Origin of the sequence: Caulobacter sp. CCNWLW153 (genome assembly GCF_036889365.1) — a bacterium.
In the GTDB taxonomy this organism is placed as follows: Bacteria; Pseudomonadota; Alphaproteobacteria; order Caulobacterales; family Caulobacteraceae; genus Caulobacter; species Caulobacter radicis.
The window spans coordinates 1-115,343 of the sequence record NZ_JBAKFV010000007.1; the positions used below are offsets into that span (position 1 = coordinate 1).

Here is a 115,343-nt window from a genome sequence, read left to right on the forward strand (position 1 = left end):
ACCATCGCCCCCGGCATGGCCGCAGACCTCGTCCTCCTCGATGACCAGCGCAACGTCGTCAGGACCTGGATCGACGGCGTCTGAATCGTCGTTCCGCGCTCCGCCTCAGGAAGCCGGCGCGGGACGCGGCGCTCGCGTGTCGCTGTTTGCGCTGTTGATCAGGAAGATCGCCAGCACGGTCGCGGCCTGGGCCAGGTCGGCCGGCGCCAGCCTCTCCAGCGTATCGAGACTCGTGTGGTGCGCCCGGCTGTCGTAGTCGAGCGGATCCTGCAGGAACGAAATCCCCGGCAGGCCGATCTCGGTGAAGGTCGACTGGTCGGCGGGCCAGTGCGGCCCGTCATAGACCGCCAGCACGCCCAGATCCTTCAGCGGCGCGGTCCAGGCGCGATAGAGTTCGGCAAGGGCCGGATTGCCGCCGGTGAACACGCCCCGGATGCGCCCCGAACCGCCGTCCAGATTGAAGGCGACGCTGAACGCCTCGTACTCCGGCCCCTTGCGCAGTGGACCGACCCTGGCCCGCCGTCCCTCGACCGGCAGGGCCATCTGCTCGGGCCCGGTGGAGCGCGGGATCCATCCCAGGCGCTGCCGGGCATAGGCTTCGGACCCGTAGAGGCCCTGCTCCTCGCCGCCGTAGAAGACGACGCGGATGGTGCGGCACGGCCTGGCTCCGACCGCGCGCAGGATGCGGATCGCCTCCAGGGTCGCGGCCACGCCTGCACCGTTGTCGGCCGCGCCGACGCCTGCCGCCCAGCTGTCGAGATGCGCGCCCGCCAGGATCACCTGGGCCTTCAGGGCCGGATCCAGTCCCGGCAGTTCGGCCACGACATTATAGCCGGGCTCGGCGGGATCGCCTTCTTCGGTGGCGATCTCCAGCTCCAGGCGCGGCGCCGCGCCAGCCTTCGCCAGGCGCCAGCAACGGGCATAGGCCGGGCCATCGACATAGAGCGCGGGAAAAGACGGCCGCTCGGCCGACAGCCAGGGACGACCGCCGAGTTCGGAGCCGTCGACAATCATGGCGCCCGGCTCGGCGCCGCCGCCGTCGATCAGCACGGCCAGCACGCCCTCGGCCGCCAGGAAGGCGTTGCGGCGGGCCTTGAACAGCCCTTCCCGCCCCTGGCGCGCGCGTCGCTCGGCGACTGTGCGGTAATAGGCGCCGACGGCCTCCGCGGCCTCGCCCTTCAGGACCTGCTCGTCGCTGTAGCGGACAACCGCTGGTTCGTCGGCCCGCAAGGCCTTGGGCGGCCCCAGCAGCACGATCCGGCCGGCGAGCGTTCCCTTCGCGCGTCCGAGGTCTTCGTCGCTGTCCAGGCGCACGGCGACCGCCTGGCCGGCGACCGCGCCCTTGGTCGCCACGGACCAGGGGCTGGCCACGGCGGCGAACTGGACGGCGTCGGGCGCGGTCATGCGCGCCCAGGCCAGGGCCTGCCGCCAGGAAAGACCGAACGGGCCGATCGGCTCTAGCCGTGGATCGCTGAGGCCCAGCGCCTGCAGTCGCGCCAGCGCCCAGTCATAGGCCCGGCGCATGTTGGGCGATCCCATCAGCCGGGCGCCGACCTCGTCGACCAGGCTCGTGGCGAAGGTCATGGCCTGGCCGCGCGTCAGGCCCTCGTCGCGGATCGCCTGGTAGAGGGCCAGATCGGGAACCGGCGCCTCTCGGGCCAGCGCCTTCGGGGCCATGGCCAGCGCGCCCAGACCGGCCAGGGCCTGCCGCCGCGCCAGCCTCATCTCAGCGCTCCGCCGGCACGCGGATCACGCCGACATCGCCCTCGATGTCGATGCGCGTGCCGAACTGCACGGAGGCGGCCTGGATGCGCTTGAGGATCCGCTGGGCGTCCTCGCGCGACGGCGACTTGGGCGTCCCTTGCAAGCGGTCGTCCTCGAGGTTCTGGATAAAGGGATGGATGCGGATCACGGCCACGCGGCCGTTGCTATACTCGCTGACCGCCACGGCGCCGTCGTACCACTCGGCCGGCAGGGTGAAGCCGCGGAACTGGCGGTTCTTGTCGCCGACCTGGAACATCAGGCTGCCCATGCCGTAGAAGATCGGCCGGCCCTTGTAGATCTCGACGCCCAGCAGGGCGTGGGGACCGTGGCGCACCACCGCGTCGGCGCCGGCGTCGATCAGTTCGTGGAACAGCGGCTGCATGTAGTCGGCCGGCCGGGTGTCCTCGGGGTCGGACGAGGCGGTCTCGTGGGCGTGGATCGAGAACAGCACCAAATCCGCCTTGCCCCGCGCCTCCTTGACACTGGCCAGGGCGGCGGCCCGGTCGCCCGCGTCTAGGTCGTAGCTGAGGCCCGGACGCTCATCGACGCGGAAGGTGGTGCGGCCGATGGTCAGCTCGTCGCCGGTCTTGGCGGCGCTGAAAACCTCCGGGTTCTTGGTCGCGTCGGGCGTCGTCGAGCGGGCGGCGATCTCGCGCAGGGTCTTCATCTGCTCGGGCGTGACGCGCTGCAGCTCGCGCGAGCGCAGCGGCGCCAGGCCCGGACGAGCGCGGAAGCCGCGGGCTGGATTGGCGTCGGCGGCCAGGGAGATGTCGGTGTAGCTGCCGGCGAACGAGACCAGGGCGACCGTGCCGCGAGCGGTCTTGGCGTAGGCGGGCTTGCGGGCCGCGCTCAGGCTGCCTCCCGTGCCGGCATGGACGACGCCGGCCGCGTCGAGCGCGCGCTGGGTCAGCGCCATGCCCTCCACGCCGAAATCGGTGGCGTGGTTGTTGGCCATAGACATGAGTTTGAAGCCCATGGCCTTCAGGTCGAAGGCGACGGCCGCGTCGTTGACCGGCGTGCCGCCGCCGTTCTGCGCCGCCGGCCAGCCGGGGAACTTGTCGAAGTCGAAGATCGCGCCTTCCTGGTTGCCGAAGGCCGCATCGGCGCCGGAGAGCAAGCGCTGGATCCGCAGCGTGCCGGGATCGTCAAGGCCGGTGATCGGATGCTCGGGTCCGATCAGGTCGCCGGTCACGGCCAGCGAGAAGCCGTCCTTGACGGTGGCGGGCGCTTGAGCCGCCGCCGCGCCGGCGACGGAGGCGGCCAGAAGCGCGGTGATCAGTAGACGCATTTCATCCCCTCGGTCCAGGGCTTGCGGGTCCATTGATAAACCTCGACCGTCTCGCCGCGCGGCAGGTAGGTCAGCGGGAAGGTCCTGCCGTCGCGCGTGACCTTCAAGGTCAGGGTCGCGGCCGGATCGCCCTGCACCCCGTCGAGCGCCACCGCGTAGGTGACGACGTCGCCGTCCTTCAGCCCGGCCTTCGCGGCTTCCGAACCAGGGATCAGGCCGCGGATGGTCTTGATCGTGCCGACCAGCGATTTCGGCTCGAAGCCCAGCTCGAACCGGCGGGCCTTGGCCGTCGTGCGGGTGAAGCAGGGTCCGAAGTCGTCGGCCTGCGGCAGCATCAGGCCGCCGGCCAGCATGGCCTCGTGCAGCTTGCGGCCGTCCTCGCCCAGCTCGCCGGTCAGCAGCGCGACCCAGGCCGCGTCATCGGCCTTTTCGCCTGCGGCGAAGCGGCGGTTCATCTCCAGCACCAGGTCGTCGACCGAGCGCTTGCCGCCGCTCGCACGGCGGATCTTGCCGTCCAACACCGCGAAATAGAGGCCGCCTCGGTCGTAGGGCAGCACGCGGATGCGGCTGTCCTCCCAGAAGCGCGGCATGATCTCGTGGTCGGGCGTGCCGTTCAGCGGGTTGGCATAGTAGCGCCGGGCGGTATCGTTGAGGTCTTCGAGGAATTCGTCGGCCGACAGCAGGCCGGCGCGGAACGGCAGCAGGCCCTGGTAGTGGACGGCGATCCCCTCGCCATACCACTGGCCGGCGTCGGAGTCGGTCCAGGTATGGACCATCTCGTGCGACAGCGTGCCCTTGAGGCTGTCGCCCTTGGTGTCCGCGCCGTAGGTGGTCAGGAACGAGCGGGTCAGGGCCGTGCCGCCGCCAGCGTTGATCGGGTTGTAGCGCAGGAAGACCCGGTAAGGCGGGACGGTCTTGTCGTGGAAAAAGCCGCTCATCCAGCCGTGCAGTTGGTTGGTCCAGGCCATCAACGGCGCGGGATCGAACGGCGGCGTCCCCATCCAGGCGGCCGAGAATCCAGTTTCTGAAACCGCCGCCGGCTCGCGCTTCATCGGCCCGGCCATGAACACCGTCGAGGCCAGTTGGCCGGCCGGTCCGTCCGGCAGGGCGACGTCGCCCTCGCCAAAGCTGGAGGTCGCTGTCGAGCCCTTGGGCAGAACGCCCAGGTCCCAGCGGAGGCGGATGCGGCGCGCGACCTGGTCTTCGGGCAGCAAAATGAAGGTGTTGCCGACGCCCGACACGCCGCCGCCTTCGGTCCGGAGAGCATAAGGCGGCCCCGAGCCGCGCGTGGGCGGGGTGTTGTCGACGGGAGCGAGGTAGCGGACCACGACGGGACCGCGGGTGGCGCGGCCGGCCAGCCAGTGGCGAGACCAGACCATGCCCTTGGGCGGATCATCCCGTACCCTCAGCGGAATGTCGCCGTCGGCGTCTGTCGCAGTTAGTCCGGTCAAGGTGTCAGCGACAGTGGCCGTGTTGGCGATCACCAGCGGCAAGGTCAGCAGCGACGCCCCGGCCTGGACCGAAAGGCCGGAGAACCGCAGTTCCACCGCCAGGCTGCCAGCGCCCTTGGCCTCGTCCATGCGGCTGGGCGTCAGGCGCACGTCCAGGGACGGCGCGGGCTGGGCCAGGCTCGCGCCGGCGGGCGCCAGGATGAAGGCGGCCGCCAGCCCGGCCAGCAGACGGGTTCTCAAGGTCATCGCACCTGCTCGTAGAGATAGGCCGTCGCCGCCAGGTCCTGCACGGCGTGGCCGATCGACTTGTACACGGTAATGTCCGAAGGCGACCGCCGCGCCGCCGCCGGATCGGCGAAGACCTCGCCGATCTCGGCCTGGATGCAGTCCTCGGAGACGAGGCCGGCAGCTATGGCGCGCAGGAACTCCCCTGCCCCGTTTCGCGCTGACTCGCGGCTCTCGACGAAGTAGCGCCCGACCGACACCACGGCGGCCTCGGCCTCTGCGGCCGAGGCGACGCTGGCGCCGACCAGGTTCACGTGGGTTCCCGGCGTCAGCCAGTCGGCCATCAGCACCGGCTCGACCGCGCCGGTGACGGTGCAGACGATCTGGGCGTCGGCGACGGCCTCGCGGGCGTCCTCGACGGCGATCACCGACAGGCCAGTGCTTTCCGCCATCTGCGCGCAGAAGGCCTGGGCGCGCTCGAGCGATCGCCCCCAGACCCGAACTTCCCTAAGAGGCCGCACCCGGGCCAAGGCCTCGATATGGGCGCTGGCCTGGTGGCCGTGCCCCATCAGGGTCAGCCGCTCGGCGTAGGGCAGCGCGAGGGCGTCGGTAGCCGCCGCGGTGCCTGCCGCGGTGCGGATCTGGGTGATGGCGCCGGCGTCGGCGACGCAGACCGCTTGGCCGCTCTGCGCGTCGAACAGGACCACCACGCCCTGGTGGGCGCTACGCCCCGGCCGGTCGGGCTCGGCGAACACGCTGATCAGCTTGGCGCCGAAATAGCCGCCGTTGAGCAGCGCGCCCGGCATCTGGCCAAACAGCCGCCCCGCGCCGATCGGAATGATCGAGCGGGGCAGTTGCCGGGTCTGCCCCGCCGACAGGGCCACCATCGCCTCGCGCACCGCCGTCCGGCAGCCATCGAGATCGAGGCTTTGCAGGACGGCGGCTTCGTCGAAGAACCGCATGCCTAGAAGCTGCGGCTCAGCGAGACGCCCGCGGTGCGCGGCTGCAGGAAGATGGCCTGCGGCGCGCTGGTGCCGCCACGGGTCGTCGCCTCGACGACGCCGCGCTCGTCGCCCAGGTTCTTGATGTAGGCGGTGAACCGCCAGTCGGCGTTGTAGATACCCCCGCGCACATCGAACGTGGTGTAGGACGGCAGCTTGATACGCGCACCGTAGGCGGTGTTGCCCGTCGTCGTCGGCAGGATGTTGGCGAAATCGCCGTAGCGCTCGCCGACATAGGCCACGCTGGCGCCGACCGTGGCCGAGAAGCCGTGGCCGATCGACCAGTCGTAGTCGCTCGACAGGCTGGCCGAGACCTTGGCCGAACCCGGCAGGCGGTCGCCCTTGTCGCCGTAGATCGGCGAGGCGCCGGCTGGCGACTTCAGGTCGTCCGACAGCTTGGCGTCCAGCAGGGTCAGCGCCCCGTCGAACGACAGGCCGCCGATCGGCGCCCAGCGGCCCGACAGTTCCAGACCCTGGCTGCGAGCGGTGGAGCCGTTGGTATAGTAGGTGAACTGCGAGGCCACGTCGGTGGTGAGGAGCTGGATGTCGTCCCAATCCACCCGGAACAGCGCGGCCTCGTAGGTGAAGCGCGCCGCCCGGATCACGCCTTTCAGGCCGGCTTCGTAGCTGACCACGCTGTCGGACTGGAACGACAGCGGAATGCCCGAGACGCCCGAGCTGTTGGGTCCGCCCGGGCGATAGCCGGTGGCGATGCGCAGATAGGCCATGGCGTCGGGCGAGATCTTGTAGCGCGGCGTCAGCAGCCAGGTGACCGCGTCGTCCGACGACTTGGCCTGCGGCACCGACGAGGTCGGGCCGAAGAAGCGCACGGCCTGCGGGGCGATGGTCGTGGTCGAGGCGCTGTCCTGGTCGTTGGACGAGTAGCGCACGCCGGCCTGCACGTCGAAGGCCGGGGTGAAGTGGTAGGTGACGTCGGCGAACGCCGCCTTCTCCTCGAACTTCGCCGGGCCGACCGACGCGTAGGCCGTCGAATCCGAGCCCGTGGTCGGACGCACGACCAGCGTCTGGTCCACGGCGATCTTCTCGTGGGTGTAGAAGCCGCCGACCAGCCATTCGAGCGGGCCGTCCGACTTCGAGGCCAGGCGGATCTCCTGGCTGAATTTCTTGGTCTGGTCGGCGTTGATCAGCGAGACGCTGGAGCCGGTCGGCGCCGAGAAGGCCGACAGCAGGAAGCCGAAGGTGTTGGTCTGGTCGAGGTCGGAGGCCGACTTGATGCGGTTGTAGGCGCTGACCGAGGTCAGGTCGGCGAAGCCCAGGTCGAGGCTGGCGCGGCCCTGGTACAGGGTCACGTCGACGTCGCGCTTGGTCGGCGCGATGTTCAGCGTCATGTCGCCGTAATAGGGCGTGAAGTCGACGCCGCCGGTGAAGGCGCCCGTTCCGCAGGACGGGCAGATGCGGATCTGCGGGCTGCCGACGAACTTGGCTTCCTGGCGCAGCACCGACAGGTCGATGGTCAGGGCGTCGGTCGGCTTGAACAGCAGCGCGGCGCGACCGCCTTCGACGCGGTTGTCGTTGACGTCCTCGCCCGCGGCCTTGGCGTTGATGTTGTCGAGGTACGGCGGATCGTGGCGGGTGAAGCCGCTGACCCGCAGCGCCAGCTTGTCGCTGACGATCGGCAGGTTGACTGCGCCGCGCAGCGACCAGCCCTCGCCGCCGCCGGAGACGGTGTTGGCGCCGGCCTCGATGCGGCCGCTGAACCGCTCGGTGTCGGGGCTGACCGTCACATACTTCACCAGGCCGCCCAGGCTGGAAGCGCCGTAGAGCGTGCCCTGCGGGCCGCGCAGGATCTCGACGCGCTGCAGGTCGGACGGATCGATGTCGATCAGCGGCGACTGGGCCGAGGCCGCGCCCGAGGTCAGCGGCACGTCGTCCAGGGCGAAGGCCACGGTGGCCGCCGTGCCGCCGCCGGTGGTGACGCCGCGGATGGCCACGCCGTTGGCGCGTTGCTCGGTGCCGCCGCCGCTCAGCGAGACGCCGGGCACGCGGTTGTAGAAGTCGCGCACCTGCACGAGGTTCTGCCGCGAGAGGTTGTCACCGGTGACCGCCGCCACCGACACCGGCACGTCCAGCAGGCGCTCGGACTTCTTCTGCGCCGTCACCACGATCTCGCCGATCGTCGTGTCGTCGGCCGCGTCCTGGGCGTGGGCCAGGGAACCGGCCAGGAGGCACGCGCCGCCCGAACCCGCCAGCAGAAAAGCCTTCAAACCGTTGCGCATCGCAGTCCCCAATTCGCCGGGCGCGGCGTCCCCCGCCGACCCAAGACCCATGTTCGCCAACAGCTTTGCAACAGAACGAAGACGGCTTCAACATTTTGTTGAAAACATCGACTACGTGTTGATGCGTGCGAAATTTCGCATGAATTCCAGGCCATTGCTGATCAAACGGCGGGCGCCGGGTTGTGTATCGAAGCCGACCGGCGATCGTGTTGCGCACAGGACAAGGCCGGAATATCAACGCTCTGTTGAATGACGCCGCTTCGTTCCCGGCTCGCCGCCACGCATGAAAGACCAGACCTCCGTGCAAGACGAAAAGGCCCTGCTGGGCGTTCTCCAAGGCGTAGCCAAGGCGCTGGAATGCGCCGTGAACCAGCACACCGAGGTGGTGGTCCATAACCTGCGCCAGCCGGAGTCCTCGATCATCGAGATCGTCAACGGCCACGTCAGCGGCCGCAGCGTGGGTTCGGCGATCATCTCCGGCCCCGCCGAAGACAAGGCCTTCGACACCCTGGTCGCCAGCAAGGCCGCCGCTCATCCCAACGAGGTGCGCGTGGTCTCAAACTACACCTCCCGGACCGGCGACGGACGCGCCCTGCGCTCGTCCTCGGTGGTGCTGTTCGACGAGGAGGGCGTTCCGGCGGCCGCCCTGTGCCTGAACGTCGACATGGGCGCGATCGAGCGCATCCAGCGCGAGGTGCAGGCCGCCCTTATTCCCAGCGTCCTGCCGCCCCTGCCCGCCCCGAGGTCGGAAGGCAATATCGAGGACCTGATCGAGGAGATCATCGTCTCGGCGCTCGAAGCCGCCGGCGCGCCGGTCGAGCGGATGTCGAAAACCGAGAAGAAGGCCGCCGTCGCGATCATGCACGAGCGCGGCCTGTTCGTGATCCGCGGCTCGGTCGAACGGGTCGCCGCGCGCCTGGGGGTCACCAAGTTCACGATCTACAACTATCTCGACGAGATCGGCGCCAAGCGCTCCTGAACGGGGCCGCCGCCCGGCCGACTGTGAAGTATTCATAAAATTCCGGCGCGCCTGCCGATCGGCCGCGTCCCTTGAGCTTGGGAGCATCTCTGCTCCGGTTCAGGGCCTGCGGTCGATGAAAACGCTATCGTTCAAAACCAAGCTTCTCGCGTCCTCGATGGCGCTCTTCTCGTTGCTGGGCGCGGGTCAGGCCTTCGCGGAAGACGCGCCCGCCTCCACCACGGACTCCGCCGAGGTCGCCGCCGTGACCGTGGTCGCCACCCGCAACGACGCCATGCGCACCCAGATGGCCAGCGACAACGCCGTCAGCGTGATGTCGGCCGACGACCTTGAGCACACCGCCGTCCACAACGTCGCCGAAGCCCTGGCCCTGCTGCCCGGCATCAGCGTGCAGAACACCGGCAACTCGTTCTTCGGCGGCGTCGACGGGGCCTCGCGCGGCGAAGGCATGTTCGTCGGGGTGCGCGGCATGAACTCTGAGTTCACCCTGGCGCTGATCAACGGCGTCAACGTCGCCCAGGGCATGCCCTACTCACGCCAGGTGCAGCTGTCGCTGCTGCCGCCGTCGGGCCTGAAGACCATCGTGGTCAACAAGAACTCGACCGCCGACATGGACGGCGACGCCATCGGCGGCACCATCGACTTTATCACGCCCTCGGCCTTCAGCTTCCGCGACGGCTACGCCTCGCTGTCGGTCGCCGGCCGTGTCGAGAGCCGCGCGCGAACCTATGACGAGGACGGCCTGGGCGGCGGCGTCAGCGGCGAGATCGCCCGCCGTTTCGGCCAGAACCAACAGTTCGGCGTCTATGTCAGCGCCTTCTACGACAAGCGCACCTTCGCCAACTCGATGGTAGCGGCCCTGATGAACGCCCAGAACGATGGCGGCTGGGCCTATCTGCACTCGGCGACGGACTCTGGCGAAGGCGTCAATCCGGCCGGCATGGACAAGGAAGCCAACCTGGCCCTGACCGGCCTTAACGTCGGCGTCTCCACCGGCCACACCAAGCGCTACGGCGGCAACTTCTCGCTGGACTGGCGCCCGGACGACAGCCTGGACCTCTATCTGCGCGGCTCCTACGCCTTCGCCGAGACCGAGCAGAACTCGACCCTGAACCAGTTCGTCCAGAACCGCGCCCGCGTCTTCAACGCCGCGACCGGTCTCTACGACCTGCACCTGACCAACTCGTCGGTTCGCATGTGGTACACGACCAATCCCGAGGATGCGGACCTGAGCACCGTGACCCTGGGCGGCGTCAAGCGTCAGGGCGCCTGGACCCTGTCGCCGTCGGTCTTCTATTCGGAAGGCGGCAACGACCGCCCCAACCATATCGAGGCCTCGGTCCGCAACAACCAGTCCGACCGCTTCAACACCGGCTTCCTGACGCCCTACAGCGGCCTGTTCATCGGCTACAACAAGGACGGCTATCCGATGCCGCTCCTGACCCAGGCGCAGCGCGACCTGATCAACAACTCGGGGACCGCGCTGCTGGCGCGCCGGGCGGGCCAGCTGACCGAGCAGTTCTCGAACCAGCAGAAGTTCGGCGGCCGCTTCGACGCCCAGCGCGACTTCGACGGCGGGGCGCTGTCCTACATCAAGACCGGCGTGAAGTACGTGCAGAGCCACCGCCGCGTCACCAGCCACGACTGGACCAACGATCACTTCGCCAACCTGCTGGGCAAGCCGGGCGTGACGTGGAACGAGCTGGGCCTGATCTCCGGCTATTTCGACTCCGTCTATCCGGGCCTGTACGACATCCGCGCGCCGAAGGTGAACCACGACCGCCTGGTCTCGCTGTTCCGCCAGTATTTCGACGCCAACGCCGCCGCGGCCGACCTCTGCTACCTGAACTGCAACACGCTCAAGGGCGATGAGAACGTCGCGGCCGCCTACGTCACCGGCAAGTGGGACATGGGCGCGCTCGAGGTCATTCCCGGCCTGCGCTACGAGCACACCAGCATCGAGAACACCTACTGGAACAACGATAGTAAGGCCCGAGGCTTCGAGACCAACTCGACCAAGTACAACGAGTGGCTGCCCAGCCTGTTCGCCAACTACCGACCGACCGACGACGCGGTCTATCGCGCCTCGATCACCCGCGCCTACATGCGGCCGGCCCTGGTGCAGTTGGGCGGGTCGGAGACGACCACGCGCGGCGACAACTCGATCACCGTCACCCGCGGCAACCCGGACCTGAAGACGCTGAAGTCCTGGAACTTCGACGCCTCCGGTGAATGGCGCAACAGCGCCGGCGGCTATGCCATGGTGGGCGTCTACTACAAGCGCCTGTCGGACTACATGTACGACAACGGCTCCACCACCGTGAACGGCGGCCAGTCGTCGGGCGGCACGCAGTACAACGGCGAGACCTTCGACCGCGTGACCATCGTTTCGCCGACCAACGGCGGCGAGGGCTACGTCAAGGGCGTCGAGATCCAGCTCTATCAGAAGTTCGACATGCTGCCGGGCTGGCTGTCGGGCTTCGGCGCCGGCGCCAACTACACCCGCCAGTGGACGCAGGTCGACATCGGCGGCGGCGAGAAGAAGCGGATGCAGAACGCGCCGGACGAGCTGGCAAACCTGAAGCTCAACTACGTGCTGGGGAACCTGACGGTCGACCTGAACTGGAACTACGCGGGCGAGACGGTCATGGCCTACAACCGCGTGGCCGGCCTCGACTACTGGACCCGCCCGACCCGCCGCACCGACCTGCACGCCGGCTATGACTTCGGCAACGGCGTGGTGCTCGACCTGTCGGTCTCCAACCTGTTCAAGAACTACAGCTACTGGGCCCATGTCGGCGAGAACAGCCTGGCCATCTCCGACGTGGTCAATTCCGGCCGCACCACCCTGCTGACGCTGAAGTACGACTTCTAAGCGTCGGCCAAGGCCCGGTTCGCCCTCCCCTTTGCGAACCGGGCCTTTCGCTTTTCCAGACCGCCCGACGAGATCCCGATGATCGGCTTGCTGACCGCCCTGCTTCTCGCCGCGCCGGGCGAGGCTTCGCCCCCGGCTTCGCGCACCACAGCTGCTCTCGAGCAACTGCGCGCCGCGGCGGGCGGCCTGACCGAGGAACACCTGCGAAACGAGACCGTGGCGGCGCTTCAGCCGCATCCTTGCGTGCGCCACCGCATGGGCCTGACGCAGGCCGGCGAGACACGGGTCCTCCAGCAGCTCCGCGCCGAGGGCCTGCTGCCCCCGCCCGTCGACGCCTCGCAGGCCGAACAGCAGCGCCGCACAGTCTTCCCGCCCCTGGGCGATGGCGAGGCCTGTCCCACCCTGCCGCAGCCGATTTCAGTCGCGCCGGGCGGCAACGCCGGCTCGCACCACGACTGGCCAGGCGGCCTGGTCGCCCACGAGGCCTTCAACCTTCGCGCCGGCATGGCGCTCGCCGACCTCTACGAGGCCGAGAGCGGCGTTCCCGTCGATCGGGACGTCCTGACCAGCGCCGTCCTGTGGCACGACTGGGCCAAGGCCCTGGTCTTCACCTGGCGCGAAGACGGAACCCTGGGTCCCGAAGGGGCGATCGCGGGCGCTGGAGCCCATCACGTTCTGGGCCTGGCCGAGGCGATGGCGCGCGGCCTGCCGCCGGCGACAATCCTGGCCCAGGCCTGCGCCCACGCCGCCCCTGTCGACGGCGACCAGCGGAAGGTCACGGGCTGGCTGCACGCGGCGGCGATCATCGCCCGCGTCGAATGGACGTATCCGGTGCGCCCGACGCGCGAATGCCTGGTCAGCAACGCCGCCGACGACAACTGGATTCACGCCGAGGCGGCCGTCCACGCCGCCGATGCGGGTCTGGCCCGCCTCGCGCCGCGCTTCGGCCATCCCGTCGCGGAGGGCGCGGCCTACCGCACCCGCCTGCGCAACCCGGCGCTGGAGCGGCTGGGCGCGGATCGGATCAAAGCGCTGCTTGACGCCGAAGGCGACGCCGGACTGGAGCGCGCGCTCCGCTCGGCCGGTTTCTAGAACGCCTGGCGCAGGCTGACGACGACCCGCCGCCCGGAATCCACCACGTCGGAAAGCGCGCTGGTGTCGCGTCCCACATGGGCCCAGTAGCTGTAGGCGCCGGTCAGGTTGGTCGCGATCACGTCCAGCCGCGTGCGCTCGTCGAACCGCCAGCGGACCCGCGCGTCCAGACGGGTGACCGGACGAACCCACTGGTTGTCCCAGTCGCCCTGAGCGCCAAGGATGTCATAGGCCGACAGATAGGCGCCCGTGTAGTTCAGGCTCAAGTAGAGCGACGCCCGGCCCCGGCTGTAGGCCAGTTCGGCGTTGCCCAGCCATTCGGGCGCGCTCAACATCGGCTGGGCGCGACCCAGGCTCGGGCCGAGATCGACGCGGGTCCACTGGCGGCTGGCGTTCATGTCCAGGCTGGCCCGACCGCCCAGCCCAAGCGGATCGCCCAGGGGCTGGTACCATTCGACCTCCAGACCCCGCGTGCGGCCGCGCCCGCCGTTGCGCGGCATGACCACGCGAACGGCGCCGTCCTCTGGCGTCGCGCCCAGATCCAGGCTCGAACCGCTCTCGAACAGGTAGTGGTCGATGAGCTTGGCGTAGGCCGACACGCCCAGCACCCCGCCGCCCGGCAGCCAGCGCTGGTGCGACAGGTCGAGGCTCCAGGCGTCGGCGCTCTTCAGGTCGGGATTGCCGCGGGTCACGGTGGTCACCCCATCGACGGTCGCCGTCCGCTCGCCGCCGGCCAGCTGCATGAAGGCGGGGCGGCTGTAGGCGCGCCAGGCCGACGCCCGCCAGACGCTGCGGTCGTCCGGTCGATAGGACAGGTTCACGCTGGGCAGCAGCTTGTCGTAGCGGCTGCGGCTGCGCCCCCAGTCCCCCGCCGTCTCGCCGCCGCTGGTGTCGGGCATCACCCAGAAGCGGTTGCGGATCAGGGCATGCTCGTGACGCAGGCCGAACTGGGCCTCCCAGGCGCCCGACGCGTAGGTCGCCATGGCGTAGAGCGCGCCCACCGTCTCACTGCCCGACTGGCTGTTGCAGTTGAGGTTGTTGACGTAGAGCGCGCCGCAGCTGTCGAAGCTTTCGGCCGTGCGGTTGGCCTGGAAATAGGCCGCGAGCCGGTCGTGATCGATCCGCGGGATCGACCAGTCGTAGAGCCCGGGGAAGACCTGGGCGTAGATCCCGTCGGCGATGCCCAGCGCCTCCCAGGTCAGCCCGGCCTTCCGGTAGATGTCGGCGAAGAAGGCGTTGGTCCAGTTGCGGTCGGTGAGGCTTCGATCGCTGCGGCTGATCTTGGCCCCCGCCCGAAAGCTGCGCCAGGAGCCGATCGATGGGGTGAAGGTCAGGCCAAGGCCGCCGCCGTACCGCGTCTGGTCGCTGAACTGCTCGGTGCGCTGGCCGGCGCGGCGGGCCAGGAGCACCCGCCCGGCGCCGTTGAGATCGTCGACCACGCTCTGGGGCCACTGCGGAACCGGCAGGCCATTCCGATAGGTCACCGTCACCCCGCCGAAAGCGCGCGGCGACTGGCCGGTGTTGTAGCCGTCGTTCTGGTTGATCCAGGCCGAGGCTTCCAAGTGGTCCGGTCGCGCGCTCTCGCCGTGGCTGGCGAAAAGGTAGGGCGACAGACGCCAGCGACCGGAGACGAGGTCGGCGGCCAGGCTCGCCGTCGATAGTGAAACGCTGTCGGGATTGGTCTCGTACCAGACGCGCGTCGACAGGTCCTGGACCGACAACCGGAAGACCCCGGTCCCGTCGTCGACCCAGGCCTGGGCGCCGCTGACCACCTGGCTGAAGGTCGAGTTCTGCTCGGTGTCGGCGCGAGCGTGGGTGGCGTTCAGCCGAACATCCAGCCCCGGCCGGACGCTCCAGTCCAGCGCCAGCGCGTAGTTCTGCAAGCGGCTGCCGCCGTTGGACACCCCGACATTGAGGCTGGTCTGGACAAGGTTGTCCTGCGGCCGGCTCGGATCGACCGGGCCGCCCGCGGCCGAGCCGGAAACACCGTAAGCCCAGCCTCGGTCGTTCTGCGCCGCCATCACCCCGGCCAGTTCGGAGTTCAGGAAGCCGCGGTCCTCGTAGGCGGCGGCGACATAGAGCCCCACCTGCCCTTCGGCGCCGAAACGGCGGCTGTGCTCGACCTGCAAATGCCCGCCCAGGCCGGAAGCGCCATAGTCGCGAGCCCGCGTCTCGACCCGCCCGCCCAGGGTGACGACCGTCCGCGGCGTCCGCGAACGGTCTCCCGGGCCCGGGGTCTGGAAGTCGAGCGCCGCGCCGATGAAGTCGCCGTCCAGGTCGGCCCGGCCCGTCTTGTGCGCCACCACCGCCTGGAAGGCGTCCGGCGGCAGCAGGTTCAGTTGCACGCCGCGCGAGTACGGCAGGCCCTGGGCCACGGAGACGCCGTTGATCATTGTGAGATTGTATTCGGCGTTCAGGCCACGATAGCCCGCGTACAGGCCCTCTCCCCGCGAGGCCGAGTCGATGCCGCCGATGAAGGATCGCCCGGTGTTGATCACTGTCATGCCCGGCAGGTCGCCGAGAGCCTCGGAGAGGTTCTGCGCCGCCCCGCGCTCCATGTCGTCCCGGGTCAGGCGACGCAGCGGGGTGGCCTCGGCCAGGTCCGCCGCCAGGCGACGCGCGACAGCATCGGCGGCCGAGCGCGCGCCGAGCACAAGGAGCGGCTCGAGCTCCGTGGCCGAGACCTGAGGCGCCAGCGCCTGGGCCATGCGGGGCGGCGGGGCCTGGGCGGCGATGACGAAGGTGCGGGCGTCGATGCGGCGCGCTTCGAAACCAGCGTCCGCCAGGGCCATGTCGAACGCGCGCCAGACCTCGATGCGCCCGACGACGGCGCGGCTGCGCCGGCCTTCCATGTCCCTGGCCGAAAACAGGACCTGCACCCTGCCCTGGCGCGCCAGTTCGCGCAGCGCCGACGACAGGGGTTGGGCAGTGACGTCGAAACTCGGGATCCGATCGCCCGCCCAGGCCGCGGTCGGCGCGATCGCGACGAACAACGCCACGCCTCCCATGGACCGAAGAAAAGCGTGACGACCGCCACCGCCCATGTGGGACGATCCGTGAATGAACCCCGCGACAGGGCGGCTTCTATGGGCGCCCTGCAATGGAATGATGACATCCGCTCATCGTATTTGGCGGCCTGTCGACAGCGCTGCGTTTCTTGAAGTAGAGGCGTGACCGAGTGCGAATGTTTGACGGCGTCGATCCACCGATGAGAGCCCCCGAGCCGGCCGCACCGACCACCGCGATCATGGTCGACCTCGTGCAGCGGTTCGACGCGCGGCTGCGCCGATACCTCGGCCGCTTTCTCGTGTCCGCCGATATCGAGGACGCGCTGCAGGACATCTACCTGCGGCTGACGCGGCTGGCGGCGGGCATTCCGCCGCCCGAGTTCAACGCCACCTACGTGTTCAAGACCGCCGACAGCGTGGCGCGCGACCTGCGCCGGCGACGGCTGGGTCGCGGCGGCGACCGGCATGTCGAGCTGCCAGAGGACCTGGCGCACGAGGGTCCCTCGCCGTTCGACGAGGTGCGCTGGCAGCAGAACGCCGACCTGCTGCGCCGCGCCATCGCCGCCCTGCCCCGCGAACAGCGCCTAGTGCTGATGATGCACCGCGTCGAGGGGCTGACCCTGGTTGAAATCGCCGCCCGCACGCGCACGCCGCTGCGGACGACCCAGCGCCTGATGTCCGACGCGCTCGCCCGCTGCCGGCACAGGCTGAAGGATTGTGGATGGTTCGAGCAGTAATCCCGTTTAACCGCCCGCGGCGCGACGACGAGGCCGACGCCTTCGTCGCCGATCGCCTGCGCGAGGAGCAGGGCCAACCCATTTCACCGCGCGCCGGGCAAGACCAGGTCGGCGAGGTCTGGGATGCGCTGGGCCAACTCGACGCCGCCGACTTCGGCCTGGACGATCGCAAGACCAACAGCAGCCTGGTGAGCCGTCGCGGCCTGATCGCCGGCGGCGCGCTCGCCGCGGGCTTCGTCGTCGGCGGCGTCCTGCTCTGGAACCGGCGCCCCGTCGCCTACGAGACCGCCGTCGGCGAACGGCGGACGATCGCCCTGCCCGACGGCTCGCGGATCACGCTGAACACCGCCACGCGCCTGGTGACGCGGTTCGAGGGTGATCGGCGGGAAGTCGTCCTCAAGGCGGGAGAAGCCCTGTTCGCCGTAGCTCACCGGGACGGGGTCCCGTTCGACGTGCTGAGCCAGGGCGGACGCATCCGCGTCACCGGCACCCGCTTCAACGTCTATCGCCAGGCCGGCTTCACCCAGGTCGATCTGCTGGAGGGCGGCGTGACGGTCGGGCCGGCCGAAGGCGGTTCCGAGGCTTCGGTGCGACTAGCCCCCGGCCAGGGCGTACGCCTGTCGCCGTCGGGCCGGCCAGGTCCGATCCTGGTCGCCCAGGCCGCGCGGATCGACGACTGGAACCATGGCCGGATCAGCTTCGTCGGCGCCTCGCTGGCCGACGCCGTCGCCGAAATGAACCGCTACAGCCAAAAGCCGCTGCACATCGCGACGCCTTCGCTGGGCCGCCTGCAAGTCGACGGCGTGTTCGAGGCCGGCGACACGGCCGCCTTCGCAAGGGCGGTCGGTCGCCTGCACAACGTGTCCGTCAGGACCGACGGGCGGAGCTGGACGCTGTCCTAGTTGGCCGCGTCCGGCTTCCAGCCCCAAGCGTCCATCATGATCTGGAACAGGTGGGTGTTGGGGAAGTAGCCGCGCACGCGCTCGGCGCCCGCGCCGGTCGCCAGGGCGACGACCTCTTCGCCGGTGTGGCTGCGGTTGACCATGACGTTCTTCAGACGGACGACGTCTTCGTCCTTCCCGGCCGCCTTCCAGGCGTCATAGCCTTCCAGCACCGGCTCGCCGCGACGACCGCCGTCCACCTGCAGGCCGAACGAGTGGTCGGCGGTGAACAGCAGCAGCGTGTCCTTGAGGTCGACCCGGCCCTCGATCTCGGCGATCAGCTTGTCCAGGTCGACGATGTTCTGCAAGCCCTTGCGAGGATCGTCGGTGTGGGCGTCCCACTCGATCACCAGCAGGTAGCCCTTGGGCGAGGATTGCAACAGGTCGAGCGCGCGCAGGGCGGCCGCGCGAACGTCGATCTGGTCGGCGACGACCACCGGTCGGCTATTGGCGGGCGACGCATCCTCGAGCCGGGCGTAGATGGGCCGGCCGTGCGCCTTGGCCAGCTGCTCGAAGCCGCTTCCTCGGGCGACCAGTTGTTCGCCGATCTTGCGGCGGCCTGCGCCGAACATCACGTCAACGCCGTCGCCGAAACGCGGCGAGAAGGCCTGCGGGAAGATCTCTCCCCACTTCTCGCGGTCGTTCGAGTGCGCGTAGGTCGCGGCCGGCGTGGCGTCGGTGATCGGTTCGGAGGTCACGACGCCGGTCCGCAGGCCCCGCTCCTCGGCATATTCCAGCAGGGTCTTGGTCGGCGCGCCGTCGACCTTGCCGCGCACCGCGGCCGGCGACTGGCTGATCACGCCGTTGCGGGTCTTCACCCCCGTCATGATCGAGGACATGCCGTTGGCCGAGTCCGAGACGAACTGGTCGACCGGGGACGTCTCGCTGAGGCCCAGGTTCGGCCATGTCTGGATATGCAGCTTCAGGGGTTCGCCATAGCCCAGCAGGCTCGCGGCGTTGACTGACGGCACCCCGCCCGCGTCGGCGAGGAAGACGATGACGTTCCTGGCCTTCTGCGGAGCCTGAGCCTTCGGAGCGGCGGGCGGGCGCGATCCGCCCTGCGCCAGGACCGGAGACGACATCGCTAGCGAGATCGAGGCGGCGGCCAGAAGGTGTTTGAACATGTGCATCCCCAAGCGAACATCGCCGTGACGGGTGCGGCTTCTAGCGGCTGCGCGCCGAGATTCGTGTGAAATGACTGTTACAGCGATCCGAGCGCCGCCCGCCGGACGCGAAGGCTGAAGCCGCGCTAGGCGTCGCCTGAACCGTTCCGCTCCAGGACGTTCAGACCGCGACGTTACCCATCCCGACGCCTCGGGCACGTTGACCAGTGTTATCTTGCAAGATTTTGCATCATAGTAATGCCTAGGTTGAGGGCGATGTCGCGCTCGCAGGCCGGAGGGTTGGGGGCTTGAAAGCTTTGTTCCGTATGCGGCGCGCCCTTGTCGGCGCGGGCGCAGCCATGTGCGTTGGCGCGCCTCTGCTGGCTGCTGTCCCCGCGTTCGCCCAGGTCGCCCTGCCCTCGCGCCAGGAACTCGACCCCGCCAACGCCGCCCCCATCGCCGCCGCGCCGCGCGGCGACCTGTTCAAGGGCGTGGAAGCCGGTCCGTGCGCGTTCCGCGACAGCCCCATCAAGGTCACGCTGAAGGCCGTGGACTTCCAGGGCGGAACCTCCGGCGCCCTGGCCGTCCCGGAGCAGGCGCTGGCCTCGACCTATGCCGAGTTCCTGGGTCGTGAAGCGCCGATCAGCGCGGTCTGCGACATCCGCGACCGGGTCGCGGCGCTGTATCTGCGGCGCGGCGTGCTGGCCAACGTGGTCATTCCCGAACAGCGCATCGCCGACGGCCGCCTGACCCTGACGGTGGTCGAGGCCCGCATCGGTTCCGTCAACTATCACGGCGACGCCGGCCCGGCCCAGAAGCAGGTCGTGCGGTTCCTCAACCAGCTGCGCGGCATGGCGCCGTTCGACCTCGACGTCGCCCAGCGCTACCTGCTGCTGGCCTCCGACGTGCCGGGCGTGCGCATCCAGTCGGCGCTCAAGCCCTCGCCGCTCGGCCAGGGGGCGCTGGACCTCGAGATCGCCATATCCCGCGACGCCGTCGACGGCTCGGTGGTCGCCCAGAACTACGGCTCCAAGACCGTCGGCCGCGACTTGACCCTGGCGCGCCTGGACCTCAACGGCTTCACGCCGCTCGGCGAGCGCACCTCGATCCTCGGCTACGGCACGCTGTCCAGCGACGAGCAACGGGTCATCCAGGTGGCCGAGCGGTTCTATATCGGCGCCGACGGCCTGACCGCCGACCTGTCGGGCGCCTGGGGCTGGACCAAGCCGGGCGATGTTCTCAAGCCGCTGGACCTGGAAGGCGACTCCTTCGCCGGCAGCGTGCGCCTGACCTATCCGCTGGTGCGCCATCGCAACCGCAACCTCAACATCGGCGTCGGCCTCGACTGGATCGACCAGAAGGTCGAGTTCGGCGGCGGCCTGGCCACGCTGACCGAGGATCACCTGCGGGTGTTCTTCCTGCGGCTGGACGGCCACTACGCGCCGGCCAGCCTGGCGTCGCATTCGGTCGCCCTGACCGGCGTGTTCGAGATGCGCCAAGGCAGCAACGGCCTGGGCGCCAGTCGCTATGGCGACCTCTCGGCCTCCCGCTTCCTGGGCAAGCCCAAGGCCACCGTTCTGCGGACCGAGGGCGAGATCGGCGGCCGCCTGGCCGGGCCGGTGATCGGCAAGCTAAACGTCGTCTGGCAGCACACCGACGACCCGCTGCTGTCCTACGAGGAATACGGCGTCGGCAACCTGACGATCGGGCGCGGATACGACCCGTCGTCCGCGTCGGGCGATCGCGCCCTGGCGGCCTCGCTGGAGTTCAGCACCGTTCCCCTGCCCTTCAACGGCGGCCGGGCCGCCTGGCGTCCCTACGCCTTCTACGATCTCGCAGAACTGACCAACCTGGGCGTCGGCGCCGGCAAGCTGGACCTGACCTCGGCCGGGGTCGGCGTGCGCGCGCAGCTGACCTCCCGGGTGGCGCTCGACCTGACCTGGGCCAAGCCGTTCGACAGCCCGTTCGGCGTCGGCGACGCACCGTCCTCGCGCGTGCTCGTCTCGCTGTCCGCCGCCCTGTTCTAGTTCGCTGAAGTCTCCGGAGCGCTCTCCATGACCCAGTCCCCTATCCTTTCCCGCACCGGTTCGCGTTCGCCGCGCCGGACCAGCCTGCTGGCCGCTTCGGCCCTGTGCGGCGTGGCCGCCATGCTGGCCCAGCCGGCTCTGGCGGGAACCCTTCCGGGCATCCCGGGGGCCGGCAACATCACTGTCTCCTCCGGCGGCTCGCAACCGCTGATAACCTTTCCCGACGCGATCACCCTGCAGATCGACCTGAACGCGCCGCGGACGGTGATCAACTGGTCCAGCCTGCACCTCAGCAGCGGCGACGCGATGAACTTCCTGTTCGACTCCGCCAGCGACATCGTGCTGAACAAGACCACCAGCCAGATCGCCATCGACAACGGCGCCGTGGTCACCGGCAAGGTCGGCGCGGCCACCGGCGGCAACATCTGGTTCTATTCGCCCCAGGGCGTGATCGTCTCGCCGGGCGCGACCATGACCGCCGGGGGCTTCGTGTTCGCCGGCGGCACCGGCTTGATCGACGCCAACTTCGTCAGCGCCGCCGATCCGACGGCCGTGCTGCGGGCGGCGTCGAACGCCATGATCCGGATGACCACGGTGAGCTCGGCGACCAGCGCCTCGATCGACGCGGCGGGCAACGTTCAGCTCAGCGCGTCCAGCGGCGCTCTCAGCGCCCAGACGGTGTACGGCGCGACGGCGCAGATGAGCACCACCAGCGGCTCGATCACCGCCTCCGAGGTCACCGCCACCAGCGGCGCGGCCTCGGTCACGGCCGGCGGCCCTGGCGCGACCGTGACGCAGATCAGCGGAGCCACCGGCGTCACGGTCTCCTCGAGCGTCAACAGTTCGGTGGGCTCGGCCACCACGACCACCTCAGGCGACATCCTGATCACCAGCAACGGCTCGGCGTCGCTGACCCTGGGCAATTCGGCGCGCGACCTCACGCTGAGCGCGCCGCAGGTGTTCATGAGCACCGTCGACGCGGTGCGCAGCGTCTACGTCACCGGCACGACCCAGGCCTATGTGACCAACCGGATCTTCGCCGGCGACGACGTCGAGATCACCGCCGACGGCAATGTCACGGCAGGCGGGGCCTATATCAGGACCTTGGGCACGGGGACCGACGACAGCCACATCCTGATCCGCTCGACCAGCGGCTCGGCTTCGGGCGGCACGCTGCTGACGCAGGGGACCGGTTCCAAGGCCGGCGACATCACCGTCAGCGGCGCCACGTCGGCGACCCTGACCACCGGCGTTTCCAGCCGCGACCTGACGATGAGCGGCGAGAGCGTCAGCGTCATCAACGCGACCGCCGCGCGCGACATCTCTCTGACAGCCTCCAACGGCTCGGCCACGATCACCACCTCGGCCACGGCCGGCGACGATGTGGAAGTCGTCGCCACCGGCGGCGACCTCCTGGCCAGCGGCGCGACCCTGAAGTCGACCGGCGTGGGCGCCACCGACGACGGCCATGTCACGGCTCGCTCCACGACCGGCGCGGTCAATGTCGGCTCGGCCATCACCGAAGGCAGCGGCGTAGCGGCGGGCGACGTCTGGATCTCGGGGAACACCGGCTCGACCCTGGGGTCGGCTTCCTCGACCAGGCACCTGATCTGGACCGGCGGCGACAGCCTGGCCCTGACCGGAAACTACAGCGCCGCTGGGCAAGTCACCCTGGTGTCGAGCGGCGGCGCGCTGAGCCAGACGGCCGGCGTGGTCACCGCCAACTCTCTCTCCGCGTCGGGCGCCACCGGCGTGGACCTGAGCGGCGCGAACCAGATCGACCGGGCGATCAGCGTGCAGGCCACGGCCAACGACGTGGTGCTGAACAACGCCAAGGCGCTGGTGATCACCGGCAATGTCGGCGGGCGCGACGTCATCGTCACCACGACGGCCGGCGACCTGACGGCGAACTCGGCGACCCAGATCGTCGCGACGCGCAACCTGGCCCTGACCGGCGCGACGGGCGTCTCCGCCAACACCGGGATCGGCGGCCTGTTCTCGGGCGCGACCAGCCTCACGGTGACCGCCACCACGGGCGACGCCTCGGTGGCCACGGCCTCGTCCAACGGCACGATCCTGGTGCAGGCCCTGGACGGCTCGGCGGCCCTGCGCAAGGCCACGATCACGGGCACGGGCTCCCTGTCGGTCGTCGCCACGGGCGCGGCCACACTCGGCGCCGACAGCCTGGCGGGGATCGGATCGGGCAACACCGTCAGCCGCACGGGCGGCGCCGGCGCCACAGACGTCACCTCCACCGGCGGCGACGCCCGTGTCTTCCTCAACAGCCTGAACACCGGCCTGACCTCGGTCACCGCCGACAACGCCGCCGGCACGGCCTCGATCGGCGTCGACGGCGGCTTCGACGTCGGCACGGTCAGCGGCTACAGCGTCTGGCTCGATGCGTCGAACGGCACGGTCAACGCCACCAACGTCACGGTGAACGGGGGCGACTACACCGCCAAGGCCCGGGACTGGGGCGGCGCGGCGCTGAACCCCGGCGGCGCGATCCGCAACCTGTCGATCACCGACACCGACGGCGGCCTGGTGCTGAGCAACGCCCTGGCCGCGACGGGCGACCTGACGCTGGAATCCTTCGACGTACTGACCAGCGCCTACGACCTGACCGCCGACGGCGACGTCAAGGTCACGGCGGCAGGCGACATCGACCTGCTGTCAGCCACGGCCGGCGACGACATCACCGTCAACTCCACCGGCGGCCAGGCCATACTGCGCAAAGCCGACCTGACCGGCGTAGGCGCGGGCCGCGACCTCAGCGTCGCGGCCGCCAACAACGCCGTGCTGGGCGATCCCGACTACACCGCGATCACCGCCAGCAACGTGTTCGCTCGCTCTGGCGGAGGCACGGGCACGGCCGAGGTCAAGTCGGCCGGCGGCTCGGCCATGGTCCACCTCGACAGCAGCGCTGCGCTCGACACCGTCAGGGGCGCAGACGTCGACATCACGATCGTCAGCGGTCCGGGAACCTTCGGCACGATCACGGCCACGGCCGGCGACGTCTATGCCGAGGTGCTGGACGGTGCGATGACCGTCGGAACCGTCACGGCCAACAATGGTGACGTCAGCCTGTACGACGCCGGCGGCGGTCTGACGATCACCGGTTCCATACATGGCGCGGGCCTGGTTCACGTCGAGACCAATGGCCTGCTGGACGGCAGCCTGGCCAGCCTGATCTCCAGCGACGGGAATCTGGAACTCATCGGCGGCGGCGTCAACCTTGGCCATGTCACGGCCGGCGGGATGATCGAGGCGTCGGCCATCGACACCGACGTGACGGTGCAACTGGCCGAGGCCGGCCAGACCGTCGTGGTGGCTTCGCTCTATGGGAATGCGACCCTGCGCGGCGCCTCCGCGCCGGACGGCGTGGCCGTGCTCGCCGCCAACACCGCGACCTTCGGCGCCGACGACAAGGCTTCGATCACCGCGGCCAACTACGTCGACACCAACGCCGCCAGCGGCGGCCTGGGCGGATTGCAGGTGATGTCCTTCAACGGCGACGCCGTGGTGAACATCGACTCGGCTACCAACGGCGTCGCCCTGGTCGGCGCGTCGATCGGCGGCAGCGCGACCGTCGTGCAGAAGACCGGCGACCTGAAGATCGACGAGATCGCCGCCTACAACATCACGATCGAGGCCATGGGCGGTTCGCTGGAGACCGGCGCGACGGTCACCAGCGGCGGCGACTACACGATCACCGCCCAGGATTTCCTCGGCGACGCCCTGACCCCCACCCTGTTCAATGGCGTGATCCGCGACGTCACGATCACCGACACGCTCGGCGACCTCGACCTGGGCGCCGCGGCCATCCACGCCGATCGCAAGCTGACCATCACCGCCCAGAACGGGGCGGTGTTGGGCCTGGCCCAGCTCAGCGCCGGCGCGGGCCTGGGCGACGGCGACATCGGCGTGACCGGCCAAGCCATCGCTCTCGACACGGTCGCCGGCGACGGCTCGGTGACCCTGGACGCCGGGACAGGCCTCGTGAACGTGGCGACCAGCATCACGGTCGGCGGCGACTACATTCTCACCGGCGGCGACTTCTCGGCCGCGGCCCTGACGCCGCTGGGCGCCAAGGCCGGCGCCTGGACGATCGACGACAAGGTCGGCGATTTCGACTTCACCGGCACGCCCCTGCTCTACGGCGGCGGCATCACCATAACGGCCGTGGGCGGCGCCTTCGGCGGCGACATCACCAGCGCCAGCGGCGACATTCGCGTCACCGCCACGAGCGGCCAGTTGGGCGCCCTGAGCGCCGCTGCCGGACAGGTCAGGGCGAACGCCAGCGCCGGCGGCATGGGGCTCGCCTCGGCCACGGCCGCGGACCTGATCGAGGTCACCGCCACGACCGGCGCCGCCAGGCTGGGATCGGGAGTTCTGACGGGGACCGGAAGCAACAGCCTGCGGGTTCGATCCTCCGGCGGCGACGCTACCCTTGGCGCGGCGACGCCGGGCGCGATCACCGCCGCCAATATCGTCACCTCGGCGGGCGCCAGCACCGTCGTCGAGGCTTCCAGCACGACCGGCGGCGTCGACGTGTATCTCGACCGCACCAACACCACGCTCACGACCCTTTCGGCGCAGGACGCGATCAAGGTGGCCGTCGTCAACGGCCCTCTGACGATCGGCCAGCTGACGGCCGGCGCCACATCCGAGGTCAAGGGCGGCGGCGAGACCCGGCTGGTCTCTGCCGATGTCGATGGCGACCTTTCGGTGAGCTCGACCGCCGGGGCCTTGCGCTTCGGCGACGCCACGCCCGGGCGGGTGATCGAGGTCAGCGGCGCGCTCTCCCTGAACGCCGCCGCCGACATCACCCAGCAAGCCGTGCTGCGAAGCAATTCGCTGGGCGTCGTCTCGGGAACCGGCGTCGTGCTGCTGGGCGCCAACCAGGTGGTCCATCTGGACACGGTCAGCGTCGCCGCCGGCGGCTTCGCGTTCAACGCCACGAACGCCTTCGACCTGCGCGGTCCCGTCACCGCCGCCGGTCAGACGGTGGACCTCCGCTCAGGCGGGGCCATCACCCAGAACGCGGGCGGCGCCATCACCGCCCAGCGGCTGACGGGCTCGTCGGTCGGCGGGGCCGACTTCGGCGCGGCCAACCAGGTGGTCCAGCTCGGCGACTTCACCAACACCGGCGGCCTTTTCCGGCTGATCGACAACCGTTCCCTGACCATCGACGGAACGGTCCATAGCACCGGCGGCGTCTCGCTGGCCTCGCACGGCGGCCTGGCTTTCACGGCCAACGGCAGGGTCGTGGCCGACGGCGCGGGCGACGCGGTGATCCTCGCCTCCGACGGCGTGTTCACCAACGGGCGCGGCGCCGACGCGGTGACCGCGACCAACGCCGCCGGCCGTTGGCTGATCTATACCCAGGCTTTCGGCGACCCGGCGGGATCCACGGCCGGCAACAGCTTCAACGGCCTGGCCGGCAAGTCCTTCTACGGCTCGGCCTACGACTTCGGGGCCGAGACCTTCGCGCTGACGCCCAACGCCGGCAATCGCTTCGTCTACGCCTACCAGCCGATCCTGGCGGTGACACCCGTCAGCCAGGTGGTGACCTACAACGGGGCCATCCCGTCGGTCTCGGCCGTGGTCACCGGCCTGGTGAACGGCGACGCGGCCGCCGACGCCTGGTCGGGTACGCCTGTCGTCTCGGGCGCGACCAGCAAGAACGCGGGGACCTATGTCCTGACCGCCAGCGGCAGCCTGACCTCGGACCTGAACTACCGCTTCAGCTACGGCGTGGGCTCCCTGCGGATCGATCCCAAGGCCATCGGCGGCCTGCTGACCGCCGACGACAAGACCTATGACCGCAGCACCACCGCCACCGGTGCGATCACCTTGAGCGGCGTGATGATGGGCGACGACGTCTCCGCCGCCGGAACCTACGCCTTCGCCGACTGGAACGCCGGCGCGGGCAAGGCGGTCACGGCTTCGGGCGTCGTCCTGTCGGGGACCGACGCCGGCAACTACGTGCTGTCGCCGCTCGCCTCGGCCCAGGCCGACATCTTCAGGAAGGTTCTGACCGGCGCCCTGTTCGCCGACGACAAGACCTATGACGGCTCGACGGGCGCCACCGGTTCGGTCGACCTGACCGGCGTGATTTCGGGCGACACCGTTTCGGCCGGCGGGACCTACGCCTTCACCGACAGGAACGCCGCCGACGGCAAGACGGTGACGGCTTCAGGCGTGATCCTGTCCGGCGCCGACGCCGGCAACTACAGTCTCGCCGGGGTGTCCTCCGACGTCGCCGACATCTTCAAGAAGGCCCTCACCGGCGCCCTGTTCGCCGACGACAAGACCTATGACGGCACGACCACCGCCACAGGGTCGGTCGGCCTGAGCGGCGTGATCTCGGGCGACGTCGTCTCGGCCGGCGGGACCTACGCCTTCGCCGACAAGAACGCCGCCGCAGGCAAGACGGTGACGGCTTCGGGCGTGACCCTGTCGGGCGCCGATGCGGGCAACTACAGCCTCGCAGGAGTTTCCTCCGATGTCGCCGACATCCTGAGGAGGGCCCTGACCGGCGCCCTGATCGCCAACGACAAGACCTATGACGGGACGACCACCGCCACGGGTTCGATCGTCCTGACCGGCGTGCTCGCCGGTGAAACGGTCTCGGCCTCGGGAACCTATGCCTTCGGCGACAGGAACGCCGGCGTGGGCAGGACCGTGACCGTGTCAGGCGCAGCCCTGGCCGGCGCCGACGCCGCCAACTACGACCTCGGCGCGGTGAGCAGCGATCTGGCCGACATCCTGCGCCGGCAGGTGACGGTGTCGGCCGACAACCTGTCCAAGCCCTTCGGCCAGGGCGACCCTGTTCTTAGCTATCGCATCACCTCGGGCTCGCTGGCGACCGGCGACGCTTTCAGCGGCCTGCTCGGACGAGGCGCGGGCGAAGCACCAGGCGACTATGTCGTTTCGCGTGGAAGCCTCGGCCTGTCGTCGAACTACGACCTGACCTTCACCGGCGCGGTCTTCACGATCCAGCGGTTCCCGGCGAACGAGCAGGAGGGCTCCATCCTGCTCAAGCATGTGACCCAGTCCCCCGACTTCACCCTCGATTGGGACCCGGAACCGAACCTCCAGACCGAGGGCCCTGCCTGCCAGGGCGAAGGCTGCCCGCGACAAGCCGCCACGGCCGACGGCGGCAAGATCGTCGCGGCCCTGCCGTAGAAACGCGACAAGGCGGGCGCCGCAGTACGGCGCCCGCCTTGCCTCGAGGCGTCCAGTCGATGCGACCTATCGGGCGGCCGTGCCGAGCGTCTCCACCCGCGTGCCCCCCTTGGCGTTCTTGGTCAGGCGGAAGGCGTCCAATTGGCGGCCCGTCGCGGTGAAGGCGCGATAGGTCACCGCCTCGGACGACACGTCCAGGGTCTGGAAGGTCTGGGTGCGCGAGGCCGAATGGGTAGCCCAACTGAGCGGAGCGACCGGGTACATCTTGGGCCCGGCCACCGAGACGACATAGGTCGACCCCTTGTCGGACGGGTGGCCCGGCCCGGCGTTGGTCATGGCCCCGGCGCCGATGGCGCCGCGCGCATAGCCGTGGTCGTGGGCCTGAAGGACCAGGTCGACACCGTATTTGTCGATCAGCGGCTTGAGCGCGTCGCGCACCCGGGCGTTGTCGCGATCGGGATCAATCGAGAACAGCGGGAAGTGCAGGAACAGCGCCGTCCAGCGGTTGGGATTGTTGGCCAACAGGCCGTCCAGCCAGCGCACCATCTCCCCCCGCATCGCCTCGTCGCCGTGGAACAGCGGCGCATCGACCGAGATCAGGCGAAGACCCTGGTAGTCGACGGTCCAGGCCGTCTCCTTCAGCTTCTCGACGCCCGCAGGCCCGGTTTCCGGCAGGGTATACTGGCGTCGCCACTGCGGGTTCAGCACCGGGCCGCGACCGTACTCGTGGTTGCCCGGCGTCGGCATCTGCGGCGTCTGGGCGTAGAGGAAGCCGCCGGCCGCGAACCATTCGCCCCACTCGTTGTCGCTGTCATGGCGATTGATCAGGTCACCGGCGTGGATGACGAAGGCCGCGTCTCCGGCCTTGCGGAACGCCATCCTCATTGTGCGCGAGGCCTCGCTGAGGATGTTGTTCTGCATGTCCCCCATGTAGAGGAACGTGAAAGGCTTGGCGGTCGTGGCGGCCGTGCGGAATTGAAACCATTCGGACCACCGCTCGCCGTCGCCGACGCGATAGGCGTAGACCGTCTCGGGCTTCAGCCCCTTGAGCACCACCGAGTGATAGGCCGCCTTGAAGGCCGGATCCTCGCGCACCGCGATGGTCGCATCGTCGGTGAGGGCCGGAACGCGCACGGCCTTCTGGATGAAGTCGGGGCCGTCCTCGGCCTGCGCGTACTCGACATGGCCGGCCAGGCCTGGCGCGGTGCGCCAGGTCACGGCCATCTCGTGCGCGGTGTCGGCGGTGAGGTTCAGGACGATCCGTTCGGGCTGGACCGTCGCCGGAACCGCCGGCAGATCCGAAGACTGCACCGGCGCGGGCTCGGGACGCAGCGGGCGCTCGACCTTCTGGGCATGAGCCTGGCCGCCCAGGGCCGCGAGCGCGGCCCCGAGCATCAGGGTTTGGATGGTTTTCATACTCGCCCCGATCAGAAGACGTAGTTCAGGCCGAACGAGATCGAGCGCCCGTTCTTGATGTAGGCGCGGCTCGAGCTGGTGCTGTCGCCTGCCGTGTACCAGTAGGTGTGGTTGTCGAAGAGATTCTGGACCTGCATCGAGGCCGTCGCGCCCTTCCACAGCTTGCGCCGGACGTTCAGGTCCACGAACTCGTAGTCCTGTTCATACGGGTTGTTGCCGAAGTCCTGGATGCCCTCGAGGAACTCCGACTGGTAGCTGTAGGCGGCATAGGCTTCCCAGCCCTTGTATTCCCAGAACAGCTGCACGTTGGCGACGCGCTCGGGCGTCTCCATCAGCGGCAGGGTGTAGCCGGCCGGGTGCCAGGAGATACCGGTCTCGGCCTCCGACTTCTGCAGCGTCAGGTTCACGCTGGCGCCGAGCTTCGACAGCGGGCCGGGCAGCCAGTGGAACACCTGCTGGGCGCTCAGCTCCATGCCGTAGACCCGCGCCCACTTGCCGTTGTTGGGCATCGAGACGGTCACGCCGTCCGGGCCGATGTTGGTCCCGGCCGTCCCGTCGCGAATGTTCGACGACGAGGAGCGGTACAGGAAGTTCTTGATGTCCTTGTAGAAGAGACCCAGCGAATAGGCCCCGGTGTCGCCATTGTAGCGCTCGATCGACAGGTCGTAGTTGACCGCCTTCATCGGCTTGAGGTCCGGATTGCCCTGCTCGATCGAGACCAGGACCCAGTCGCTGGTCGGGTTCTCATCGCCGTCGCCATCGGGGTCGACGTCGTAGCCGTACTCCCGCGCCGAGGACATGCGGGCGATGTCGGGACGCGCGAAGCTGGTCCAGATCGCGGCGCGAACCTTGGTGCGGTCGTCCAGGCTGTAGTTCAGGTGGATCGACGGCAGGATGTTGGTGAAGTCGCTCTTGTCGGTGGAGTAGTGGCCGCCCTGGACCTCGTCGAGGATGTAGGCGTCGATCGTGTTGTTGGTGCTCTCGACGCGGACCCCGCCGATGACCTGGGCCTTGCCGAGCCGCGCGGTCGCCATCAGGTAGCCGGCGAAGATGTCCTCCTTGAAGGTGAAGCTGTCCTCGCCGCTCAGTTCGGCGTTGCCCGGATCGGTGGCGAAGCCTTCGAAGAAGGTGCTGTTCCCCGCCATGGCGCGCTGCAGCTCAGCCAGCATGGCCTTGTTGTCGATGACCGTGCCCAGCCGGTAGAGGCCGGAATACTCGCCATCGAACAGGCTCGTGACCTCCTTGCCGTAGAAGCGCGAGAAGTCCGCCAGCGTGCCGTCGGCGTCCAGGTCCATGAACTCGCCGCTATAGGTCGAGCGCTTGGAACTGTAGACCTTGCCGCCGGTCTTGACCGCTTCCAACCAGTCCGAGGCCGGACGCCATTCGAGATTGACCTGGCCCTGCCACAGCCGCTCCTGCGCCCCGCCGATCTCGCCCGACAGGCCGGCGAAATCGTACTGGCCGTTGTCGTGGATCGCCGCCATGCCGGCGTCGTTCAGCACCCACTTGGGAAAGCGGCTGTCGCCGAAATTGGTGACCTTGACGCCCTTGTTGCCCAGCCAGCCGTACTTGTCGCTGCGGAACTCCATCTCGTAGCTGTCGTCGATATTGTCTTCCGACTTGGCGTAGGACAGGTCGTAGTCGGCCTTGAAGTCGCCCCAGCGGCTGACGCCGCCGAAGTTCAGCGACATCAGCGAACCGGTCTCGCGCGAGCCTTCCCAGAAGCGGCGCAGGCGGAAGCCCTGCGGATCCCAGGTCCCCGAGGCCCCGTCCAGCGTGTAGTACGAGCGGGTCGAGCGGTCGGCGTCGGTGATGCGGCCGTCGCGGTCGCGGTCGACGATCTGGGCCGTGGTGTAGCTGTAGATCCGGCCCAGCTTGGAGTCGGAGCCGATGATCGAGGCCTCGGGCGAAGCCAGGCCCGTCATCGTCTTGTCGACCTGGGTCAGACGGGTCGAGTTCTTGCCGGTGTCGTTTCGAAAGTTCAGCCGGTTGCTGAACTCGTCCTTGGCGTACTCGTTGAACTGCCCGCGCAGGTGGAAGTCGTGCTTGTCGCCGCGGTAGTCGAGGCTGGTGTTCACGCCCCGCCGCTCGACCTCGGTCTCGCCGAGCGCCAGGTCCATGCCGCGCATGACGAAGGTCTCGGGGTCCCAGCCCAGAGTCTCGCTGTCGGCGTACCAGACCGAAGGCTGGTTATCACCGTCCACGCCGTTCTGCTCGAACTGCGACTTGCGGCGCGACCAGCTGCCGGTGACGAAGACGCCCCAGTTGTCGTTGAACTGGCGCCCGAACGAGCCGGCGACCTCGCCCGACTTCTTGTTGTCGAACTTGTCCAGCATCCCCGCCGAGGCCGACAGCACGCCGTAGGTCTTGCCGTGATCGAAGGCCGTGGGCGTGCGGATGTCGATCGAGCCGCCCAGGGCGTCGCCGTCCCGATCCGGCGTCAGGCTCTTGATGACGGTGATCGAGTCGATGCCTTCCGGCGGCAGGAAGCTGAGGCGGACGCCGCGATAGAAGTTGTCGTCGCGCGACCCCGTGCCGCCCATGCGCACGCCGTTCATGGTGTAGTTGTTCAGCTCGGTCGACAGGCCGCGGATGGTGATGCGGTCGCCTTCGCCCGTCGTGTGGTTGCGCACGGCGTTCACGCCCGGCAGGCGCGACAGCGACTCGGCCACGTTGTTGGCCGGCAGGTCGCCCATGTCGTCAGCGCTGATGACGTCGGAGATGAAGTCGGCCTTGCGCTTGGAGTCCAGCGACCGGCGCAGGCCCGCCGCATAACCAACGACGACGCCGTCGACCTCGACGGATTCGGGCGCAACGGCTTCGGCCTGCGCCGACTGGCGCTCCAGGGTCAGCACGCCGCGCACCTCGCGGGCTTCGATGCCCGAGCCGGCGATCATCTTGCGCAGCGCCTCGCGCGGGGTCATCGCGCCCGAAACCGCGTTGGACGTCCGCCCGCGGGTCAGGCCTGGATCAAAGACGATCGACAGGCCCGTGTCGCGCGACAGCGTCCGCAGCGCCTGGCCCAGGTCCTGGGCCGGAATGGCGATGGCGACCCGCGCCTCGACGTTCCGGGTCGCCTGCCAGGCGTGGGCGGGCGCGGCGATGGAGCCCAGCACGGCGACGGCCGCCGCCGTGAGCAGGCCGCTTTTATGGATACGCATTCGAACAATCCCCTCCGATCGAACTGATCGTCACGGGGTTAGACGGCCGCCGCCGAGGTCCTGACAGCTGTCATAAAAACTTGTTCCAGCCGGTGCTAACCGCCTGAAATCACATATTTATCCGCCCCCTGACGAGTGAGCTTGAAGCCATGCAGCCTCGCCATCGCGGCCAGGGCGTTTTCGGGATCGTCATAGGCGAAGCGGCCGCTGACCAGCACCCGTCCCACCGTGGGATCGGCCAACCTGACCTCCACGCCGGTCGCCCGTTCAAGGTCGTCGACGACGCTGGCCAGGGTCGCCTCGTTGAACTCCAGCCAGCCCTTGGCCCAGGGCGGCACGTCGGTTTCAAGCTCAGGTCGGGCCAGCGCGATGCGCTGGACGACGCCGCCCGAGACGCGGGCCTGCTCGCCGGCGTGAATGTGGACTGGAGCCCCCTTCCCCGCGACCTTCACGATCCCTTCGAAGACCTCGACTTCCACGACCGTCCCGGCGGCCGTCTGGCGCTGGTCGACATTGAAGCGGGTGCCGACGGCGGTGACCCGCACGCCATCGACCTCGACCGAGAACGGCCGGCTCTTGTCGGGGGCCACCTCGAAGAAGCCCTCCCCCTTCAGCCGCAAGCGGCGCTCGTGCTCGCCCAGATCGACCCGCACCTGACTCTGGCCGTTCAGCCGGACCTGCGAGCCGTCAGCCAGCGCGATCGGCTTCGGCACGCCTCGGCTTCCCTCGATCAGCTCTCCACGGGGCGCGAGACCGCCGCCAAGCACGACGAGCGCCCCCGCCACCACCGCGAAACCCGCGCCGGCCAGCGCGCCGAGCGTCCAGGCCTGCCGCCGCGGCCCGGGCCGCGCATGGGCAAGCCGCCGGGCGGCCCAGATCACGGCGGCGTCGTCGAGCAAGGCCTCGTGGCGGCGCAGCAGGTCCTGGCGATCAGGACGCCCCTCCAGCCATTGTTCGAGCAGCGCCTGGCGGTCCGGCGACCAGGCCGCGTCACGTCGGGCGTCGGCCCACAGCGCGGCCTCGCGATCGTCCTTGGGGTTCACCGGCCTAGTCGACATGGCGGCCCTCCGCCGTCCGACGCAGCGTCTGGGCCGCGCGGCTGTAATGTTTCTGCACCGCCTCGATCGACAGCTTGAGGTCCCGGGCGATCGCCTCGTAGGATTCCTCGCCGGCGCGTCGCCGGACGAAGACCTCGCGCCGCAACGGCGGCATGGCCTCCAGCGCCCTCTGGCAAAGCCTCGATCGCTCGCTCATGTCCAGCGCCTCCAGCGGCGTGGCTTCGCCATGAATGGAAAGTTCCGCCGCTTCCAGGTCGTCGATCTGGACATTGGCCGCTCGCCGGGCTCGATCGACCAGGATGTTGCGCGCCGCGCGCATGGCGTAGAACAGGGGATCGGCGATCAGCGTGTCGCGCGCCCGCGCCAGGACGCGCAGGATCGCCTCCTGGGCCACATCCTCGGCGTCGACCGCCGTGGCCAGGCGGCGGCGCACATAGGCCAGCAGGATCCGGTTCTGCGTCGCCAGCGCCCGCCCCACCTCCTGCTCGTTACCGATCACCCAGCCACGCCTCCTCGATGGAGCGTGGCTATAGGAGCGCTCCGTGACGGATCCGATGAGGTTCGATGTCGGTTTGATGGCGCCCCGGCAGCCCGCCTTGACGCTCGCTGGTTTGATCTGGCTCGCCTACGCGGACGCTGGAGACCTGGATAGCTTCGGGCGCGTCCCTTCCACGCTCAAGCGCCCGCACGATTGCAACCGCTGCCAACATGGACTGCACTGGCCCATGACGAAACGAGCCGGTGGCGCCCACAGAAAAGGCGTTCATCAGACCGACCCGCCGAGGGTGAAGGGCTGCGGCATTGACGCGCCCGCCTCATCGTTGGCAGGATGCCTGTGGAGCATCGCGGAGCCCCCCCATGCCGCATGTTGATCTGGATCACGAAGAACGGAACTTTCTGCAAGCTGTCCGTGAAAGCGGCGGGGTCAGCCTGACGCCGGAAGCGAGGAGCTTCGGCGACGCCGAACGCCTCGTGGCCAAAGGCCTGGTCAGAGCCGTTCGAACGCGTGGCTATCCTAGCGCCACCTACCAGCTCTCCGGCGCGGGCATCGCCGCCATCGGACGGACACGAGCAGCGCAAGGCGCGGACTAGACGATCCGCATAGCGCCGCAAGGCCCCGCTTAGGCCAGCCAAGCAAGGGCCGCGCGGCGGCACGCGTCGAATTGAAGGCGTCGCACCTCCCCGGCGAGGACACGGCCGTCCAGCACCAATACGTCGCCGGCGGCCGATCGGCGCCCTCCTTCATCCGTAAGCGGAAAGGCTACGCTACGGAACGAAGCTTCACGCCGTTATGCTGACAATGGCAGGTGCTGACTGTGCTTCCGCACAGTGAAAACCGCGAACAGCGGAGCCAAAATTCACCCAAATAACTCCCATTATAATCATATTATCAACTATATTCACCGAATTACGGTCAAAAAAAATTCGCACTATATATACTTCCACAAGAACACTACCCCGTGCTCCATTGCCACCTCAAGATGACGCATAATCATATTTGCGAAATCTGATACAGTTCAAGCATTGGGGCAACGCGTCTCGTGAACGCCAACGTCGGCACATTGCGAGACCTGATAATCGATCAGGGCCTGCTTGGCGGAGAGACGCTGTCTCGCGCGCTGGCCGTGCAAACCGAAAGCGGCGAGCGCCTCGACGCCGTGCTGACCCGCCTGGGACTCGTTTCGGAAGCCGCCCTGACGGAGACGATCGCCGCCAGCGCGGGGCTCAGGATCGCCAGCGCCGAAGCGTTTGCAGCAGCCAGCGTCATAGAAGGCGTATCGCCGCGATTTCTGCGAGAAGTGCGCGCCCTTCCGCTCGGCGAAAGCGCCGACGGCGTCGAGGTCGCCTTCGCCGATCCCGTCGATCCCTATCCCCGGCGCGCCCTCGCCTTCGCCCTGCGCCGCCCCGTGACGCCGCTGGCCGCGCGGGCCAGCGACATAGAGGCCGCTCTCGATCGCCTGTTTGGCATCGCCTCGAGGTCGGAAGCCGCCGGAGACGAGATCGCCGACGAGGCCGACCTCGAGCGCCTGAAGGATCTGGCCAGCGACGCACCGGTCATCCGCGCCGTCAATGCACTGATCGCCCGCGCCGCCGAACAGCGCGCATCGGACATACATGTGGAGCCCACCGAAGACGCCCTTACCGTGCGTTTCCGCATCGACGGCGTCCTGGTGGAGCAGGATAGCCTGCCAAGCGCGCTGCGGGCGGCGTTCGTCTCGCGCATCAAGGTCCTTGCCAATCTCAACATCGCCGAGCGCCGACTGCCCCAGGACGGTCGTATGCGCCTGGCCGTTCGCGGCCACGAGATTGACCTGCGCGTGGCGACCGCTCCAACCATCCACGGCGAGAGCGTGGTGCTGCGACTTCTCGACCGCACACACCTTTCGCTCGACTTCCATTCGCTGGGCTTCGACGACGCCGTCCTGCCGGAGCTGGGAGCGATCCTGTCCCGACCGCACGGGATCGTGCTGGTGACCGGTCCAACCGGCAGCGGCAAAACCACCACGCTCTATGCGGCCCTGTCCTCCCTCAATACGCCCGACCGCAAGATCCTCACCGTCGAGGACCCGATCGAGTATCGCCTACCGCGTATCGGCCAAACCCAGGTGGCGCCGCAGATCGGCCTCAGCTTCGCAGCCGCCTTGCGATCGTTCCTCCGGCAGGATCCCGACGTGATCATGGTCGGGGAGATCCGCGATCTGGAAACCGCCCAGGTCGCCGTGCAGGCGGCCCTCACGGGCCACACCATCCTGTCGACCCTTCATACCAACAGCGCGGCGGCGGCCGTGACGCGACTGATCGACATGGGCGTCGAGCCCTTCCTGATCACCTCCACCTTGAACGGCGTCCTGGCTCAGCGCCTGGTGCGCCGCCTGTGCGGCGATTGCCGCGAACCCTATGACGCCACGTCGCGAGAAGCGCGGACAGTCGGGTTGGAAGCCCCGCTTCGACTTTGGCGGCCGTCGGGCTGCCCATCCTGCGGCGGCGCGGGCTTTCGGGGTCGCCTGGCGATCCTTGAACTACTGCCGATGTCCGACGAGATCGCGGGCCTCGTCATGGCACGCGCCGAGGCCCGCGACATCGAGCGAGCGGCCGTCGGCGCGGGCATGCGCACCGTGTTGCGTGACGGCGTCGTCAAGGCCCTGGCCGGCCTGACGACCCTCGAAGAGGTCCTGCGCGTCACGAGAGAGGGCTAGGCCATGCCGAGCTTCGCCTATCGCGCCGCCACCCCCTCCGGACAGTTGCGCGCCGGCGTCATGGAAAGCCCCTCGCGCGACGAAGTTCTCGCGAGCCTAAGACAGCAAGGCCTGATGCCGATCGAGGCCCAACCCCAGGCCCGCGCCAGGGAGGGACGCGTCTCGCTGAACGGCCAGGCGCGGGCGGCGATGATCAATATCCTGGGCGAGCTGGCCGTTCTGCTCGGCGCTGGCCTTGCGTTGGATCGGGCGCTGGCCGTCTGTATCGAGAACGCGCCCGACCCGGCGCTCAAGGCCGCGACGGGCGAACTCCTGAAACGGGTAAAGGAAGGGGCGCCGCTGTCGAAGGCGATGGCCGAAGCCAAGGGCCTGTTTCCACCCATGGCCGTGGCCATGGCGGAGTCCGGCGAGGCCAATGGAAAGCTGGACGAGGCCCTGGCTCGCCTCGCCCTGACCCTGGAACGGGCCGAGGCCCTGCGCCGCACCGTCGCTTCCGCCATGGTCTATCCGGCGCTGCTGTCGTTTGTGGCCGCGGCGGTGATCCTGATGATGCTGCTGTTCGTGGTGCCCCAGTTCGAGGGCCTGTTCTCCGAGCGGATCGACCAGTTGCCTCCAGCCACCCGAATGGTGCTGGGAGCCAGCCACGGCGTTCGCCAGTACGGCTTGCACGGACTGGCCGCGCTGATCGTGCTCGGGATCCTGGCCTGGCGCCAGCTCAAGCAACCGTCGACGCGACGGATCCTGGACCGCAACCTCCTGGCCCTGCCGCGCCTGGGCGATCTGATCAAGGCCGCTGAAACGGCGCGACTGGCTCGGGTTCTAGGCAGCCTGGTCGGCGGGGGCGTGCCCCTGCCCCAGGCGCTGGGCATCGCCCAGCGCTCGCTGACCAACAGCCACATGGCGGCCGCCATCGCCAAGGTCACCAACGGCCTGAAGGAAGGCGGCGGCCTGGCTCGTCCGCTCGCCGCCGCCGGCGTGCTCCCCCCTCTCGCCGCGAGCTTCCTGCGAACCGGGGAAGAGACCGCGCAGTTGCCTCTGATGCTAGAGCGCCTTGCCGACGTGCTCGACCGGGACGTCCGCATCGCGCTGGAACGGCTTCTTGCCCTGCTTACCCCCCTGATCACCATCGTTCTGGGGACCGCCGTCGCCGGCATCATCGCTTCGGTGATGTCGGCCATCCTTGGCTTCAACGATCTGGCGCTTTCCCGATGACCCGTACTCGCTCCCATCGCCGCTCGGCCGAAGACGGCTTCACACTGCTGGAACTGCTGGTGGTTCTGGCCATCATCGGCCTGCTGGCCGCGATCGTCGCGCCTCAAGCGCTCAAGTACCTGGGCAGCTCGCGTTCGCAGACCGCCAAGGTGCAGGTCCAGAACATCTCGGCCGCGCTCGATCTCTATCGTGTGGATGTCGGTCGCCTGCCAACCCAGGACGAGGGCCTGCAAAGCCTGATCACGGCCCCCGCTTCCGCGCCCGGCTGGAACGGTCCCTACCTCCAGAAAGCCGCGGGCCTGAACGATCCCTGGGGCCAACCCTACGGCTACAAGACCCCCGGCGCTCATGGCGCGGCCGACGTGTTCAGCCTCGGCGCCGACAAGGCCGAAGGCGGCGCCGGGGAGAACGCCGATGTCGGCAACTGGTGATCGACAGAGCGGAACCACGCTGGTCGAGACCCTGGTGCTGATGTCGGTCGTCGTGTTGATCGGGACGATCACCTTTCCCGAGCTGGGGTCGGCCCTGTCGCGGTCGATCTTCGAACAGGCCAGGGCCGGCGTCGAGGCGGACCTGCGCATGGCCCGCGCCCAGGCCCTGCGCAGCGGACGTCCCGTAACCCTGGCCGCCGCCGAGGACGGCGCGAGCTACGGCTGGTCCGAAGGGCCTCGTCGCGGACTGCTGGGCGATCTGCGCCTGTCGGCCTCCGCCTCGGGGATCACCTTCTACCCCGATGGCTCGGCCAGCGGCGGCCTGCTGGCGCTGGCCGACGGGCGACGGCGGGTCGGCTACGTCATCGACGCCGCGGGCGGCCTGACGCGAGACGCGTCATGACCACCGCCACGCGGAGGAGCGAAGACGGCTCGGTGCTGATCGAGGCGCTGATCGCCGCCGCCCTCGTAGCCATGATCCTGCTAGCGACGTTCCAGGTGCTGTCCGACAGCGCCCGCCGCCGTGAGCGCGTACTGGCTCAACGCGACGCCGTGGCGATCGCGCGGGCTCGCCTGGAAGCCGTCGGCTCGGCCCTTCCTCTGACGCCGGGCCGGATCGAAGGCGTCGAGGGCGGCTATCATTGGTCCCTGGTGATCACCCCCTGCTCCGGCGACGTGCGAAGCCGGGCCGGCGAGCTGCGCTGCGCTACGGTCACGGTTCGCAAACCCGACCAGACTGCCCCGCTGGTCTCGCTGACGACGCGCCGGGTGACCGGGAACGCCCGCGATGCGTGACGCAGGCTTCACCCTGACGGAAGCTTTGGTCAGCTTGGCCGTCCTAGCGATGCTGAGCCTGATGCTGCTTTCCGGCCTGGCGGCGCCGCGCGCTGCGTGGGCAAGACGGAACCTCGTCCTGGACCGCGCCGAAACGCTCGAAATCGCCCGTCAAACGCTGCACGAGCGTCTACAGAGGGCCGCGCCGGTGACGATGTACGACCGCCGTCCTCCGGGTCCCGACTTCGAAGGCCTTTCCGCCCAGGTCGAGTTTGTCGCCCCCGGGACATCGGCCCAAGGCGCCGGGGGGCTTCGCCGCTACCGCCTGAGCCTGGACGCCCAATCGCGCCTGATGCTCGAATCCCGGGACCGCATGGCCCTCGATCAAAGGGGTTGGCCGGACCGCCAGGTGCTGCTCACCGGCGTACGCTCGCTCGACCTGGCTTACTTCGGCGCCGCTCAGCCGGACATGACGGCGCGCTGGCGCCCCCGCTGGAGCCAGCAGGCTTCACGCCCCGATCTTGTGCGGATCCGCCTCGCCTTCGCCCCTGGTGACAGCCGCGTCTGGCCGGAACTTTTGATCCGACCGCTCGCCAACATCGACACCGAGTGCGCGCTCGACCGCGTCTCCAAACGGTGCAAGGGCCGATGACCCCACAACAGGTTCTGAACGCCGATCTGGGCACGATCGGCCGCTGGTTGGCGGATGGTCTGCGCTGGTGGGGCGAGGAGCTGGCCGCAATGACGCCGGCTCTAAACGCTCGGCGGGCCGGCGACCGCCCCGTCGCCGAACTGGATATAGATGCGGATCCGCCCATCGCTCGCCTCTGGCGGGGAGACCAGGTCGTCGCGATACTCGACACGCCCGGCCCGAAACCGCGCCGGGTCGACCTGAGGCTGACCGAGGACCAGGCCCTCGTGTCCGACCTGCCGGTCCCGTCGCTGCCGGTGGGCGATCTGCGTCGTCTGATGGCGCTCAATCTCGATCGCTACACCCCCTTCAAGCCTGAGCAGGTCTTCTTCGAGATCGCCTTGCTGAAGGCTCCGCCTGGAACGGAAACCCGGAACGCGCGCCTCGTCGTTGCTCGCCGGGAGACCGCCCACGCCCTGCTCGACGCTGCTGAAGGACTGGGCCTGGACGTGGCCAGGATGGTTCCCGCCGTCGACGGCGCCGCCCCCCCGCCGGATCTTGCCCGCAGCGCGCGAGAGGGCCGGGCGGGCGGAACCAACCGTCGACGCATGGCCATCTGGTGGATCATCTGCGGCGGACTGGCGGCGTTGAACGTCGCCGCGGCGATCGCGCGCGACATGGCCGAGACCAATCGCGTGGCCGAAGCGCTCGCGCTCCAACGGCCGACCGTGGCTCTGGTCAACAGGCTGCGAAACACGGTCGAAACCGAGCGAGCGCTGCGGGCGGGACGGCTGGCCCGTCGAACCGCCAACGACCCGCTACGGGTGATCGACGCCGTCACCCGCGCCCTGCCCTCCGGACAGTGGGTGCAGAGAATGGAATGGAACGGCCGGTCCCTGCGGCTGGTCGGCTTCAAGCAACCCGACTTTGACCTGACCGAGGCGCTGAGCAAGGAGCCGAGCCTGAACAATCCGCGCTCTCTGCTTTCCGACATGCCCACCCGCACGCCCGGCGGCCAGGAGGCGTTCGACGTGATGGCCGACGCCAAGAGGCGCCCATGAAGCCAATGACCCCGCGCGAAAGGAAGATCCTGGCGCTCGGCCTGCTGGCCGCCGCGATCGCCCTGGCTTGGCTTCTGATCGTTGCGCCCCTGCTGCATGGCTTCGACGAACGCCGCCAGCGACGAGAAACGATGCTCGCGGACTGGCGACGCAACGAACGGCTCATCGCCTCGGTCCCGGCCCTCCGGGACGCGGCGCTGGAACAACGCCGCAGCGCTCGCCTCTATCACGTGACCGCGCCAAGCACCGCGGCGGCGGCGGCGGCCCTCAAGCAGCGCCTCGGCGCGGCCCTCACCGAAAGCGGAGGCGCCGTCACGGCTCTGCAGGAGGTGCGGACCAACCTTCCTCCCGGATCCGTCGGGGCCGGCGCGGACGCCCAGATCACCCTGACCCAACTCGACCAGAGCCTGAGGCGACTGCAAGATGAGCCCCCCTATCTCGTCGTCGAATACGTCATGGTCGGAGCCGATCGCTCCCTCCAATCCGGACGCTCCGAGCCCCTCGAGGTCCGCATCGAGGTTTCGGCTCTCGTCCGCGTGGCCCCGGCGCGGTAGCGGAGAAATGCTTCCCGCGCTTGCCTGCGTAGCCCTCGGCCTGGGCCTGCTAGCACAAGGGCTTGGTCCAACCGACACCAGTATGCCGGCCGACCCCGGCGGGCTTGCGCCGCGCCGGAGCAAGCCTCTCGCGACAGCGCCCACGCCTGCCTACGCCGCGATCCTGACCGCGCCGGTGTTCGCGCCAAACAGGATCAACGCCGACAAGGGCGCAGCGGTCACGGCCGGTGCGGCGCAACCCTCCGGCAGCCTGTCGCTGCTGGGCGTGGCCCTGAGCCCTCGCTCGGCCAGCGCCGTCATCCGCGGGGCCGACGGCGTGACGCAGGTCGTCCAGCGCGGCGAGCGCGTCGCCGGCTGGAAGCTCGTGACCGTCAAGCCGAGCAGCGTCCGTCTGGCGGGCCCGGACGGCGCCGTCACCCTTTCCCTCGCCGCCAACGCCGAGAGTTCCAAGCCGTGATCGCCAGATCTTCCTTCGCCGCCGGACTTTGCCTGGCGAGCCTGAGCCCGAGCCTCGTCGCAGCCAATACGCTTCAGGTCGCGCCCGACGCCTCGCCGCCCGCGGTGCGCGCCACGGTGCTGCCCGGCGCCGGCGGCTATCCCGCCGCAGCGACGGCCCCGCCGCCTGCACTGCGCCCCGGACCGGTGTCGCTGAACCTGCCGGGAGTGGAGGTGCGCGACTTCGCCAGGGCCGTCCTCGGCGACGCCCTCGGCCTTCGCTACGCCGTGAGTCCTTCGGCCCAAGGCAAGGTGAACCTGGTCACGCCCCACCCCGTGGCGGCCGTCGATGCACTACGCCTCGCCGAAGACGCTCTGCGCAACGCGGGCTTCGCTCTGGTTCTGTCGACCGGAACCTACACCGTAACGCCGCTGGCCGAGGCGCGCGGCCAGTCCGCTGTTCTTGCCCCTTCGCAGGCCGGCTATGGCTCGGAAGTGCTGACCCTTGGCTTCGCCAACGCCGAGGAACTGCGCAAGCTGCTGGACCCGATCGTACCCGGCGTCATCGTCGCCGCCGACCCGACGGGCTCCACCCTGACGATCGCCGGTTCGACGGGACAGCGGCAGTCCATGCGCGATCTCGTGCGGCAGTTCGACGTCGATTGGCTGCGCGGCATGAGCTTCGCGCTCTACGTGCCGCAGAACACCGACGCCCGCCTGATCGCTCCGGAACTGGAGAAGCTGATCAACGCGCCGGGCGCGCCCACCTCGGGGATGGTGCGGCTGCTGGCCATGGAGCGGCTGAACGGGATCATCGCCATATCGGCCCAGCGACAATATCTCGACGACGTTCGGCGCTGGGTCGAGGTGCTGGACCACGAGGGTCGCTCGACCGAACGCCGGCTTTACGTCTACCGGGTCCAGAACGGCCGCGCCGCGGACATGGCCAAGGTGTTGGCGGCCGCCTTCGGCGGGGGCGCGGCCGGCGCCCAGGACACCGCATCCGGCGCGGATGCGCAACGGTCGGGCGGCTTGATCGCCCAGATGCAGAACGCCCAGACAAGCCTGCCCGCCGGCCAGACCCTCCCGGGCCAGGCGCCGGCGCCCGCCGGCCAGTCGCTGCGCGTCAGCGGTCTCGACTCCCCGCTGACGATCACCAGCGACGAGACGAACAACGCCGTCGTCGCCTTCGCGACGCCACGCGAATACGCGATCCTGGAAGACGCCCTTCGCAAGCTCGACGTCGTTCCCATGCAGGTGATGATCGAGGTGGCGATCACCGAAGTCACCCTGAACGACGCCCTGCGCTACGGCAGCCAGTGGTTCTTCAGGGTCAACGGCAACCAATACGCGCTCAGTCAGGGCGAAGGCGCCGCGCCGGCCTCCATGTTCCCCGGCTTCACATACAGCCTGCGCACGGGCTCGGTGACCGCGGCGATCAGCGCCCTGTCCAGCGTCACTCATGTCGAGGTGCTGTCGTCGCCCAACCTGCTGGTCATCAACAACCAGACGGCCTCGCTGGAAGTCGGCGACCAGGTGCCGATCTCGACGGGCTCGGCGGTCAACAATGTCTCGCTGGTCAGCGGCATCGACTATCGCGACACCGGAGTGCTGATGAAGGTGACGCCGCGGGTCAACAGCGGCGGACTGGTGCTGCTCGACATCGCCCAGGAGGTCAGCGACGTCTCGCCCACCTCGACCTCGAAGATCGACTCGCCGACGATCTCGGTTCGCAAGATCGCCACTTCCATCGCCGTTCAGGACGGCCAGACCATCGCCCTGGGCGGCCTGATCCGCGACAACGCCAACAAGGCCCGCGCGGGCGTGCCGCTTCTCGGCGCGATCCCCCTGGCCGGCGCCCTGTTCGGGTCACGAGACAACAAGCGCGCACGGACCGAACTGCTGGTCCTGCTGACGCCCCACGTCATCCGCAACACGGTCGAGGCCGACGGGGTAGCGGACGAACTGCGTCGCAAGATCCGGGCGATCACGCCCACGCCGCCGAAGTTCGAGCCATGAGCGCGCGCGCCGGCGAGAACGGCTTCGCCATGGTGGCCGCGCTGGGCGCGCTGATGCTGTTCGCCTACCTCTCCTACACGGTTCTGGCCTCGGACCGCGCGGCGGTCGCCGGCCTCGACGCGGGCCTCGTCCGCGCCCGGCTGGAAGCCGCCGCCGACGCCGGCGTCGCCACAGCGATCCATCACTTGGGCGACGAGAACGACGCCAGGCGCTGGTTCGCCGACGGCCGACCTCGCGAACTAGATTTCGACGACTGTGTCGTCACCATCGCGCTCGAGGATGAGCGCGGCAAGGCGCCGCTCAACAGCCTTTCCGAGGCGCGCGTCCGTCGAATGTTCGAGGCCGTAGGCGCGACCGGAGCCGAGCTTGACCGTGCGGTCGCCGGCTTTCTGGGTTGGCGCGACGGCGTCGTGCGTCCGGAAGGGCCAAGACCGATGGACTACGCCGCACGCGGCCTGCGTCCGATCTTCGGCCGGTTCACCACGGTCGATGAAATGGCGCTCATTCCCGGCGTGCGCGCCGATTGGGTGAAGCGCCTGAGACCCGCGGTCACCGTCCATGGCGATGGACGCGACTTCGAACCACGCCTGGCCTCTCCCCTGGCCTTGCGGATCATGCGGGAGTCCGGCGACCTCTCGCCGGACTCCATCCGGCAGGGCTGGGTCGCCGCCGGGCAACGCCCCAGGCAGGAGATCGCCCCACGCGAGGACGTGGCGGGTCGACCGGTGACGATCCGGGCTATGGCCCGCAACGCGCGGGGAGACCAGTTCCAGCGGGAGATCGTCGTGGAGTTCACCGGCGTCGAGGCCGCCCCTTACTGGATCCGAGCCGTCTACTGACTTCAGATCCGGCCGGCCGCCCGCAAGCACCAGACGATCCAGATACCCGCTGCGAGGGCGGGCCCGAAGGCAAGCGGCGCCGCCAGACTGGCTACGCCCCGCCCAACCACGCGCGCCCCGCTCCAGGACAGGGCCAGCGCGCACCCCAAGAGCACGACCAGCGGCAGGGCCTGCCATCCCAGCCACGCCCCGCCGGCCGCCAGCAGCTTGGCGTCGCCAAGGCCTACGCCTTCGCGCCCTCGCCATCGCCGGTATGCCCTGGCCAACAAGGCTATGGCCGAGTAGCCCGCCACGGCTCCGATTAATCGAGGTACGACCGGCTCGCCCACCACAACCGCCCAGGCGACGCCGCTCCCCGCCAGGGGCAAGGTCAAAAGGTCCGGCAGACGAAGAACCGTCAGATCGACGAGGGCCAAGGCCAGCAGCACGCCTAGCAGCGCAATCGAAACAACCGCCATGGCCACCCCGCTCCCCTGGGCGACGCCCCAAGGGGCGAGCACGCCGCCCAGGAACGCCGCCACCCAGGCAGGCACGGCCAGCGGGACCACGGCCAGTCGCTGGGCCGTCACGTGGGCGACGAGCCCCGCCACGCCGCCGGCGAGGCACCAACCGGCCGCCACAATCATCCGCTCCCCCAACGATATCATCGCGCATTATTCTGTTAGACAGCCGATGCATCGTTCGCGTGACGTCCGCGCGCCTCAGTACAGGTCGAATCCAGCCGCATGTCCGCGCGACGTCAGAGATTGCTGCAGTCGACGCGCGGAATGGGCGCTTGGGCCCTTCTCTGCCTCCTGGTCGCAACGACGCCGGCTCCCGCCGCGACATCTCACCAGCCCGCGCAGCGCGCCGACCGACGCGCGCTCTACGATATTCCCGCACAACCGTTGAGCGCCGCCCTCGAGGCGTACGCCGCCGTCAGCGGATTGCAGATCCTCTACGACCGCCCTCCCGATAGCGGACTTCGCTCACCTGGAGCAAAAGGACGGCTGACCCCGCAGGAAGCCCTCGCGAAACTCCTCGCTGGGTCGGGTCTGGAGGCCCGCTTCTCCGCCGGCGGCGACGTGTTGCTTGCCCCGCTCGGCGCCGGCGGGCCTCCGGCGGCGGTCGGCCCCGAGCCCGCTAAAGGCCCGCTCCTGGAGCTGGACACGCTGGAGGTGGAGGCCACGCCGATCGTTGCATCCCAGGCCGCCGTACCGCCGACCTGGCCTCTCTATGGCGGGGTGGTGCAGCAAGCAGTGCGTTCGGCGTTGCGGGCCGACAGGCGTACGGCGCTGGGCGACTACTCTACAGTCCTGCGGCTTTGGATCGCCCCCTCCGGCCGGATCGTCCAGACCGCACCGGCGATCTCGACCGGCGACGCCGATCGCGACGCCCTGCTTGGCCAAGTGCTGAAGAACCTGTTGCTGCCCGCCCCTCCGCCCGAGGGCATGCCGCAGCCCGTTACCATTCGCGTACAATCCTCACCCCTACGTTGAAAAAGGCGTCACAATCGTCACACGAGCGTTGCATCCTGCATGATATCGCTTCGCGGTGACGGCCCAACAGACCCTCTTTCCCGGATCTTCGACGGCCGCGACCGTGGCGGCCGAGCCGTCTTCAACACGACCCCGCGGACGTGTTTCCCCTCGCACCTTGGGCATAGGCTGTTCGATCGGCCTGCACGTGCTCGCGCTTCTGTCGCTGGTCCGGCTTCCCGAGGGTGAGGATTTGTCCTTGACCCCGAGCCAGGCAGACACCCCGTCCGTCGAGATCAGCTTGGTGGATGCATCCGCTTTCGCCTCGACGGCCGCCTCTTCGCCCGCGCCCCGCCAGCGAAAGGCCGTGGAGAACACGCTCGCACCCACGGACGTTCTGCTGACAGACCCCGTTGCTGCCACCACCACATCGCAATCTTCTGGAACAGCCCCGATCGAGGGCGCAAGCGGCCTCGAAACCTCCCAGCAACCCGCGCTGGCGCGGGACCCGGGACTGGACTCCGCCAGCCGAGAGTACCGCCGCCGCCTGCTCGCCCATATCCGCGTCTATCGTCAGTACCCCGATGCGGCCAATCTGGCCCGCATCGGCGGCGCCGTGCACCTTCTGTTCGGGCTGACCCGCAATGGCTCGGTCACCGAGGTGAGGATCGTCCATACCTCTGGCGTCCCGGCCCTGGACGACGCCGCGGTCGACACGGTGCTGCGCGCCCAACCCCTGCCGCCCATCCCCACCGGCCTGCCTGACCGCCTGACGGTGCAACTTCCCGTCTCGTTCACCCCCGCCTGACCACTCGCCGCGACCCGCGCCCAAAAGGCCAAGTTGATGAGCTTTACATACACGATCGTAAGTAGTATTTCGCTGACCGTTTCGAGTAGCCGAGCAACCAATGTCCGACACATGGGCAAACCTGCGCAGAAGACTACTCTCTCGATATGAAGAGTTTGTCCGACGACTGACTAAACGCTTTGGGTCGGCAGATCTCGCGCGCGAGATCGTACATGAAACCTATATGCGTTTTGAGCGGGTTGGCGGCGACATGCCGATACACAATCCCGACGGCTACATATTTCGCACGGCGATCAACATCGCCAAGAACAAGGGCGTCGTCGAAAGGCGCTACCTGAACTTCGATGAGATCGACGCCCTCGCGGCGGTTCCAGATGAAGCGCCCGATCCCGCCCGGATCGCCGAAGCCCGCTCTGAAATGGCGCTGATGCAAAGGGCGCTCGCCGAATTGCCCGCGCGCCGCCGCGAGATCTTCGAGGCCTCGTGGGTCGACGGCGTGCCCCACGCCGATCTCGCCCTGCGCTATGGGGTGCACTTGCGCACCATCCAGCGCGAGCTCGAACAGGCCACCTTGTTCGTCCGCAGCTTTTGCAAGGAAAATGGCTCTGGCGAGCGTCGCATTTCGCTGGCTCGATTGTCTTCTCAATAGAGCTGTTATGAAATGCGAGCCTTGAACCGCCGTTGCCCCCGGCGTCGAGAAACCATGCGGACCCGATGAGCGCCCCCAACACCGACGCCGCAGCGCTCCATCCGCTTGAGATTCAGAGCCTCGAATGGGTCAACAGGCTGCTTTCGGGGCAGATGTCGAGCGCCGAGACCGAAGATCTTGCTCGCTGGCGGGCCCAAAGCCCCGAACACGAAGCCGCTTTCGCGGGGGCGATCCGCTTCCGGCGCGCCGTGCGAGCAGCCGCCCTCGAGACCCGCGAGCAGGTCGCCAGGACCGCAGGCGCGCCGCAGTCCGCGCGTCTCCCGCCGCCCCAACCGACCTCGGCGCAGGGCGTCATCGCCGCGCGGCGCCCATCCATCTCACGCAGAACCCTGATCGGTGGCGGCGTCGCAGCTTCCCTGGTCGGCTACGCCGCCCTTCGCTCGTCCAACGATCTGTGGCCCACTGTCACCGGGGAACACCCCGACTACCGCGTGGCCAAGGGCCAGCGCCGCAGCCTGGACATCGCCCGGGGCGTGTCGGCCGAGTTGAACACCGATACCCGCGCGGCCCTGCGCAGAACCCCCAAGGGCGCCGAGCTTCAACTCCTGTCGGGAGAAGCCGCGATCAGCGCCGACGCCCCGATCGTGATCAAGGCCGCGCGTGGCGAAACCACGATGGCCGCCGGGCGCGTCAACATCCGCCAGGACGGCGGTTCCGTCTGCGTCACCTGTCTCGAAGGCGAGGTTCGTGTTAGCCGCGACGACCGCGCCGTCACCCTGACGGGCGGACGCCAGGTCACCTACGATCGGCGAGGCCTCAGCGCCATCAGCAGCATCGACCCCGGCGTGGTCGGCGCCTGGCTGAAGGGACAGATCGTGTTCCGCGACGTTCCACTCCAACAGGTCGTCGAGGAGATCAATCGCTACCGCCGAGGCAAGATCGTTCTGGTCGACCCGGCTCTTGCACGCCGCCCAGTGTTCGGCGTCTTCCAGATCAGCCGCATCGACGGCGCCCTGGATCAGGTGCGCCGCCTGACCGGCGCCCAGATCACCGCATTGCCGGGCGGCTTGGTGCTGCTCAGCTGACACTGACGCAAAAAGTTCACGACATATCCTGTCGCGACGCGACGCTCCCACTGTCTTTCTTCACGATGGAAGATGAGATCAGCAAGCCAATCCTCACGGATTGGCGGCAGATATCGTCGCGCTTTATTAACACGAAGTCGCGCGCCGATACTCACCCCATCCGGAAGCGATAGCTTCCGGGCGCTCAATGTTGCGAGCGCTTACTTAACCGGCCGCAAGGCCGGTCATCGAGTACTGAGGAGCGACCTGCCATAGCCGTTCCTCTGCCGGGGGATGAGTCTAGGTGCGCAAGCTTCAGAGGGCATTGTCGGCTGACCGCCGGCACGCATCGCGCAGGTCATGCGCGAGCGATCGACGCGTCTGGCTGGCTGCATGCGCCTGCATGGCGATCCTCTCGACGACCAAGGCCTGGGCTCAGACCCCGGCGACGCCCGCCGATCCCGTTGAACCGCGCTTCGACATCGCCGCTATCGACGTCGAAGGCGCCACCCTGCTGGATCAGCAGAGCCTGGAACGAGCGATCTATCCGCACCTTGGCCCGGAGCGCACCCGCGCGGACGTCGCGGCCGCGCAACAGGCGCTGGAAGCGGCCTATCACGCCAAGGGCTATCAGTCGGTCGTGGTCGAGGTGCCGCGACAGACCGTCGCCGACGGCGTCGTGCGACTGAAGGTGATCGAGACCCCGATCGGACGGGTTCGCGTGACCGGCGCGAAGTACTCGGCGCTCGACGAGGTGCGAAAGGCGATCCCCTCGCTGACCGAGGGCAAGGTGGCCGATTTCAACCAGGCCCAGGCCGAGATCACCGAAGCCAACCGGCTCCCCGCTCGCCAGGTCACGCCGCTTGTCCGCCCTGGCGCCGCGCCGGGCACGCTGGACGTCGATCTCCAGGTCACGGACCAGTCGCCGCTGCACGGTTCGCTCGAGCTGAACAACGACCGCAGCGCCTCGACCAAGCCGCTGCGGCTGAACGCCAATCTGCGCTACGAGAACCTCTGGCAGAAGGGCCACACCCTCTCGCTGACCTATCTCGTCGCGCCCGAACGTCCGGACGACTCCCAAGTCTACGCGGCCTCTTATGTCGCGCCGATCTGGGGCACGCCCTGGAGCGTGCTGGCGTTCGGCTTCAAATCGGACAGCGACGTGGCCACCATCGGCGGCGTGAACGTGCTGGGCCAGGGCGCCACGGTCGGCCTGCGCGGCCTCTACCAGTTCGCCGCCTTCCACGACATCAGCCAGAGCTTGTCGGTGGGAGTGGACTACAAGCACTTCTATGATCTGGCCCGCCTGGCCGACGAGAAGGTCAGCCCCGGTCGGGTCGACTATTGGCCGTTGACGGCGACCTACACCCTGCGCCGACAGGCCAAGACCGTCACCACCGCCAGCCTGTCGGTCACCGCCGCCCTGCGCGGCCTGGGCGACGACGATGACGGCTTCCAGACCAAGCGGCTCGACGCCCGAGCCAACTTCCTTCGCGTCAACGTCGATCTTGAGCAACTGCAGCCGCTGCCGCTGGGATTGCAGCTTAACAGCCGCTTTTCCGGCCAGATCGCCGACAGCCCGCTGGTTTCGAGCGAACAGTTCTCGGCCGGGGGCGCCTCCAGCGTGCGCGGCTTCCTCGCCGCCGAAGCCCTGGGCGACAACGGCGTGAACCTGTCGTTCGAGCTCCGCAGCCCTGCCCTGCTGGAGGCGCACCCCGCGCTGCTGCGCGACTGGCGAGCCTATGGCTTCATCGACGCCGCCAGCCTCTGGGTCCTGGCGCCGGCCGAGGACCAGAAGCAGGACCTCCTCATCTACAGCGCCGGCCTGGGAACCCGTTTCCAGCTGCTGGAACGCCTCAACGGCGACATCGTCGCCGCCTTCCCCCTGAAGAACGGTCCTACCCGCCGCGGCGGCGGCGACCGGGCCTACGTCAATTTCAGCCTGAAAGCGGAGTTCTAGACATGCGTCCCTTGGCGAGCGCCCCCCGCAGGACCGTGCAGATCCTGCTGACGGCCATAGGCCTCATCGTCGCCCTGGCGGCGACCACGGCCCCCACCGCCGCTATGGCCTGGTGGAAGAAGGAGTGGCCCTATCGCACCCGGCTGGACCTGGACACCACGCCCAAAGGCGTGGACCTCCAGGCGGACGTGGGCCGAACGCCTGTGCTGGTGCGCCTGCACAGCGGCAACTTCAATTTCGCCGACGCGGCTCCGAACGGCGCCGACATCCGCATCGTCGCCGCCGACGACAAAACCCCGCTGGCCTTCCATATCGAGAGCTTCGACCCGCTGCTGGGCGTGGCGCTGATCTGGATCGACGCACCGCAGGTGAAGGCTGGCGCCACGCAGTCCATCTGGCTCTACTACGGAGCCAAGGACACCCCCGTCGGCGACGACGCCAAGGGCTCCTTCGACGCCGACTACACGGCCGTCTACCACTTCGACGGCGCCCGCGAAGCGCCCCCCAAGGATCGCACGGCCTACGCCAACGTCGCTCAGACCGCTCCCGCGGCCTTCGAGGACGCCTCTGCCATCGGCTCAGGCGCGGTGTTCACCGGCGCGGGCCCGATGATCATCGGCGCTTCGCCGTCGCTGACGATCCAGCCCGGCGGGCGCTTCACCTTCAGCGCTTGGGTGCGCCCCGACGAGTTGCAGCCGCGCGCGGCCGTCTTCGCTCGCCGTGAAGCTGGCGACGTCCTGGCGCTGGGCCTGGATAACGGCGCGCCCTTCATCGAGGCCGGCGGCCAGACGGTCAGTGCGGCGACGCCCCTGGCCCAGGGCCGCTGGAGCCACCTGGCCCTCGTCGCCGATGGCGCGACCGTCACCCTCTACGTCGACGGCAAGTCCGTCGGTCAGGCAGCGACCGTCCTGCCCGCTCTCTCCGGTCCTATCGCCATCGGCGGCGACCTGCCGGGCGGCGACCTCCAGCCGTTGAAGGGCGGGATCGACGAGGCCCGCTTCTCGCGCGTGGCCCGTTCGGCCGCCCAGCTTCAGCTCGACGCCGCCTCGCAAGGACCGGAGTCGCGCCTGATCGCCTTCGAAGCCGACGAAAAGCAGTCGGGCATGGGCTTTGGCCACTTCGGCGTGATCATCAAGTCGGTCACGGTCGACGCCTGGGTGGTGATCGCGATCCTCAGCATCATGGCCGCCGCGTCCTGGTGGGTGATGTGGACCAAGACCCGCTTCGTGAACGCCTCAGACCGCGCCAACGACCGCTTCCTGCGCCAATTCCGCGAGCATGGCGAAGACATGCTGGCCATGACGAACCTGTCGCCCGCCGAGGCCCGCCCGCTGCGCGACTCCTCTCTGCTGCGCCTCTATCAGGCCGGCGCCGAAGAGATCCTGCGCCGCTCGCGCGGCTCGGGACGCTTGATCCTCCGCGCCGAGGCCATCCAGGTGATCCGCGCCTTGATGGACGCCGCCTATGTTCGTGAAACCCAGCGACTGGCCAAGGCCATGGTGCTGCTGACGATCTCGATCTCCGGCGGGCCGTTCCTGGGCCTGCTGGGCACAGTGGTCGGCGTGATGATCACCTTCGCCGCCATCGCCGCGGCCGGCGACGTCAACGTCAACGCCATCGCCCCCGGCATCTCGGCCGCCCTGCTGGCCACCGTCGCGGGCCTTGGCGTCGCGATCCCCGCCCTGTTCGGCTACAACTACATCCTCACGCGCAACAAGGCCGTGCAGGCGAACATGCAGGTGTTCGTCGACGAGTTCATCACCCGCATCTCCGAGCAGTACAGCGACCCGGGCTACGCCCAGGCCGCCGAATAACCGCGCGGCTCGGGAGATACGGCCATGCAGGTCCAAGACGAAGACAAGCCCTACGACGACATCAACATCACGCCGATGCTCGACCTGGCCTACGTGCTGCTGGTCATCTTCATCATCATGACCACGGCCTCGGTCCAGGGCATCCGGGTGGATCTCCCCAAGGCCAGTTCCGCCGCCAGCCTGGCCAAGCCCAAGACCAAGGCGATCACCGTCAACAACAACGGCGACGTCTTCCTGGACGCCTATCCGGTGACGATGGCCGACCTCGAGGAGCGCCTTCGCAGCGCCAAGGCCGCCGAACCGGAGTTTCCGGTGGTGGTGAAGGGCGACGCCGCCGTCCAGTACCAGAAGGTGATGGACGTGCTGGACCTGCTGCGCCGGCTCGAACTCACTCAGGTCGGCCTGGTCACCGGTCGCCCGGAGAAGGGTTGAGGCCGTGACCGTCCAGGATTCAAAGCCCGACTTGCGCGAGCGCCTGGGCAAGGTCGCCCGGATCGGCGTGCCGATCGTGGTGGTCGCGGCCCTGGCGGCTGGCGTCTGGCGGTTGGCCTCGGATACCTCGGGTGTCCGTCGTGAGGCGGCGGCGCCGCCGCTGATCGCACTGGCGCCTCCCCCGCCCCCGCCTCCGCCGCCTCCGAAGGAGCGCCCGCCCGAACCCGAGAAGACCGTAGTGGAGACGCCGGTCCCCTCCCCCACGCCCAGGCCGGACCCGGCCCCAAAGACCGACGCTCCACGGCAGTTGACCATCAATGGTCCGCCACAGGCCGGCGCGGATGCGTTCGGTGTAGGCGCGGGCAAGGGCGGCGGGGTGGCCGTGGGCGGCGATCCGAACGGATCCGACACGCCGGGCGGCGGCGCCGGCGGCTTCGCCGAGGCCGGCTACGCCCGATACCTCGACGCGGTGCTGCAGCGCGCGGTCCAGGCCGACAGCCGGATCAACCGCCTGGCCTTCACCGCTCAGGTGCAGATCTGGATCCGGCCGGACGGCTCCATCGCGCGCGTCGGCATCCTTCGTTCCAGCGGCGACGAGCGCACCGACAAGGCGCTGATCGCCGCCATCCAATCCGTCGGCCGCGTCGACCAGGCGCCGCCGCCGCAAATCAAGTTCCCGGCCCGCGTGAGCCTGAGAGGTCGAAAGACATGACCTCGTCCGCCGCCCGCCAGCCGACCATTTGGGGGATCAGAATGACTCTAGCGACCAACGCGCGCCTTCGCCTCGCTGGCGGGGCCGCACTGGCCGGCCTTCTCGCCTCAAGTATCGCCGTCACCCCGGCGATGGCGGAAACCGCGCCCTCGGACCAGCTCAGCGTCAACCTGCTGCGCCTGCTGGTCAAGCAAGGCGTCGTCACCCAGAGCGCGGCCGACGAACTGCTGGCTCAAGCCGAGCGCGACACCGCCGCTGGCAAGGCCGCCGCGCCGATCGCCACCTCGCCTCCGCCGGCGGCGGGCGTCACGCGGATCCCCTACGTTCCCGAGATCGTCAAAAACCAGATCCGTGACGAGATCCGCCAGGAGGTGATGACGCAGGCCAAGACCGAGAACTGGGCGCAACCGAACCAGATCCCCGAATGGACGCATCGGATCTCCATCAGCGGCGACCTGCGCATGCGCGACCAGTTCGAGGTCTATTCAAAGTCGAACATTGGCCCAACAGCCAGTCAGCCCGGCGAGGGCCTGATCAATTTCGCGGCCCTCAACGCCAATGGCCCCACCGATATCAACGATCTGACCAATCCCGGCGGCCTGCCGTTCCTCAACACTCGCAAGGATCGCTACAATCAGTTGTCGCTGCGCGCGCGGCTGGCCGTCAACGCCCAGATCTCCGATCAGCTCAGCGCCAAGCTGCGCATCGCCTCGGGTCAGAACAACACGCCGGTCTCGACCTCGCAGATCATGGGCGGAGGGCTCACCAAGAAATCGCTCTGGCTGGACCAGGCCTTCGTCGAGTTTCGGCCGCAGCCGTGGATTGGCGCCGCCGTCGGACGCATGCCCAATCCCTTCTTCACCACCGATCTCCTCTACGATCCGGACCTGAACTTCGACGGCGGGACCGCCCGGGCCCGCATCGGGCTGCTGTCCGACCACGGCGTGACCCTGACCGGCGTCTATGGCGCCTTCCTGCTCGACTATCAGGACGGCGACTTCCCGGCCAACAACCCCAACAAAATGGGCGTGAAGACCAAGTGGATGTTCGGCGGCCAAGGCTATGTCGATTGGGAGACCAGCCGTTTCGACTGGCGCGTGGGCGCGGCCTTCTATCAGTTCCAGTACGATCGCGGCCTGCTGTCCGAACCCTGCTTCCTGTACGCCGGCGCGCGCGAATGCTCGACCGACTTCACCCGACCGGCCTTCATGCAGAAGGGCAACACGCTCTTCCTGATCCGCAATGTCGTCCCCGACCCGTCCCTGCCGCAGGGCCTGGCGCCCAATCCTCAGTTCGCAGGCCTTCTGTTCGACTATGACCTGCTCAACCTGAACACCGAATTCAGGCTGAAGCTGTCGAGCACGCGCAATCTGACCCTGACGGCGGACTACGTGCGCAACACGGCCTATCGCTACCGCGACGCCTGTCGCTACGGTCAGGCCGGCCTGCCGGTGAACAACATCATCACCGTCGTGGGCAGCGGCGACACCAACGTCTGCGCCCAGCGCCCGGCGGGAACGCCCGCCCCGCGCTTCCGCAGCGGGCCCAACGCCTTCATGCTGCGCGCGATGTACGGCGACCGCAGCCCCGACAGGTTGGGCGAGTGGAGCCTGACCGGCGGCTACAAGCACATCGCCGCCGACTCGATGATCGACGCCTACACGGACTCCGACTTCCACCTCGGCGGGACCAACGCCAAGGGCTACTTCATCACCGCCACGGTCGGCGTGATGAAGGGCGCCAATATCGAGGCCCGCTGGCTCAGCGCCAAGGAAGTGTCGGGGCCGCCGCTGTCGATCGACGTCGGCCAGATCGACCTGAACGTGAAGTTCTGACGATGGCGCGCCCCCTCTTCTCCATCGCTACGGTCGCCCTGCTGACATCTCTGTCGACGGCGGCGCCGGTCCTGGCCCAGAGCCTCGAGGATCGCCTGCGCACCCAGCTGGTCTCGGTCACCACGGAACTCCGCGGCGCCCAGAGCCGGCAGGCCGCCCTCACCGCTCAGAAAGACACCGCCGAAAAGGAGCGCGACGAACTCAAGCGCAGACTGGCAGCCGCCGAGGGCCAGTTGCGCCTGACCCGCCGCAAGCTGGCCGAGCCGGTCGTCGATACCGGACGCATCGAGGCCCTGGCCCAGGACGTCAGCCAGGCCCGCGCCGAAACCCAGGCCGCGCGAAGCGAAACCTCCAAGTTGCAGGCCGAACGCGATCAGGCGATCGCCGAGCGCGACCGCCTCAAGGTCGAGGTCGGCGCCCGTGACGAGGCGCTGCAGCGCGCTCGCAAGAAGAATGACCAGGCCGTCGCCGTGGCCAAGGACGTGCTCGACGCCCTGTCGAACGTCAGCGTAGCCGACGTAGTGGCCCGCAAGGAGCCCCTCACTGGCCTGCATCGCGTGCGCATCCAGAAGCTCGAACAGGACTTCGGCGACCGCATCTACGACAGCCGCCTGGACGTACGTCCGCCGGCCGAAACCCGTCCTCAGTAACGCCCGCCAGAACGCGTCCGCACCAGCGAGAATTTAGCATGACCGCCCAGAAGAACCTCGGAGTGGCCGGCGCCCGGCGGGCTCGCGCTCAGCTCCTGCACGGCGCAAGCCTTCTGGTCTTCGCCGCCTTCGGCGGAACCGCCTGGGGACAGGTCGCATCCCTGCGTGGCGCGACCAGCCTGCCCGCGGCCACCGGCGCTGGAGCGCCTTCCGTGGCGGTTCCGGTGGTGCCTGGCCTCTCCACGGGCGGCCAGACCGCCGCCCAGCAGGCCGCGGCCGCCCGCGCGCTGCAGAACGCCTCCCGGGCCCAGCAGGCCGTCACCCTCGCCGCGCAAGCCCAGGCCGCCGCACGACAGGCGAGCGGCGGCGCGACCGTGCCCAATGGATTGGCGCACGGCGGCCTGGCGCCGGTCGCCAACCCCACCTCGAACAATGCCGGAAGTGGCCTGTCACTGTGGACCGGGGCCAACCTGCCGACCCAAACCACCAAGGCCGACGGCTCTATCCAGGTCGACGTCAAGCAGACCGCCTCGCGCGCGGTGCTTTCTTGGGAGACGTTCAACGTCGGCGCCCAGACCACGCTGAACTTCGACCAGAGCCAGAATGGCGTGGCCAAGCCGGATTGGGTGGTGTTGAACCGCGTCGTCGGCCAACTGGACCCCGCCACTGGTCGCCGGACCGACCAGGCGCCCGCGCCCAGTCAGATCCTCGGTTCGATCAAGGCCCAGGGCACCGTTCTGGTGATCAACCAGAACGGCGTGATCTTCGGCAAGAACGCCCAGATCAACACCGGCTCCCTGCTGGCGTCGACGCTCGAGATCGGACGCCAGACGCGGGTGCTGAACGGCGCGACGCAAAGCCTTTCCCTGGCCGATCGCAACGAAGAGTTCCTGAACTTCGGCCTGCTGGGCGCAGCCAGTCAGGTCGCCGCCGGCCAGGCCGCGGCCGACACGCTTTCAGCCCAGCAGATCAACGTCATCACCAATGAAAGCCGCCTGGAAGGCGCGATCACGGTCGAGGCCGGCGCTCAGATCACCTCCAGCGCCGGCGGCTTCGTCATCCTGGCCGGGCCAAAGATCACCAATGCGGGAACGCTGACGGCCGATCGCGGCCAGGTCAGCTTGGCGGCGGGCCGGACCGTGCGGCTCGAAGCCTCGACCGGCGCAGCCGGCACGGCCACGCCCGACATCCGCGGCCTGAAGGTCTCCACGAGCGTAGATAACGCTTACGCCTCGGCCCTCTATGTCGAGAACAAGGGCGTCATCCAGTCCAGCGAGGGGTACGCTTCGCTGATGGCGGCGCGCGGGGGCGCGGTGATCAATTCCGGCGTTATCACCGCCACGACCAGCGTCGCCCGCAACGGGTACGTGGAACTGCAAGGCGGCCAGATTCGCCTGGCCCCGACCAGCATCATCGCCATCACTCCGGACGACGACGGGACCATCCCCCAGGACTTCAAGTCGCTGAGCGATTTCAAGACCTCCCGGATCACCATCGGCGACGCGACCTCCAGCGTCGAGATGGCGTCGGGCAGCCTCATTTACGCGCCAAGCGCCAAGGTCGGGGTCGGCGCCGCACCGGGGATCGACACGACCTATCTGGACCAGGCGGGCAATACCAGCGAGGGCTCGCGCATCTTCATCGACAGCGGCGCGACGATCGACGTCGCCGGCCTGAAGAACGTGCTGATCTCAGCGTCGCGAAACAGCGTGACCATCTCGCCCGTCAAGGGCAACGAGTTGGCCGACACCCCGGCGCTACGCAACAGCTTCCTCCGCGGCGCGACGCTCTATCTCGACCCGCGGCTGTCGGGCGTGCGTGACGACGGCTTCGCCTGGATCGGCTCGCCGCTGGTCTCGGCGGCAAGCTACGCCCAGCAGGTCGGCATCACGGCCTCCGAACTGATGACCAAGGGCGGCGACGTCACGCTGGGAACCGCCGTCACCCGCAATTCGAGCGGCGTCGCCAAGGCTCCCGACGTCATCATCAAGAAAGGCGCCCAGATCGACATCAGCGGCGGCTGGGTCAACTACCAGGGCGGCATGGTGCGCACCACCAAGCTGGTCGACATCAGCGGCGCGATCGTCGACATCAGTCAGGCCGACCCCAACGGCGTCTATGTGGGCATCTACAGCGGCTTCGTCCACGACCAGCCGCGCTTCAACGAAGTCCGTACCTACGCCAACCCGCTGCTGACCGGGGCGCGCTACCAGGACGGATACAGCGAGGGCCGCGACGCCGGCGCGCTGACCATCAAGACTTCGCAGCCGTTGCTGGAAGGCACGGTGTACGCCGACGCTTTCCCGGGCCTGGTGCAGCGTCAGGACGCACAGCTCGGCACCGGAGCGACCACCGTCCATGGCGACAAGCGACGCGTCCAGGCCGCCCCCTCGCAGTTGCCGGTCGGGGGTCTGCTCTCGATCCAGGAACTGGGCCTGGTCAACGGAACCAGCACGGTCAGCGGCGGCGGCGACATCCGTATCGTCGACGGCGAGACCCCTACGCTCGCCAACGGCCTGCGCTTCGGCCAGAGCGTATCGATCGACAATTCGGGTAACCTGCTGATCCCTGTCCGTCCCGAAGACTCGCTGCCTTCGCTCGACACCCGCAAAACCCTGACCCTCGGCGCCGACACCCTCGCGCAGATGGGCCTGGGTCAATTGAACCTCACCACCTCGGGCAGCCTGACGGTCGAGCGCGACGCCGAGGTGGTTCTTTCGCCAGGCGGCGTCTTCAGCGCCGCGACAGGTGGCCGGATCACCGTCGATGGGTCCATAGCGGCGGCTTCCGGCCTCATCGACCTCACCACCTATGGGATGGGCTCGATCTTCGAGGCCGTCACGCCCAAGCCCGGCGACTACGACATCGTCGTCAACGGCTCGCTGTCCACGGCGGGGCTGTGGATCAACGACTACGGCGCATCGGGAGAGGCCCTGCGAGGCTCGGCCTACACGGGCGGCGGGAAGGTTTCGCTGAACGTGGCGGCCCGCAAGCTGCTCTATCCGGCGACGACCTCCAGCGCTTCGGCGCCGGAAACGAACGTCGATCTCAGCGGCAGCATCCTGCTGGATGGCGAGCACTCGCTGATCGACGTGTCCAGCGGAGGCTACGTCACGTCGAACGGCGGCCTGATGCTGACTGCCCGCGGCGGCGACGTCAGCCTGACCAACGACACGACCTACTTCCAGATCGGCTACAATCCGACCGGCACGCCGGAGGCCGGGGGCTGGCCAGGCATTCGCCTCGACGGCCTGCCCACGACGGTCAATCCCGGATCCATGGACGCCAAGGTCTCGATCGGCCGCGGCGCGATCCGGGCCCACGGGTTCGGCGGCGGCGGAACATTCAGCCTGACCACGCCCTCCATCGCCTTCGGCGAGGGGCGCGCCCTGACCGGCACGAACCTCGGCCTCGACTTCTTCTCGCAAAGCGGCTTCGCCGCCTACGACATCAAGTCGTACGGCACGTCGCTGACGCCCAACACGCTGAGCGGACTGGGCGGCTACAACGCCGTGCTGTCCACCCAGACCCTGACGATCGGGAACGGTCAGAGCCTGAACCTAACCCAGTCGCGCTATTCGATCCGCCCGACCACCGCACAGACAGCCGCGCTCATCGCCTTGAGAACGGGCGGCCGGGTCTCGGACGTCCTGACGGCCGCCACGCCATCGGAGGCCTGGGACCAACTGGGCGTGAACCTGACGTTCGGCGGCCTGGTGGAACTCAAGGTCGCGCAAGGCGGCCAGATCATCGGCGCGCCCGGCTCGACCATCGGCGCCTCCAAGATCCTCAACCAGGGGCTCATTCGCCTCCATGGCGGCAAGGTCGTGCAGAGCGCCACGCTTCCCGCCTTCTACGCCGGGGCGACTACCTTCCCCGTGACGGCGGCGCGAAGCCTGAGCGAGATCTTCAGCACCCGCGCGGACGGCTCGGTGGACCCGAACGCGATCTCCAGGATCGACCCCACCCGCACCAACGCCCAGGTGGCTCGCGGCGCGGTCTATCTGCTGGGCGAACTGGACGCCGAGGTCGGAATGCGCCTCGACGCCGGCAGCGTGACCGACCTGTCCGGCATCAGCATCCGCAACCCCTACGCCTCGGCCGTGACCGATGGCCGTCAGGTCGTCACCGGCCGACTCTGGAACGGTGGAACCCTGCAGACCGCCACGGCCAGAAGCCTCACCGGCACGATCGTCGGCGTCACTCCCGCCATCGGCGGCGTCTCGCCCTACACGAACAGCGACACCCAGCCCAATCTTCGCGAAGACACCGTCGGCCTGGCGCTCGACGCCGCGGCGGGCGCCGTGATCGATCTTTCGGGCGCCAGCGACGTCTACGACCAGCCCAGCGCCTTTGGAAACTACGCTCCGGCGACGCAGTGGAGCAACGGCGGCGTCCTGAACATGGGCGCCGGCGGCAACATCGCCGGCGCGACCATCAGGGCCGACGGCGGATCCGCGCAAGCGGCCGGCGGCGTTCTGGCCCTGCCCGACCTGGTGCTGACGAGCGACGCCAGCGCCGCCCCCACCCGCAACACCCTGACAGCCCAGGCCATCGAGGCCGCGGGCTTCGACACCCTGGTGGTCCAAGGCTCGCTGCGGGGCGAAGGCGATGTCGACCTGAAGCTGGGCTCGGCCTTCTATCTGACCTCAAAGACCTGGGACGGCGTCACGTCCTTGAACGACGCCACCTATCGCCAGAGCCTTTCTCCCGTGATCGGCGCGAACGGATCGCTGCGGATCAAGGCGGCCTACATCTCGCTGGGCGGCGCCTTCCAGAGCCTGGCTACCCCGAACGTCGGCGTCCCCGGCGCGGGTGAAGTCGTGTTTGACGCCGGAGCGATGGACGTGGGCGGCGCGGTTCTGTTCGACCGCTCCGTCGCCAAGGCCCGTTTCAATGTCGCCGGAGACCTGCGCTTCACGGGTGTCGCGCCCTACGAGACCGCGTTCGCCATCCCAGGCGCGGCGCCGGCTCCAAGCCTTTCGGGTCACCTTGCCGTCAATGGCGACCTCTCCCTGGTCGCCGGCCAGATCTATGCCACGACCGGTTCGACCTACGCCGTGACCTCGACGGCAGGCGACGGCCTGATCGCGATAGGCCGCTCCAGCGCCACGACGCCGGCGACACCCTACTCAGCCGGCAGCAATCTCAGCTTCCAGGCCTCCAGCATCGTCCAGGGCGGCGTCCTGCGCGCGCCCCTCGGCACGCTGACTCTCGGCGCCCAGAGCCCGCTGACGCGGGGTGGCGTCCAGTTCGCTCCCGCGACCGGTTCGGTGATCCTGGCGGATGGAGGCCTCACCTCGGTTTCGGCCGGCGGACTGTCCATCCCCTACGGCGTGACGACTGACCAGAAGGAATACTACTTCAGCCCCACCGGCGCCGACCCGTTGAAGGGACCGCCGGCCGGCGCCCTGAACCTGGCCGGCCGCGACATCGTCACTCAAGGCGGCGCCAAGATCGACCTCAGCGGCGGGGGCGACGTCTACGCCTACGAGTTCATTCCCGGCGTGGGCGGCTCACGTGACGTGCTCAGCCAGTACAATCCCGACGCCTTCAGCGGCAACGGAGGCTACCAGTACGCTGACAAGCGCCAGGTCTACGCCATCGTCCCAGGGCTCTCGGACGGAGGCGTGGCGGCTTTCGACCCGATCTACTCATCGAACTACGCCGACCTCTACAGCGCTACGGCCGTCGGCCGGCGCGTGTACCTGAGCGGAGGTCCGGGCTTTGCCGCCGGCTGGTACACCCTGCTCCCCGCCCAGTACGCCACCCTGCCTGGCGGCATGCGGGTCGTCGAGGAAAGCGGCCTCAACGCCGCTCCCGGCCTTGCCCAGAGCGGTCTGGACGGCTCGATACTGGTCTCGGGACGCTTTGGCGGGCTCAACGGCCAGGAAGATTCCGCGCTGCGGATGTTCACCGTGCAGAGCCAATCAGTTTTCCGCAGCTACTCCAACATCGCCCTGACGTCGGCCACCCTGGCCTTCTCCGACCAGGCGCTGAAGGCCGGTACGGTCGCTCCTCGACTGCCGACCGACGCCGCCCGTCTTACGATCCAGCCCGTCGACAGCCTGACGCTGGCCGGAACCTTCGACACCACGCCGGCCAAGGGCGGCCGCGGCGCCCAGGCCGACATCAGCGGCGCTGACATCGTCATCGTCTCCGACGTAGGGGCGCCCATCGCCGGCCGGATCCAGCTCGACGCCGACCAGCTGTCAAACCTCAACGTCGACAGCCTGCTGATCGGCGGCACACGGACCGACAACGCCGACGGGACCACCACGATCAAGGCCAGCGCCTCGCGGATCACCGTTTCCAACGACTCCGGTCACGCCCTGGCCGCGCCCGACCTGCTCCTGGCGGTCGACAACGGCGGAGCCGTGATCATCGACGACGGCGCGACCGTCATCGCGCGGGGCGCCACGTCCGACACGCGGACGGGCGCCTATCTGCTAGACGGGTCCGCCACCAACCTCACGGGCAAGGGCGCGCTGGTCAGGGTGTCCAACGGCGCGGCCAGAACCGTGGCGCGAACGAACATGGACGCTGGCCCCGACACGGCCCTGCTACGTGTCGGGGCGGCGACCCTGACAGGCGCCAGCGTGCTGCTGAACTCAAGCCGCGACCTGACCATAGACCCCCAGGCCACCCTCTCCGCGACCGACCTTGGCCTCAGCGCGGCGGAGATGCACTTCTCCGAAACCCCTGAAGGCCTCGGCGGTCTGGTCGTCACGGCGCGCCTGGCCAAGGCGCTGGGCGCGGCCAAGCGCCTGACGCTCAGCACGCCATCGGTCATCGACTTCGCGGCCGGCGACTATGCATTCGGCGACCTTGTCGTCGACGCGGGCGGCTTGGCCGTGGCCCCGGGCGACGGTTCGGTCAAACTCACGGCCGGCTCGCTGACCCTCGCCAACGCTCATGCGAAATTGGCTGGCTGCGTGACCGCCTGCGGCGCGGGGACCTTGGCGATCTCGACCCAGAACCTTGCCTTTGGATCGGGCGACCTGCAGGTTCTCGGTGCCGGCGGCGGCGTATCGATCGCGGCCCGCGACGGGTTCTTCTACCAGGGGCGCGGCTCGCTCAACGTCGGCTCCGCGGCATTGACGATCTCGACCCCGCTCATCGCCGACCGCGCCGCCCCGATCGGCTCGGACGGCAAAGCGATCATCCCCACGCTGGCCCTCGTCTCCAGCGGCGCGGTCAGCATCCTGGGCGGCGGGGCCGCGGCGGCGCCCGAAGGCGTGGCCGGCGCATCGCTGACGATCGACGGGGCGACCATCTCGGTGGCCCAGACCAGGATCCGCGCCTCGGCCGGCGTGCTCAAGCTGACCGCACGGGACGACCTCACCATCGGCGCCGGAGCGATCCTGGCGACGCCGGGCTACGTGAAGTCGTTCGGCGACGCGGCCGATCCCTATCTGGTCCACGCCTCGGGCGGGGCCCTCACCCTGACCTCGGTGAACGGCGACATCGACCTGGCGGAAGGCTCCACACTTTCGGTGGGCGGCGGCATGGGCGAAGCCGGCGACCTGACATTGAACGCCGCCAACGGGTCGGTGCGCTTCGCCGGCGCCCTGGAAGCGAATGCGCCGGGCAAGGGCGCGGGCTTCTTCCTGAACCAGGGCGGTGCCTTTGATCTCGCCAGGTTCCAGGCTGTGACCGGAGGCGCGTTCACCGGCCATGTCGCCATCCGGACCGGAACCGGCGACCTGGCCCTCGCCGCGGGCCAGACGTTGAAGGCGGACAATGTCTTCCTGACGGCCGACGGCGGCCGGATAGACCTGGCCGGCGCGATCGACGTCTCAGGCGTGAACGGCGGCGACGTCCGCTTGATCGGCGCCGACGGCGTGCTGCTGCGCACCGGCTCGAAGATCGACGCCCGCGCCGAAGGCTATGGCGACGATGCGACGCGCGTTGCCGAGGGCGGTTCGGTGTTGATAGGCACGAGCCAAAACGGCGCGATCCGGGTCGAGGCCGGAGCGGCCATCGATGTCGGCGCGGCCCGCGGCCAGGCCCGCCTGGTCGAAACCCGCGAGAACGGCGTGACCAACTACCGCCTGGTCGAGGCCGACCGCGGCGGCTCGCTTACCTTGCGCGCGCCGGTCGTCGAAGCAGGCGGTCTTCAGACGGTGAACGTTTCGTTCGCCGGCGCCGTCACCGGCGCCGACAGCGTCACCGTCGAGGGCTACAAGGCCTACGACCTCGGCGAGATCGCCGTCGGCGGCCAATTTTCCGGCGTCACGATCAGCAATGGCGTGGCCACGCTGGACCTCGCCGCGACGGGCAAGCCCAACTTCCTGGCCGACACCACGGCGGGAACCCTCGCCGACTTCATCCGCCGGTTCGACATTTCGGCGGCCTACGGACAACTCGGCGGCCTGGCGTCGGCCGCCAACTTCCACGCCCGCCCAGGCGTCGAGCTGAACTACGCCGGCGACCTAGTGCTGAGCTCGAACTGGAACCTGGCCGCGGGCGTGGTGAACGTCTCCGGCGCGGTTTCGGCCGGACTGATGGCCCTGCACCCCAGTCTCGCCGGCGCCTACTACGTCAAGCCTGGCTCCGAAGGCGCGCTGCTGGCCGACTATGCGGACATGACCTACCGGGTCGGCGGCAAGGCCTCTGGCGAAGCAGGCGTTCTCACCTTGCGAGCGGGCGGCGACCTCACGCTGAAGGGCTCCATCACCGATGGCTACTTCACCTTCGGCGACCAGACCGATCCGGCCTATCTGAACACCGTGCTGGGCGGCGGATCGAAGGTCTACAACGGATCGGTGAACGGCGCCTGCGTGGGCTCGTGCGCCACCATCGGCGCCTATACGCCCACGGGCTCGCCGACCAACGTCATCAGCGTCACCTTCCCGGGGGCGTCCGCCCTCAGCAGCCAATTGGTGGCGAGCGGCAACCCTGCCCCCTATCGCGCCGCGGCCAACAGCGCCGCCGCGCTCGGCTCGGGCCTGAACGGCGCGGGCGACGCGGTCGCCAGCGCGGACCTGTTCCCGCTCATCGAGACAGCCTCCGGACAGCGGGCCGTCCACTCTTCATCCTACCAGTTGGTCGCGGGCGCCGCCCGGGACAACTCCGGCGCCTTCAGCGCCGACCCGACCCGCACCCAGGCCGGATCGGACGCCAGCCTGTCTCTCGACGGCAGGGGCGCCTACAGCTACGGCGGGGTCGCCGGCACGACCGCCTTCTCCGACACTCTGCTGTTTGGCACGGCCAACGGCCAGAGAGTGACGGCCGAAGCCTGGTTGCAAGCGCAGTTGGCGGCCAACCCCGCATTCACGGTCAACTCCTACACCCGCATCACCTTCTCGGCGGCCCCAGCGGCGGTGTCGGCGTTCCTGTCCCAGAATGCCCGCGCCTACTTCGCGCAGTTCCCAGGGCGCTACACCCTGACCGGACCGGCCAACGCACCGACAGGTGTTTCGACCACGCTCGAACTGGCGGCTGGTTTCCTCAAACTGTCGGCCAACTCCTGGTCCACCCTGAAGACCAGCTACACCCCGCCCCGTCCGACCGCGGCCCCGCCGCTGACCACCGTCCAGACGGCCGCGCTCATCCGCACCGGCACGGGAAGCATCGAACTTTCCGCCGCGGGCGCCATCGACCTGCGCAATGGCCAGGACGCCGTGTACCGCAACCTGACCACCGGCGCGGTGACGAGCGCGACCTCCGGCTATCAGGTCGGCGGCGCCGCAGTCTACACCGCCGGCCATCGAGTCCTGCCGCGCCAGGTGCTGGTCGCCGATCCCGCCACCGGCGAGATCCTGCAGCTCGATCCGACCGCCTACTCGCAACCCGATCCGCGCCTGACCAACTACGGGTACGGCGCGGGGTCCGGCGGCGGCGCGGGACTCGCAGGCCTGCTCGAGGCCGAAACCGTCTACGCCGAAGGCGGCGGCGACGTCAGCCTCACCGCCGGTGGCGACGTACTCGGAAGGCGCGACGCCTACGGCGCCGCCCGTATCGGCGCCAACGGCAACCAGCTCCGCGACCTGGCGTTCGTGGGATCCATGACCCAGCCCTGGCGCGTGGGTCAGGTCGGCGAGATCACCGACATTCGCATCAACAACAAGCTGTTCGCCGAGGGCGTGGGCACGCTGGGGGGCGGCGACGTCATGGTCGCCGCCGGGGGCCAGGTCGTCGACCTGAGCATTGTCGCCGACACCTCCGTAACCACCGCGGACGTCGGCGGGCGCACCGGCCGGGCTTTGCTGACCTTCGGCGGCGGCGACGTATCGATCAAGGTCGGCGGCGACCTGCTGGGCGGCCGGATAGACATCGGAAGGGGCGATGGCGACATCGTCGTAGGCGGCGACATCGCCGCCGCGGGGAGGGCGCAGTTCGATGCCGCCGCCCCTTCGGCGCTGACCGACAACGGTCTTCGCCTGCGCCTGACAGACGCCCAGATCAGGATCGCCGCCCTCGGCGACGCCGCGATCCAGGGGATCACCGCCTTGGGGGTCGGCGACATCAATCGCATAGGCTTCTACAGCGGCGACAGCGGCGTCTCGATCCTGGCGGGAGGATCGGTGACGGTGGCCAACCCCAGCCTCAACACTGGCGTCGGCGACGTGGTCTCCAACGGCGGCGACCCAAGCTCGCTGATCGGCAAGGCGATCTATCCCACCAGCTTCTCAGCGGTGGCGCTGGCCGGCGATCTTTCGCTGGGCAGCAACATCGACCGCCAGATCCTGCTGTATCCCAGCGCCCGGGGAACCTTGACGCTGGCGGCCGGCGGCGATGTGGCCGCAACGACGATCGCCATGCTGGATATCGATCCTGGCCTCACGCCCGGCGCCTTCTCGAGCTATCGGCTTGTCGGCAACGAACTGGTCGGCGGCAAGCCCTTCGCCTTCCCGGCCGTACTGCCTTCCACCAGCCTCGCCGAACGCCTGCAACTTCACGCCTCGAGCCTCCCTCACGCAGGTGACGCCACGCCCAACCGCGTCCACGCCGGCGGCGACATCGACGGGATGATCATATCCACGCCAAAGCTGACCCGTATCAGCGCCGGCCAGGACATCGTCGACATGATGTTCTTCGGCCAGAACCTGGGCTCCACCGACATCACCCGCATCGTCGCTGGACGGGACATCACGGCGACGACCACGCTTCGACGAGCTGTCGTGGACTACGTCAACGGCGCGCCGGTGATGGGCCCGCTCCTCCCCACGCTCAACGGCGGCGCCTTCGTCATAGGGGGACCGGGCCATCTCTTCCTTGAAGCCGGCCGCGACCTTGGCCCATTCCTCAACTCGGCGACCGACGTCTTTAATCCGCTCATCCAGAGCAACACCCAGCAAGCCGTGTTCGGCGGCGGCGTACTGTCGGTGGGCGCGGAATGGAACCCTTGGCTGGGCGCCCAGGGCGCCAGCGTCGTCACGGCTTTCGGCGTCGCCAAGGGCGCCGATTACGCCAGCCTGCGCGAGACCTATCTGAATCCGGCCAACGCCGCCAACTGGCCCGATCATCTCTATGTGAACACGCCGGACTCGAATGACGTACTGACGCCCGACAAGTCCAAGCCGATCTACGCCCCCCTGCTGAGCGCCTGGATGCAGGCCAACCATCCCGACGCTCTGCCCGCCGGCGCGGCTGACTACGCCAAGACCTATGCGGCCTTCTCCAGCCTGCCGGAACTGCAGCAACGCGTGTTCCTGCTCAAGGTCTATCACAACGAACTGACCCAGACCTCCGTGCCCGGACCGTCCTACCTGAAGTACTCCCGCGGCTACACGGCCGTGAACACGCTGTTCTCCGCCAAGCTCGGCTATACAGCAAACGACCTCAGCGGTGGCTCCAACGGCGCCAACCAGACCGTCCGCACTGGCGACCTGGACCTGCGCCTGTCGACCATCCAGACGGCTCGCGGCGGCGATATCAGCATCCTTGGGCCGGGCGGCAGGGTTCTGGCCGGTTCGACCGTCAGCACGGCGCAGCAGGCCGCGCGACGCAATTACTTCGGCCGCGATCTCTTCTCCGGCGTGGTCAGCAATGGGCTGGTCCCAGCACAGACTTCCTACCTCAGCGAGGTGCCCAGCGGCTTCGAGGGCGTACTGACCCTGCGTGGCGGCGGCGTCTACACCTTCACCGACGGCGACTTCGTGTTGAATCAGAGCCGGCTTTTCACCGAACAGGGCGGCGACATCGCCATGTGGTCGTCGAACGGCGACCTCAACGCCGGCCAGGGCCCCAAGACCTCGGCCAACTTCCCGCCGGCCGTGGTCAAGGTCAGCGACAACGCCTATGCCGAGCTGGATCAGGCCAACGCCGTCAGTGGGGCCGGCATCGCCGCCTTCCAGCCCGCTCCCGGCGTCGAGGCGCCGAACGTCTACCTGATCGCCCCGCGCGGCACCGTGGACGCCGGCGACGCCGGGGTGCGGGTGGCTGGCAATCTCTTCGTCGCGGCCCTCTCGGTGGCCAACGCCGACAACTTCAGCGTCCAAGGATCGGCCATCGGCGTCCCAACGACGAGCGCCGCCCCGACCGTCAGCAACGAGGCGAGCGCCGCCTCCAGCGCCGCCGAGAAAGCCGCCCAAGCCACCGCCCAAGCCCGCCCCCGCGATGAACGCTCGATCATCAGCGTCCAGGTGCTGGGTTTTGGCGACAAGGAGTGCGACGACCCGGCGCGTCGCGACGACAAGACCTGCCGGCCCTAAGGCTGTCGCAGGTCTTTCGCGCGCCTGGGCTAGGGTCTCTGTTCGGAGGATGCCATGGCTCATGCCGTCGCCTGGGGCCTTGGCCTGTCCGCCGTGGCTGGCGTCGTCGCTGGCGCGGCGCTGGCCAGGGGCCCGACGCCCTCTCCGGCCGCCGTCGCCCCGTCGCGCGATCTCGCCGCCTTCGTGGCGTCGATCGAGCACGACGCCCCCCTCCCCGGCGTCGACACCGAAGTCGGACCGACCGCCGCCAGGGTGATCGACGGTCCAATGGAAGTAGTGCTCTACGGTGACGGCGCTCACGAGCCCGCAATGGCCAAGGGCCTGCGCCTGCTCGGCCATCGACTGGACCTGACGCGCGACGTCGCTCTGGGCGACCGGGTGCGGCTGGTGGCGCGCGCCGACGGCCGCGTGGACTATGTGGAGCTCAGCGGCGCCCGCGCCTCGATCCGCCTCTATCGTCTCCCGGCCGATGACGGGACCCAAGACCGCTTCGTCGACGCCGACGGCGTGGACCTCGCAAGAAGCCTGCTGCGGACGCCACTGGAGCGCACGCGGATCACTTCGGCTTTCGGGCCTCGCCGTCACCCGCTGCTGGGTTACACCCGCATGCACCGAGGCGTGGACTTCGGCGCGCCGATGGGAACACCCGTGCTGGCGGCCGCTGACGGGGTGGTCGAAACCGCCGGCTGGGCGGGCGGCTACGGCCGCCGGATCCGACTGCGCCACGCCGACGGCCTGGAGACCCTGTATGGGCACCTGTCCGAGTGGAACGTCAGGGCGGGCCAAGCCGTGCGCCAGGGCCAGGTGATCGGCCTTAGCGGGTCTTCTGGCCTGGCCACCGGCCCGCACTTGCACTTCGAAGTGCTGCGCGGTTCCCAGCCGGTGGACCCTGGCGAGGCCCGCCCCTCGTCACCGCCGCTTTCATCGACGGAACGCGCCGCCCTGGACGATCGCAAGCGGGCGATGGCCCTGCTTCTAGCCCGACGGAACTAAGCCCAGTCGATCGTATAGCCATGGGCGGCGATCGCCGGCTCGAGGATCGGAACCACGGGCGCCAGTTGCTCGCGATAGAAGCGGTAGCGAAAACGGGATCGATCATAGAGCTTCTCGCTCACCTGGGCGTAGCTGGCCGTACGGGCGTGCCGCGGGTTCTCGTGCGGCGACAGTGCTCGATCGTCGAACGGCGCCCCGACGAACCCGAACAGCCGCCGGACCTGCGCCTCCTGGTCGACCACGAGGTCTTCGTAGCGCACTGGCAGATAGTTGAGTGGAAGCACCGACAGGTAGTGCGTCAGCAGGTCGGCGGTCAGAGCGTAGTGGCGAGCGGCCGTGTCCAGGGCGCTGGCGCAGTTGAACCCATGGCTCAGGCTGTTGGTGAAGACCGACAGCACAACGTCCAGCGGATGGCGCACCAGGTGAACCACCGGCGCGGCCGGGAACAGCAGGTGGATCAGGGCCAGATGCGTTTCGTTGAGCGGCATCTTGTCGGTGAACCAGCGCTTGTCGGGCTGGCTGGCGCCCAGACGGGCGGCCTCGTTCAGATAGTGATCGCGCAGATTGTCCAGTTCGTGCCGACGATCCCCGATCCAGAGCTCGCTCAAGGCCGTGGGATAGAATCCTGGACTGCCCAGCAGCACGTGCAGGCGCTCGCTCAGGGTATGGATGGTCTGCAGCTCGTCGCCGGCGGCGATGTCGCCGGTGGCCGTCAGCGTCTGCTCGACCAAGGTCGTGCCCGAACGCGGAAAGCCGACGATGAACACCGGCTGTGGTCCGTGGGGGCGTACGCCGGCTTTGGGAAGCAGGGCGAGCCGCCCCGCGGTGAAAAAGCTCTTCAGCCGCGCGGCCTGGACCTCGGCGCGGTCGGCGCCATAGACGACGCCGGTCTGCTCACGGAGCAATCTCTTGGCCTCGGCGAAGTCGGCGAAGGCCTCCGCATGACGCCCCATGGCCTCGTAAACCTTGGCCCGCGCCCTGAGCCCCGTCGCGCCGAGCGCCCCGGCGGCGCGGCGATCGGCGAGCGCGTCCAGCTCGGCCAAAGCTTCGTCATGCCTCTTGGCCCGACGCAGCAGCACTGACCGCTGTATCATCACCGCCGGATCCCCCGGCATCCGCGCCTCGGCCTGGGCGACAAGCGCAAGACCGTCGTCGATGCGACCCGCCTCCTCCTCCAGTTCGGCCCAAGCCAGCAGCGCCGGCCCCGCCGGTCCGCTCTCGACCCAGCGCTGAAGGACCTGGCGCGCATCGTCGAACCGGCCCTGGCCGCGCAGGGCTTGGGCCAGAAGCGGCAGCACCTCGGCCTCGGCCGCCGGCGAAAGCTCCAGCGCCCGGCTCAGGTGATATTCGGCATCGAGCGGGCGACGCTGCGCGGCGAAGACTTGGGCCAGCGCGAGGTGGGCTTGATGAGCCTCGGGCGCCAGGCGCACCAGCATCCTGGCGTGGGGCATGGCGTCGCCTGCGGCGTTGCGAGCGAGAAAGAACAGGGCCGCGTTCAAACGCACCTGCGGATCGTCGGGATAGAGCAGCACCATCCTCTGCACGATCGCCTGTGCAGCCGTCATGCGGCCGTCGTCCTTGCAGACATTGTAGAGACCGCCCAGGGCGTCGCGGCAGGCCGGAGCCTGCCGCAACACCGTCAAGGCCTCGTGCTCGGCCAGGGACAGCTCGCCGTCCAGATAGGCTTGCCCCATCCGCGCCAAAGCGCGAACGCCCTCCGGATCGACCGGCTCTCGCGCTGCACGCAGGAGATCCAGGCCGCAGCACAGAACAGTCTCAAGCTTCGAACCGCATGCGCAGCCACTCGCCAGCACGGCAGGCGCAGCGCGTTCCTGTTCCAGCACGTCCGTCACGCCAAATCCCTCGAAGCCGTCTGTCCGCCGCTGCTCTTAGGCGGCGGCGCTGGCGGTCGAACTGTGCGGAAGCACAGCCCCTGCCCCGAGATCTCAGCCGGCCTCGACCAAGCGCAGGCGCGGCTCCGCCGGACGTTTCCAGGTCGGTGCGGTCAGTCGCAGCGACAGTTCGATCAGCGCGCTCCCCGGCAGCCGTAGCTGCGCCGCGCCATTGGTCCAGCGCCAGGCCGCCGCATCCAGTCGTTCGATCGCCTCGAAGCCAGCACCGAAGATCGCGTCGTCCAGCGGGACGTTCACACCGTCGACCCTCAGCCCCTGCACCGCCACACCCAGACGGCGGTGATCCGCCGAGCCTTCGACCGTCTCCACGGGCTTGGACGACGGCGAGCGCAGCACCACCCCCTTCGCCTTGGGAGCCATGAACCATACGCGGTCGCCCACCGCGTGGAACGGCGCGATCTCGACGCCGTCGGCCATCAGGGACAACTGGGGCTCGCCACAAGGGCGCCACCCCAGCTCGACAGCGCGCTCGGCCAGGCGTCGACGCAACGTGGCCAGCAGCGGACCCTCGCGCAGAACCGGCGCACAGGCTGTCTCCCAAGCCGCGGGATCGAGGCGGCCATGCAGAGCGACATGTTCGGGCGCATTGCCGAACACTTGGCGATTGCCGTCGTCGAGATAGCTTTCACAGGCGACGCCTTCAGCCATCAGAACGTCGTGGGCGTCGAGCTCGACATGGTAGTAGTGGACCGAAACCACCGGTTCCTGGGCGATGGTCGCGCCGTTGGCGAGCAGACCGACAGGAACCAGAACCCCGTCGATCAGCACCGCATGGCCAGGCGACAAGAGCAGGTCGCGTTTGGGCGCGCCTGGGCCGAAGGCATGGGCTTTGACCCGTATGGGGTCGACTTCGTGGCGGCGTGGATGGCGATCGCAGGCGACCTTTCGCATGCCGATCCAGATCACCGGCCGGCTTTCGCCCGAGGCCGTGACCACCTGGTCGCCGACTTCCAGCGCCTCGACGGCCACCTCGCCCCGTTCCGTGCGCAGCAGGGTGCCCGCGGCGAAGCAAGGGGGCGCGACATAGGTGGAGGCGTCGGAGGTCAGGACGATGGGAAAGGTCGGTGGGCTGGGGTTACCGGGCCGGCCGTTGATCTCGTCGAAGACCTGGTCGCCATCGGTATCCTTGAGGTTCGCGGTGTGATTGTTCCCCGCCGCGTCCTGATAGGTGATGGTGTAGCCGTTCCCATAGCCGTAGGCCACGTAGTAGTCGCGAAGGGACGGATCGTTGCTCCAATTGTCCATGATGGCCTGATAGGCCATGGACCCCTGGACCGACGGCAGAAGCGAGGAGTTCGAGAGCAACATCGCGCTCGAGAAGCCGCCGAACAACTCATTGAGCGTGAAGGTCGGATCGGTGGAAACCCAGAGGGCGTCGCCCGAGAAGCCATGGACGTACCAGGTTCTGGCCGCGCCGCCGTCCGTGGGCGTCAGCGTGAAGCTGCCGAAGGTGGGAAAGGTCGATCCATTTCCGGCCACATAGGCGTTGGTCACGTTGGAAACGGTGAAGCCGACGAGAGTTCCCCGGTTTATGGGGCTGGTGAACTCGATTTCCAGGCCGTTGGTCGAAGACGACGCGGACTGGTCGATAGTCGACTGACCGATGCCAGAGACATGCTCGGGGGCGAACGTAACACCGTTCAGGACGGTCAGATCGAAAGTGGACATGGATATCCTCGACGGCTCACGATCCGGCGTACCGCGCCGGAAGATGCCTGGACTTTCGCCTGCGTCGGCGGACCGATCATCGTGCTTAAGCACAGCCTTCGATCCGGTTGGGATCGACTTGAAGTCGCGACAAAGAAAAAGGGCTCCGACCGAAGTCGGAGCCCAGTCAAAGGGGAAGTTGCTTCTGATTAGGCGCCGACGATGCCGGCCACGCCGCAGGTCGCGTTGCCGGTCGTGGTGCCAGCCACGTCCAGGTAGAGGTTCAGGCCGCGCACGGTGGCGTTCGGCGGGTTCAGGAAAGTGTTCTTGATCGCCGTGCTCCACGCCGTCGGCAGAGCCGCCAGGCCGGCGTTCGCCAGCAGGCCGCTGCTCGGGTCGGTGATCAGCGACGTATCGAGCAGGTTCAGCACGCCGCCGTTGGCCGAAGTCGTGATCACGCCCAGCGAGGCGCTGTCGGCGTAGCAGGTGTAGCCGATCCAGTTGACGGTGCCGATGATCGGGTAGGAACCCGAAACCGACGGATTGGCCAGCGGCGAGGTCTTGCTCGACGACTGCACCCAGTCCTGCGGGTTGGCGCGCAGGCCGTTGGCGGTCGTACCGGCGCTGTAGCCGCCGGCCGAGTTCGATTGCGGCGGCAGCAGCGAACCGAAGGCGGTGGTCGCGGCGAGCGGGCTGGGCTTCACGAACGAGCCGGCGGCGTTCTTCAGCGCGGCCGAGGCCAGGCCGTAGTTGTTGCCGGTGTTGATCGAGTAGGGCAGCGTGTAGTCGGAACCGACGTAGCCCACGCGGGCCTGGACGACGGTCGAGCCGGCCGTGGCGGCCGGATCGGCGGTGAAGGCCAGGTACTTGGACACGCCGTCGCTGCCTTCGGCGCGGGTGAACTTGCCCGAGACTTCGCCGGTCACGACGCCCGTGCTCTTGTTGTAGGTGCCGCCTTGCAGGCCGGCGGGCAGGGTCGAGGCGCCGTCGGCGAAGGCGTTGCCGGCCAGCGAGCCGCAGACGGCGGCCAGGTGGCGGGTGAACAGGCCCGTGGTGCCCGAGCTTTCCGAACGACCGACGATCTGCATCGGAACGCTGACGCCGCCGGTCAGCGACACGCCGCCGTTCAGGGCGGTCAGGGCCGAGTCATTCCAGTCGGTGATCTGGCCGTTGAAGATCTTGCAGTAGGCGTCGGCGTCCAGGTTCAGCTGACCGCCCGTCAGGTTGAACGAGGTGCTGGTGATCGTGCCGTCGACGTTGCGGGTCTTCTTGTAGACCGGATCGAAGGCCACGGCGACCGGGGCGATGGCGACCGGAAACTGCACGGCGGCGCCGTACAGCGACTTGGGCAGCGGATACTGACCGGCCGTCGGCGAAGCCGCGACGGTGACGCCCTGGATGGTGCCGCCGTTGTTGTAGGTGTTGATGTCGTTGGCGGTCAGCGAGGTTTCCGACAGGGCGTAGTTGACCTTCGGCCAGAACTGGTCGCCGCCGGTGGCGCCGTCGATGTCGCCGTACTTGGCGGCGTCATGGCTGTAGATGCTGGCGATGCCGGTGCCCGAGCCCGTCGAGATGTACTGGACGGTGTTGCCCGAGTTGGCGCCGGGCGCGCAGAAGGCGGTGACCGGCAGGGTGCTGACCGGCGAGGCCTTGACCAGCAGGACTTCGTCGGTGCCGTAGCAGTCGGCGGCCTGGCGCCAGTAGGGCGCGATCAGCGAGGAACCACCGCCGTAAACGGTGGCGGCGTTGGCGGTGGCGGCGAAGGCGGCGCAAGCGGCGATAGCGCTCACGCCCGCGATGACGCGAAGCTTCAGCTTAGACATGGGTTGGTCCTTTGTCCGTGGTGCGGTTGAAACCAGGCTCAAGTGACCGGTCTCGCTCGAGTGTCGAACGAACTGCCGGCTCGCCCCTTCCGACGGCGAACCGTGCGGAAGGGCGCTTCGCGTTCCTGAGGTCTTTCCCCCTGCAGCCCCGCGATGACCAAATAATTCAACCCATCATTGAAACGGTCAACGCAACAAACTTGAAATTTTTGAAGCAGATTTCACATCAAAAATAATACAACTGAATGAACGAAGACGATCGAATACAAAAGCAAAACGCGTGAAGGCCGCGAAGGCGGCCATTCACCTACATAAAATTGAACATGTATTTCTAAAGAGAGATAAGACCAGCGCTGACAGCTCGGGCAACAGCCGCAGTCTTGTTGCGAGCGTCCAGTTTCTCGCCCGCACGAGCCAGATGGAACTGCACCCCACGCCGGCTGAGCGCCAGGCTCGCGGCGGTTTCCTGCTCGGTCCGCCCCATGGCAGCCTGCCGCAGCACTTCGAGCTCGCGGTGGCTCAGCCCCTTGACCTGGGCGTCGGGCGCAGCCCGAACAACGGCATGCAGGCGGGCCGCGGCCAGCAGCAGCGCCGCGGCCGCCTCCTCGACGAACTCGGTGACGCTCTCGCCTCGGAACAAAGTCACGAAGGCGGGCCCCGCGGCGTAGTCCTGAATCGGCGCGGCCATGCCGGAACGAACGCCCCAGGCATCGAGCGCGCGCAGGACCGGCCTGCCGTTGGGATCCGCTTCAGCCAACTGCTCCACGCTCCAAGCGAAAGGGGTGAAGCCCGCCGCGGCCCGAGCAGCCAGCGGGTCGAGGTCCAGATAACCGCGACGCCGATACAGGCCCTCGTCGATCCCTCCGCTGGCGATCAGTTGACGCGGCTCCTGGCGCAACGGAAGCAGCTCGGCCTGGAGTTCGCTGATCGGCCGACGATGGCCGATATGCATGTAGACCCCGCCAACGAACCCGTGCTTTCGCGCCAGAACGGCGAGATCCGCGCGCACGACCTCGAGCGCGTCGACCATCGACGGCCCGCGATCAGCGAGTGCGAGCCCGCCCCGAGCGCCGCTCATCGGCCGCCCGCCCCATGACGGATACAACCACCAGCACTGCGACACCGCGACGTCATGCATTGCCCTCGAAGCGCGCCCGGCAGGGCGGTGCGATTGGTAGACAGGCCGTCAGGCGGGCGCGCGACACCCGCTTGCGTGAACTTTTGATGGCGCCCAGCGACGGTGAGCGCCGCTACCTTGACGATAAGCCCGCCAGGGGCTCTGTCGGCGATCCCAAGTCGGGAGACCGCCTCTGTTCGCCGCCCTGCCCCGCATCTGGCTAGACGCGCCGCGCCGCCGCGATCAGGAGGGGCTGGGCGTAGCGCACTATGCCAAGACCCTTTCGGGGACCTTGGACGCCCTCGGCGGCAAACCCGCCCTCGTTCGGGACGCACCTCTTGGCGATACGCGACGGCAGGACCGCGTCACCGCCTGGCTGCGCGCCCAGCGGTCGGGGCCGCGCCCCCTTGCTGCGCTCGAAACCGATGGAGGATGGCGCAGCGATCTCTTCGCCGAGGCGCAAAGCTACTTCAACCGCCACGGGCGATTGCTTGAGATCACCGCGCGATCACCACCCCAAATCATGCATTGGACATACCCTGTCCCGCTTGCCATGGCCGGAACGCGCAACCTCTACACGATCCACGATCTGATCCCGCTGCAACGTCCGGATCTCACCGGCATAGACCCACGTCGCCATCGCCGCCTGCTCGACGCCATCCTTGGCCGCGCCGATCAGCTCGTAACGGTGTCGGAGCACAGCCGGCGGGCCCTGATCGATACGCTGGGCGCGCCGCCGGAGGCGGTGACGAACACATGGCAGGCGGCCATGGACGCCGTACATGGGATACGGTCGGACGCTCCCCCGGCGGGCCTGCCTTCCGGCGGCTACCTGCTCGCCATCGGCGCCGTCGACCCGCGCAAGAACCTGGTGCGGCTGGCGAGGGCATGGCGACAATCCGGAACGTCACTGCCGCTGGTGATAGCCGGCCCTGACGGCTGGAAGTCCCGCGTGGTGCTGCGAGACCTGCCGACCGATCCGGCCCCGATCCGCATGCCGTGGCTCGATCGGCCTGCTCTTCTGGACCTGATCGCCCACGCACGCGCCCTGCTCTTTCCATCGCTCGCCGAAGGGTTCGGCCTACCGGCGCTGGAGGCCATGCATCTTGGCGTCCCGGTGCTTGTCGCTCGTGGAGGCGCACTTGAGGAGGTTGTCGGCGAGGACGGCCTGACCGTGACGCCCGAAGACGAGAACGCGCTGGCAGTCGCCATCGCCCGCTTGGCGTTGGATGAGGAATTGCGACAGGGCCTGGTCCGCGCCGGCCAGCGTCGGGCGCAGTTCTTTTCGCAGCAGGCCTATGGCTCGCGACTGGCCGCGCTCTACCGCGCCGTGGCCGCCAGACCGCTTCGTTGACTTAAAAAATTCACGCTCCGGCGTGTCGCGCACTTCGTGGCGCCCTGTCTTCCAATCGGGGGCGGGCAAACGGCCGAGCTGCGCGTTCCTGCGAATTCGCGCGCGCGGGCCCATCAGGGCCTTGCGAACGAGAAAAACGGCGAATTTTCCGAAGTAGCGCCCGGCCCAGCGAGTTCCGATGCAGGACGAGTACCACACCGCGCAAGGGGAGCAGGCCGAAGGCCCGCATCCCTCGGAACAGCGTGAAACGCGTCCGATCTCGGCCAGCATGGAGCACCGCCGCGCCGCGCTGAACCTGGTCGAACGAGCTGAGCAGGCAGTTGTGGCGGCGCTGCCGCGCCGGGTCGACGAAGGCGCGCTGGCCGATGCGGTGGGCGCGACCCTGCCTCACCTCCGATACGCTTTTCGCACGGCGCGCGGCGCTTCCATCTATGCGGCTCTTTTCGATCTTCGCCTTCGCCACGCCCGAGACGTCCTGGCTGGCGACCCGAGCCTGGCCCCTGCCGCCGCCGCCAATTTTTGCGGGTTCGGCCACCTGGGCAACTTCCGTCGCGCGTTCCGCCAGAGATTTGGCTACGATCCGGCGGAAGCCGCCGACCAAGGGCCGGCGGCATGAGCCTCGGGTATGACCGCCGCATTGCGCCGCGCCCGGCGCTACCTGTGCTGCGAGCTCCGGCCTTCGGACGCCGCCGCCCGATCGTCAGCCGCCTTCACGACTTCGATCACGCGCTGGACCGCTGCGCGACGGCATCGGGTGCGGAGCGTAAGCGCGCCGCAGCCTTGGCCCAACGCTTGGCCGAGGAAAGAATGGGCGGCGCGTTCTGGGCCCCACCCGCGAAGCTTCCGCCTCGCGCGGCGCTGTTACGACCGCGCACTCCGGCGGAAGTCCACGCCATGCTCTCGGCGGCCCTCGCGGAGACCTTGGCCGGAAGCATAGTTGTCAGTGCGCCGGATCTCGCGTGGGCCAGGGCCCTGCGTGCGACCGTCGAAGCCGTCGGCGCCGCACTGCTGGTCGGCGAGGCCGAGCCCTGGTCGCTCGTGGAAGACGCAGCCTGGGTCACGGCTCACGCCGGCGACCCGCTCGCCTTTCACGCCATAGGCGCTGGAACGCCGGTACGCTGGACACAGCCGCGAGATCTTTCGGGCCTGCCCCCCGACGCTCTTGCCCACGCCTATCTGCTTGACGGCGCATCCTACAGGGATCCCTTCAGCGGCCTGCCCAGCGACGCCGAGACCACGTTGGCCCTGCTCCTGGACTGGCGCCGGCACCTGAGCCGCACGCGCGACGTAACCGCCTGTTTCGGCGTCGCGCCATGGAAGAGGCGGTCTGTCGCCGATCTTCTGGCCTCGCCCGAACGCTCTCCAATCATCACTCACGGCAGGCGTAGCGTGGCCCTCGCCCATGCACGGGGCGGCGTCGCGGTCGGATGGGCCACGCGCCTGCCGCACGGGGTAGCAGCCGAGGCTGCCCAGGCCGGCGTCGCCCTGGCCCGCATGGAAGACGGCTTCCTGCGTTCGGCCGGACTTGGAAGCGGCCTGACGCCGCCGCTCTCGCTGACGCTGGACCGGCTGGGACTGCACTATGACCCCGCCGGCCCGAGCGAACTCAGCGAACTTCTCGCCTCATCCGCTCTCGACGAACCGGCCCTTCTGACGCGCGCCGAACGCCTGATCGCAAACCTGCGAACCACCGCCTTGTGCAAATACGGTCTCGACCGATCACGGCCGTACGAACGCCCCCAGGGCGAACGCGTGATCCTGGTCGTCGGACAGGTGGAAGACGACGCCTCGGTGCGACTGGGCGGCCGCGAGATTCAGGGCAATCTCGAACTGCTGGCGCGCGCACGCGCCGCCGAGCCGGGCGCAGTGATCCTCTACCGCCCTCATCCAGACGTCGAGGCCGGGCATCGCAGGGGCGCCGTCGCCGATCGCAAGGCCCTGCTCCATGCCGACCGGGTGGTGCGCGAGACCGGAACCCTCGCTCTGACCAGGGCCGTGGACGCCGTGCACGTCCTTACCTCCCTGGCGGGTTTCGAGGCGCTGCTGCACGAGAAGGAGGTGGTGACCCACGGCTCCCCGTTCTACGCCGGCTGGGGACTGACCACCGACCTGGCCACCCCGCGTCGCGGCGCCCTCAGCCTGGCACAGATGGCGGCCGCCGCCCTGATCCTCTATCCGCTGTATCTCGATCCTAGAACTCGCCTTCCCTGCCCGCCGGAGGTGCTGATCGAGCGCCTGATCCATGCTCCGCCGCCACCGAGCATTCTGGCCCGCGCCCGCGGGCTGCAGGGGCGCCTCGTCAAGGCCATGGGTCCGCTCCAATGATCCGGCAGATCCTTTTCCTACAGGGACCTCCCGGAAGGTTTCTGGCCGATCTCGCCGACGAACTGAGCGCCCGCAGTCACGGCGTGCACCGGGTGAACTTCAACGGCGGCGACCGACTTTCATGGCGCCTGCCCGGCGCGGTGGACTTTCGAGCGCCGCCTCACGACTGGCCGCGTTTTCTGGGCGCATTGCTGACCCGCCGCGGCATCACCGACATCGTCCTTTTCGGCGATTGCCGTCCCCTGCATCGGGCGGCCGCGCTGCTGGCCCGCGAACGCGACGTAACGCTGCACGTGTTCGAAGAGGGTTACATCCGGCCGGACTGGATCACGCTCGAGCGCGACGGCGTCAACGCCCATTCGCCGCTCGCCAAGGACCCGCACTGGTACCGTACGATCGGCGCCGGGCTGCCGGAGGTCGAGAGCCGCACCGCGCTGCCGTCCTCGCTCCACGCGCGAGCTCTGGCCTGCCTAGCCTACCATGCCGCCGAGATCGCCCTACGCCCACTCTTCCCGCACCACCGCACGCACCGGCCATGGGGTCCATTGACCGAGGCCCGCGGATGGGCGGCGCGGCTGCTGCGCCACCGAGCGACGGAGAAGCGCTCCTTGCATGCGCTGCACCGCTTGGCCGACAACCCCTACTTCGTCCTGCCGCTACAGTTGGATTCCGACTACCAGCTGCGCGTCCACTCAACTTTCCACGGCATGCGCCCAGCCCTGCGCCGCGTGCTGACCTCGTTCGCCCGCCACGCGCCGCGCGAGAGCGTTCTGGTGGTCAAGACCCACCCCTTGGACAACGGCCTGGTTGACTGGAGACGCGTAACGCTGGCCTTGGCCTGCGCCAACGGCGTGGCCGAAAGGGTGGTCTTCGTCGAAGGCGGCGACATTGCGGAGCTGGTCGCTGGTTCGCGCGGCGTGGTCACCGTCAACAGCACCACCGGCACCCTGGCGCTGGCGGCCGGTCGCGCGGTCATGGTGCTGGGCCGCGCGATCTACGACATGGCCGGCCTGACGCACCAAGGCGCGCTCGACAACTTCTGGACCGCGCCAATTGCGCCCGACCCAGACCTCTACGAAGCTTTCCGTCGCGTACTGGCCGGACGCTGCCTGATCGCGGGCGGCTTCTATGCCCGCCACATGAAAGGGACGCTCGCCGCCGCGGCCGACCGAATTCTCGCGCCCGCCCCCTCCTCCTCCGCAAGTCCGAGCGGCGTTCGCGGCGCCCATCCCGCACTGGCGTCGGCCGGATGACGGATTTCGCCTTTCCCCGACACGGCCTGGCGCCCGAGGCTCCGCCGGCGCCGCTCCTCCGGACCAAGCCGCGCCTGACGCCGCTGACCGATGAAGCCCCAGTGGTCCTGGACCTTTCGCGCCTGCTGTCGCGCGCCCTGCACGTGACACCCACCGGCATAGATCGGGTCGAGATGGCCTATGCGCGCGAACTGGCCCGCATGATCCCGGAACGGCTGAGCCACGCAGCGATCCTGCCGACGGGAACTCACATGCGGCTGGATTTCGCCGCCGTCGCCGATTTTCTCGCGGAAACCGAAGCCCGTTGGGCGCTGGGAGATCCGCAAGCGGCGCCGACGCGCGGACTTCGCCTGGCGTTGAAGGGCTGTCTTGCCGCGCGCCTTGGAGCAAAACGCAGCGCCCGCACGGGAGCCTACCTGCACCTGTCGCCCCGCGGCCTGGAGCGACGCGCGCTCTACAAGGACGTGCTGGCGCGATGGAACGTGCGGCTGGTCCCCCTGGTCCACGACTTGATACCGCTGGAACATCCCGAGTTCGCGCGTCCGGGCGGCGGCGCCATGTTCGCGCGCAAGCTGGCCACCGTGACTGCGCTCTCCAGTGGAATACTCGTAAATTCCGAAGCGACGGCTCGCGCCCTTGCGCCCTATCTCGCCCGCGCCGGCAACTCCGCCCCCGTGCGGGTCGCGCCCCTGGGCGTGCCTGCCACGCGGCCGTCCAGCGCCCCGCCCCCAGCCCCCTACTTCGTGGTGCTGAGCACGATCGAGCCGCGCAAGAACCACCTTCTGCTGCTGCATCTCTGGCGGCGGATGGCCGAGACCCGTCCGCCCGAAGCCGTGCCGCGATTGGTCCTGATCGGCCGGCGCGGCTGGGAGAATGAGAATATCCTCGACCTGCTGGATCGCGCCCCCGCATTGGCGGGATGCGTGGTCGAACACGGCCGTCTGCCGGATTCAGAGATGCGTCGACTGCTCTCCGGCGCGGCCGCCCTACTCTGCCCCTCGTTCGCCGAAGGCTATGGCCTTTCGGTCGCTGAGGCGCTGGAAGCCGGCACGCCCGTGATCGCCAGCGACATAGCAGCTTTGCGTGAAGTCGGCGGCGAGGCGGCCGAGTATCTCGATCCCTTGGACAGTCCAGCCTGGGCCCGGGCCGTCGACGACTACGCCGTGATGAATTCCGCGCGACGCACCGCCCAGATCAGCCGGATGAGACAATGGCAGCCGCCCCGATGGAGCGAGCACATGCGCATCGCCCTGGACCTGATCGACGAGGTCGTAAGATGAGCGATGGCTTTGCCAGAGTAGCGCGCGGCGCCGACAATCAGGCCCACGTGATCGGCGCCCTGATCCTCCGCGAACTGCACACGCGCTACGGCCGCGACAACATCGGCTATCTATGGATGATCGCCGAGCCGGCGCTGCTGGCCATGGCCGTCACCGCGCTGCACATGGGCAGCGCCGGCCCTCATGCGGGCGCGGTCCCTCCCGCGCCCTTCACCATAGTCGGCTACTGCGCCTTCATGATCTTTCGTTCGGTCGTCACCCGGGCCGAAAGCGCCCTCGAGGCCAACAAGCCCCTGCTCTTCCATCGGTGCGTGACGATCTTCGACCTGCTGGCGTCTCGAGCGATCCTCGAAGCGCTGTCCACGGTGGCGACCATGACGATCCTGCTGGCCGGCGCCTGGAGCTTCGGCCTGGCCCAGCCCCCGGCCCGCCCCCTGCTGCTCATGGCGGCCGTTGGAGCGATGACCTGGTTCTCCTTCGCGATCTCGATGCTGGTCTGCGCCGCTACCTACGAGAACCGCCTGGTGGCCAAACTGGTCCATCCTGCGACCTACATCCTGATGCCGATCAGCGGCGCCTTCTTCGTTCTCGACTGGATTCCCCGCCCCTATCGCGATTGGCTGGCCTGGTCGCCGATGAACCAGATTTTCGAGATGGCCCACACCGGCCAGTTCGCGGGGATCGACAGCCCGTACTTCCATGGCGACCAGATCGTCGGCTGGTGCCTGGCCTTGACCTTCGTTGGCCTGCTGGCCCTGCGCGTTCTGCGTCGACACGTGCACCTCAACTGAGCGCCGGAGACTTCGACCGATGGATGGCTTCGCCCCCCCGCCCGTCCCCGCCGTCGAGCTCGAGGCCTCGCCTCGGCTCGCCGATCCCGCGCCGCCGACCGGCCGTCCTCTCCGGTCTTTCGACTGGAAGGGCCGACTTCGACAGTCGCGCGCGTTCCTGCTGCTGGTGATGGCGCCGACGCTGCTGGCGGCCATCTACTATTTTCTCTTCGCTGCCGACCTCTACGAATCCGAGGCCCACTTTCTCGTTCGCGCCAACGCCGCCAGCGCCTCGGCGCCTTCCGGTCTTGGCCAGATGCTGGGCCTGGGCGGCGCCTCGTCCGCTCAGGTCGAAGCCCGCGCCCTGGGCGAATACCTGGGTTCGCATGACGCGGTGTCCGCGCTGCAGGCGCGACTGAACCTGCGCGACCTCTATCAAACTCGTGACGCCGACCTGTTGAGCCGTCTGCACGGCGGCTCTCCGGAGAGCCTGCTGAAATATTATCGCGGCAAGGTCCGCATCGCCTACGCGCCGGAAAGCGGCGTCACGACCCTGACCGTGCAGGCCTACCATCCGCAGGACGCCAGGCGGATCGCCTCGATGCTGCTCGAACTCGGCGAAGCGCGCATCAACGGCTTCAACCAGCGCGCTCTCGACAACGCCCTGGGCGTCTCCAGCCGCCAGGTTCGCGACGCCGAGAGGCAGATCGCCGAAGTCGAGCGCGCGCTGACCCGCTTCCGCCAAGGGCGGGGCGACATGGACCCCGAGCGCACCGGCGCGGCCCAGATCACCGCCCTGGTGCAGCAGAAGCAGCAACTGTCCCAAGCGAGTGCGCAACTGGCCAGCATGAGCACGACCATCGCCCCCGATGCGCCACAACGCGTAGCGCTGGCGAACCAGGTTCGAGCTCTGCAGGCGCAGGTGGTCGCCGCCCAGGGGAGCCTGGCTGGATCCGACCGCGCGGTCGCCGCCACGCTCGGGACCTACGAGGCTCTAAAGCTGCGCCAGGGCCTGGCGGCCAAGCAGTATGAAGCCGCCCAATCCGCGGCGCTGACCGCGCGAGCCGAGGCCTTGAAACAGCAGGTGTACGTGGTTCGCGTGGTCGAACCGAACCTGCCGGTCAAGGCCCTGGCCCCCGCGCGGATCAGGATCGTGGTCACGATCTTCTTCGGCCTGCTGCTCGCCTACGGGGTCGGCTGGCTGATCCTCGCTGGCGTTCGCGAACACGCCTCGTAATCCGCTGATCGGAATACATCGCCTCATGCCCTTCGCCCTGAAGACCCGCAAATCCGCCGGCGTACCTGTCACCACCACGGTGCATCGCCTGTTGAAGTCAGCCAACACCGCTCGCGACGCCGGCGACTGGGCCATGGCGGCGGCCGGCTACAGGGCTGCGCTGGATCTTGCCCCAGTGCTCACGCATATCTGGGTGCAGTTGGGCCACGCCCTGAAGGAGGATGGCGACGTCGAAGGCGCCAAGGCCGCCTACGAGGAAGCCGCTCGCCTCGCGCCGTCAGATCCCGACCCGCCGCTGCACCTGGGCCATCTGGCCAAGACGCAGGGCGATCCCGCGGGGGCCGCCCGGGCTTATCTGGCTTCGGCGCGACTGGATCCAGGCGGCGACGCTGTCTCTTCGCTTCGCGGCCTCGTGCATGACAACACGCCCATGCCGGTGGGCGCCTTCGAAGCCTGGCTGACCACATCCGCCCGCGCCGACCTGACCATGAGTTCAGGGACGGACCAACTCGCTGAGCGCGCGCAAGAAGCCGTAAACGCCTTGGCCACCGCGCTCAAACGGGAGGACGGACCAAACAGCGCAGCAGTGGAGAGCGCCGCTTCGGCAGCCCGATTGATCGCCAGCCTGCAACTTAACCGGCCACTCAACGCGACCGATGCTGATGCTCGCTCCTGTCTCATTTTCGACGTCTCGGACCTCATTGCCTATTTCCGCAACGTCCGCTCGCCCACGGGCATTCAGCGGGTTCAGATCGAAACCACCGTCAGCGCGCTGAAAGGCGGCGCCGACGTCCGCATATGCTGCTTCATCGAGGCGCGGGACGAATGGGTGGAGATCCCAGAGCCGATCTTCACTCGCCTCTGCGCGCTGAGCCTCGACGGCCTCGAAAGCCAGGCAGCCGAATGGAATCTGGCGCTGAACGGCGCGCTGATGACCCTGGGGGTGGCGCCGCCGCTCGAGTTTCCGCGCGGCGCCTTCCTGATCAATCTGGGCACCTCGTGGTGGCTGCAGAACTACTTCCTGCAAATCCGGCGTATCAAGCAGAAGCACGCCGTGCGCTACGTACCGTTCGTGCACGACATGATACCCGTGCTCTTCGGCGAATTCTGTCCCAAGCCCCTGACCCGGGACTTCATCTCATGGGCCATCGGCGTGTTCGAGCATGCCGACTTCTTCTTCGTGAACTCGGAGTCCACCAAGCGCGATCTCATCCGGGTAGGAGCCTTCCTGGGCCGAGAAATCGCCCCCACACACGTCTCCGTGGTCCGCCTCGATGCGGATATTCGCAAGGCCGATCGCGGCCCCGTTCAAGACGATGCTCTGCGCATACACGGCATAGGCGCTCAGCCATTTGTGCTGTTCGTCTCGACGATCGAGCCGCGCAAGAACCACCTGCGCGTCTTCGAAGCGTGGCTGGCGCTTCTCAAGCGTCACGGTCCGCGACGCGTGCCCAAGCTCGTATGCGTGGGTCATCCCGGCTGGCTGAACGATACGATTCACGAGCAGCTCAAGGCCCACGAAGCACTGCGCGACCATGTGCACCGCCTCATGTTCGTATCCGATGAAGAGCTCTCTCAACTCTATCGGCGTTGCTTGTTCACCCTCTACCCCAGCTTCTACGAAGGCTGGGGTCTGCCGGTCACGGAGTCTCTCTGCCACGGCAAGGTTCCGGTGGTTTCGGAGGTGTCGTCCCTGCCCGAAGCCGGCGGACCTTTCGCCGTATATTTCGATCCTCATTCGACGCCGGCCCTTGTCCGGGCTCTCGAGACCATGATGTTCGACGGAGCGGCGCGCGCGACGCGCGAACGGAAGATCGCCGCCGAATTCCGACCCAGAACGTGGCCCGACCTGGCAGGCCAGATGAACCGCGACGTCGAGACCTGGAGCGCAGCGACCGACTTCAGGGAAGCTGCGACGCCGCCTGCGGCCCAAATCGGCGCCTATCACCCCCTGCGCCGAAATCTCAGCACCAGGCTGTGGCCAGCCATGCGCGCCGGCGAAATCTATCGTGACGGGGTAAACTGGTGGAGCCCCGACGATTGGGGATGCTGGACCAAGATCGGGGGCGCGACCTTGCGCCTTTCGGTTCCCAGCGCAGAGCCCCTGCTCGCATACCTGCATCTGCGCGGCCTGCCATCGACGCCCTGTAGCTACGTGATTTCCGTCGGTGACGAAGGCCGCCGCGGCGACCTCGCGCCCGGACAGGACCGATGGGTGAAGCTGGACGTGCCCGCCGAGGCCGTGGTCGACGGAACCCTTGGCGTTTCGCTGACCGGCGCCGTGGGCGAGGATCTGGGCGGGTGCACCAATGGCTCCGACCGTCGGATCGTATCGCTCGGACTCGCCGGCTTCTATCTGTGCCGCGCCGCTGACGATCCCGCCCGCATGACCCTCATGGAAGCGGTCGCGCTCGGCAACCTCGACGACATCGCCTTCAACAGAGAGCCGTACGACTACGCCCCCCTCGTGCAATGAGCCCGCCAGTGCCCCGTATCCAGTCCCCCATCATCTCCTCCGATCGCCCCGCCTCTCTCTACGACGTCCACGCCTGTTATCGCCTGTTCCTGGGCCGGGAGTCGGAGACGGCGGACGCCGCGCTCAGCCAGTTGGCGGATTCACCTTCGGTATGGACGCTGGTCTCGCGCTTCCACGGGTCGGCCGAAGCGCAGCGTCGCCGGGTCAGCGAGGCTTCGGCGCTGATCGAGCGGGCTCAGGACGGACGAGGCGTGAACCTGGATCTCAACGAGGACCAGGCCCAAGCGCTGACTGCTCACGTGGAGCAGGTATGGTCTCGCTATGGCCGGGAAGACGCCTACTTCTCGGTGCTGACCAACCCGCGCTACCGCGCCGAACACATGGGCGGCGCCGAGGTCGAGGAGTTCTACGCCACAGGCCAGGAAGAGGTTGACCACTTCCTGGCCGCCTGCGCCCGAAACGCGGCGCTTCCCCCCACGGGACCGATGATCGAACTGGGGTGTGGCGTCGGGCGGATGGGCGAAGCGTTCGCGCGGCGGAACCTACGCTATGACGGCGTCGACATCAGCGCCGGTCACTTGCATCTGGCGCGCGAGCGTCTGGCCGCCCGTGGCGTGGAAAACGCCCGCCTCCGGCTCCTGCCCGACTACCTGGCCGACGATGACCGACACGACCTGTTCTTTTCGGTGCTGGTGTTGCAGCACAATCCGCCGCCGATCATGCATCGACTGCTGGATACGTGCCTGGCGCGGCTGAACCCCGGCGGTCTGGCCTACTTCCAGGCGCCGTGCCGGCTGTTCGACTATGGGTTCGAGACCGGGTCCTATCTGGCCGGCGCCGCGCGGCAGGAGGCGATGGAGATGCACGCCCTGCCCCAATCCGCGGTCTTCGCCCTTCTGGCCCGGCATGGCTTGACCCCCATAGAGGTCACGCCCGACGACCGCATCGGCGCGATCGGGATTTCCTACACCTATCTGGCCCGCAAGACCGCCTGACCTACTGAGCCAGCACCTTGGCCGTGTAAACGGGCGAGAAGAACAGGTTCAGAATCTGGATGAACTTGGTCTTGTCGTTCGACTCGGCGTTGGCGACGTAGAGCACGTCGCCGGCGCGCATGTCGAAACCCTGGGCCAGAAAATAGCCCTGCGGCTTCATGAGGTCGACTTGATAGGCGGTCGGCTTGCCGTCCGCACCCTGGCGGAAGACAAAAACCGCTCGAGGATCGGCTTGCTGGTCATTGGGTCCGCCAGCACGCGCCAAGGCCTGGGCCAGGCTGACGCGGTCGCTCTCGAACGGAATTTCCGCGACCTTCCCAGCCGCGCCGAACGCCGTGAAGGTTCGTACCCGCGCCGTCACCTCCACCCGGTCTCCAGGAGAAAGCGGTGCGTCGGCGCTCGATCCCAGCAAGATTTCGGACAAGGGGCCGGCAGCGATCGCGCCCCCCCGCACAAGCCGCACCAGACTGTCCTGCCGCGACGCCACCGAGCCGCCCGCCAGGGCCACGGCGTCGAGCAGGCGCTCGCCCGCCAGAGTAAGCGGATACCGCCCCGGCTTCCTGACATCGCCCGTAACCATGACCCCGCCCGCGACACTTTCACGGATCCGGACGACAACCTGGGGCGCCTGGGATTTCCGCGCGAGGCCAGCCTCGATGCGTGCGCCCAGTTCGGCGGGGGTCAGCCCCGTGGCCAGGGTTCGCCCCACATAAGGCAGGCTCACCGCGCCCGACCGGTCCACGACGGTGGGCGGCAGGGCTTCACCAGCGGCCCTCGCCGCGTCGAGATCGAAAGCGGCCGTCGATCGGCCCGAGAACAGCGACACGCCCACTTCAAAGACCACGATGTCGAGCACGTCGCCGGGCGCGATACGTTCGACGTCGCGCGCGGGCGGCAGGTCCGCGAAGGCTCTCGCCTCGCTCTCAGCCGCTCTCAGGTCCGCCAGCGCCTTGGCGTCCAGCATCACCAGCCGGAAATCCGGCGTGTCACGTGTCGCCGCCAGGATCACGGAGGCCGTAGGGCCGCTCGTCGGCAAAGCGCCGCATGCCGTCAGAAGCAATGGCGCGCCCGCCAGAACGGCCAGTTTTCGAAACGATCCAGCGAGGGACGTCATGCGGGGTCTCCGGAAAGCGACGTCGGCAACAGCCGATCATGCAAGCGCGCCAACCGATTTCGGTACGCGCCCATCGAGAAGTTTTCGGCCCGCTCCCGACCGGCGGCGGCCAGCGAACGGCGCAGTTCGTCGTCGGCGTCCAGTCGGCGCAGGCCCGCGGCCATTTCGCGGACGTCATAAGGATCGACGAGCAAGGCCGCCTGCCCGGCGATCTCTGGCGAAGCCCCCTCGCTGGAGGTCATCACCGGAACGCCCAGGGCCAGCCCCTCGACGACGGGCAGGCCAAAACCCTCGTACAGCGACGGCGCCAACAGGGCGCGGGCCCCCATCATCAGGTCGCGAAGATGATCAGCCGGCAACCAGCCAAGTCGGCGAATGCGCTCGGCGCCGGGCGCGGCGGCCGCCCCTTCGACAAGCCGCAACTCGCCCTCGGCCTTCCAGGCGCGCGGTCCGACCACGATCAGCGGCCGCTGCAGGCCCGAGGACAGATAGGCCTCGATGAGGCGCCCCAGGTTCTTCTTCGGCTCGATCGCGCTGACGAAGAGAAAGTAGTCGCCGGGCGCCAGCCCGAACAGCGCGTGCAGCCGTCCGGACAAGGCCGCATCGACGCCATCCGATCGGATCGGCAGGTCGACCGCCTGATAGCAGTTGGTCACTCGCTCGGGATCGGCTGCGTAAATGTCGAGGATGTCACGGCGCGACGTCTCCGATACCGTCACGACGTGATCACCATGCGTGATGCACCTCCTGACCAGCCGGTCGTAGTAGGCGCGATCGTCCAGCGTGGTGAACGGCAGCCGCATCGGCACCAGATCATGCACGGTGTACACGTTCAGGGCCCCCTCGAGACGCAGCGGCAGGGGATAGGTCCAGTGCATGATCGCCGGCGGGGCGGGCACGCGTACGCGCAGGAATCGTCCATGGCGGCGAAAACCAGCCGCCGCCAGATCGAACAGCCCCCCCAGGGTGTAGATGCGGTCGAAGGCCGGCAGCCGATCGCCGAGGGCTGCGCGCTTCACGAGTCCCGAGACAGGGGTCTCGACCAGCTTGCGCGCCCCAAGTGAAGCAAGGCTTGCTCCCATCCTCCGCCACCGACCGGGCCGCGCATGCGGCTCACCCAGTTGCCCAAAGAACAGCGCCTCGCGCACGGTCGCCGGACCACCACGCCTTGTCTCCAGGCCATAGACGGCGTCGACCTCGTGACCAAGGCCCTTAAGGGCCAAGCTTAGCACCCGACCATAGGTGGCGACACCCGTGCCATGCGGCATAGCCAGATTAAATCCGTCCACCCCAAAGCGCAATTCCAGCAACCCCATTCATAATGCATCTCTGCATCAAGTAATGATGAAACAACAATTATTATGACTTGATATCAATCACTCATCATAATATTCAATCCGCGAACATTTGGCACGAAGCGATGATCGAGTTCAGCAACGTCACCAAGACATACAAGGGACGGAACCTGTCGAAGACCGTTCTCGACGGCGTCGATCTGCGGATCGCGCCCGGCGAGGCGCTAGGCATCTGCGGCGCCAATGGGGCCGGCAAGTCGACCTTGCTGCGACTGATCGCCGGGGTGGAGCACCCAACCGCCGGCCACATCAGCCGCGGCATGTCGGTGTCCTGGCCGATCGGCTACACGAGCTGCTTTCAAAGCAGTCTGACCGGAGCGGACAACGCGCGTTTTATCGCCCGCATTTATCGCCAGCCCATCGAGCCGCTGCTGGCCTTCATCGAGGACTTCGCCCAGCTCGGCCCCTACCTGCGCCAACCGGTGAAGACCTATTCGGCCGGCATGCAGGCCCGTCTCGCCTTCGGCATATCGCTGGCCATCGATTTCGACTGCTACCTGATCGACGAGGTCACGGCCGCCGGCGACGAGCGCTTTCGCGACCGCTGCCGCGACGCCCTGCTCGAGCGCCGCCGAACCGGGGCCATGATCATGGTCTCGCACCATCCCGAGACCCTCCTGACCTACTGCACTCGCGGCGCCGTGCTCAAGGACGGCAAACTGACGGTTCACACCGACATCGGGGACGCGATCGAGGCGCACCAACGGATGCAAGCCCTGCCGATCTGAGGAAGGAAAGTCGCTCAGCGGCACAGCAAGAGCATCCGGTCCATGGCGGGCGGCCCCGCCAGAATTTGCTCGGTCGAAGCCGGACGCACGCCCGCTTCCGCATCGATGATCGACAGCGAGAAGCCCTGAGCGAGAATGCGGGCCAGAAACCCGCCGGGATCAGCATAGCGGACAGGCGCGAACTCGAGGATCAACGTCAGCGAACGACTGCCCGCCAGCAGTCCGTCCATGCCGCTCCAGATCGCCTCCTCGGCGCTTTCGGCATCGATCTTCAGAAAGTCGATAGCGCCGAGATCAAGCCGATCGAGCCGACGCACGAGGACCTCGACGCCGGCCGCCCCCACCCCGCCCGAAGCGCGGGAAAGATGGGCGTTCTTGGGCTCACCATGAGGCGCCACGAGCGTAGCCCAAGCCCCATCGTCGGCGCCCAGCGCATACTTGTGCACCACGACACGGTCGCCGTAGCCGTTGAGATCGACACTTCTGGACAGCAGGGCGGCGATCGGCGGATTTGGCTCGAAGGCGTGGACCTGCCCCGAAGAACCGACCAACTCGGCCATCATCAGGGTGAAATAGCCGAGATTGGCCCCGACATCCGCGACGACCATGCCGGGCCGGACCAGGCGAGCGACCATCTCGGTGACCCACATCTCCCAATAGCCGTCGAGCATCAGATGCGGACCCAGCCCGTAGTCCTGACCATCGACGAACAGCTTGTAGCGGCCCAGCACGCGGCAGACCGAAACGCCGCGCCCCAGAAAAGCCGATGCGCAACGCATGCGGATTTCAGCCTCGTTCTCGCCGCGCGGTCGCGTATTCAGCCGACCAAGCTCGAACAGGCGAGGCGCCGGCGCGCCCCGCGGAGGGTCGAGCGTCAGACGCACGGCCGCGCCCGATCTCTCCGCGCAAGCCGCCGTCGCGCGCACCAGACATCCAGCCGCATACATCCCCCGACGCGCTCCGGACCAGAATGGTCGCGACGCAAGGGTTAGACCGCCGCCTCCCCGCTATCGCGACAAAGCCCCGCGTGAATTTTTCACGACGCGCCTCTCCCCATGGATCACCCCACCCTCGACATCGACGCGCCGGTAAGCTCAAGAGAACGACATGGCGCCCCACCTCACTCCAGCCGCCCCCCGCGCCGTCGACGCCGAACGCGTGCTCGACGCCGCCGCCTCCATCGTCGCCCAAACCGGGCTCAGGGGACTCACCCTGCGCGACCTGGCCAAGGCCCTGGGCAAGAGCACCACCGTCATCGTCAACCTGTTCGGTTCGCGGGCAGGCCTGGTCAGCGCACTCGCGTCCGCCGGGCTTGAACAGGACAGGGCGTTTCACGAGCGGTTCTTCGAAGACCTGGGCGAGCTGGAGCCTAGCCGGGACGCCTTGCTCGCCGTTCTGGGCCGCTATCTCAGGCGCCGCGCCCTCCCCTCGGCGGCTTTCGTGCGCATCTGGGAAGAACTGGTGGTCGGCGGCGATCCGGACATGGCTCCGACGCTCCGCGCCTGGGAAGCGATGCGGCTGGCGGCCTGGGAGCGCTTTCTGGCTCGCGACCCAAAGCTCCGCCCAATGGCCGAAGTCGCGACTACCTACCTGGTCATCGAGCAGTTCTACGCTGGCGCCCTGGCCGATCGCGCGGACTATGAGGCGATCGCCGCGGAGGGCCTTGGAGGGCTGATCGACCGCGCCTTCGGGCTTGAGGACGCCCCCGCCACGACCACCGAGGCCTATGTCGCCCGCATGACGATTCCCGAAGCGCCGAGCGACGAGGGCCCCAACGGCGCGATCCGACTCAAGCTGCTCGACATCGCCGCCGACCAGATCCTGGCCGGCGGCCTGCCGGCCGTCACCAATCGCTCCGTCTGCCAGGCCGCGGGCGTATCGACCTCGACGATCGCCTATCACTGGAGCGACATGCGCCGCTTCCAGATCGACGCGATCTGGCGCTGCGTTTTCCGCGACATGCCCCAGCAGCTCGACTATCGCCGCCCGACCCCAACGACCTCGCCGACCCTCGACAGCTGGAGCGCGCTGATGGCGGCGACCGCCCGCGCCAGCGCCAAGCCCGGCGAAGGCTTCTACGTCCGCTACGCCCGCCTTATCGCCCACATCTGCCTCGAGGCCCGTCGCGACCCGGAGCTCCAGGCCCTGGCCATGATCCTCAGGGGCCCCGAGGGCGGGGGCACCTATGTCGGCCGCGCCGAAGTCTGGCCCCCGCAGTTCACCCTCAGCCGCCGCGCCGCCACGCGCTTCGCGTTGTGGATCAAGGGGCAGGCGCTGATCGCCTCGGCGCTCGGCGAAGCACCGACCCCCGCCCAGATGGTCGAAGGTGCAAGGCGACTTGTCGCTCAACGTCCACGGTAATTCGAGCAAACGTTATTTCGGAGAACGCAATTCTGCCGAAGGCCTCGGAAAATATGGGCTATTCCCGTCACAAAACCATCGTGACGAGGCTTTAGACGGACTCACGTTGTCGAGTGGTTGTTTTTTCGAGCAGCAGCGAGCGACCGTCGAGAGTGATCCCCGACTCAAGACGGCGCCTGCGATCCGCGCTCTCGCCGCTCGACGACGACCGTCTTGAACCCCAGTCGGCGCCCGTGGGAGGGGCTCGCGCGCGCCGGCCCGATGGATCGACCCATGCAACGTCTCTTCGCCGGCGCTTCCTGCGCCATACTGGCCTTCGCCATCGCTCAGGCGGCCGCCGCCGAAACCTCCGCACCCGCGCCGGAGGTCACCGTGATCGACGACATCGTCGTCACCGCTCAGCGCCGCGAGCAATCCAGCCAGGACGTTGGCGCCGCCCTGACCGTCATCAGCGGCAAGGACCTGAACGAAAAGGGCGTCAGCGTCGTCAACGACGTCGAGAACCTGGTGCCCAACATGGAGGTCGACAGCCAGTTCGGCAGCGGCCAGCCCAGCTTCCGCATCCGCGGCATCGGCACGCGCGAGTACTCCAGCAACAACGCCTCGACCGTCGGCATCTACGTCGATGAAGTCGCACACCCCTACACGATCACCACCCAGGGCGCGATGTTCGACATCGCCCGCATGGAGGTGCTGCGCGGCCCGCAAGGCACACTCTACGGTCGCAACACCACCGGCGGCGCGGTGAACATCATCACCAACGCCCCGACCGCCGAGCGACGCGCGGGCTTCACGGCCGAGTACGGCTCCTACAACCGCTACAAGGTCGAAGGCTATGTCTCCGGCCAGATCGCCCCGGGCCTGCTGGGCCGACTGGCCGCCGTGACCGAACAGGGCGGCGCCTGGCAGTACAACCGCGACACCGGCGAGGAACTGGGCGACCGCGACAAGACCGCCGTGCGCGGCCGCCTGACCTGGGAAGCCGCTCCGGACGTCACCGTCGACCTGGCCGCAACCTATCAGGTCGACAAGTCCGACGGTCTGGGCTTCCGTCTGCGCGCGCCCTACACCGTGTTCGACGGCAGCGTAACCTACCCCGCCGACACCGCCCGCCGGATCACCGGCTGGAAACTCTCCGAGGCCATGGCGGCGGTCTCGGGCCGCGCACTCGGCTCCAAGCCCGGTCGCGACAACGACGGCCTGGACCTGAGCGCCCGCGTCCGCGCCGATCTCGGCTGGGCCACCCTGAACACCGTCACCGCCTACCAGACCTTCAGCCGCTCGGAATACAACGACTGGGACGGCACGGCGGCGGCGGAATCTGACGTCTATTTCTACAACGACATCAAGGCCTTCTCGCAGGAAGCACGCCTGTCCAACAAGGTTGGGCGACTGGACTGGATGGTCGGCGCCCACTATGCCGACGAGAGCATCGAGGGCGGCTTCTATACCGAGTTCCGTGGCGCCAATCGCAACCTGATCAACACCCCCTACGATCAGTCGGTCGAGGCCATGGGCGTCTTCACCCACAACAGCTTCGCCCTGACCGACCGCCTCAGCCTGATCGCCGGCCTGCGCTACGAGAACGAAGACCGCAGCCTGACGACCACCGGCACGCGCCGCCTGAACGTGCCGGTCGGGCCGGAGATGACCTACAAGACCTCGCTGTCGGAATGGACCGGCCGCTTCGGCCTCGAGTACGATCTCGCCGACAACGCCCTGCTCTACGCCAGCGTGGCGCGCGGGGTGAAATCGGGCGGCTTCACCACCTACAACGGTCAGTCTCAAACGCCGTTCAAGCCGGAAGTCGTCATCGCCTACGAGACCGGGATCAAGTCGGACCTGTTCAACAAGACCCTGCGCTTCAACGGCGCGGTGTTCTTCTACGACTACGAGGACCAGCAGATCCAGGGCACGGAGTACAGCCGCGAAACCGGCCAGCTCGGCAAGATCACCAACGTGCCCAAGTCCGAGATCTACGGCGGCGAGATCGAACTGACCTGGATGCCGCTCGAAGGCCTGACCATCAGCCAGAACTTCGGCTACAAGAAGGGCAAGTACACGGAGTACTTCGCCATCGACGCCGCGGCCACCAACGCCGCCAATCCGGTCGACGGCCCCTGGGACGTCATCATCTCCAACGACCGCTCGGGCGAGCCGCTGCAATTCCCGGAGCTCAACTACGGCGGTTCGATCGCCTATGACTGGCGGATGGCCGGCTACGCATTCCGCGCCGAGACGAACTACAACTACCGCGACGACATCTACAACGCGGCCTCGACCTCGGTTCTGCCCAGCTACTGGCTGGTCAACGCCAATCTCAGCATGGGGCCGTCGGACGCCAACTGGCGCGCCTCGCTGTGGGCCCTGAACCTCCTCGACACGAAGTACGAAGAGACCCGCAACAACTTCAACGGCGGCGCTCGCCCGACCAGTTCGCCCAACCAGGGCCGCACGGTCGGCGTGCGGCTGTCGATGGACTTCTAAGCGGGCCGGCGGGCCGGCGTATCCGGCCCGCCGCCTCCCTCTCGTGTTTCGCCTGCCAGGACGCCGTCGATGCAACACCCCCTCCCGCCCTCACCTATGACCCGGCGCGCCCTCATCGGCGGCCTGGTCGCCGCTCCGGCCGTCCTGCGCTTTGGCCAGGCCCGCGCCGGCGGCGCCTACCTGTTCCCCCTGGGCGTCGCCAGCGGCGATCCCTGGCCCGACGGCTTCGTCCTGTGGACCAGACTGGCCGCCGACCCTATCGCCGCCGACGGCCAAGGCGGCATCTCCGCTCCCATAGAGGTGCTGTGGGAAGTCGCCGCCGACGAAGGCTTCAGGCTCATCGCCGCGACGGGTCGCATCACGGCTGACGCCGCCAGCGCCCACGCCGTGCACGTCGAAGTCCAGGGGCTGCGCCCGGGCCGCCCCTACTGGTATCGCTTCACGGCCGCCGGCCAGCAGAGCCCCGTGGGCCTGGCCCGCACGGCGCCGGCGCCGAACGCCGAAGTCGACCGGCTACGACTGGCCGTCGCCTCCTGCTCGAACTGGGAGGTCGGCTATTTCAGCGCCTACGGCCACATGGCCGACGAAGCCCCTGACCTGACCCTGTTCCTCGGCGACTACATCTACGAATACAGCCGCACGGGCGAGCGCGCGGCGGGCAACGTGCGCCACTACGGGTTCGAGGAAGCCACCACCCTGGCCGGCTATCGCAACCGCTACGCCCTGCACCGCACCGACGCGAACCTGCAGCGCCTGCATGCGGCCGCCCCGTGCCTGGTCACCTGGGACGATCACGAGGTGCTGAACAACTATTCCGGCGGCTGGCCGGACAAAGGCGGCGATCCGCGCGACTTCCTGCGCCGCCGCGCGGCTGGCTATCAGGCCTTCTACGAGGCCATGCCCATCCGCCGCACGAGCCTCGACAGCCAGTTGCAGATGCCCATCCACAAGCGCATCCGCTATGGTCGGCTGGCCGAGTTCTTCATGCTGGACGGCCGCCAGCATCGCTCGCGCGGCGCCTGCGTCGACGAGGGCGGCGCCAAGGGCCAGATCGTCACCGACGCCCAGTGCGCCGATCGCCTGGATTCGTCGCGCACTTTCCTCGGCTTCGAGCAGGAGCGCTGGCTCTACGACGGCCTGGCCCGCACCGACGCCCGCTGGAACGTCCTGGGCCAGGACCTGGTCATGGCCGGCCTGCGCTTCGAGACGCCAGGGCAGGAGACCCGCTACTGGACCGACACCTGGGACGGCTTCCCCGCCGCCCGTGACCGCATGACCAAGGCGCTGCACACGCTGAAGCCGCGCAATCCGATCGTGCTGGCTGGCGACTACCATTCGTTCTGGACCAACGACGTCAAGCTGGACAGCCGGGACGAGGCCTCGCCCACGGTGGCGACCGAGTTCGTGGGCACCTCGATAACGTCCGGCGGCCCGCCCTACCAAGGCCTGATGTCGGCCATGCCGGCCAATCCGCACATCAAGTTCTTCGACAGTCGTGTGCGCGGCTACATGTCGATCGACGTCACCCCTCGCCTGCTGACCGCCCGCTACCAGGCCGTCAGCGACGTCCGCGATCCGAAGGCCGCTCGCTACACCCTGAACAGTTGGACCGTCGAGGACGGCCGCCCCGGCGCCCAGCCCGCCTGATCTCCAGAGCCTCCATGACCATGCTCATCCACGCCCGCTGCCTGGCGGCGATGGCGCTGACCCTCGCCGTCGCCGGCTGCGCCACAGCTTCCGCCCCGCCCCCCGCCTTCTGGACCGGTTTCCGCGACCATCCGCATGGCTACCTTGCCAAGGACGGCGCGCCGAACGCCGCCGCCTTCCTTCCCCCGCCACCCGAGGCCGGATCGCTGCGGGAGCAGGACGACATCGCCATCTATCGCGCCACCCGGGGCCTCCAAGGCACGCCGCGCTGGGCGCAGGCCCGCGCCGACAACGAGATCGAGACGCCCGACGCGCCCCGCATCTTCGACGAAGCGTTGGGGATCACGTTCTCGCCCGCCCGGACCCCTGCTCTGGCATATCTTCTGGGCCGGATGCTGGGCGACCTGGAGACGATCCAGACGCCCGCCAAGCGCGGCTTCACCCGTCCCCGTCCGTTCGTGCGCGAACCGGCCACGACCTGCATCACGCCTGAATCCTGGCTGGCGGCCAGCGGCTCCTATCCCTCGGGCCACGCCGCGCTCGGCTGGGCCTGGGCCCTGGTGCTGGCCGAGATGGCGCCCGACCGCGCCGACGCAATCCTGGCCCGAGGCCTGGCCTATGGCGAGAGCCGGGTGGTCTGCGGCGTCCACTATCGCAGCGACGTCGAGGCCGGCCGCATCGTCGGCGCGGCCCTGGTCGCGCGCCTGAAGGCCGATCCGATCTTCCAGGCCGACTTCGTCGTGGCCAGCCGCGAGCTGTCCCGGGCCAGCAAGACAGGCCGCTAGAGGCCGACCCGATGTGCGTTCTGGCCCTGGCCTGGCAGGCCCACCCCCGCTGGCGCCTGGTGCTCGTCGCCAACCGCGACGAGCGGCACGACCGCCTCGCCGCGCCGCTGGCCCGCTGGTCCGAAGCCGATCACGTCCTGGCCGGGCGTGATCTGGCGTCCGGCGGGACCTGGCTTGGACTTTCAGAAACCGGCCGCCTTGCCGTCGTCACCAATCGTCACGTCGAGGCGCCCGCCGATCCCGGCGCGCTTTCGCGCGGCGGCCTGTTGCGCGATATCCTGACCGGAGAGGACCACAGCTCGCCTCCGCCATCACTCCGCTTCAACCCGTTCAACCTGATCACCATCGCCGGGACAAGGGCCGCGTTCACGACCAACTTCCCACAACCGGACACAAGACCGCTGGCGCCGGGAATCCACGGTCTGTCCAACGCGACCTTGAACACCGCCTGGCCCAAGGTGGTACGTCTGAAGCAACGGCTCGCCGAATGGCTCGGCCGGGCCGACGCCCAAACCGACGGACTGCTGGACGCCCTTGCCGACGACGAGACCACGACGACCGCGCCACACCCCGTCGGCTCTCCCATCTTCATCCGCGACCGCGTTTTCGGGACCCGGTGCAGCACCGTGGTGACCGTGGACGCGGCCGGAGAAGGCCTGATCGTCGAACGACGCTTCACCGCCGAGGCCAAGCTGGCCGGGGAGACCAGCCTGCGGTTCCGGTGGGCCGCCCTCCAAGCCTAACCACACTTACGACGACGCGCCGCTCGTTCTCGCCTGCGGTTCGGCGTTCTCGCGACCGAAGAAGCGCCCGCCTCGTCAGCCGCGGGCCGAAGCTCCAAGCGTTCCTGGCCAGACATCCTGGATGGAGGACGACATGTACTTCAACATCACCCGCATCCCGAAACCGCTCCGAAAGCCGCGCAAGCAGCATCCTGATCGGCCAGTTTCCGGCATCTGCGTCGATGCGGTTTCGACAGACGGGAACGCGACCTGGAAAATGCATTCCCTGTCGCACACCAATTGAAAACGCGGGCTCTTTACCGCCACTTCTGCGCCACTCTACGTCTTGCGGGCAAGGGAGCGGCTCTGGCGTAGCGCGTCGTAGCCTTGGGGTAGGCTTGGCGCGCCCTGCAGGATTCGAACCTGCGACCGTTCGCTTAGAAGGCGAATGCTCTATCCAACTGAGCTAAGGGCGCGCGCTCGCCGGCCCAGCGTTCCGGACCCTTAGTGGGTCCAGGGCTGCTTGCGGTTGGTCGCGAAGTTGTCGGCGTAGGCCTTGATGATGCGCTTGGGAACCTTCGGCTCGAACAGCTGGAACGAGATCTCGTGACGCTGGGCGTAGGCGATGGCTTCGTCGCGGGTTTCGAAGGTCAGGCGGACCTGGCCGTTCATGTCGCTCGACTGGGTCCAGCCCATCAGCGGGTCGGGCTTGCGGGCCGAGGCCGGTTCGAACTCCAGCACCCAGTCCTTGGTCTTGGCCTTGCCCGACTGCATGGCGTTCTTGGCGGGACGATAGATGCGGGCGAGCATGGACCTCTCCAAAAGGCTCTGCCGGTGGTCGGAGCGGCAGGATTTGAACCTGCGACCCTCTGCTCCCAAAACAGATGCGCTACCAGGCTGCGCTACGCTCCGGACACCAGCAAGGGGTTGCTCCTACTCGGCTTTGGGGTCGAAACGCAAGCCTGCGCGGGCGGGATTTTCGACACGGCTCAGCCCTTGGGGAAAATCCTGTGCCTTACGCGATCGCCGGGAAGCACGCCGAGCTGCCCCGCCCGGCCGCCGGCGATCTCCAGCACGCCGAGCACGGGACCGCCCGACGGCAGCGGCGTCTCGTCGAGCGGACGGGCGTTGCGGACCATCGACAGGATCCGCCCGTCGGGGCCGATATAGAGGATGTCTAGCGGGATCAGGGTGTTCTTCATCCAGAAGGCCGCCCGCTGCGGCCTCTTGTAGACGAACAGCATGCCGCGGTCCGGAGCCAGCGACTTGCGGAACATCAGCCCCTTGCGCTGCTCGGCCTCGGTGGCGGCGATCTCGACCTGGAAACGGACGACGCCGCGGCCGGTGACGAGCTCCAGCGGCTCGAGCCGCGGACCGGCCGCCAGGGCCGGACCGGCGACGCCGAGCGCCGGGAAGGCGCCCGCCAGAAGCCGCACCACGTCGCGCCGTCGCGGATCATCGAGAAGGGCCAAGAACGCCTCGCCAGAACCATGGAGCCAGCAAGGACCCTACCCTGCCCCTCTCCGGTCGTAAAAGCCGCCTCAGGCGGCCGTGATCTCGGCCACGACCAGCCCCTTCGGACCCTGCGCGAAGCGAACCATGACGTCGTCGCCCGGCTGGAGATCCTCCAGCCCGCCGCGGCGCAGGGTTTCGATGTGCACGAAGATGTCGCCCGGCGCCTCGTCGCGGACCACGAAGCCGTAGCCCTTGGTGCGGTTGAACCACTTGACCTTGGCTCGCTCGGGCGGGCCGGCCGGCGTCAGGGACTGGCGGGACGCGCCGCCGAAGCTGCGGGGCCCCTCGCGCCGGGGCGCGGCTTCGTCGAAAGTGCGTCGCGGGCGCTCCAGCGGCGACGGCGCCGAGGTCTCGTCGAGATCGACGACCTCGCTGACCTGCCAGCCCTTGGGCCGCTTGACCACGTCGCAGACGATGACCGAACCCTCGAGGGCCGACTCGCGGCCGCAATTGCGCAGGGAGGTAACGTGAAGCAGGACGTCCTTCAGGCCTGTCTGGCCCGGATCGTCAGGGACAATGAAGCCGTAGCCCTTGCCGACGTCGAACCATTTCACACGGCCGCTGATACGCACGAGGTCTTCGTGCACGCCCGATGCATCCAAGTCGTAACCAGACATTCCGCCCCTCTGGCTCGCCCAAACAGCCCAAAGGAGCGAGCGCCACAAGAATAACACTGTTCTCGGGGAGGGATGGCCGTCAATGGCCAAATGATGTGGAGAGCGCGCAATACGAAAGGCGCGACGTTTAGTCGCGCCTTCTGTGTCGTATGGGAAACTCTGAACTCTGCGGTTGGCAGTCCCTAGGGGAGTCGAACCCCTCTCTCCAGATTGAAAATCTGGCGTCCTAACCGATAGACGAAGGGACCACTAAGCTTCACAGAAGCAAGGTAATCCGCAGTAGTTCAAAGTAGACGCCTCGCGACTGGCAGTCCCTAGGGGAGTCGAACCCCTCTCTCCAGATTGAAAATCTGGCGTCCTAACCGATAGACGAAGGGACCGCGTCGCCGCGAGGAGCCGGGGATATACAAAGGCTCCCCGGAGAGCGCAAGCGGTCAGATGCGATTTTTTTATTCCGTCCACATGCGGGGATCTGCGGCGTCCTCGATCTCGAGCTGGACCCCTTCCCGGCCCATGTAATCATCGGGTTTCAGGCGGCCAACGACGTGCAGAGCGCCGCCGCCCGCCAGCAGCCGACGGCCCAGATCCGTCTCGGCCGAACGCCAGGACACGGCCTTGATGCGGTCGCCAGTCGGTCCGACGAGGTCGACTCGCACGTGACCGCCGCGCAGCGCCATGACCCGCTCGGGGCGCACGCCAGCCAGGGCGAAGGTCGGCTCCACATTGCCGGGGCCGAACGGAGCCATCTGCTGGAATTCGGTCCAGAGACCGCGATTGGCGGCGCGCGGCTGCACGAGGGCGTCGATCTCGACCGACTCGGCCCCCACGGCCTCCATCTCGCCGGCCAGGGCTTCTTCCAGGAAGGCGCGCAGCTCGGGAATCGAATCGGGCCGCACGGTCAGGCCCGCGGCCATGGCGTGCCCGCCGCCGGCCATCAGGATCCCGGCCTCGAAGGCGGCCTGCACGGCCCGGCCGAGATTCACGCCCGGCTGCGACCGGCCCGAGCCCTTGGCGATTCCCGCCGCGCGGTCGATGCCGATGACCAGGGTCGGCTTGCGATAGCGCTCGCGCAGGCGGCTGGCGACGATACCGACGACGCCCGGATGCCAGTCCTCGCCGGCCACCACGATGACCGGAGCGTCGGGGTTGAAGTTGCTGCTGCGCTCGAGAATCGCCACGGCCTCCTCGACCACGGCGGCCTCGACGGCCTTGCGTTCGGTGTTGAGCTCGTCGAGCTCCTCGGCCAGCGCCCGGGCCTCGATCGGATCATCGGTGGAGAGCAGGCGCGCGCCGAGGTCTGAGCGACCGATGCGGCCGCCCGCGTTGATTCGCGGCCCCAGGATGAAGCCGGCGTGGAAGACGCTGGCCGCCCCCTGCCCCTTGGCCACCTCCAGAAGCGCCTTCAGGCCCGGATTGGCCCAGTTGGACATCACCCGCAGGCCCGTGGCCGTCAGCGACCGGTTGAAGCCGACCAGCTGGGTGACGTCGCAGACCTCGCCCAGGGCCGTCAGGTCCAGCCACTGGCGCAGGTCGGGCTCGGGCCGCCCCTCGCCGAACAGGCCGCGCTTGCGGGCCTCGCGATTGAGGGCGACCAGCAGGATGAAGGTGACGCCGGCGGCCGCCAGGACGCCCTGCCCGCTCTGGCAGCCGGGACGGTTGGGATTGACCACGGCGGCCGCGGCCGGAGGGTCCTCGCGCATCAGGTGGTGGTCGATGACCACGACCTCCAGGCCGATCGTGGCGGCGCTGGCGATGGCGTCGTAGGCGGCCGCGCCGCAGTCGAGGGTGACGACCAGTTCGGCGCCTGTCTCGCGGATGGTCTTGAAGGCCGCGGGGCTGGGCCCGTAGCCCTCCTTCAGGCGATCGGGAATATAGATCGGCAGCTCGACGCCCATGTGCCGGAACCAGCGCACCAACTGGGCGGCGCTGGTGGCGCCGTCGACGTCATAGTCGGCGAACACCATGGTCGGCCGCCCCTGCTCCAGGGCGTCGATCAGGATTTCGGCGGCCCGGTCCATGTCGGTGAAGCTGGACGGGTCGGGGAACAGCGACTTCAGGGTCGGCTGCAAGTAGTCACGGGCGCCGTCCAGCCCGACCCCCCGCGCGGCCAAGGCGCGGGCCAAGGGCTCGGAAAGGCCGTGCAGCCTGGCGATGTCGCGGGCGACGGCGGCGTCGGCGGGGCGCTCGCGCCAGGCGCGGCCAGACAGGGAGCGCTCGACGCCCAGAAAGGCCTCGGCGGCGGCGGGTACGGCGTGACCGTCGGCGGCCATGGGCTAGACCAGCCTGAAATCAGCATCTTGGGGCATTGGTCGACCCTATCCGCTTTACGGGATTCGATCCATGACACGCCGGTGCGGCGAAATCGGACGCCCGCTTGATCGTATGGCCCCTGATCGTGTGGCCCCTGATCGTGTGGCGACGACTTCGCGCGCCGGAGACGCCGATAATCACGCCCGCTCTACCTTCGACCATGAATAGAGACAGCGAATCGGACGGAGCGCCCGCGTTATGACCCTTGTGTTCTGGCTGATGGCCGCCGGCATGCTGGCCGCCAGTGCGTATGCGGCCTCGCTCCGCATCTGGCCGCTGACCATCATCATCCTGGCCCTGTGTTGGGACAACGCCATCATCGCCGCCGGAGCCCTGGTCGGCGCGGGCGACCTGCTCGTCGGCCTGTCGGTGCCGCGCTACGTCGCGCACGGCCTGCTGACGCCGCTGCTGATCCCGATCGTGTTCTGGATCGCCAGGCTGCGCCTGCGCGCCTGGGTATGGGTTCTGACCGCCCTGCTCGTGGCGCTCGGCGCCTATACCGAGATCTTCAACCTGGACCTGGTGCTCAAGGAGTACGGCGGCACGCTGCGCTACGCCCACGCGGCCGCCAGCCCGCCCATCCCGTCGATCGTGACGGTGCTGGTGCTGATCGGCGTCGGCGTCCTGCTGTGGCGGCGAGCGGGCGTCCCGTGGCTTTGCCTGGGCGCCCTGGCGATGTTCGGCAGCGCCGGCAGCGGCGTGTTCTGGCTGGGCAACGCCGGCGAACTGGTGCTGATCGGCTCGATCCTGGCCACCGCGACGGTCCTGCGCTCGAAAGCCGCCCTCGCCCGCTGACGAGCGCGCCCTCCCCTTTCGGAGAGGGCGCGAACCATCATCCGGCCGCCGTTTCCCTGGCGACCTGATCCACTTCGTTGGCCGAACCCAGCACCACCGGCACGCGCTGGTGCAGCTTGCTGGGCGCCAGGTCGAGGATCGGGGTGACGCCGTCGGTGGCCTTGCCGCCGGCGCGCTCGACGATCAGGGCCATGGGATTGGCCTCGTACATCAGGCGCAGCTTGCCCGGCTTGCCCGGCTCGCGGGCGTCCCACGGGTACATGAAGATGCCCCCGCGCATCAGGATGCGGTGCACGTCGGCGACCATCGAGGCCACCCAGCGCATGTTGAAGTTCTTAGCCCTAGGGCCTTCCTTGCCGGCGAGGCAGCCGTCGACATAGCGACGGATCGGCGGGGCCCAGTGGCGCTGGTTCGACATGTTGATGGCGAACTCGGCGGTGTCGGCCGGAATGGTCGACGCGGCGTGGGTCAGCAGCCAGCGATCGTCGGCAGACAGGGTAAAGCCCACCACGCCCGAGGTCAGGGTCAGGACCAGCATGGTCTGCGGACCGTAGACGGCGTAGCCGGCGCCGACCTGATGGCGGCCGGGCTGCAGGAAGTCGGCTTCGGTCGGCTCGCGGCCTTCCGGCGCCGGCAGGATCGAGAAGATGGTGCCGACCGAGACGTTGACGTCGATGTTGCTGGAGCCGTCGAGCGGATCGAAGGTGACCAGGTAGCCGCCCTGGCGGCCGGTGGTCTCGACGTGCTCGAGCTCTTCGGAGGCGATGCCGGCGACCGGATCGCAGGCCTTCAGGGCGTCGCTCAGCAGGTCGTTGGTCAGGATGTCGAGCTTCTTCTGCTCCTCGTCCTGGACGTTGGTGATCCCGGCCGCGCCGAGATTGCCCAGGATAGCCCCGCCGGCCACCACGCGGCTGATGCGGGCGCAGGCGGCGGCGATCTCGGTGACAACGGTCTTGACCGCGGGGCTGGAGGGATCGCCGGCGAGATGGCTGGCGAGATCGATCAGGGCGGTCATGGAAAGGGCCTCGGACTATACGGGGCGGCGATCAGTCGCCGCGGCGCGAGCGACTCGCAGACTAGTACGACAATATTACGTGCGGGAGCGGGCCGACGGAGACCGTCGGCTCCACAAAACCTAGGCCCGGCGCTTCATGCGCACTTCGCGCACGGCTCCGGTCGAGGAATTCATCACCAGGCTGTGGGTATGGACGAAGCCGTCCTTGAAGCCCACCCCGTCCAGCAGGGCGCCGGAGGTGACGCCGGTGGCGGCGAAGATCGCGTCGGCCCGAACGATCTCGTGCAGGTCGTACTTCTTGTCGAACTCGGTGACGCCCCAGCGCGCGGCGCGGGCGCGCTCGTCGGCGTTGCGGAAGATCAGACGGCCCTGGAACTGGCCGCCGACGCACTTGAGCGCCGCGCAGGCCAGCACGCCCTCGGGGGCGCCGCCGGACCCGAGATAGAGATCGATGCCCGTCGAGGGGTCGGCGGTGTTGATGACGCCGGCCACGTCCCCGTCGGTGATCAGGTTGACCCGAGCCCCGGCCGAACGGACCGAAGCAATGATCTCGGCGTGACGCGGGCGGTCCAGCACGCAGACGGTGATCTGCGAAGGCTCGACGCCCTTGGCGGCGGCCAGGGCCTTGACGTTGTCGGCAGGCGACTTGTCCAGGTCGATCACGCCGGCCGGATAGCCCGGCCCGCAGGCGATCTTGTCCATGTAGGTGTCGGGGGCGTTCAGCAGCGTGCCCTTGGGCGCCCAGGCCATCACGGCCAGCGCGTTGGGCATGGCCTTGGCCGTCAGGGTCGTGCCTTCCAGCGGATCGAGCGCGATGTCGACGGTCGGGCCGCCACGCCCCACCTTCTCGCCGATATAGAGCATCGGCGCCTCGTCGCGTTCGCCCTCGCCGATGACGATCTCGCCGTCGATGGAAAGCTCGTTGAGCGCGTTGCGCATGGCGTCGACGGCGGCCTGGTCGGCGGCCATCTCGTCACCCCGGCCGACCATGGTCCACGACGCGATGGCGGCGGCTTCGGTCACGCGGACCGCATCCAGGACCAGAGAACGGTCCAGGGTGTTAGAACTCATCAGTGTCTCCCAGCCCGTGGCGAGGCTAATTTCCCAATGTCTTCCACACCTGGACCGCTTGTTGCTCGCGATCTCTAGTTGCGCGCGACGCGCAGAAGACGGGGACGCTCTAGCACGGCCTGCAGCTTTTCGATGCGGCTAATCGCGTCGAGCAGCTTGGATTCCGGAGTCGCATGGGTGACGAGCACGATCGGCACGCCGCCCGCCCCTTCGACAGGCTTTTGCAGGAAGGCGTCAATCGAGACGCCGCACTCGGCCAGGGTTTCGGAGATCGCGGCGATGGCGCCGGGCACGTCGCGGACCATGATCCGCAAATAGGCCTTGCCCACCGACTTGGCCGGATCGACGGCGACGAACGGTTTCAGCGCGCCGGCCGGAGCCTGGAACACCGGCCGCGCGGCCCTGGTCATCACGTCGGCGATATCGGCGGCGACGGCGGCGGCCGTCGGGCCGGCGCCGGCGCCCGGCCCCTGGATGAAGATGCGGCCGATGCGCGTACCCTCGATGAACAGCGCGTTCAGGGCGCCGCCCGCCTGGGCCAGCGGATGCTCCAGCGGGATCAGGGTCGGATGGACCTTCACGGCCACGCCGCCCTCGGTCTTCGAGGTCCCCGCGATCAGCTTGATGCGGTAGCCCAGGTCCTTGGCCAGCTTGATGTCGAGCAGCTCGACCTCGCTGATGCCCTCGATCTCCGCGGCCTCGTAGTTGGGGGCGCAGCCGAAGGCCAGGGCGGCCAGGATGGTGATCTTGTGGCCGGCGTCGAAGCCGCCGACGTCCATGGTCGGATCGGCCTCGGCGTAGCCCAGGGCCTGGGCCTCGCGCAGCACGTCGCCGAAGTCGCGACCGGTCTTCTCCATTTCGGAGAGGATGTAGTTGCAGGTGCCGTTGAGAATGCCGGCCACCGAGACGACGTCGTCGCCGACCATGGCTTCGCGCAGCATCTTCACCGCCGGCGTGCCGCCCATGACGGCGGCCTCGAACAGCAGCGGCACGTCGTTGGCCTCGGCCAGGGCGGCCAGTTCGGCGCCGTGCTCGGCGATCAGGGCCTTGTTGGCGGTGACGACTGGCTTGCCCAGCTTCAGGGCGGCCTCGACCGCGGCCTTGGCCGGACCGTCGCTGCCGCCGACCAGTTCGACGAACAGGTCGACGTTCGGCGAGCTGGCCAGGGCGACCGGATCGTCGAACCATTCCAGGCCCGAGATGTCGACCGTGCGCGGACGCGACTTGGAGCGGGCCGACACCGCGACGACCTCGGCGCGATCCCCAGCCGGGGCAAAGTCGGGACGGTCGGCCAGGAACTGCAGGAGACCGCCGCCGACGGTGCCGAGGCCCGCGACGCCGACGCGCCAGGTTTTCTGAGTCATGGTGCGGTTCCTCGTGGTCCGGTGGCCCCTTGCGGGACCGCCCTCTCCTTCGGCGAACCTGGGGACGAGGGCCAGTGTGGCGGCGTGCGGTGGAGACCCGCGCCCTGGGCGGGGCCAGGGCGAAGTCGTCGTGGTCGGGTCAGGCCTGTTCGAGGCTGTTGTGGGCCTTGGCGAGGATCTGGTCGGCGTTGGCGATGAACTTCTTCACGTTGCGCGCGGCCTGCTTGATGCGGTGCTCGTTCTCGACGAGGCCGATGCGGACATAGCCCTCGCCGTATTCGCCGAAACCGATGCCCGGAGCGACGGCGACGCCGGCCTCCTCGATCAGCAGGCGCGAGAACAGCATCGAGCCGGCCGCCTCGAACTGCGGCGGGATCTTCGCCCAGGCGAACATCGAGGCGGGCGGGTTGGGGATGTCCCAGCCGGCGCGCTTCATCGACGAGACCAGGGTGTCGCGGCGGCCCTTGTAGATGCCGCGGATCTCCTCGACGCAATCCTGCGGACCGTTCAGCGCGGCGGCGGCGGCCACCTGCACCGGCGTGTATGCGCCGTAGTCGAGATAGGACTTCACGCGGGCCAGGGCGGCGCAGATACGGGCGTTGCCGACCACCATGCCCACGCGCCAGCCGGCCATGGCGTAGGTCTTCGACAGCGAGTTGACCTCGACGGCGATGTCCTTGGCGCCGTCGACCTGCAGGATCGACGGCGGCGGGTTATCCTCGAAATAGATCTCGCCGTAGGCCACGTCGCTGATGACCAGCAGGTCGTGCTTCTTGGCCAGCGCCACGGCGTCCTTGTAGAAGTCGAGGTCGACGGTCTGGGCCGTCGGGTTCGACGGATAGGACAGGATCAGCACGGACGGCGGCGGCACCGAGTGCTTCACCGCGCGGCTGATATTGCTGAGGTACTGCTCGGGGCTCAGCGCCGGCACGTGGCGAATGACGCCGCCGGCCATGATGAAGCCGAAGGCGTGGATCGGATAGGCCGGGTTCGGACAGATGATGACGTCGCCGGGGGCCGTCAGGGCCTGGGCAAGGTTGGCGAAGCCCTCCTTCGAGCCGAGGGTCGAGATCACCTCGGTATCGGGGTTCAGCTTCACGCCGAAGCGGCGGTCGTAGTAGCCAGCCATGGCCTTGCGCAGGCCGGGGATGCCCTTCGAGGCCGAATAGCGGCCGGCGCGCGGGTCGCGCGAGGTCTCGATCAGCTTGTCGACGATGTGCTTGGGCGTGGGCATGTCCGGATTGCCCATGCCGAAGTCGATGATGTCGACGCCCTGGCCGCGCAGGCGAGCCTTGATGCGGTTGACCTCTTCGAAGACGTAAGGCGGCAGGCGGCGGATACGGTGAAAGTCGGCGGTCATGATGGCTCGTGCGCCCTCTGGCGCTGCAGGAGCGAAAAGTCGGGCATGGATAGACCCCAAGCGGGGCCTAGCCAAGCCAGTTCAAGGAAAATTATGCCTCCGTCGCCCTATTGGGGCTTGGACGGAGGCGGGGTAGCTCGGCCACGAGCAGCCTTGGCGAAGGCTTCGGTCTCGGCGCGATCGGCGACGGTGGGGATTTCCGACGGCGGAACGCGGCCGGCGCGCTGGGCGCGGGCGGCGAAGCCTTGGGTGTCGGTCAGGGCGAAGGTTTCCGGCGCGGTGTCGCGACGGAGCTGAGCGGCGGCGGCCTGCTCGGCCTGGACCTGGGCCTTGTATTCGCCCGGCTTGGGAATGTCGGTCGGCACGGCCGGAATGCTGGCCAGGCTCGGGATCTTGCCCCGCTCCTTGGCGGCCGCTTCGGCGCCGGCGGCCACCGGCGAAGTGGCGTCGACCGGCGGCGGCGTGAACGGCGACGAGGCGCAGGCCGACAGCACGGCCGAGAGGACCGCGAGCGAGGCGCCGAAACGTACGATTTTACCGGTTTGGCCGTTCATCTTGTCTCAGGTCTTATGCGATGATCGCGGCGAGCGGAAGGCGCCGAACGAGAATCGGCGGTCGATAAGCGACATTCAGGCGGAAGGAACGCGCATGGCCAAGGGCGACGGCAAGGACGCGGGCAAGAGCGTCAAGACTGCGGCGAAGCCCCGCAAGCCTTCCGCATCGCGCAAGACGGCCGCCATGACGCCAAAGCCCCCTCCTCCGCCCTCTGAGCCCGATCCCAAGCCCGAATCGGCCGCCGCCTCCGGCGCCCCCGATTTCACCGCGCTGCTGACCGAGGAGCAGCGGCGAATGATGGAGGCCCTGTCGGCCAACCTCGCCCGCGCGGCGGTCACCGCGCAGGGCGCGATCGCCGAGGCCGCCCTGCGCCAGGCCGACCGGCCCGCGGCCCTGTCGCCCGACCCGTTCCATGTGGGGCCCGCCCTCAACGAGGTGATCGGCAGCCTTGCGTCGCAGCCGGACCGGCTGCTGCGCGCCCAGGCCGACCTCTTCAGCGGCTACATGGAGCTTTGGCAGTCGGCCGCCCGCCGCGCCGTCGGCGAAGAGGCCAAACCGGTGGTCGCCCCGGCCCACGGCGACAAGCGCTTTTCCGACCCCGACTGGTCGTCCAACCCCGTGTTCGACATGATGAAGCAGTCCTACCTGCTGACGTCGAACTGGCTGAACGGCCTGGTCGCCCAGGCCGAGAACGTCGACCCGCAGTCCAAGCGCCGCGTCGAGTTCTTCACCAAGATGCTGACCGACGCCTTCTCGCCGTCGAATTTCCTGATCTCCAACCCCGCCGCCCTGCGCGAGGTGATGCACACCAACGGCGAGAGCCTGAAGCGCGGCATGGAGAATTTCGCCGCCGACCTGGAACGCGGCGGCGGCCAGCTGGCCATCAGCCAGACGGACCTGGCCAAGTTCAAGGTCGGCGAGAACGTCGCCACCGCCCCCGGCAAGGTGGTCTACCAGAACGACATCCTGCAGCTGATCCAGTTCGATCCGGCCACCGAACAACAGCACGAAATCCCCCTGCTGATCTTCCCGCCCTGGATCAACAAGTTCTACATCCTGGATCTGCGGCCCGAGAACTCGATGATCCGCTGGCTGACCGGCCAGGGCTTCACGGTGTTCGTCGCCTCGTGGGTCAACCCGGACACCCGCCTGGCCGCCAAGACCTTCGAGGACTACATGCTCGAAGGCATCTACGACGCCAGCCAGCAGGTCATGACCCAGTGCGGCGTCGACAGGGTCAACACCGTCGGCTACTGCATCGGCGGCACCCTCTTGTCGTGCGCCCTGGCCCACATGGCCGCCAAGGGCGACAAGCGCATCAACTCGGCCACCTTCTTCGCCGCCCAGCAGGACTTCGCCGAGGCCGGCGACCTCTTGCTGTTCACCGACGAGGCCTGGCTGAAGGAGATCGAGGCGCGGATGGACCAGCAGGGCGGCTTCCTGCCCAGCCAGTCGATGGCCGACACCTTCAACGCCCTGCGCGGCAACGACCTGATCTGGTCGTTCTTCATCAACAACTACCTGATGGGCAAGGAGCCGCGCCCGTTCGACCTGCTATTCTGGAACGCCGACCAGACGCGGATGCCGAAATCGCTGCACCTGTTCTACCTGCGCAACTTCTACAAGGACAACAACCTGACCCATGGCCGCCTGACCCTGGGCGGCGAGGTCCTGGACCTGTCGAAGGTCAAGACGCCGATCTATGTGCAGTCGTCGAAGGACGACCACATCGCCCCCTACCGCAGCGTCTATCGCGGCGCGCGAGCCTTCGGTGGGCCGGTGACCTTCACCATGGCCGGCTCGGGCCATATCGCGGGCGTGATCAACCACCCCGACGCCAGGAAGTACCAGCACTGGACCAACGAGCACCTGCCCGGCTCGGTCGACGGCTGGATCGCCGGCGCGGTGGAGCATCCGGGGTCGTGGTGGCCGCACTGGGCGGAATGGCTGAAGGCCAAGTCCGGTAAGCTGGTTCCGGCCCGCGATCCCTCCAAGGGCCCGCTGAAGGCCTTCGAGGACGCGCCGGGCAGCTTCGTGCGGGTGCGTTCGAACGCGGAAGCGGCTTAGAGAACCTCCCCCTCTGGGGGAGGTTTCTCACACCATCCCCACCGCATAGGCCTCGGCGAACACGCCCGCCTCGGACGTCTCGATCAGCGGGCGCACCCGGGCCATGTGCTCGGTGAAGCGCGGATCCTCGCGGAAGAGGTCAGCGTCCGCCTGTGTGTCGAACACCGAGATCAGCACCAGCCCCTGCTCCGAGCGAAACAGGCGGGCGCCGCGCAGGCCCTTCACCTGGCCGCGCAAGCGCAGGTGCTGGGCCAGTTGCAGCTCGAGGAAGGCCTCGAACTGACCGGTCTTCGGACGGATGACGCTGATATTGACCACCGGCTCGGGGCGCGCCGCCCTGGGCTCGACGGGGCTGGCGACAGCGGCGGCTGCGACGGCGGTCGTGGCGGCGGCGAAGGTCATGGGGAGGCTCCAGGAAGGCGTTGCCGGTTGCGGAGCCTCTCCTGTAAAACCTCAAGCAAACTTGAGGTCAAGCGCCATGTCCGACTGCCCCTCCGCCTTTCAGACGCTCAGCGTCGGCGAACTGGCCAAGCGCGCGGGCGTGGCGGTGTCGGCCCTGCACTTCTATGAGGCCAAGGGCCTGATCCGCAGCCTGCGCACCGAGGGCAACCAGCGGCGCTATCCACGCGGCATGCTGCGACGGGTGGCGGTGATCAAGGTCGCCCAGCGCACCGGCATGCCGCTGAACGAGATCAAGCAGGCGCTGGCCGCCCTGCCCGACGATCGCGCGCCCAGCCAGCAGAACTGGCGCGACCTGTCGGCGACCTGGCGCGACGACCTGGACGCCCGCATCCACCGCCTGACCCAGCTGCGCGACCAGCTCGACGACTGCATAGGCTGCGGCTGCCTGTCGCTGACGGCCTGCCCACTGCGCAACCCCGACGACTCGCTGGCCGTCCAGGGACCCGGACCTCGCCTTCTGGATGAAATTTGACGTCAGCAAGACCGACGTTCGCCCAAAACTCGCCCCGATCACGGCGGAGCTTGTCGCCATGCTCGACCTTTCTCGTCGCACCGCGCTGGGCCTGCTGGCCGCCGCCCCCTGGCTGGGCGCGGCCGCGCGTGGAGACGGCCTGAAACTGGCCCAGGCGGCGCGCACCCAGATCGGCGTGACCCTGGACTACGATCCCAGCTATCGCGCGATCGGTTATCCTCGGGGCGACGTGCTGCGCTCGACCGGCGTCTGCGCCGACGTGCTGGTGCGGGCCGCCCGCGACGCCTGGAACATCGACCTGCAGGAGCGCGTGCACGCCGACATGGTCCGCGCCTTCTCGGCCTATCCCGCCAGGCGCGCCTGGGGCCAGAAGAGCGCCGACGCCAACATCGACCATCGTCGCGTGCTGAACCTGGAGACCTATCTGGATCGCCAGGGCGCGAAGCTGCGCGCCAGCCAGGACGCTCGCTCGGGCGACGGCTTTTCCGATCCCCTGCCCGGCGACGTGCTGACTTGGCGGCTGTTCGGCAACGGCCGCCCGCACATCGGCGTGGTCGTGCAGGGGCCCGACAAGGTGCGCGTGGTGCACAACATCGGCGCCGGCGCCCGCGAGGAGGCGCTATGGATCTTCAAGCTGCACAAGCCGGTCGGGCACTACCGCTGGCGAGCGTGAAGCTCCCTCTCCCATAGGGAGAGGGAAAACTCGTCAGAGCCCAGCCTTCTCGTCCAGGCCGAGCGCCAGGTTGAGGTTCTGCACCGCCGCGCCCGAGGCGCCCTTGCCCAGGTTGTCGAGCAGGGCCACCAGTCGGGCCTGGCCGCTGGTGTCGGAGCCGAACACGAACAGCTTCAGGCGGTTGGTGCCGTTCAGCCCTTCGGGATCGAGCGTCGTCAACGACTTGGCCTCGTCCAGCGAAGCGATCTCGACGAAGCTCTCGCCCTTGTAGTGGGCGGCGAGCGCGGCATGGAGGTCGCCCAGCGAGCACGAGCCTTCGAGCAGGCCAAGGTGCAGCGGCAGCTCGACCAGCATGCCTTGCGCGTAGCGGCCGACGGCCGGGGTGAAGATCGGGCGCGACAGCAGGCCGCCGTGCTTCTGGATCTCGGGCACGTGCTTGTGGGTCAGCGACAGGCCGTAGATGCGGTAGGCGACCTTGGTGTAGGTCGGCGAGCTCTCGTCCTCGAACTCGGCGATCATCGCCTTGCCGCCGCCGGTGTAGCCCGAGACGCCGTTGAACGAGACCGGCAGGTCCGAAGACAGCAGGCCGGCCGAGACCAGCGGACGGGTCAGGGCGATGGCGCCGGTGGCGTAGCAGCCCGGATTCGAGATCTGCTTCGAAGCCGCGATCTTCTTGCGCTGTTCCTTGTCCAGCTCGGGGAAGCCGTAGGTCCATTCGGCATTGGTGCGATGGGCGCTGGAGGCGTCGATGACCTTGACCAGCGGGTTCTCGATCAGGCCGACAGCCTCCTTGGCCGCGTCGTCGGGCAGGCACAGGATCACCGCGTCGGCGGCGTTCAGCATCTCCGCGCGAGCCACCGGATCCTTGCGGCGCTCGGGATCGATCGAGATCAGCTGAAGATCGGTGCGGCCGATCAGGCGCTCGCGGATCTGCAGGCCGGTGGTGCCGACTTCGCCGTCAATGAAGACCTTGGGGGTGTTCGCCATGATGCCAACTCCTCGGCCTGGGCCGCTTCGCGTCGGGCCCAGTCTTGCAGCGCCATGTGACCGGCGCATGCATTCGGGCGCTGTCCGGCCCGATCGGAATTCACAAGAAAAAGGGCGCTTCGGATGACCGAAGCGCCCTCTTCCAAAACGCGTGCGACGACGCGCTTAGCGCTTCGAGAACTGGAAGCTGCGGCGGGCCTTGGCCTTGCCGTACTTCTTACGCTCGACGACGCGGCTGTCGCGGGTCAGGAAGCCGTGCGGCTTCAGGACCGGGCGCAGAGCCGGTTCGTAGTAGGTCAGGGCCTTGGACAGGCCGTGACGGATGGCGCCGGCTTGACCCGACAGGCCCGAACCTTCGACGGTGACGTCGACGTCGAACTGGCCGAGACGCTCGGTCACTTGCAGCGGCTGGGCGATCATCATGCGCAGCACGGGGCGAGCGAAATAGACTTCCTGGTCGCGGCCGTTGACCGTGATCTTGCCGGTGCCCGGCTTGATCCAGACGCGCGCGATGGCGTTCTTACGCTTGCCGGTCGCGTACGAGCGGCCTTGGGCGTCGATCTTCGGCTCGGCCGGAGCGGCCGCTTGCGGGTTGCTGGACAGGCTGGCCAGCGCGTCAAAACCTTGAGCTTCGGACATGGCTTAGACGCTCCGGGTGTTCTTGACGTTGCGCGCCGCGAAGTCGATGACTTCCGGGCTTTGCGCTTGGTGCGGGTGCTCAGCGCCGGCGTAGACCAGCAGGTGCGTCAGCTGCTTGCGAGCCAGCGGGCTCTCCTTGGGCAGCATACGCTCGACGGCCTTGTTCAGGACGCGCTCGGGGAATTGACCGCCCAGCACCTTGCGCGGGGTGGTTTCCTTGATGCCGCCCGGGTGACCGGTGTGACGGTAGTAAACCTTGTCGTCCAGCTTCTTGCCGGTGAACTTCACCTTGTCGGCGTTGATCACGACGAC

The 115,343-nt window shown here is 68.4% G+C and carries 83 protein-coding genes and 4 tRNA genes (1 of these 87 running past the window's edge); 51 read left to right on the forward strand and 36 right to left on the reverse strand.

The window, feature by feature from the left end; genetic code table 11:
• Positions 1-105: 105 nt before the first annotated feature.
• From V6S85_RS12430 to V6S85_RS12450, 5 genes are read right to left on the reverse strand one after another with little or no spacing between them, the layout of a single operon-like run.
• Positions 106-1,725 (reverse strand): M20/M25/M40 family metallo-hydrolase, encoded by a 1,620-nt coding sequence (locus V6S85_RS12430; RefSeq protein ID WP_334349053.1) that lies wholly within the window; start codon positions 1,723-1,725, stop codon positions 106-108.
• A 1-nt stretch (position 1,726) separates the two neighbouring features.
• Positions 1,727-3,052: a CapA family protein gene (locus V6S85_RS12435; protein WP_334349054.1), complete on the reverse strand. Its 1,326-nt coding sequence runs from the start codon at positions 3,050-3,052 to the stop codon at positions 1,727-1,729.
• Positions 3,040-4,749 (reverse strand): hypothetical protein, encoded by a 1,710-nt coding sequence (locus V6S85_RS12440; protein WP_334349055.1) that lies wholly within the window; start codon positions 4,747-4,749, stop codon positions 3,040-3,042. The genes V6S85_RS12435 and V6S85_RS12440 overlap by 13 nt, the downstream gene beginning before the upstream one ends.
• On the reverse strand, positions 4,746-5,690 hold the full coding sequence (locus V6S85_RS12445) for an ornithine cyclodeaminase family protein (RefSeq protein ID WP_334349056.1): 945 nt from the start codon (positions 5,688-5,690) through the stop codon (positions 4,746-4,748). The genes V6S85_RS12440 and V6S85_RS12445 overlap by 4 nt, the downstream gene beginning before the upstream one ends.
• A 2-nt stretch (positions 5,691-5,692) precedes the next feature.
• The gene (locus tag V6S85_RS12450; protein ID WP_334349057.1) at positions 5,693-7,966 is read right to left on the reverse strand and encodes a TonB-dependent receptor; all 2,274 of its coding nucleotides are present in this window, start codon (positions 7,964-7,966) and stop codon (positions 5,693-5,695) included.
• A gap of 301 nt (positions 7,967-8,267) precedes the next feature.
• Here V6S85_RS12450 and V6S85_RS12455 point away from each other — a divergent pair, with 301 nt between their 5' ends.
• The 3 genes from V6S85_RS12455 to V6S85_RS12465 all read left to right on the forward strand — a co-directional run bounded on the left by V6S85_RS12455 (position 8,268) and on the right by V6S85_RS12465 (position 12,912).
• Positions 8,268-8,945 carry a helix-turn-helix transcriptional regulator gene (locus V6S85_RS12455; protein ID WP_334349058.1) on the forward strand — a complete coding sequence of 226 codons (678 nt, stop codon included), beginning with the start codon at positions 8,268-8,270 and terminating at the stop codon, positions 8,943-8,945.
• Positions 8,946-9,102: 157 nt separating this feature from the next.
• Positions 9,103-11,820, forward strand: a complete 2,718-nt coding sequence (locus V6S85_RS12460) for a TonB-dependent receptor (RefSeq protein ID WP_334349059.1) — start codon at positions 9,103-9,105, stop codon at positions 11,818-11,820.
• Positions 11,821-11,898: 78 nt separating this feature from the next.
• Positions 11,899-12,912, forward strand: a complete 1,014-nt coding sequence (locus V6S85_RS12465; protein WP_334349060.1) for a hypothetical protein — start codon at positions 11,899-11,901, stop codon at positions 12,910-12,912.
• On the opposite strand, the gene V6S85_RS12470 is transcribed toward V6S85_RS12465, so the two are convergent.
• Positions 12,909-15,905, reverse strand: a complete 2,997-nt coding sequence (locus tag V6S85_RS12470) for a TonB-dependent receptor (protein ID WP_334349061.1) — start codon at positions 15,903-15,905, stop codon at positions 12,909-12,911. The two genes, V6S85_RS12465 and V6S85_RS12470, sit on opposite strands and share 4 nt — an antisense overlap.
• A gap of 215 nt (positions 15,906-16,120) precedes the next feature.
• Between V6S85_RS12470 and V6S85_RS12475 the strand changes: the two genes are divergently transcribed.
• Together V6S85_RS12475 and V6S85_RS12480 are read left to right on the forward strand one after the other, a co-directional pair.
• Complete coding sequence (locus tag V6S85_RS12475; RefSeq protein ID WP_334349062.1) at positions 16,121-16,657, forward strand: RNA polymerase sigma factor; 537 nt, start codon at positions 16,121-16,123, stop codon at positions 16,655-16,657.
• Positions 16,642-17,559, forward strand: coding sequence for a FecR family protein (locus V6S85_RS12480; RefSeq protein ID WP_334349063.1), 918 nt, complete (start codon positions 16,642-16,644; stop codon positions 17,557-17,559). Before V6S85_RS12475 ends, V6S85_RS12480 begins: the two co-directional genes overlap by 16 nt.
• Here the strand turns inward: V6S85_RS12480 and V6S85_RS12485 are convergent.
• Positions 17,556-18,722 carry an alkaline phosphatase gene (locus V6S85_RS12485; protein ID WP_334349064.1) on the reverse strand — a complete coding sequence of 389 codons (1,167 nt, stop codon included), beginning with the start codon at positions 18,720-18,722 and terminating at the stop codon, positions 17,556-17,558. The genes V6S85_RS12480 and V6S85_RS12485 overlap by 4 nt on opposite strands.
• Before the next feature lie 305 nt (positions 18,723-19,027).
• On the opposite strand from V6S85_RS12485, the gene V6S85_RS12490 reads away from it, so the two are divergent.
• Complete coding sequence (locus V6S85_RS12490; protein WP_334349066.1) at positions 19,028-20,728, forward strand: ShlB/FhaC/HecB family hemolysin secretion/activation protein; 1,701 nt, start codon at positions 19,028-19,030, stop codon at positions 20,726-20,728.
• Positions 20,729-20,755: 27 nt separating this feature from the next.
• Positions 20,756-27,919: a YDG domain-containing protein gene (locus tag V6S85_RS12495; RefSeq protein WP_334349067.1), complete on the forward strand. Its 7,164-nt coding sequence runs from the start codon at positions 20,756-20,758 to the stop codon at positions 27,917-27,919.
• Between the two features lie 66 nt (positions 27,920-27,985).
• On the opposite strand, the gene V6S85_RS12500 is transcribed toward V6S85_RS12495, so the two are convergent.
• The 4 genes from V6S85_RS12500 to V6S85_RS12515 all read right to left on the reverse strand — a co-directional run bounded on the left by V6S85_RS12500 (position 27,986) and on the right by V6S85_RS12515 (position 34,053).
• Complete coding sequence (locus V6S85_RS12500; RefSeq protein WP_334349068.1) at positions 27,986-29,335, reverse strand: metallophosphoesterase family protein; 1,350 nt, start codon at positions 29,333-29,335, stop codon at positions 27,986-27,988.
• A gap of 11 nt (positions 29,336-29,346) precedes the next feature.
• Positions 29,347-32,496, reverse strand: coding sequence for a TonB-dependent receptor (locus tag V6S85_RS12505; protein ID WP_334349069.1), 3,150 nt, complete (start codon positions 32,494-32,496; stop codon positions 29,347-29,349).
• Positions 32,497-32,591: 95 nt separating this feature from the next.
• Complete coding sequence (locus tag V6S85_RS12510; protein ID WP_334349070.1) at positions 32,592-33,554, reverse strand: FecR family protein; 963 nt, start codon at positions 33,552-33,554, stop codon at positions 32,592-32,594.
• Entirely contained in the window at positions 33,544-34,053 is a 510-nt protein-coding gene (locus V6S85_RS12515) for an RNA polymerase sigma factor (RefSeq protein WP_116488788.1), read from the reverse strand. The genes V6S85_RS12510 and V6S85_RS12515 overlap by 11 nt, the downstream gene beginning before the upstream one ends.
• Positions 34,054-34,412: 359 nt before the next feature.
• Here V6S85_RS12515 and V6S85_RS12520 point away from each other — a divergent pair, with 359 nt between their 5' ends.
• From V6S85_RS12520 to V6S85_RS12575, 12 genes are all read left to right on the forward strand, one after another.
• Entirely contained in the window at positions 34,413-34,646 is a 234-nt protein-coding gene (locus V6S85_RS12520; RefSeq protein ID WP_334349071.1) for a hypothetical protein, read from the forward strand.
• A gap of 449 nt (positions 34,647-35,095) precedes the next feature.
• A complete protein-coding gene (locus V6S85_RS12525) occupies positions 35,096-36,751 on the forward strand; it encodes a GspE/PulE family protein (protein WP_334349072.1) in 1,656 nt (551 codons plus the stop codon).
• 3 nt (positions 36,752-36,754) lie between these two features.
• Positions 36,755-37,963, forward strand: a complete 1,209-nt coding sequence (locus V6S85_RS12530) for a type II secretion system F family protein (protein ID WP_334349073.1) — start codon at positions 36,755-36,757, stop codon at positions 37,961-37,963.
• Positions 37,960-38,394, forward strand: a complete 435-nt coding sequence (gspG, locus tag V6S85_RS12535; RefSeq protein WP_334349074.1) for a type II secretion system major pseudopilin GspG — start codon at positions 37,960-37,962, stop codon at positions 38,392-38,394. Before V6S85_RS12530 ends, gspG begins: the two co-directional genes overlap by 4 nt.
• Positions 38,378-38,797 (forward strand): GspH/FimT family pseudopilin, encoded by a 420-nt coding sequence (locus V6S85_RS12540; protein WP_334349075.1) that lies wholly within the window; start codon positions 38,378-38,380, stop codon positions 38,795-38,797. The genes gspG and V6S85_RS12540 overlap by 17 nt, the downstream gene beginning before the upstream one ends.
• A complete protein-coding gene (locus V6S85_RS12545) occupies positions 38,794-39,189 on the forward strand; it encodes a PulJ/GspJ family protein (protein ID WP_334349076.1) in 396 nt (131 codons plus the stop codon). Before V6S85_RS12540 ends, V6S85_RS12545 begins: the two co-directional genes overlap by 4 nt.
• On the forward strand, positions 39,182-39,820 hold the full coding sequence (locus V6S85_RS12550) for a prepilin-type N-terminal cleavage/methylation domain-containing protein (RefSeq protein WP_334349077.1): 639 nt from the start codon (positions 39,182-39,184) through the stop codon (positions 39,818-39,820). Before V6S85_RS12545 ends, V6S85_RS12550 begins: the two co-directional genes overlap by 8 nt.
• Positions 39,805-40,860 carry a hypothetical protein gene (locus tag V6S85_RS12555; protein WP_334349078.1) on the forward strand — a complete coding sequence of 352 codons (1,056 nt, stop codon included), beginning with the start codon at positions 39,805-39,807 and terminating at the stop codon, positions 40,858-40,860. Before V6S85_RS12550 ends, V6S85_RS12555 begins: the two co-directional genes overlap by 16 nt.
• On the forward strand, positions 40,857-41,414 hold the full coding sequence (gspM, locus tag V6S85_RS12560) for a type II secretion system protein GspM (RefSeq protein WP_334349079.1): 558 nt from the start codon (positions 40,857-40,859) through the stop codon (positions 41,412-41,414). Before V6S85_RS12555 ends, gspM begins: the two co-directional genes overlap by 4 nt.
• An 82-nt stretch (positions 41,415-41,496) precedes the next feature.
• Positions 41,497-41,871 (forward strand): hypothetical protein, encoded by a 375-nt coding sequence (locus V6S85_RS12565; protein WP_334349081.1) that lies wholly within the window; start codon positions 41,497-41,499, stop codon positions 41,869-41,871.
• Complete coding sequence (gspD, locus tag V6S85_RS12570) at positions 41,868-43,868, forward strand: type II secretion system secretin GspD (RefSeq protein WP_334349082.1); 2,001 nt, start codon at positions 41,868-41,870, stop codon at positions 43,866-43,868. Before V6S85_RS12565 ends, gspD begins: the two co-directional genes overlap by 4 nt.
• A complete protein-coding gene (locus V6S85_RS12575; RefSeq protein WP_334349083.1) occupies positions 43,865-44,707 on the forward strand; it encodes a hypothetical protein in 843 nt (280 codons plus the stop codon). Before gspD ends, V6S85_RS12575 begins: the two co-directional genes overlap by 4 nt.
• A gap of 2 nt (positions 44,708-44,709) precedes the next feature.
• Here the strand turns inward: V6S85_RS12575 and V6S85_RS12580 are convergent, their stop codons facing one another.
• On the reverse strand, positions 44,710-45,333 hold the full coding sequence (locus tag V6S85_RS12580) for a prepilin peptidase (RefSeq protein ID WP_334349084.1): 624 nt from the start codon (positions 45,331-45,333) through the stop codon (positions 44,710-44,712).
• A gap of 261 nt (positions 45,334-45,594) precedes the next feature.
• Between V6S85_RS12580 and V6S85_RS12585 the strand changes: the two genes are divergently transcribed.
• The 12 genes from V6S85_RS12585 (at position 45,595) to V6S85_RS12640 (ending at position 69,740) form a co-directional block, all read left to right on the forward strand.
• Positions 45,595-46,185, forward strand: a complete 591-nt coding sequence (locus V6S85_RS12585) for an STN domain-containing protein (RefSeq protein ID WP_334349085.1) — start codon at positions 45,595-45,597, stop codon at positions 46,183-46,185.
• Positions 46,186-46,372: 187 nt separating this feature from the next.
• Positions 46,373-46,972, forward strand: a complete 600-nt coding sequence (locus tag V6S85_RS12590) for an energy transducer TonB family protein (protein WP_334349086.1) — start codon at positions 46,373-46,375, stop codon at positions 46,970-46,972.
• Positions 46,973-47,072: 100 nt separating this feature from the next.
• Complete coding sequence (locus tag V6S85_RS12595; protein ID WP_334349087.1) at positions 47,073-47,621, forward strand: RNA polymerase sigma factor; 549 nt, start codon at positions 47,073-47,075, stop codon at positions 47,619-47,621.
• Between the two features lie 32 nt (positions 47,622-47,653).
• Complete coding sequence (locus V6S85_RS12600; RefSeq protein ID WP_334349088.1) at positions 47,654-48,706, forward strand: FecR family protein; 1,053 nt, start codon at positions 47,654-47,656, stop codon at positions 48,704-48,706.
• Between the two features lie 382 nt (positions 48,707-49,088).
• Positions 49,089-50,645: a ShlB/FhaC/HecB family hemolysin secretion/activation protein gene (locus tag V6S85_RS12605; protein WP_334349089.1), complete on the forward strand. Its 1,557-nt coding sequence runs from the start codon at positions 49,089-49,091 to the stop codon at positions 50,643-50,645.
• A 2-nt stretch (positions 50,646-50,647) separates the two neighbouring features.
• Positions 50,648-52,459, forward strand: a complete 1,812-nt coding sequence (locus V6S85_RS12610; protein WP_334349090.1) for a DUF2341 domain-containing protein — start codon at positions 50,648-50,650, stop codon at positions 52,457-52,459.
• 24 nt (positions 52,460-52,483) lie between these two features.
• Positions 52,484-52,891 (forward strand): ExbD/TolR family protein, encoded by a 408-nt coding sequence (locus tag V6S85_RS12615; protein ID WP_334349091.1) that lies wholly within the window; start codon positions 52,484-52,486, stop codon positions 52,889-52,891.
• A 4-nt stretch (positions 52,892-52,895) separates the two neighbouring features.
• A complete protein-coding gene (locus V6S85_RS12620) occupies positions 52,896-53,603 on the forward strand; it encodes a TonB family protein (RefSeq protein ID WP_334349092.1) in 708 nt (235 codons plus the stop codon).
• A gap of 41 nt (positions 53,604-53,644) precedes the next feature.
• On the forward strand, positions 53,645-55,438 hold the full coding sequence (locus V6S85_RS12625; protein WP_334349094.1) for a putative porin: 1,794 nt from the start codon (positions 53,645-53,647) through the stop codon (positions 55,436-55,438).
• Positions 55,439-55,440: 2 nt separating this feature from the next.
• Complete coding sequence (locus tag V6S85_RS12630; protein ID WP_334349095.1) at positions 55,441-56,088, forward strand: hypothetical protein; 648 nt, start codon at positions 55,441-55,443, stop codon at positions 56,086-56,088.
• Between the two features lie 38 nt (positions 56,089-56,126).
• The gene (locus V6S85_RS12635; protein ID WP_334349096.1) at positions 56,127-68,747 is read left to right on the forward strand and encodes a filamentous haemagglutinin family protein; all 12,621 of its coding nucleotides are present in this window, start codon (positions 56,127-56,129) and stop codon (positions 68,745-68,747) included.
• A 54-nt stretch (positions 68,748-68,801) separates the two neighbouring features.
• Positions 68,802-69,740 (forward strand): M23 family metallopeptidase, encoded by a 939-nt coding sequence (locus V6S85_RS12640; protein ID WP_334349097.1) that lies wholly within the window; start codon positions 68,802-68,804, stop codon positions 69,738-69,740.
• Here the strand turns inward: V6S85_RS12640 and V6S85_RS12645 are convergent.
• The 4 genes from V6S85_RS12645 to V6S85_RS12660 form a co-directional block, all read right to left on the reverse strand.
• Positions 69,737-71,434, reverse strand: a complete 1,698-nt coding sequence (locus V6S85_RS12645) for a tetratricopeptide repeat-containing sulfotransferase family protein (RefSeq protein ID WP_334349098.1) — start codon at positions 71,432-71,434, stop codon at positions 69,737-69,739. The genes V6S85_RS12640 and V6S85_RS12645 overlap by 4 nt on opposite strands.
• Positions 71,435-71,686: 252 nt before the next feature.
• Complete coding sequence (locus V6S85_RS12650) at positions 71,687-73,321, reverse strand: Hint domain-containing protein (RefSeq protein ID WP_334349099.1); 1,635 nt, start codon at positions 73,319-73,321, stop codon at positions 71,687-71,689.
• 188 nt (positions 73,322-73,509) lie between these two features.
• Positions 73,510-75,123: a substrate-binding domain-containing protein gene (locus V6S85_RS12655; protein WP_334349100.1), complete on the reverse strand. Its 1,614-nt coding sequence runs from the start codon at positions 75,121-75,123 to the stop codon at positions 73,510-73,512.
• 331 nt (positions 75,124-75,454) lie between these two features.
• Positions 75,455-76,153 carry an autoinducer binding domain-containing protein gene (locus V6S85_RS12660; RefSeq protein WP_334349101.1) on the reverse strand — a complete coding sequence of 233 codons (699 nt, stop codon included), beginning with the start codon at positions 76,151-76,153 and terminating at the stop codon, positions 75,455-75,457.
• Between the two features lie 340 nt (positions 76,154-76,493).
• On the opposite strand from V6S85_RS12660, the gene V6S85_RS12665 reads away from it, so the two are divergent.
• The 9 genes from V6S85_RS12665 (at position 76,494) to V6S85_RS12705 (ending at position 87,930) form a co-directional block, all read left to right on the forward strand.
• A complete protein-coding gene (locus V6S85_RS12665; protein ID WP_334349211.1) occupies positions 76,494-77,594 on the forward strand; it encodes a glycosyltransferase family 4 protein in 1,101 nt (366 codons plus the stop codon).
• Between the two features lie 178 nt (positions 77,595-77,772).
• On the forward strand, positions 77,773-78,210 hold the full coding sequence (locus V6S85_RS12670) for a helix-turn-helix domain-containing protein (protein ID WP_334349102.1): 438 nt from the start codon (positions 77,773-77,775) through the stop codon (positions 78,208-78,210).
• Complete coding sequence (locus V6S85_RS12675) at positions 78,207-79,919, forward strand: capsular polysaccharide export protein, LipB/KpsS family (RefSeq protein ID WP_334349103.1); 1,713 nt, start codon at positions 78,207-78,209, stop codon at positions 79,917-79,919. The genes V6S85_RS12670 and V6S85_RS12675 overlap by 4 nt, the downstream gene beginning before the upstream one ends.
• On the forward strand, positions 79,916-81,172 hold the full coding sequence (locus tag V6S85_RS12680; RefSeq protein WP_334349104.1) for a capsule biosynthesis protein: 1,257 nt from the start codon (positions 79,916-79,918) through the stop codon (positions 81,170-81,172). Before V6S85_RS12675 ends, V6S85_RS12680 begins: the two co-directional genes overlap by 4 nt.
• Positions 81,169-82,452, forward strand: coding sequence for a glycosyltransferase family 4 protein (locus V6S85_RS12685; protein WP_334349105.1), 1,284 nt, complete (start codon positions 81,169-81,171; stop codon positions 82,450-82,452). Before V6S85_RS12680 ends, V6S85_RS12685 begins: the two co-directional genes overlap by 4 nt.
• Positions 82,449-83,243 (forward strand): ABC transporter permease, encoded by a 795-nt coding sequence (locus V6S85_RS12690; RefSeq protein WP_334349106.1) that lies wholly within the window; start codon positions 82,449-82,451, stop codon positions 83,241-83,243. The genes V6S85_RS12685 and V6S85_RS12690 overlap by 4 nt, the downstream gene beginning before the upstream one ends.
• Positions 83,244-83,262: 19 nt before the next feature.
• Positions 83,263-84,459, forward strand: coding sequence for a capsule biosynthesis protein (locus tag V6S85_RS12695; protein WP_334349107.1), 1,197 nt, complete (start codon positions 83,263-83,265; stop codon positions 84,457-84,459).
• A gap of 25 nt (positions 84,460-84,484) precedes the next feature.
• Positions 84,485-86,935 carry a glycosyltransferase gene (locus tag V6S85_RS12700; protein WP_334349108.1) on the forward strand — a complete coding sequence of 817 codons (2,451 nt, stop codon included), beginning with the start codon at positions 84,485-84,487 and terminating at the stop codon, positions 86,933-86,935.
• An 8-nt stretch (positions 86,936-86,943) separates the two neighbouring features.
• Positions 86,944-87,930 carry an SAM-dependent methyltransferase gene (locus tag V6S85_RS12705; RefSeq protein ID WP_334349109.1) on the forward strand — a complete coding sequence of 329 codons (987 nt, stop codon included), beginning with the start codon at positions 86,944-86,946 and terminating at the stop codon, positions 87,928-87,930.
• A gap of 1 nt (position 87,931) precedes the next feature.
• On the opposite strand, the gene V6S85_RS12710 is transcribed toward V6S85_RS12705, so the two are convergent.
• Positions 87,932-89,044: a polysaccharide biosynthesis/export family protein gene (locus V6S85_RS12710; RefSeq protein WP_334349110.1), complete on the reverse strand. Its 1,113-nt coding sequence runs from the start codon at positions 89,042-89,044 to the stop codon at positions 87,932-87,934.
• Entirely contained in the window at positions 89,041-90,360 is a 1,320-nt protein-coding gene (locus V6S85_RS12715) for a glycosyltransferase family 4 protein (RefSeq protein WP_334349111.1), read from the reverse strand. The genes V6S85_RS12710 and V6S85_RS12715 overlap by 4 nt, the downstream gene beginning before the upstream one ends.
• Positions 90,361-90,464: 104 nt before the next feature.
• On the opposite strand from V6S85_RS12715, the gene V6S85_RS12720 reads away from it, so the two are divergent.
• Positions 90,465-91,127: an ABC transporter ATP-binding protein gene (locus V6S85_RS12720; RefSeq protein ID WP_334349112.1), complete on the forward strand. Its 663-nt coding sequence runs from the start codon at positions 90,465-90,467 to the stop codon at positions 91,125-91,127.
• A gap of 14 nt (positions 91,128-91,141) precedes the next feature.
• Here the strand turns inward: V6S85_RS12720 and V6S85_RS12725 are convergent, their stop codons facing one another.
• Complete coding sequence (locus V6S85_RS12725; RefSeq protein ID WP_334349113.1) at positions 91,142-92,011, reverse strand: FkbM family methyltransferase; 870 nt, start codon at positions 92,009-92,011, stop codon at positions 91,142-91,144.
• Between the two features lie 223 nt (positions 92,012-92,234).
• On the opposite strand from V6S85_RS12725, the gene V6S85_RS12730 reads away from it, so the two are divergent.
• The 6 genes from V6S85_RS12730 (at position 92,235) to V6S85_RS12755 (ending at position 99,433) form a co-directional block, all read left to right on the forward strand.
• Entirely contained in the window at positions 92,235-93,488 is a 1,254-nt protein-coding gene (locus tag V6S85_RS12730; RefSeq protein WP_116564254.1) for a TetR family transcriptional regulator, read from the forward strand.
• A gap of 273 nt (positions 93,489-93,761) precedes the next feature.
• Positions 93,762-95,975, forward strand: coding sequence for a TonB-dependent receptor (locus V6S85_RS12735; protein ID WP_116564253.1), 2,214 nt, complete (start codon positions 93,762-93,764; stop codon positions 95,973-95,975).
• Positions 95,976-96,044: 69 nt separating this feature from the next.
• A complete protein-coding gene (locus V6S85_RS12740; RefSeq protein ID WP_334349114.1) occupies positions 96,045-97,622 on the forward strand; it encodes an alkaline phosphatase D family protein in 1,578 nt (525 codons plus the stop codon).
• Between the two features lie 14 nt (positions 97,623-97,636).
• Positions 97,637-98,407, forward strand: a complete 771-nt coding sequence (locus V6S85_RS12745) for an acid phosphatase (protein WP_334349115.1) — start codon at positions 97,637-97,639, stop codon at positions 98,405-98,407.
• Between the two features lie 11 nt (positions 98,408-98,418).
• The gene (locus V6S85_RS12750) at positions 98,419-99,150 is read left to right on the forward strand and encodes an NRDE family protein (protein WP_334349116.1); all 732 of its coding nucleotides are present in this window, start codon (positions 98,419-98,421) and stop codon (positions 99,148-99,150) included.
• A 133-nt stretch (positions 99,151-99,283) separates the two neighbouring features.
• The gene (locus tag V6S85_RS12755; protein ID WP_334349118.1) at positions 99,284-99,433 is read left to right on the forward strand and encodes a hypothetical protein; all 150 of its coding nucleotides are present in this window, start codon (positions 99,284-99,286) and stop codon (positions 99,431-99,433) included.
• Between the two features lie 95 nt (positions 99,434-99,528).
• On the opposite strand, the gene V6S85_RS12760 is transcribed toward V6S85_RS12755, so the two are convergent.
• The 8 genes from V6S85_RS12760 to recJ all read right to left on the reverse strand — a co-directional run bounded on the left by V6S85_RS12760 (position 99,529) and on the right by recJ (position 103,531).
• Positions 99,529-99,605, reverse strand: a tRNA-Arg gene (locus V6S85_RS12760).
• 28 nt (positions 99,606-99,633) lie between these two features.
• Positions 99,634-99,939: an ETC complex I subunit gene (locus tag V6S85_RS12765; RefSeq protein WP_058346925.1), complete on the reverse strand. Its 306-nt coding sequence runs from the start codon at positions 99,937-99,939 to the stop codon at positions 99,634-99,636.
• A gap of 25 nt (positions 99,940-99,964) precedes the next feature.
• A tRNA-Pro gene (locus V6S85_RS12770) sits at positions 99,965-100,041 on the reverse strand.
• A gap of 77 nt (positions 100,042-100,118) precedes the next feature.
• Entirely contained in the window at positions 100,119-100,601 is a 483-nt protein-coding gene (locus V6S85_RS12775) for a DUF192 domain-containing protein (RefSeq protein WP_334349119.1), read from the reverse strand.
• A gap of 69 nt (positions 100,602-100,670) precedes the next feature.
• Positions 100,671-101,261 (reverse strand): stationary phase survival cold shock domain protein CspD, encoded by a 591-nt coding sequence (gene cspD, locus V6S85_RS12780; RefSeq protein ID WP_116488800.1) that lies wholly within the window; start codon positions 101,259-101,261, stop codon positions 100,671-100,673.
• A 173-nt stretch (positions 101,262-101,434) separates the two neighbouring features.
• Positions 101,435-101,509, reverse strand: a tRNA-Glu gene (locus V6S85_RS12785).
• A gap of 57 nt (positions 101,510-101,566) precedes the next feature.
• Positions 101,567-101,641, reverse strand: a tRNA-Glu gene (locus V6S85_RS12790).
• Positions 101,642-101,710: 69 nt separating this feature from the next.
• Complete coding sequence (gene recJ / locus V6S85_RS12795; protein ID WP_334349120.1) at positions 101,711-103,531, reverse strand: single-stranded-DNA-specific exonuclease RecJ; 1,821 nt, start codon at positions 103,529-103,531, stop codon at positions 101,711-101,713.
• Between the two features lie 238 nt (positions 103,532-103,769).
• Between recJ and V6S85_RS12800 the strand changes: the two genes are divergently transcribed.
• Positions 103,770-104,366: a hypothetical protein gene (locus V6S85_RS12800; protein ID WP_334349121.1), complete on the forward strand. Its 597-nt coding sequence runs from the start codon at positions 103,770-103,772 to the stop codon at positions 104,364-104,366.
• A gap of 37 nt (positions 104,367-104,403) precedes the next feature.
• Here the strand turns inward: V6S85_RS12800 and V6S85_RS12805 are convergent, their stop codons facing one another.
• The 5 genes from V6S85_RS12805 to V6S85_RS12825 form a co-directional block, all read right to left on the reverse strand.
• Positions 104,404-105,381 (reverse strand): class 1 fructose-bisphosphatase, encoded by a 978-nt coding sequence (locus V6S85_RS12805; RefSeq protein ID WP_334349122.1) that lies wholly within the window; start codon positions 105,379-105,381, stop codon positions 104,404-104,406.
• A 120-nt stretch (positions 105,382-105,501) separates the two neighbouring features.
• Positions 105,502-106,452 carry a class II fructose-bisphosphatase gene (glpX, locus tag V6S85_RS12810; protein WP_101719731.1) on the reverse strand — a complete coding sequence of 317 codons (951 nt, stop codon included), beginning with the start codon at positions 106,450-106,452 and terminating at the stop codon, positions 105,502-105,504.
• Between the two features lie 74 nt (positions 106,453-106,526).
• Complete coding sequence (locus tag V6S85_RS12815; RefSeq protein WP_334349123.1) at positions 106,527-107,816, reverse strand: homoserine dehydrogenase; 1,290 nt, start codon at positions 107,814-107,816, stop codon at positions 106,527-106,529.
• A gap of 139 nt (positions 107,817-107,955) precedes the next feature.
• A complete protein-coding gene (locus tag V6S85_RS12820) occupies positions 107,956-109,176 on the reverse strand; it encodes an LL-diaminopimelate aminotransferase (RefSeq protein ID WP_116564244.1) in 1,221 nt (406 codons plus the stop codon).
• A 107-nt stretch (positions 109,177-109,283) separates the two neighbouring features.
• The gene (locus tag V6S85_RS12825; RefSeq protein ID WP_116564243.1) at positions 109,284-109,730 is read right to left on the reverse strand and encodes a hypothetical protein; all 447 of its coding nucleotides are present in this window, start codon (positions 109,728-109,730) and stop codon (positions 109,284-109,286) included.
• A gap of 94 nt (positions 109,731-109,824) precedes the next feature.
• Between V6S85_RS12825 and V6S85_RS12830 the strand changes: the two genes are divergently transcribed.
• Positions 109,825-111,798 (forward strand): class I poly(R)-hydroxyalkanoic acid synthase, encoded by a 1,974-nt coding sequence (locus tag V6S85_RS12830; protein WP_442885661.1) that lies wholly within the window; start codon positions 109,825-109,827, stop codon positions 111,796-111,798.
• A gap of 27 nt (positions 111,799-111,825) precedes the next feature.
• Here the strand turns inward: V6S85_RS12830 and V6S85_RS12835 are convergent, their stop codons facing one another.
• Complete coding sequence (locus V6S85_RS12835) at positions 111,826-112,200, reverse strand: antibiotic biosynthesis monooxygenase (protein WP_334349124.1); 375 nt, start codon at positions 112,198-112,200, stop codon at positions 111,826-111,828.
• 76 nt (positions 112,201-112,276) lie between these two features.
• Here V6S85_RS12835 and soxR point away from each other — a divergent pair, with 76 nt between their 5' ends.
• Both soxR and V6S85_RS12845 read left to right on the forward strand, forming a co-directional pair.
• The gene (gene soxR, locus V6S85_RS12840) at positions 112,277-112,732 is read left to right on the forward strand and encodes a redox-sensitive transcriptional activator SoxR (protein WP_334349125.1); all 456 of its coding nucleotides are present in this window, start codon (positions 112,277-112,279) and stop codon (positions 112,730-112,732) included.
• Positions 112,733-112,790: 58 nt separating this feature from the next.
• Positions 112,791-113,405 (forward strand): DUF1287 domain-containing protein, encoded by a 615-nt coding sequence (locus tag V6S85_RS12845; RefSeq protein WP_334349126.1) that lies wholly within the window; start codon positions 112,791-112,793, stop codon positions 113,403-113,405.
• A gap of 33 nt (positions 113,406-113,438) precedes the next feature.
• Here the strand turns inward: V6S85_RS12845 and argC are convergent, their stop codons facing one another.
• The 3 genes from argC to rplM form a co-directional block, all read right to left on the reverse strand.
• Entirely contained in the window at positions 113,439-114,392 is a 954-nt protein-coding gene (gene argC / locus V6S85_RS12850; RefSeq protein WP_334349127.1) for an N-acetyl-gamma-glutamyl-phosphate reductase, read from the reverse strand.
• A gap of 165 nt (positions 114,393-114,557) precedes the next feature.
• Positions 114,558-115,031 (reverse strand): 30S ribosomal protein S9, encoded by a 474-nt coding sequence (gene rpsI, locus V6S85_RS12855; protein WP_116564233.1) that lies wholly within the window; start codon positions 115,029-115,031, stop codon positions 114,558-114,560.
• A 3-nt stretch (positions 115,032-115,034) separates the two neighbouring features.
• Positions 115,035-115,343: the 3' portion of a 50S ribosomal protein L13 gene (rplM, locus tag V6S85_RS12860; RefSeq protein ID WP_116564231.1), read on the reverse strand. 165 nt of this gene lie beyond the right edge of the window; 309 of the gene's 474 nt are visible here — the last part of the coding sequence; its start codon lies beyond the right edge, outside the window; its stop codon occupies positions 115,035-115,037.

What these genes read in the sequence shown, in the direction of transcription:
- soxR (WP_334349125.1), top strand. Translation starts at nt 112,277, where the DNA reads ATGTCCGACTGCCCCTCCGCCTTTCAGACGCTCAGCGTCGGCGAACTG.
- V6S85_RS12530 (WP_334349073.1), top strand. Translation starts at nt 36,755, where the DNA reads ATGCCGAGCTTCGCCTATCGCGCCGCCACCCCCTCCGGACAGTTGCGC.
- gspM (WP_334349079.1), top strand. Translation starts at nt 40,857, where the DNA reads ATGAAGCCAATGACCCCGCGCGAAAGGAAGATCCTGGCGCTCGGCCTG.
- V6S85_RS12500 (WP_334349068.1), bottom strand. Translation starts at nt 29,335, where the DNA reads ATGAAAACCATCCAAACCCTGATGCTCGGGGCCGCGCTCGCGGCCCTG.
- V6S85_RS12685 (WP_334349105.1), top strand. Translation starts at nt 81,169, where the DNA reads ATGACGGATTTCGCCTTTCCCCGACACGGCCTGGCGCCCGAGGCTCCG.
- V6S85_RS12550 (WP_334349077.1), top strand. Translation starts at nt 39,182, where the DNA reads ATGCGTGACGCAGGCTTCACCCTGACGGAAGCTTTGGTCAGCTTGGCC.
- V6S85_RS12615 (WP_334349091.1), top strand. Translation starts at nt 52,484, where the DNA reads ATGCAGGTCCAAGACGAAGACAAGCCCTACGACGACATCAACATCACG.
- V6S85_RS12815 (WP_334349123.1), bottom strand. Translation starts at nt 107,816, where the DNA reads ATGACTCAGAAAACCTGGCGCGTCGGCGTCGCGGGCCTCGGCACCGTC.
- V6S85_RS12735 (WP_116564253.1), top strand. Translation starts at nt 93,762, where the DNA reads ATGCAACGTCTCTTCGCCGGCGCTTCCTGCGCCATACTGGCCTTCGCC.
- V6S85_RS12835 (WP_334349124.1), bottom strand. Translation starts at nt 112,200, where the DNA reads ATGACCTTCGCCGCCGCCACGACCGCCGTCGCAGCCGCCGCTGTCGCC.
- V6S85_RS12825 (WP_116564243.1), bottom strand. Translation starts at nt 109,730, where the DNA reads ATGAACGGCCAAACCGGTAAAATCGTACGTTTCGGCGCCTCGCTCGCG.
- V6S85_RS12670 (WP_334349102.1), top strand. Translation starts at nt 77,773, where the DNA reads ATGCAGGACGAGTACCACACCGCGCAAGGGGAGCAGGCCGAAGGCCCG.
- recJ (WP_334349120.1), bottom strand. Translation starts at nt 103,531, where the DNA reads ATGGCCGCCGACGGTCACGCCGTACCCGCCGCCGCCGAGGCCTTTCTG.
- V6S85_RS12445 (WP_334349056.1), bottom strand. Translation starts at nt 5,690, where the DNA reads ATGCGGTTCTTCGACGAAGCCGCCGTCCTGCAAAGCCTCGATCTCGAT.
- V6S85_RS12765 (WP_058346925.1), bottom strand. Translation starts at nt 99,939, where the DNA reads ATGCTCGCCCGCATCTATCGTCCCGCCAAGAACGCCATGCAGTCGGGC.
- V6S85_RS12805 (WP_334349122.1), bottom strand. Translation starts at nt 105,381, where the DNA reads ATGACCGCCCTGATCGATCTCGCCAGCCATCTCGCCGGCGATCCCTCC.
- V6S85_RS12630 (WP_334349095.1), top strand. Translation starts at nt 55,441, where the DNA reads ATGGCGCGCCCCCTCTTCTCCATCGCTACGGTCGCCCTGCTGACATCT.
- V6S85_RS12845 (WP_334349126.1), top strand. Translation starts at nt 112,791, where the DNA reads ATGCTCGACCTTTCTCGTCGCACCGCGCTGGGCCTGCTGGCCGCCGCC.
- V6S85_RS12690 (WP_334349106.1), top strand. Translation starts at nt 82,449, where the DNA reads ATGAGCGATGGCTTTGCCAGAGTAGCGCGCGGCGCCGACAATCAGGCC.
- V6S85_RS12540 (WP_334349075.1), top strand. Translation starts at nt 38,378, where the DNA reads ATGTCGGCAACTGGTGATCGACAGAGCGGAACCACGCTGGTCGAGACC.
- V6S85_RS12495 (WP_334349067.1), top strand. Translation starts at nt 20,756, where the DNA reads ATGACCCAGTCCCCTATCCTTTCCCGCACCGGTTCGCGTTCGCCGCGC.
- V6S85_RS12475 (WP_334349062.1), top strand. Translation starts at nt 16,121, where the DNA reads ATGAGAGCCCCCGAGCCGGCCGCACCGACCACCGCGATCATGGTCGAC.
- V6S85_RS12545 (WP_334349076.1), top strand. Translation starts at nt 38,794, where the DNA reads ATGACCACCGCCACGCGGAGGAGCGAAGACGGCTCGGTGCTGATCGAG.
- V6S85_RS12625 (WP_334349094.1), top strand. Translation starts at nt 53,645, where the DNA reads ATGACTCTAGCGACCAACGCGCGCCTTCGCCTCGCTGGCGGGGCCGCA.
- V6S85_RS12430 (WP_334349053.1), bottom strand. Translation starts at nt 1,725, where the DNA reads ATGAGGCTGGCGCGGCGGCAGGCCCTGGCCGGTCTGGGCGCGCTGGCC.
- V6S85_RS12505 (WP_334349069.1), bottom strand. Translation starts at nt 32,496, where the DNA reads ATGCGTATCCATAAAAGCGGCCTGCTCACGGCGGCGGCCGTCGCCGTG.
- V6S85_RS12565 (WP_334349081.1), top strand. Translation starts at nt 41,497, where the DNA reads ATGCCGGCCGACCCCGGCGGGCTTGCGCCGCGCCGGAGCAAGCCTCTC.
- V6S85_RS12680 (WP_334349104.1), top strand. Translation starts at nt 79,916, where the DNA reads ATGATCCGGCAGATCCTTTTCCTACAGGGACCTCCCGGAAGGTTTCTG.
- V6S85_RS12610 (WP_334349090.1), top strand. Translation starts at nt 50,648, where the DNA reads ATGCGTCCCTTGGCGAGCGCCCCCCGCAGGACCGTGCAGATCCTGCTG.
- glpX (WP_101719731.1), bottom strand. Translation starts at nt 106,452, where the DNA reads ATGAGTTCTAACACCCTGGACCGTTCTCTGGTCCTGGATGCGGTCCGC.
- V6S85_RS12645 (WP_334349098.1), bottom strand. Translation starts at nt 71,434, where the DNA reads ATGGGGCAAGCCTATCTGGACGGCGAGCTGTCCCTGGCCGAGCACGAG.
- V6S85_RS12755 (WP_334349118.1), top strand. Translation starts at nt 99,284, where the DNA reads ATGTACTTCAACATCACCCGCATCCCGAAACCGCTCCGAAAGCCGCGC.
- V6S85_RS12800 (WP_334349121.1), top strand. Translation starts at nt 103,770, where the DNA reads ATGACCCTTGTGTTCTGGCTGATGGCCGCCGGCATGCTGGCCGCCAGT.
- V6S85_RS12730 (WP_116564254.1), top strand. Translation starts at nt 92,235, where the DNA reads ATGGCGCCCCACCTCACTCCAGCCGCCCCCCGCGCCGTCGACGCCGAA.
- V6S85_RS12710 (WP_334349110.1), bottom strand. Translation starts at nt 89,044, where the DNA reads ATGACGTCCCTCGCTGGATCGTTTCGAAAACTGGCCGTTCTGGCGGGC.
- V6S85_RS12655 (WP_334349100.1), bottom strand. Translation starts at nt 75,123, where the DNA reads ATGTCTAAGCTGAAGCTTCGCGTCATCGCGGGCGTGAGCGCTATCGCC.
- V6S85_RS12635 (WP_334349096.1), top strand. Translation starts at nt 56,127, where the DNA reads ATGACCGCCCAGAAGAACCTCGGAGTGGCCGGCGCCCGGCGGGCTCGC.
- V6S85_RS12715 (WP_334349111.1), bottom strand. Translation starts at nt 90,360, where the DNA reads ATGGGGTTGCTGGAATTGCGCTTTGGGGTGGACGGATTTAATCTGGCT.
- V6S85_RS12745 (WP_334349115.1), top strand. Translation starts at nt 97,637, where the DNA reads ATGACCATGCTCATCCACGCCCGCTGCCTGGCGGCGATGGCGCTGACC.
- V6S85_RS12700 (WP_334349108.1), top strand. Translation starts at nt 84,485, where the DNA reads ATGCCCTTCGCCCTGAAGACCCGCAAATCCGCCGGCGTACCTGTCACC.
- V6S85_RS12595 (WP_334349087.1), top strand. Translation starts at nt 47,073, where the DNA reads ATGTCCGACACATGGGCAAACCTGCGCAGAAGACTACTCTCTCGATAT.
- V6S85_RS12820 (WP_116564244.1), bottom strand. Translation starts at nt 109,176, where the DNA reads ATGACCGCCGACTTTCACCGTATCCGCCGCCTGCCGCCTTACGTCTTC.
- V6S85_RS12605 (WP_334349089.1), top strand. Translation starts at nt 49,089, where the DNA reads ATGGCGATCCTCTCGACGACCAAGGCCTGGGCTCAGACCCCGGCGACG.
- V6S85_RS12575 (WP_334349083.1), top strand. Translation starts at nt 43,865, where the DNA reads ATGAGCGCGCGCGCCGGCGAGAACGGCTTCGCCATGGTGGCCGCGCTG.
- V6S85_RS12660 (WP_334349101.1), bottom strand. Translation starts at nt 76,153, where the DNA reads ATGGTCGACGCGCTCGAGGTCGTGCGCGCGGATCTCGCCGTTCTGGCG.
- V6S85_RS12485 (WP_334349064.1), bottom strand. Translation starts at nt 18,722, where the DNA reads ATGTTCAAACACCTTCTGGCCGCCGCCTCGATCTCGCTAGCGATGTCG.
- V6S85_RS12640 (WP_334349097.1), top strand. Translation starts at nt 68,802, where the DNA reads ATGGCTCATGCCGTCGCCTGGGGCCTTGGCCTGTCCGCCGTGGCTGGC.
- V6S85_RS12510 (WP_334349070.1), bottom strand. Translation starts at nt 33,554, where the DNA reads ATGTCGACTAGGCCGGTGAACCCCAAGGACGATCGCGAGGCCGCGCTG.
- V6S85_RS12490 (WP_334349066.1), top strand. Translation starts at nt 19,028, where the DNA reads ATGCGGCGCGCCCTTGTCGGCGCGGGCGCAGCCATGTGCGTTGGCGCG.
- V6S85_RS12580 (WP_334349084.1), bottom strand. Translation starts at nt 45,333, where the DNA reads ATGATTGTGGCGGCCGGTTGGTGCCTCGCCGGCGGCGTGGCGGGGCTC.
- V6S85_RS12740 (WP_334349114.1), top strand. Translation starts at nt 96,045, where the DNA reads ATGCAACACCCCCTCCCGCCCTCACCTATGACCCGGCGCGCCCTCATC.
- V6S85_RS12675 (WP_334349103.1), top strand. Translation starts at nt 78,207, where the DNA reads ATGAGCCTCGGGTATGACCGCCGCATTGCGCCGCGCCCGGCGCTACCT.
- gspG (WP_334349074.1), top strand. Translation starts at nt 37,960, where the DNA reads ATGACCCGTACTCGCTCCCATCGCCGCTCGGCCGAAGACGGCTTCACA.
- cspD (WP_116488800.1), bottom strand. Translation starts at nt 101,261, where the DNA reads ATGTCTGGTTACGACTTGGATGCATCGGGCGTGCACGAAGACCTCGTG.
- V6S85_RS12465 (WP_334349060.1), top strand. Translation starts at nt 11,899, where the DNA reads ATGATCGGCTTGCTGACCGCCCTGCTTCTCGCCGCGCCGGGCGAGGCT.
- V6S85_RS12750 (WP_334349116.1), top strand. Translation starts at nt 98,419, where the DNA reads ATGTGCGTTCTGGCCCTGGCCTGGCAGGCCCACCCCCGCTGGCGCCTG.
- V6S85_RS12460 (WP_334349059.1), top strand. Translation starts at nt 9,103, where the DNA reads ATGGCGCTCTTCTCGTTGCTGGGCGCGGGTCAGGCCTTCGCGGAAGAC.
- rpsI (WP_116564233.1), bottom strand. Translation starts at nt 115,031, where the DNA reads ATGTCCGAAGCTCAAGGTTTTGACGCGCTGGCCAGCCTGTCCAGCAAC.
- V6S85_RS12480 (WP_334349063.1), top strand. Translation starts at nt 16,642, where the DNA reads ATGGTTCGAGCAGTAATCCCGTTTAACCGCCCGCGGCGCGACGACGAG.
- V6S85_RS12830 (WP_442885661.1), top strand. Translation starts at nt 109,825, where the DNA reads ATGGCCAAGGGCGACGGCAAGGACGCGGGCAAGAGCGTCAAGACTGCG.
- V6S85_RS12650 (WP_334349099.1), bottom strand. Translation starts at nt 73,321, where the DNA reads ATGTCCACTTTCGATCTGACCGTCCTGAACGGTGTTACGTTCGCCCCC.
- V6S85_RS12435 (WP_334349054.1), bottom strand. Translation starts at nt 3,052, where the DNA reads ATGCGTCTACTGATCACCGCGCTTCTGGCCGCCTCCGTCGCCGGCGCG.
- V6S85_RS12450 (WP_334349057.1), bottom strand. Translation starts at nt 7,966, where the DNA reads ATGCGCAACGGTTTGAAGGCTTTTCTGCTGGCGGGTTCGGGCGGCGCG.
- argC (WP_334349127.1), bottom strand. Translation starts at nt 114,392, where the DNA reads ATGGCGAACACCCCCAAGGTCTTCATTGACGGCGAAGTCGGCACCACC.
- V6S85_RS12520 (WP_334349071.1), top strand. Translation starts at nt 34,413, where the DNA reads ATGCCGCATGTTGATCTGGATCACGAAGAACGGAACTTTCTGCAAGCT.
- V6S85_RS12695 (WP_334349107.1), top strand. Translation starts at nt 83,263, where the DNA reads ATGGATGGCTTCGCCCCCCCGCCCGTCCCCGCCGTCGAGCTCGAGGCC.
- V6S85_RS12720 (WP_334349112.1), top strand. Translation starts at nt 90,465, where the DNA reads ATGATCGAGTTCAGCAACGTCACCAAGACATACAAGGGACGGAACCTG.
- V6S85_RS12440 (WP_334349055.1), bottom strand. Translation starts at nt 4,749, where the DNA reads ATGACCTTGAGAACCCGTCTGCTGGCCGGGCTGGCGGCCGCCTTCATC.